General features: G+C 49.5%; 26 protein-coding genes (2 of these 26 running past the window's edge). All 26 read right to left on the minus strand.

Features of this window, described 5'->3' with window-relative positions; all coding sequences use genetic code 11:
• Positions 1-3,989, minus strand: partial view of an AAA family ATPase gene (locus ACOJUN_RS04045; protein WP_422135388.1) — the 5' portion only. 3,541 nt of this gene lie to the left of the window's left edge; only the first 3,989 of its 7,530 coding nucleotides appear in the window; it begins with the start codon at positions 3,987-3,989; the stop codon falls past the left edge of the window.
• 172 nt (positions 3,990-4,161) lie between these two features.
• The gene (locus ACOJUN_RS04050; RefSeq protein ID WP_422135389.1) at positions 4,162-11,955 is read right to left on the minus strand and encodes an AAA family ATPase; all 7,794 of its coding nucleotides are present in this window, start codon (positions 11,953-11,955) and stop codon (positions 4,162-4,164) included.
• Between the two features lie 627 nt (positions 11,956-12,582).
• A complete protein-coding gene (locus ACOJUN_RS04055) occupies positions 12,583-12,792 on the minus strand; it encodes a hypothetical protein (RefSeq protein WP_422135390.1) in 210 nt (69 codons plus the stop codon).
• Between the two features lie 217 nt (positions 12,793-13,009).
• Positions 13,010-13,198, minus strand: a complete 189-nt coding sequence (locus ACOJUN_RS04060; RefSeq protein ID WP_422135391.1) for a hypothetical protein — start codon at positions 13,196-13,198, stop codon at positions 13,010-13,012.
• Between the two features lie 217 nt (positions 13,199-13,415).
• Positions 13,416-13,703 (minus strand): hypothetical protein, encoded by a 288-nt coding sequence (locus ACOJUN_RS04065; protein WP_422135392.1) that lies wholly within the window; start codon positions 13,701-13,703, stop codon positions 13,416-13,418.
• 63 nt (positions 13,704-13,766) lie between these two features.
• On the minus strand, positions 13,767-21,119 hold the full coding sequence (locus ACOJUN_RS04070; RefSeq protein ID WP_422135393.1) for an AAA family ATPase: 7,353 nt from the start codon (positions 21,117-21,119) through the stop codon (positions 13,767-13,769).
• 147 nt (positions 21,120-21,266) lie between these two features.
• Entirely contained in the window at positions 21,267-28,883 is a 7,617-nt protein-coding gene (locus ACOJUN_RS04075) for an AAA family ATPase (protein ID WP_422135394.1), read from the minus strand.
• Positions 28,884-29,044: 161 nt separating this feature from the next.
• Complete coding sequence (locus ACOJUN_RS04080) at positions 29,045-36,619, minus strand: AAA family ATPase (RefSeq protein ID WP_422135395.1); 7,575 nt, start codon at positions 36,617-36,619, stop codon at positions 29,045-29,047.
• Between the two features lie 154 nt (positions 36,620-36,773).
• Positions 36,774-44,354: an AAA family ATPase gene (locus ACOJUN_RS04085; protein ID WP_422135396.1), complete on the minus strand. Its 7,581-nt coding sequence runs from the start codon at positions 44,352-44,354 to the stop codon at positions 36,774-36,776.
• Between the two features lie 407 nt (positions 44,355-44,761).
• Positions 44,762-52,462 (minus strand): AAA family ATPase, encoded by a 7,701-nt coding sequence (locus ACOJUN_RS04090; protein WP_422135397.1) that lies wholly within the window; start codon positions 52,460-52,462, stop codon positions 44,762-44,764.
• Between the two features lie 612 nt (positions 52,463-53,074).
• Positions 53,075-60,853 carry an AAA family ATPase gene (locus ACOJUN_RS04095; RefSeq protein WP_422135398.1) on the minus strand — a complete coding sequence of 2,593 codons (7,779 nt, stop codon included), beginning with the start codon at positions 60,851-60,853 and terminating at the stop codon, positions 53,075-53,077.
• A gap of 140 nt (positions 60,854-60,993) precedes the next feature.
• Entirely contained in the window at positions 60,994-64,545 is a 3,552-nt protein-coding gene (locus ACOJUN_RS04100; RefSeq protein ID WP_422135399.1) for a transglutaminase-like domain-containing protein, read from the minus strand.
• Between the two features lie 490 nt (positions 64,546-65,035).
• Positions 65,036-65,158, minus strand: coding sequence for a hypothetical protein (locus tag ACOJUN_RS04105; RefSeq protein WP_422135400.1), 123 nt, complete (start codon positions 65,156-65,158; stop codon positions 65,036-65,038).
• Positions 65,159-65,160: 2 nt separating this feature from the next.
• A complete protein-coding gene (locus ACOJUN_RS04110; protein ID WP_422135401.1) occupies positions 65,161-67,431 on the minus strand; it encodes a hypothetical protein in 2,271 nt (756 codons plus the stop codon).
• A gap of 232 nt (positions 67,432-67,663) precedes the next feature.
• Positions 67,664-68,101, minus strand: coding sequence for a hypothetical protein (locus tag ACOJUN_RS04115; RefSeq protein WP_422135402.1), 438 nt, complete (start codon positions 68,099-68,101; stop codon positions 67,664-67,666).
• 140 nt (positions 68,102-68,241) lie between these two features.
• Positions 68,242-75,843, minus strand: a complete 7,602-nt coding sequence (locus ACOJUN_RS04120; RefSeq protein ID WP_422135403.1) for an AAA family ATPase — start codon at positions 75,841-75,843, stop codon at positions 68,242-68,244.
• Positions 75,844-75,991: 148 nt separating this feature from the next.
• The gene (locus tag ACOJUN_RS04125; RefSeq protein WP_422135404.1) at positions 75,992-83,578 is read right to left on the minus strand and encodes an AAA family ATPase; all 7,587 of its coding nucleotides are present in this window, start codon (positions 83,576-83,578) and stop codon (positions 75,992-75,994) included.
• A gap of 272 nt (positions 83,579-83,850) precedes the next feature.
• Complete coding sequence (locus ACOJUN_RS04130) at positions 83,851-84,291, minus strand: type II toxin-antitoxin system HicB family antitoxin (protein ID WP_422135405.1); 441 nt, start codon at positions 84,289-84,291, stop codon at positions 83,851-83,853.
• Positions 84,292-84,339: 48 nt separating this feature from the next.
• Positions 84,340-84,519: a type II toxin-antitoxin system HicA family toxin gene (locus ACOJUN_RS04135; RefSeq protein ID WP_422135406.1), complete on the minus strand. Its 180-nt coding sequence runs from the start codon at positions 84,517-84,519 to the stop codon at positions 84,340-84,342.
• A gap of 191 nt (positions 84,520-84,710) precedes the next feature.
• On the minus strand, positions 84,711-85,916 hold the full coding sequence (locus ACOJUN_RS04140) for a DNA cytosine methyltransferase (protein ID WP_422135407.1): 1,206 nt from the start codon (positions 85,914-85,916) through the stop codon (positions 84,711-84,713).
• Positions 85,897-86,508 (minus strand): Eco29kI family restriction endonuclease, encoded by a 612-nt coding sequence (locus ACOJUN_RS04145; protein WP_422135408.1) that lies wholly within the window; start codon positions 86,506-86,508, stop codon positions 85,897-85,899. Before ACOJUN_RS04145 ends, ACOJUN_RS04140 begins: the two co-directional genes overlap by 20 nt.
• 100 nt (positions 86,509-86,608) lie before the next feature.
• Positions 86,609-94,210, minus strand: a complete 7,602-nt coding sequence (locus ACOJUN_RS04150; RefSeq protein WP_422135409.1) for an AAA family ATPase — start codon at positions 94,208-94,210, stop codon at positions 86,609-86,611.
• Positions 94,211-94,335: 125 nt separating this feature from the next.
• On the minus strand, positions 94,336-94,500 hold the full coding sequence (locus tag ACOJUN_RS04155; protein ID WP_422135410.1) for a hypothetical protein: 165 nt from the start codon (positions 94,498-94,500) through the stop codon (positions 94,336-94,338).
• A 254-nt stretch (positions 94,501-94,754) separates the two neighbouring features.
• On the minus strand, positions 94,755-102,128 hold the full coding sequence (locus tag ACOJUN_RS04160; RefSeq protein ID WP_422135411.1) for an AAA family ATPase: 7,374 nt from the start codon (positions 102,126-102,128) through the stop codon (positions 94,755-94,757).
• Positions 102,129-102,428: 300 nt separating this feature from the next.
• The gene (locus ACOJUN_RS04165) at positions 102,429-110,036 is read right to left on the minus strand and encodes an AAA family ATPase (RefSeq protein WP_422135412.1); all 7,608 of its coding nucleotides are present in this window, start codon (positions 110,034-110,036) and stop codon (positions 102,429-102,431) included.
• 344 nt (positions 110,037-110,380) lie between these two features.
• On the minus strand, positions 110,381-115,343 hold the 3' portion of the coding sequence (locus ACOJUN_RS04170; protein ID WP_422135413.1) for an AAA family ATPase. It continues 2,528 nt past the right edge of the window; the window shows 4,963 of its 7,491 coding nt (coding positions 2,529-7,491); its start codon lies off the right edge, out of view; its stop codon occupies positions 110,381-110,383.

Here is a 115,343-nt window from a genome sequence, read left to right on the forward strand (position 1 = left end):
GCCTGCTGTTTGACACTTTCAATCATCAGGTACAGCGTGGCATCCTTACCCCGTCCAGCCGGGCCTTCAATCAGAGTCGCCTGACGACCGTCGTGTTTTCTGTTGAGATGATAAGCCTGCTGACAGCGGCTTAAGTCCTGTCCAAGCCGTTTTGCCAGTTCGCGGACTGCCGATCCGGAGGTATCAAATTCAGGTCGGGTTTGTTCGGTGAAATTTATGAAGGCCTGGTGAATATCCGGCAGGGTCTGGTTATGCACTTTGTCGCTCAGTGTCTTGTCCGGTTCGAAACGGGCAGCAAACCAGATGTCCAATGCTAACTGGGCATCCTTATGGGCCTCGCTGATTTCGGGACCCAGAAGATCCCGAAAAACTTGTTGGATCAGACTGTTGATTTGCTCAGAGGTAACAGGGGCAGCTGTGGGTAGCGCACGATCCAGATACCAACCCACCCAACTGCAGATGTCCGTTAAATCCCTGGGGGTAAACTCATGCTCAGGCAACAACTCCTGATAATATTGCCAGAGCACCATCACGCTCTGTGTGGCACTGTGTGCAATGTCGTTTATTTCAGGCTCCGGCAGATGTCGTTGTAACTGATTGACCAGAGCCGGTTCCACCACGCAGTCCCGAAGGAAAGCCTGATCCAGACGAGGGTAGTAAGCTCTGGGCAGCTTTTCTTTCAGAGCCGGGTCCAGTTGGCGTCCGGCGTAATGATCCGGGTTGCCGGTGAGAATTACCCGGTGTTTAGTGCCGACCGGAACAGGTTGACCGCCTACATAGATACAGGGCTCCGGCTCCCATAAGCCATTCAATGACGCCAGTAATCCCGTTTTAGCCAGGTTGGCTTCATCCAGCACCAGAGTGACGAATTTGTCATTTTCGTCGGGTTTAATACTGGCCCATTCCATCAGCGCCCGGTTTTGCTGTGCCATAGAACGGTCACCATCGGCATATTCCTGCCACCGCCATTGTTTCATCAGGGTCTGTTCGCTGTCAGAAGGTCCAAGGGAAATCACCGCAGCCTGTCCTGAAGCTTTCGCCACTTTGGCAGAAAAGTAACTTTTCCCGGTGCCGGTTTCCCCCTGCAGGAAGATAACGGGAGAGTCCGCAAGCCGGTCATGGAGTCGCGATAATCGACGGCTTTCTCGATCCTTTTGATTCATCTTGCCGTGATAAAGATCCCGGGCCAGTGCTGATAAGGGTCTGTCTGCGGAGCCCGTCCATTTCAGCGATTCAGACAGTCGATGTTCAATGCGTTCAATGCCTTCTGCTTCAGAATTCGCTGTTCTGGCCCTATGAAAACAATCGGTGGCCAGAGCATGAAGGGTATCGGATCGGGTCTGCCCCGGTGGCAGGGCCAACTGCCAGCCAGAAGCCAGTGCATCTTGCAAACGTTTAATCTGTCTGCTTGGCCAGATGGTCAATGATTGACAGGGTTCCGCTGTTGCCGGGTCAATTTCCAGCTGATACGCCATTGTATCTCGTTGTGCTTCAGGCCTGTGGGCCACGATTATGGCACAGAGCCTGTCCAGAGTTTTTTTTTGGGCCCACCCTGGCATTGGACTTTCATAGGACAGCTGAAACCCGGTGTCCTTAAATATTACCGGGTCAAATGCCCTGGCCAGTTGCCAAAGGTTTTGCTTCACAAACGCTCTATCCAATTGCAGGGCACTATTGATGATGGCATTTAACCTGTCCGGGTCTACCGAGGCCGTTTGATCCACATTCGGAATTTTATGGGTGTCTAGTATCTTCTTATTATGGGTGTCCGGTATCTTCGGAATTTTATGGGTGTCTAGAACTTTATGGGTGTCCAGTATCTTATTTTTATGGGTGTCCAATATCTTACCCGGTAACAAGTGCCAACAGGCCACTTTCATGAAATCACGCACGGGCGGATGCTGCCGGGTGCCATGGGTGATGACGCTATTGATGGCCTTGCGCCAGTGGCGAGGTAGAAGCTGTGCGGCATGGTCAAACTGCTTTGCCCTTCGGGCAGCCAGTATCAGGTTATTCAACAACCCTTCGGTTATTTCTGGCAGAGGGTTACACAGGTGAGCAGGTACGGTTTCAAACGCTTTGTAAAGGTCATTAAGCGCCTGTTCTGGCAGTTCAGTCCGGCAGATATCGTGCTTGTGGGCATTGATATCCCAGGGGTCGACCTCAGGACACGGCTTACCCTTGGCAATCATTGCACTCCATACTGAGGAGGGGCTTTTCGCAGTCTCAGGCCAGAGCAGGGTGAAATGAGCTTTTGGGTAGGCCTGTAATTGACCATTGACCAACAGAGGTTGGTCGACAGCAAGAGGTTCCAGAAGCTGCTGCAGGGTTGGATTACTTTCCAGCCCTCTGAATACCACCGGCTTGCCAGTGGTTAATGCCATCTGCAACTTACTCTGACGTCGCCCAAAATGCGCCTTTTGTTCCGAGGTGATATGGATATTATCAAATAGCTGGCTGAAGCTGGTCTGTTCATTGACCTGAATGAGCAGAGGGGTTTCCGGCTGATTATTGATCCAATAACTTGCCTGGACAGGTCGCTGGTAAGTTATGGTATCAAAGGCGGCGTGATTTCTGATTGGTTGTTCATTGTTTTCTGCCAGTCCCAATGCCTTCGGCTGACGTCTTGAATCAGCCACCTGAAGTTGAGGCTTGACGCCGGTCGTCTCGCGAATCGTCTGCAGTGAACCCAGCAAACGAAACCAGAGTGCCTCCGTGAGGGGGGAGGTTACAGTGACGACACCACCCGCTCGAATCTGTTTCAACAGACGGGTGTTAGGTATTGCATAGCCTTCCGGGGCAATGGCAATGGGGTTCAGCCATTGGGTAATATTACTCTGGTTAATAATGATCGGGCTTCTTGATGCGTTCTTTCTCTTGTCACCTTTTTTGAAACGAGAGTGGAACAGACTCTTGAACAATGAGTGAAGCTCGTTATTCCTTACCGGCATCCGGTAAAACTGAACATCGTCGGGTAACGGACAGATCTTGCCATTGCTCTCAAAACACTTTTTCGCCAGCATCTGTCGAATCATCTGTTCAAAGGCCAGATCCTGCCAGTTAGCCCCTTTCAGAATCACCCGTTGTCCGGCTCTCAATGACTCAAGCCTGCCGGGGATGTGCCGGATTCGCCCCTGTTTATCCACACCGGGGCCGCCCAGCAGTAAGTGTCGCCAGTGAGCGTGCAAATGGCAGTCAATCAAAACGGTATTGTCGTCATCCATGGCGCTTTCGGCAGAGGGGAGTTCAGTCAATACCGGAGGAACCTCGTCGATATCCATTGCTGGGTCATCGCCGGTCTGTGCCTCGAATTGCCAGGTATTTCCCGGTCGATTAATTCTCCGCCAGAAATCAGCGCCGGGTGCGTCATCACGCTCGCCAATCGATGCCAGCTGGGCAGGATCTGCTACGACCAGCAGAGAAACATGCCCGCCCAGGGGGCGTTTCCTGCGATTGATTTTGTCGTACAGGCAGGGGTTATCCGGGTCCAGCAGATCGTTAAATTTAGGTAGATCATCGCTGCTGAGATGTCGGATATCCATCACCAGAGTCAGCGGCTGTGAGCTTTCAAACAGCTTGCCTGAGCGCAGAGTATGACGACCATCGCCGGAAATGCTCAGCCGACTCACCAGGTTAGCCTGTGAGAGGTCATCGGGGTGGGAAATAACAGTAACATCCTGATGTTCATCAAAGGTCCTGGCAATCAGGAGCTGTCGAACTTCATCATCACTGGCGACAAAACGAAAATCGAAGGAATGAGTCGCCTTTTGGAGCGTGGAATCCATTGAAGAGACGGTTCTCAGTCTGTCAGGCAAGGTTTCCGGAGATGATGATCTCTTTAGTCTGGACCTCACTTCAGAGCAGCTTCTTACAGTCTTCTTTTGCTTTGACGATACATCCAGCTTTGCTATCTTGGCTCCCACGCCACGATCAAGGGGGTTAGGATACAGAGCGTGTTTTTTTCTACCTCTATCAATCTGACCATCCATAGTCAATCACCCTCTCTGCTATCTGAAGAACCAAGTTGAAGTTGTTTTATAATTTGACCTTCAGATTAAACGTAAGTTCCATTTAAACAGGCAGCCGCAACCATGGCAGATGCGATGGCCTCATGAGATATGCATGGATACTGGTCATCAGAGAGGAAAACACGCCCCGGGTTTACATGAATGAGTCACAAAGCGAATCCAGATTCAGGGTGTTGAAAAACTCTTCGGCAATTTTTGTTATCTCATCGGTTCTGAGCACCAGAGCGTTATTGGCATTGAGTGCCTGCCTCAAGTAGGTATCCTTACCATCTTCCTGAACGGATTTGCTAAGGAATCCGCCACGAATACAACACATCATGGCAAACAACTCTTCTGGTGAAGATGGATCATGAGCACCATAGGTGCGACCCAAGTTGAAATCATTCTCGAAGTAAGCATCGACCCAACAATAGGTTAAGCTACCGCCGTTCGAGTGTGTCACTTCATAAAGGTAATGACTGAAGGCCTGCATAATCGCCTGTGTGCATTTGTCCTTAGAATGACCCAGAAGCTCTTTTTTCTTCCATGACGACTGATCTTGAACTTGCTCACCTGACGAGTCCCTTGAACTATCGTCCATATCCACACAGTCAATATCGCTATTGCTGTCGATATCGCTATCAACAAGATCATCGCTATCAATAAGATCATCGCTATCAATAAGATCATCGCTATCAATAAGATCATCGCCTGAAACATCATAAGGCACGTTTTTGTCACGATCTCTTTCGGGACAAGGACTATCCAGTTCATGTTGGAGTCGTTGTGTCTCCTCATTGAATTGATTGAGTTTTTCTAGCATCTGCTTCAGATTCGGGCTGTTCTCAACTTTCCGTTGAAACAGAGCTTCGGCCTTTTCACGTATCGCTCGAATGTTCTTTAGTCTTCCCAGTATAATCACCGGACGGTGGTTCACTTTACCCGAGTTTATTTGCTCAAATGCGGGCTGGTGCAAAAGCATTCTTTCTACATTCGGAATTCCCTTAGGTTCATCCGTCCAGGCTTTCTTTAGGGATGTGCGGGTGATTTTATCTTCAAGGAATGATGAAAAACCTTCATGGCAATGAGTGATGAAAAAGGCATTACCTCTTGCTTGCCGAAAGCGTTGATAAGCCAGCCGCCATAACTGACTATTTTTTTCTCTGGCCAATAATTCTCCATACCACTTTTTCAGGCAAAGAGCGGCTTTATCTTTCAGTTCATCGACTCCTTCCAGAAGCAGCAATAGATCGTGATGTTGATGGGCCTCTATAGTATCCCCTGAGTAGACCGGCAGTGGGTCCAGCCAGCCCGATGCCAGTGCTTCACGGGCAAAGTGAATAACCGAACGCCTGGTTAAGTTACTGCGTTTCAGTAAATTCACTATTAAGCTCAACCACTTTTGGGCTCTTTCTCCGCCCTGATCAATCATTTCTGAATGGAATGACTTGAGCTGTTCAATCACCAGATCTTCATCATTGTTGGACAACATGCGTTTGACTGCCTCCAATATCGGATTAAATGGCTCCCTGTAATAGTCCAACGCTTTTTCTCCTGGTAAAGCGATCGTTGACATGCCCATGGAAAAACCAGTTGAATCTTTTTCCTGCCAAAGTTTCTGCAGTATTTCGGGAATACTTAAATGGGTTTCTGGCAATACACTTTTTTTCTCAAGGGCTTTGTTCAGTTTCTCAAGGCTCATGCCACAGGCTTTAGCCAGGGTTTGCTGTTGTGCCAGATCAGCCCTTTTCATGAGTTCCTGAATCTTCTTTGTTGCAGTGCTGGAACTTGTGACTTTCCTGGTGGGCTGGAAGTGAGACAGGATTTCTGTGTTCTCGTCAGGCGCCCCGCCCAAATCTGCTGACTCCCAGGTTTGGCCTTTATCGACAGAATATTCAGCAAAGCTGTGGACGAAGCTATCAATTTGCCGACAGGGAATCCCGAAATAACGACAAAAAGCAATAAAAACAGGCACACGGTGGCGGCAGCTCCCTTGCCGCTTTGTTACCAGGAATTTAAAGAAATTTTCACCGCTCTCTGCTTTAGCCTCACCGGAAAACTGTTGGCAATACTTTGTGATCGCTTTAATGCGTTGCGTTGTGTCTTTAGTGTCTCTTATGGTCCGTAAAAGCTTCTCTATTTTGTGTGGGTGTCCACTAATACTTGGGTGTCCACCAATAGTCCCAACAGTCTCAAAGAATTTGTCCAGTACTGTTTTCATACCTTCTGAACAGTGGCTGTCAAACAGTGTTGATTGTGCTCGTCGGAATTCTTTAGCCGCTGTTTTTTCGCCAGGCTTTCCGGGTTCTACAACATAAGCAATGCGAAGAGTGTTTTTGCCTTTGGCCTCTGAAATAGACAGTGTATGAAGTCCGGTATATCGGTCCCTGAGCAGGGTATATTCGGGTTCTACAGGTTGACTGAAGAAACTCATTGCCCAGTTGTGCCAGCTCAATGCCAGATCGGGTTCAACACGCAGGGCCACGATATAGTCGTCAGGCGTCAGGCTGGGTAATACATATTGACCATCGTTTGACGACGCTATGAAGGTGGCCAGTGTTTGCTTGCTGGTTAACGTCACTTCCTGGTCAGGCCCCGGTAACCGTTCAGGCGTTAGGGTTTCGACCCCCAGAATGTTCTTACTGATCTCGCTCACTTCGATATCACCCTCAGCAGTCACATCAATATTCTTTGCCTGGCAGCGATACATTGGGGAAGTGGGGTAATGGGTATTAAAAATCATATGATCGTCAACTTGTGACTTCTTCAGGTGCTTATAGTTCGTGCGCCGGTCCAGGAACTCAGTCTGTTCCCCGCTTATATCTGGAATGCGTTTTTCAGGAGCCTTATTACCGCCGATGGCTACCGCTTTTTTAGTATGATCGTCCACACCATGCTTCGACAGATGACTGATTTGATGCCAGAACGCAGGCCAATATTGAACGGCATTGGCGTTCCACGCACTTATCTGCCTGTCAGCCTCATGAAGGTAAGGACGGGAAGCCGATAATGTCAGCGTTTGTTTCTCTTCTTCCGTCAGTTGAAATACGCTATCAGCGCCCACACCCATCTGGCAAAACACACCTTCAAACCAGCGTTGCTGCCAGCGTCGGTACAGTACCCTTGTGAGAATATCGTCCGACTTCTTCGGCTCCAGAGAAAGACCAGATGCCTGCCATCTGGCCTGAGCCACTTTCTTGATAATTTCCGCTCTGGCTTCCTCTACAGTCAGATCAGTCTTGATGTGAATTTCATGTTTTCCATCAATACTGTTGTGGTCGCTGCTCCGTATCAACCAGGGTCGATCTATGCCCGGTACCCTTTCGTTGAACCAACGGCAAAGTTCAGAATCAAACTCTCCTTTATCCATGACAAGAGCCGAGGACTCGGGCAGTTCCTCCAGCGATATTCTGGCGGCCATCAGATAGAGCCGGTAGTACTTATTGAGGCATTGATGAAGACTGTCTTCGGTAAAATCGCCCCCTCTGGTAATAGCCTTCGCGACATTCTGTAAATCGAGGCTGGTAGGCTGCAATGGCAGGTTTTTCTGTTGCAGGTAAGCCCTTAAAAGACAATGTTTCTCTGTCAGCTTTTTAGCGGCGAATTTCCCTTCAGAAGACTCTGGCAACACTTTTTCGGCAATGTTCTGTAATTCGGTCGGGTTGTACTGCCGGATGGGCAAATGTCGAAAGCGCCCTTTCAGCGCCGGTGATAAGGGTTTTCGCCCGCTGTACTCAGGCGGGTTGATGGTGGCAAACAGGTGGAAGCCCGGATGGGCGTCACCGGCCAGAATATCGTTCAATTCGCCTTCCAGGTGCTGGCTGTCGATCAGATTCATTTCCGAAATCACCACGATGCCACCCTGCACTTTGGCTTTCTGGATCACTTCACACACTCTGTCCCAGGAACAATCACAGGCATTCAGGTAAAAGACTTCCGGCATCAATTCTTGCCGTTGTTCAGCCTGCTGTTTGACACTTTCAATGATCAGGTTCAGCGTGGCATCCTTACCCCGTCCAGCCGGGCCTTCAATCAGTGTTGCCTGACGGCCGCCGTGTTTTCTGTCAAGATGATAAGCCTGCTGACAGCGGTTTAAGTCCTGGCCAAGCCGTTGCGCCAGTTCACAGACTGCCGATCCGGAAGTATCAAAGTCTGGTCGTATTGTTTTGCTGACTGTTCTGAAGGCCTTCTGAATATCTGACAGCGTCTTGTTACGAACTCTGTCGCTCAAGCTGTTCTCCGGTTCGTAACGAACAGCAAACCAGATTTCCAGTGCTGACAGGGCATCCTGATGAGTTTCGCTGATTTCCGGCCCCAGTACGTCCCGAAAACTATGTTGGATCAAACTGTTTATTTGCTCACAGGTAACCCTGTCTCCTTTGGATAACGCACGATCCAGATACCAACCCACCCAACTGCAGATATCCGTTAAATCCCTGGGGGTAAACTCATGGTCGGGCAAGAGTTCCTGATAATATTGCCAGAGTGCCATCACATTTTTGCTGGCGTCGTGTGCAGTGTCGTTTATTTGATGCCCCGACAGATGCCGTTGTAAATGCCTGACCAGGGCCGGTTCCACTACCCTGTCCCGAAGAAATGCCTGATCCAGGCGTGGGTAGTAAGCTCTGGGCAGTTTCTCTTTCAGGGCCGGGTCCATTTGGCGCCCGGAGTATTGATCCGGGTTACCGGTGAGAATCACCCGGTGTTTTGGGCTGACCCCGACAGGATGACCATTCACATAGATGTAGGGTTGCGGTTCCCATAAGCCGTTCAATGAGGCCAGTAATCCGGCTTGGGTCAGGTTGGCTTCATCCAGAACCAGGGTAATGTATTCAGCGTGTTTGTTGGATTTGGTCTTGGCCCATTCCATCAGCGCCCGGTTTTGCTGCACCATAGCGCGGTCGCCATCGGCGTGTTCCTGCCACTGCCAGCATTTCATCAGGGTTTGTTCGCTGTCAGAAGGTCCAAGGGAAATCACTGACGCCTGTCCTGAAGCGTTCGCCATCTTCGCTGAGAAATAACTTTTTCCGGTGCCGGTTTCCCCCTGCAGGAAGATAACAGGAGAGTCTGTAAGCCGGTCATGGAGTCGTGACAATCGACGGCTTTCGCGATCCTTCTGACTCACCCTGCCGCGATAAAGATCCCGGGCCAGTGCTGACAAGGGCTTATCAGTGGGGCCCGTCCATTTCAGTGATTCAGAGAGTCGATGTTCTATGCGTTCAATGCCTTCTGTCTTGGAATTCGCTGTTCTGGCCCTGTGAAAACAATCGCTGGCCAGAGCCTGAATGGCATCGGATCGAGTCTGCCCCAACGGCAAAGTTAACTGCCAGCCACAAGCCAATGCATCCTGCAAACGTTTAATCTGTCTTGATGGTCTGATGGCTAACTGTCTATATCGCTTTGCTGCCGCCGGATTGACTCCCAACTGATACGCCATTGCCTGTCGATGTTCTTCAGGACCATGGGCCACAAGCAGGGCACAAAGTCTGTCCAGAACTCCTTTCTTATCTGACGATGAAATTGGACTTCCATAGGACAGAAGTAATCCTTTGGATTCAGTGTCATTAAATACTGTCGGATCAATGGCTCTGGTCAGTTGCCAGAAGTTCTGCTTCACAAACGCTCTGTCCAACTTCGGGGCACTGTTGATGATGGCATTTAACTGTTCAGGGTCTACCGAGGCGGCTTGATCCTTATCCGGCTTCCTATGAGCATCCGCTGCCTTATCCGGTAACAAGTGCCAACAAGCCACTTTCATAAAATCCCGCACTGGCCGATGCTGACGGGTGCCATGAGTGATGACGCTATCAATGGCCTTGCGCCAGTGGCAAGGTAAAAGCTGTTTCGACTGGTCAACCTGCTGTGCCCGCCGGGCAGCCAGTATCAGGTTATTCAACAAGCCTTCGGTCATTTCAGGCAGAGGGTTACAAAGGTTGCCAGGTACGGTTTTAGACGCTTCGTAAAGTTGATTAAGCGCTCGTTCCGGCAGCTCAGTCCGGGAGAGACCATTTTTGCGGGCATTGATCTCCCAGAAATCGACCTCAGGACAGCAGTCAGCCGTGGCGACCATTGTGTTAAATAGTGAAGAGGAGCTTCTCGCAGACTCGGGCCAGAGCAGGGTGACACGGGCGTCCGGGTAGGCCTGTAATTGGCCATTCACCAACAGAGGCTGTCCAACCAGCAGGGGTTCCAGAAGCTGCTGAAGCGTTGGATTGCTTTCCAGCCCCCGCAAAACGACCGGCTTCCCAGCGGTTAATGCCTCCTGCAATGGACTCTGCTGTCGTCCAAAATGTGCCTTTTGTTCCGAGCTGATATGGATATTATCGAATAACTGACTGAAGCTCGTCTGCTCATTGATCTGAATCACCAGAGCTGCTTTCTGGTGATGATTGATCCAATGACTTGCCTGGGCATATTGCTGATAAGTGAAGGTTCTGAAGGCAGGATAATCTCTGACTTTTTTCTGTGGCTGATGGCTTCTGAACAAAGGATGTTCATTGCTCTCTTTCAATCCCAGTGCCTTCGGCTGCTGTCTTGTATGGGCCACCTGAAGTCGGGGTTTCAGGCCGGTCGTCTTGCCAATAGTCTGCAGTGCGCCCAGCAAACAGAACCAAAGTGCCTCAGTGAGGGGAGAAGTTATGGTGACAGTTCCACCGTCCCGAACCTGTTCCACAAGAAGGGTGTTAGGGACTGCATAGCCTTGTGGAACAATAGCAACAGGATTCAGCCATTGGCTAATATTACTCTGGTTAATAATGATCGGGTTGCCTGATGCGGGCTCCTTATCGAGTGCTTTTTCACCTTCCTTGTCGCCTTCTTTGTCAGGAGAATGGAACAGGCTTTGGAACAGTGAATAAAGCTCGTCGCTCCCTACCGGCATCTGATAAAACTGAACATTGTCGGGTAAAGAACAGATCTTTCCATTGCTTTCAAAGCACTGTTGCGCCAGCATCCGTCGAATCGTCTGTTCAAAAGCGAGATCCTGCCAGTTGGCTCCTTTCAGAATGACCCGTTGTCCGGCCCGCAATAGCTCTAGTCTGCCGGGGAGGTGCCGGATTCGTCCCTGTTGATCGACACCGGGACCGCCCAGCAGCAACTGTCGCCAGTGGCTGTGCAAGTGACAGTCAATAACAAGGGTATTGTCTTCGTTCGTAGCGCTTTCAGCAGCAGGGAGTTGAGGCAATAGCGGAGCAATCTCGTCGATATCCATTGACGGGCCATTGCCAGTTTGTGCGTTGAACTGCCAGGTATTTTCCGGTCGATTAATTCGCCGCCAGAAATCAGCCCCCGGTGCGTCGGCCCCCGGTGCATCGGCCCCCGGTGCGTCCTCACACTGGCCAACCGATATCAACTGTGCAGGGTCTGCCAGGACCAGCAAAGAAACATGCTCACCCAGAGGGCGTTTCTTCTGGCTGAGTTTGTCGTAAAGACTGGGGGTATCCGGGTCCAGCAGGTCGTTAAATTCAGGCAGTTCTTCGCCGGTGAGCTTTCGGATATCCATCACCAGAGTCAGTGGCTGGGAACTTTCAAACAGTTTGCCCGGATAGAGACTGTGGCGACCATCGTCGGAAATACTCAACCGGGTCACCAGGTTAGCCTGTGAGAGGTCATCGGGATGGGAAATAACAGTAACATCCTGATGTTCATCACAGGTCCTGGCAATCAGGAGCTGTCGAACTTCATCATCACTGGTGACAAAACGAAAATCGAAGGAATGAGGTGGCTTTTGGAGCTTTGAATCCAATAAGGATACGGTTCTTGGTCTGTCAGGCAAGGTTTTCGAAGATGGCGATCTCTTTATTCTGGACCTTACTTCAGAGCAGCTTCTTACAGCCTTCTTTTGCTTTGATGATAAATCCAGCTTTGCCATCTTGGCTGCCGCGCCATGATCAAGGAGGTTTGGATCCAGAGCGTTTTTTTTTCTACCTTCGTCAATCTGACCATCCATAGTCAATCTCCCCACTGCTATCTGAAGAATCAAGTTGAAGTTATCTGATAATTTGACCTTTAAATTGATCGTAAGTTCCATTTAAATAGGCAGCCGCAACCATCATTCCCAGTTTCACTCCCGTCATTCGAGGCTGTCGCAAAATTCCAACAACTCGTAAAACTCGTTCCCACGCTCTGAGGGTGTCGCAAAAGCCCAACAACTCGTTCCCATGCTCTGAGGTCGTCATTCCCGCGAAGGCGGGAATCCAGCGCCAACGGTGGATCTCTGCCTTCTCGGGGATGACAAGGCCAGGGGGACACCGGTCAGTATGGTTCTGGTGGTGAGTCAGTGTGGATTCCCGCCTTCGCGGGAATGACGAGAATGAAGCCGGGAATGACGGGAATGAAGCCGGGAATGACGGGAGTCAACTCGTTCCCACGCTGGAGAGAGTTTTGCGACACCCTCCAATTCGAGGGTGTGATGTCAAGGCTTTTAAAATGATTCAGACAACGAATTCAAATTCAAGCTGTCCAAAAACTCTACTCGTTCCCATGCTCTGAGGTCGTCATTCCCGCGAAGGCGGGAATCCAGCGCCAACGGTGGATCTCTGCCTTCTCGGGGATGACAAGGCCAGGGGGACACCGGTCAGTATGGTTCTGGTGGTGAGTCAGTGTGGATTCCCGCCTTCGCGGGAATGACGAGAATGAAGCCGGGAATGACGAGAATGAAGCCGGGAATGACGGGAATGAAGCCGGGAATGACGAGAATGAAGCCGGGAATGACGAGAATGAAGCCGGGAATGACGAGAATGAAGCCGGGAATGACGGGAATGAAGCCGGGAATGACGGGAGTCAACTCGTTCCCACGCTGGAGAGAGTTTTGCGACACCCTCCAATTCGAGGGTGTGATGTCAAGGCTTTTAAAATGATTCAGACAACGAATTCAAATTCAAGCTGTCCAAAAACTCTACTCGTTCCCATGCTCTGAGGTCGTCATTCCCGCGAAGGCGGGAATCCAGCGCCAACGGTGGATCTCTGCCTTCTCGGGGATGACAAGGCCAGGGGGACACCGGTCAGTATGGTTCTGGTGGTGAGTCAGTGTGGATTCCCGCCTTCGCGGGAATGACGAGAATGAAGCCGGGAATGACGAGAATGAAGCCGGGAATGACGAGAATGAAGCCGGGAATGACGAGAATGAAGCCGGGAATGACGAGAATGAAGCCGGGAATGACGGGAATGAAGCCGGGAATGACGGGAGTCAACTCGTTCCCACGCTGGAGAGAGTTTTGCGACACCCTCCAATTCGAGGGTGTGATGTCAAGGCTTTTAAAATGATTCAGACAACGAATTCAAATTCAAGCTGTCCAAAAACTCTACTCGTTCCCATGCTCTGAGGTCGTCATTCCCGCGAAGGCGGGAATCCAGCGCCAACGGTGGATCTCTGCCTTCTCGGGGATGACAAGGCCAGGGGGACACCGGTCAGTATGGTTCTGGTGGTGAGTCAGTGTGGATTCCCGCCTTCGCGGGAATGACGAGAATGAAGCCGGGAATGACGAGAATGAAGCCGGGAATGACGGGAATGACGGGAATGAAGCCGGGAATGACGGGAATGACGGGAATGAAGCCGGGAATGACGGGAATGACGGGAATGAAGCCGGGAATGACGGGAATGACGGGAATGAAGCCGGGAATGACGGGAATGAAGCCGGGAATGACGGGAATGAAGCCGGGAATGACGGGAATGAAGCCGGGAATGACGGGAGTCAACTCGTTCCCACGCTGGAGAGAGTTTTGCGACACCCTCCATTCGAGGGTGTGATGTCAAGGCTTTTAAAAAGATTCAGACAACGAATTCAAATTCAGGCTGTCCAAAAACTCTCCGGCAATTTTTGTCAGTTCATTGGGTTTCAGGACCAGGGCATTACTGGCGTTGAGTGCCTGCCTTATGTAGTCATCCCTGATAAATTTCTGAAAAAAGAAGTTGGTACCAATTTCTAACATCATGGCATGCAGCTCTGCTGGAGAGGATGGATCATGAGCGCCACAGGAGTGTGGCCCGGCGTAAGCATTGGTCCAAAAATACGTTAAGCAACCGCCGTTCGAGTTTGCCACTCCATACAGATAATGACTGAAGGCTTGCTTAATTGCTTCCCAGCATTGTTTTTTAAAATTTTCCAAAAGGTCAGATGATTCCTCATCAGGTTTTTCTTTGATGTCTTCCAATAACTGCTTCAAGCTCGGGCTATTCTCAGCTTTTAGTTGGATCAGAGCCCCGGCCTTTTCAATTAACCCGCAGTCGAACCATAAAGGTCGCCCCAGCATAATCACCGGACGGTGGTTCGCCGTGCCAGGGTTTAACCGCGCAAAGGCGGGCTGATGCACCAGCATTCGTTCAATATTCGGAACTCCCTGAGGTTCGTCCGTCCAGGCGGTCTGTAAGGATGAGTGGGCCATTTTATTTTCAAGGAGTGGCGAAAACCCACCATGACAATGAGTGACGAAAAAGGAATAATCTTCGTAGTTTTGTAAATAGCCAAAAATGTATCGCCATTCATGGCTGTTTTTTTCCCTGGAGAATAATTCCGTATACCACTTTTTCAGGCAATGGTTAGCATTTACCTTCAATTCATCGATGCTTTCCAGACGCGCTAATAGCTGATGATGCTGAGCGGCATTCATAACATGGTTATAGTAGATCGGCAGTGGATCCAACCAACCCGATACCAGGGCTTCATGGGCAAGGCGAATAAACGGAGGTATGGCCAGGGATTTGCTATCCAATAAACTATTCATTGATCTCAACCACCTTGTTGGGATTGATCCACCCTGAGCAATTATTTTTGAGTACAATAACTTGAGTTGTCCAATGACCTGATCGGCATTATCGTTGGACAATATTTTTCTTACTGCATCCGACATCGTTGTATGTTCATTCTCATCATTGTTATAGACCTCAGCGATCAAAATCCTGTCGCGATATCTTAATGCTTCTTTTTCCAATAATATTGAGACACCCATGGAAAAACTGGCTAAATCTCCTTCCTGCCAAAGTTTGTCTACCATATCGGAGCTGCTTAGACTGCCTTTTGGCAATGCACCGTTAGTCTCAAGGGCTTTGTTCAGTTCCCCAATGCTGATGCCGCAGGAGCTAGCCAGAGCTTGCTGTTGTGCCAGGTCAGCACCTTTCAGGAGCTCCTTCAGTTTCTTTGACTCAGTGCCAGAACCACTGACCCTCCTGGTAGGCTGGAAGACAGACGGGGTTTCTGTCACCTCGGCAGGCGCCCCGAGCAAATTCACTGACTCCCAGGTTTGGCCGCTATCCATGGAACACTCGGCAAAGGCGTGAGTAAGGTTGCCAATTTGCCGACACGGAATCCCGAAATAGCGACATAAAGCGACAAAAACAGGCACACGATGACGACAGCTTCCTTGCCGTTTTGTTACCAGGAATTGAAAGAAATTTTCATTGCTCTCTGCTACGGCGTTACCGGAGAACTGTTGGCAATAGTCCTTGATCGCCTCAATGCGTTGCGTCGTGTTTTTAGCGTTTTTGATTTTCCATAAAGGCAGCTGTTCTGCGGTTGGTTGTTGCAGGCCTTCAATGGTCTTGAACAATCGGTCCAGTACAGTTTTCATACCTTCTGAACAGTGGGCGTCAAAGCGTGTTGCCTGTTTCGGGAGGGCTACTTTGGCGGGTGTTTTCATGCCCGCTTCTCTGGGTTCTACGACATAGGCAGCTTCAATACTCTGGAAGGGTTCGGCCTCAGGAACAGACAGTGTGTGGAGACCAGTATATCGATCCCTGGTCAGATTATATGGCAACTCGGGTTTTATACGCAGGGTGACGATATAGTCGTTAGCCCTCAGGCTGGGCAAGGTACATCGACCCTTGTGCAATGGGATGATCAGGGTCGCCAGTGTTTGATCGCCGGCTAGTGTCACTTCCTGGTCAGGCCCCGGTAAACTGTCAGGTATCAGGGTTTCAACTCCCTGAATATGTTGATCATTAATATCGATCAGTTTGATATCACCCTCGGCGGTCACATAAATATCTTCTGCCTGCCAGCGATACATATTGGTAGGAAAGCTCTCTGTATCAAAAATTTTATGATCGACAACTTGCCGCCGCTCCAGGTGCGAATAGTTCGTTTCCTGGTCCAATGCTGTAGCCTCTTTCTCATGGACTTCCGGATTGTATTTTTCAGAACTGTCAAGCCAATGGTTCGGCAGATCACTTATCTGTTGCCAAAACGCAGGCCATGATTGAACTTCATTGGCGTTCCACGCCCTTATCAGCTCATCAGCCTTCCGAACATAAGGCAGGCAAGCCGATATTTTCAGCGTTTGTTCCTGTTCTCCTGTCAGAGGGAACAGGTTATTGGCGTCCACGCCCGTGCGACCAAACTCACGAGTAAACCAGCGTCGCTGCCAGTGTCGGTAAAGTGCACGGGTGAGAATATCGTCCGACTCATCCGGCTTCAGGGAAAGACCGGATGCCTGCCATTTGGCTCTGGCCACCCTTTTGATAATTTCCGTTTTGGCTTCCTCTTTACTCAGCTCAGCCTCAATACGAATCTCATGATTGTTTTCATCAATACTGTTGATATCACTGCGTCGTATCAACCACGGACGACTAATGCCCGGTACCCTTTGGTTGAACCAATAGCAAAGTTCAGAATCAAGCTTGCTTTTACCTATGACGAGAGCCGATGATTCTGGCAGTTTCTCCAGCGACAGGTTGGCTGCCATCAGGTAAAGCCGGTAGTGCTTATCAAGGCATTGATGCAGTCCGTTTTCACTAAAATCGCACCCTCTGGTAACAGCCCTGGCAACATTCTGCAGATCAAGGCTGGTCGGCTGCAACGGCAGGTTTTTTCGATGCAGGTAAGCCCTTAATCGGCAATGTAACTGAGTCAGTCTTTCAGCCGCGAATTTCCCCTCCGTGGTCTGAGGCAACACTTTTTCGGCAATGGTCTGCAATTCGGTCTGCTTATACTGCCGGATCGGCAAATGTCTGAAACGGCCTTTCAGAGCCGGTGATAGGGGCTTTCGCCCGCTGTACTCAGGCGGGTTGATGGTGGCAAACAGATGGAAGCCCGGATGAGCATCACCGGCCAGAATATCGTTCAACTCACCTTCCAGATGCTGGCTGTCGATCAGATTCATTTCCGAAATTACCAGAATACCGCCTTGCACTTTTGCTTTCTGGATCGCTTCACACACTTTATCCCAGGAACAATCACAAGCATTCAGGAGAAATATCTCTGGCATGGTTTCTCCCTTTTTCTCAGCCTGTTGTTTAACACTTTCGATCATCAGGTTCAGCGTCGCATCTTTACCCCGTCCAGCCGGGCCTTCAATCAGCGTCGCCTGACGGCCGCCGTGTTTTATCTTGCGATGATAAGCTTGCTGACAGCGACTTAAATCCTGTCCCAGCCGTTGCACCAGCTCACAGACTGCCGATCCGGAGGTATCAAACTCAGGTCGGTTTTTTTCAGCGAATTGCATGAAGGGCTGCTGTATATCGTTCAGGATTTTTATACGAACGTTGTCGCTCAATGTGTTGTCCAGTGGGTAACGGGCAGCAAACCAGATTTCCAGTGCCGAAAGGGCATCCTGTTGAGTCTCGCTGATTTCGGGACCCAGTAGATCCCGGAAACTTTGCTGGATCAAACTGTTCACTTGCGCACAGCTAACACGGTCTCCTTTGGATAACGCACGATCCAGATACCAGCCCACCCAACTGCAGATATCGGTTAAATCCCTGGGGGTAAACTCATGCTCTCGTAACAGTTCCTGATAATATTGCCAGAGTGTCATCACACTCCCGGCAGCACTGGGTAGAATTTTGTTTATTTGAGGTCCTGTCAGATGTCGTTGTAACTGATTGAACAGAGCCGGTTCCACCACTCTGTCCCGAAGGAATGCCCGGTCTAACCGAGGGTAGTAAGCCCTGGGCAGTTTCTCTTTCAGGACTGGGTCCAGCTGGCGCCCGGAATAATGATCCGGGTTGCCGGTGAGAATTACCCGGTGTTTTGCGCTGACCCTGACAGGATGACCATTTACATAGATGCAGGGTTGCGGTTCCCACAAACCGTTCAATGACGCCAGCGATCCGGCTTTGGCCAGATTGGCTTCATCCAGCACCAGGGTGATAAAGTTTCCTCCGACACAGCCTTCGTCTGTGTCGGATCGGGTCCTGGCCCATTCCATCAACGTCCGGTTCTCCAGCTTCATAGAGCGGTCGCCATCGGCGTGCTTCTGCCACTGCCAGCGTTTCATCAGGGTCTGTTCGCTGTCACAAGGTCCAAGGGAAATGATCGCAGCCTGGCCTGAAGCCTTGGCCACTTTGGCAGAAAAGTAACTTTTTCCGGTGCCGGTTTCCCCCTGCAGGAATATAACGGGAGAGTCAGTAAGCCGGTCATGGAGTCGGGATAATCGACGACTTTCACGATCCTTCTGACCCATCTCGCCGTGATAAAGATCATGAGCCAGTGCTGACAGGGACTGATCATTGGAACCCGTCCATTTCATTGATTCAAACAGTCGATTTTCTATGCGTTCAATGCGCTCTGCGTCAGGATTCTCAGTGACATATTCTCCCCTGGCAATATGGAAACAATCAGTGGCCAGGGCGTGAATGACATTGGATCGGATCTGCCCCGCTGGCAAAATTAACAGCCAGCCACAAGCCAGTGCATCCTGCAAACGTTTAATCTGTCTTGCTGGCCTGATGGCTAAGGGTTGAGAGAGCTCTGCTGTCGCCGGATCGACTTCCAACTGATACGCCATTGCATCCCGTTTTTCTTCAGGCCCGTGAGCCGCGATCAGGGCACAGAGTCTGTCCAGAGCTTCTTCTTGATTGCTCAGTGGAAATGGACTGCCATATCTCAGTCGTAATTGCTGGGCTTTAAATACTGCCGGGTCAAAGGCTCTGGCCAGTTGCCAAAGGTTTTCCTTCACAAACTCTCTATCCAACCGTGGGGCACTATTGATGATCTCATACAAGCGATCCGGGTCTACCCATGCAGCTTGATTCTCATTTGGCTTTTTATTGATATCCAGCGTCTTATCCGGTAGCAAGTGCCAACAAGCCACTTTCATAAAATCACGCACAGATGGATGTTGCCGGGCGCCATGAGTGACGACACTGTTGATGGCCTTTCGCCAGTGGCAGGGCAGGAGCAGTGTCGACTGGTCAACCTGTTGTGCTCTGCGGGCAGCGAGTATCAGGTTATTCAACAAGCCTTCGGTGATTTCAGGCAGAGGTTTACAAAGGCCGCCGGGTACGGTTTCAAAGGCTTCGTAAACTTCATTAAGCACTTGTTCTGGCAGCTCAGCCCGGTGGATACCATGCCTGAGGGCATTGCTCTCCCAGATATCAACCTCAGGACAGGGTTTACCCATGGCAACCATCAAGCTCAATACTGAAGAGGGGCTTTTCGCAGACTCAGGCCAGAGTAGGGTGACATGAGCGTCCGGGTAGGCCTGTAATTGGCCACTTACCAACAAAGGTTGCCCAACAACCAGGGGCTCCAGAAGCTGCGCAAGTGCGGGATTACTCTCGAGTCCCAGGATTACTACCGGCTTACCAGCGGTTAATGCCTTCTGGAAATCACTTTGACATCGCCCAAAATGGGCTTTTTGTTCCGAGGTTATATGGATATTGTCAAATAGCTGGCTGAAGCTTGTCTGCTCATTGACCTGAATGACCAGAGGTGCTTTCGGGTGATCATTGATCCAATGGCGTGCCTGGGCATTTTGCTGATAAATGACGGTTTCAAAGGCAGCCTGGTCTCCGGTTTTTTCCTGTGGGATGGACAGAGGCTGCTCATCGTTTTCTGCTAATCCCAGGGCTTTCGGCTGCTGTCTTGAATGAGCCACCTGAAGTCGGGGCTCCAGACCTGTTGTCTCGCGAATCGTCTGCAGTGAACCCAGCAAACGAAACCAGAGGGCTTCATTAAGAGCTGAGCTTACGGTGACTGCACCGCCCGCCATAACCTGTTCCAGCAAGCGGGAGTTAGGCGCAGCATAACCTTCCGGGTTAATGGCAACGGGGCTCAGCCATTCGCTAATATTACTCTGGTTAATAATGATCGGGTTTCCCGGTGGGTTATGGGAAAGTCCTGCCTCATCAGGGCGGGACAGGGCCCGGAACAGTGAATGAAGCTCTTCATCCCCTACCGGCATCTGATAAAACTGAACATCGTCGGGTAAATGACAGATCTTGCCATTGCTCTCAAAGCACTTTTGCGCCAGCATTTGTCGCATCGTCTGTTCAAATGCCAGATCCTTCCAGTTGGCTCCTTTCAATATTACCCGTTGTCCGATCTTTAATGATTCAAGCTTGCCGGGGATGTGCCGGATTCGTCCCCTTTTATCCACTCCAGGGCCGCCCAGCAGCAACTGTCGCCAGCTGCTGTGCAGGTGACAATCAATAAGAAGGATATTGTCGTCATCCACAGCGCTTTCAGCAGGGGGGAGCTCAGCCAATACAGGAGGGACTTTGGCTTTTTGTGCGTTGAACTGCCAGGTATTTTCCGGGCAATTAATTCGGCGCCAGAAATCAGCCCCCGGTGCATCGGCCCCCAGTGCTTCGTCACGCTGCCCAACCGATGTTAACTGTGTGGGGTCTGCCAGAACCAGCAAGGAAACGTGCTCCCCCAGGGGACGTTTGTTCTGGCTGACATTGTCGTACAGACAGGGGTTATCCGGATCCAGTAGATCGTTGAATTTTGACAGATCCCCGCTGGTGAGCTTTCGGATATCCAGCACCAGTGTTAATGGTCTTGAACCCTCGAACAGCTTGCCTGAACGAAGGGCGTGGCGACCATCGTCGGAAATGCTCAACCGGGTCACCAGATTAGCCTGTGAGAGATCATCGGGATGGGAAATAAGGGTGACATCCTGATGCTCATCACCGGTTCGGGTAAACAAAAGTTGACGAACCTCATCATCACTGGCAACAAAAAGAAAATCAAAGGCATGAGGGGTCTTTGAGTGTGAGGATACGGTTCTCGCTTTATCAGGCGATGTTATCGGAGTTGACGATCTGTTGAGTTTGGCGGTTATTTCAGGGCAGGTTTGTACAGCCTTTGACCATGAATCCAGTTTTGCGCCATTGTCTCGTACACCAGTGTTAACCACGGAGTTGTTTATTTTCTCATTAATCCGACCATCCACAATCAATCTCTCTCCTGTCATCTGAAGGACCGCATTGAAAATGTTTAATGATATGACCTTCAGACAGGATGGAAGTTCCGCTTGAATAGTTAGCCGTCACCATTGGAGGAAGTAGTCGATCTCGAAAAACTCATCATGACCAAACGGTTACCAGGTGTCCAATGACTCATAAAGCGAGTTCAGGTTCACGCTGTTTAAAAACTCTTCGGCAATGGTTGTCAGCTCAGCGGCTCTCAGCACCAGAGCGTTACTGGCGTCCTGTGCCTGTCGTAAGTAGTCATCATTGAGACTTTCCCGAGTCAGAGAGGGATCCAATTCTTCCATTATGGCATTCAGCTCTTCCGGAGAGGAGGGATCATGAGCGCCATGGGAACCGCTAACCGAGATCTTGGCCAGGGCGGCAGAATCGCACCAACAATACGTTAAGGAGCCGCCTTTCGAGTGTGTCAATCCAAACAGATAATGACTGAAGGCCTGACGAAGCGCCCGGGAGTACTTGCTTTTTAAGTTATCCACAAGTGTTTGCTCCTCAGGTGATAACTTAGAGGGCTCGGCTTCGTATTTGTTTTGCGTAGCAATTGGTGTTTCCTTAACTTGAAGCAGTAATTCGTCCATGTTTGTAATGTTGCTGCGAACACTCATTCCTATTAACTGTGCAAAGATCTCGTCTAATTCTTGCCCAAGATAGTGGCGTTTTTCTTTTTCGTTTATCAGATATTGATCGATTTTTTCCATTAACGGCTTCAATACCGGACTGTTCTCAACTTCCTGATAAAGCAAGGCTTTAGCCTTTTCATCAATCACTGTGGTAAACCAGCAAGGTTGCCCCAGGATAATCACCGGGCGGCAGTTTGCCTTACCCGAGATTAACTGTACAAATGCAGGATTATGCGTCAGCATTCGTTCTATATTGGGAATGCCATTGGGTTGGTCCGTCCAGGCCTCCTGTAAAGATGAGTCGACAATACTTTTTTCAAGGGATAACGAAAACCCATCATAACTATCAGTGATGAAGGCGCGGGTATCATCTTTATTCTCTTGGAAGCGCTTATAAAACAACTGCCATGCCTGGCTATTTTTTTCCCTGGAATAAAATGTCTGATACCAGTTTTTCAGGCAATGGGCGGCTTTAACTTTCAGCTCGTCTACGTTTTCCAGGAGCAACAATAACAGATGAAGTTTCGTGGTCAGTGCAGGATGTTTCACATTGACCGGCAGTGGTTCAAGCCAACCTGATTCCATGGCTTCATAGGCAAAGTGAATCAGCGAAGGTTTGGCTAAGTCTATGTCTATCAGTATGTCCGTTATTAAATTCAACCACTGATGAGGGCTTGCTCCGGCCTGACCCATTATTTTTGAACGGAGTGACTTGAGAAGCTCAGTGACCTGATCTTCATCACTGTTGGACAGTATATGTCTGGCTGCCTCCGATATTGCTTTAAATTCATTCTTGCCCCAGGCCAATGCATCTGTCTTCAGAGACTCGATCACCGAGACAGCCATGGAAAAACCGGCTAAATCTTTTCTCTCCCAGAGGTTCTTCAGAATACTGGAAGGACCCGGATTCGTTGCAGACCACGCACTTTCTGAAGCAAGGGCTTTGTTCAGTTCCCCGAGGCTCATGCCGGAAGCTTCAGCCAGAGCTTGCTGTTGTGCAAAATCAGCCCTTTTCAGGAGATCCTTAATCTTCGCTGACACATGATTGGAATTCCTCAACTTCCAGATGGGCCGGGAGTCACAGTTGATTTCTCTTGACCCTACAACTGGACCGCCTAAATTCGCCGATTTCCAGGTTTGACCGTCATCCACGGAATACTCAGCAAAGCAATGGGCAGGGTTGGTGATTTGCCGGCATGGAATCCCGAAATAACGACAAAAAGCAACGAAAACAGGCACACGATGACGACAGCTACCTTGTCGCTGTGTGACCAGGAATTTAAAGAAATTTTCACCGCTATCTGGCTGAGTCTCGCCGGAAAACTGTGTGCAATAGTCCGTGATCGCCTTAATACGTTGCTTTGTGTTTTTAGCTTTTTTTATTGTCTTCAAGCCCTCCCGAATTTCGGATGGCTGATCGGCAATGTTCTTAAACAATTCATTCAGTACCGTTTTCATACCCTTTGAACAGTAGACGTCAGGCCGTGTTGATCGTCCTGCACGGACTGCTTCAGCCGGTGTTTTTTTGCCCGGTGCTCTCGGCTCTACGACATAAGTCACGTGAATAAACTGATCGGCTTTGGCCTCTGGAACCGACAGCACGTGAAGTCCGGTATATCGGCCCCTGATCAGGGTAAATGCCATCTCGGGTAGTATACGCAGGGCCACGATAGACTCGTCAGGCGTCAGGCTGGGCAATAGATACTGCCCATTCTTCGATGTCGTTTTAAATTTCGCCAGTGTTTGAACTCTGGTTAATGTCTCTGGCAGTTGCTGCGACGGTGTCAGGGTTTCAAACCCCTCAATGTCCTGATCATTGATATCGAGCCGTTCGACATCACCCCGGGCAGTCACATTAATATCCTTTACCCACCAGCGATTCATCACGGGTGCAGGGGACTCGATATCAAAAACTTTATAGTTATAAGGCTGTGGCGTCTCCAGATGCTCATAGTTAGTTATCCGGTCCAACATCGTATCCTTATTCCTGAGGGCTCTCAGGATGTGTTTTTCAGAATCGTCAAGACTGTCGTTCGGCTGACCGCTTGCCTGGTGCCAAAACGCAGGCCACAATTGGACTGGGTCTGAGTTCCATGCCCCTATCCGTTGAACAGCCTCCTGAAGATAAGGCTGGTTAGCTGACATTTTCAGCGTTTGTTCCTGTTCTTCCGTCAGGGGAAAGACGCTATTAGCAGCCACGCCCGTCTCGCGAAACTCATGAGCAAACCAGCGTTGTTGCCAGTGTCGGTAAAGTGCCTGGATGAGCATATCGTCCGACTGATCCGGCTTCAGGGGAAGACCGTATGCCTGCCACTTGGCCTGAGCCACCCTTCTGATGATTTCCGCTTTGACCTCCTCGTTATTCGGACGAACCTTAATGCGAATTTCATGGTTTTTTTCATCAATACTGTCGAGGTGACCGAGTCGTATCATCCACGGACGATCAATGTTGGGTACTGTTTTGTTGAACCATTCGCAAAGTCCGGAATCGAAGACTCCTTTATCCATGGCAAGCGTTGATGACTCTGGCAGTTCCTCCAGCGATGTACTGGCGGCTATCAGGTAAAGCCGATAGTGCTGATTGAGGCATTGATGCAGTCCGTTGTCGCTAAAATCGCCCGCTCTGGTAACAGCCTTGGCGACAGTTTGTAAATCACGGCTGCTGGGCTGTAACGGCAGGTTTTTCTGTTTCAGGTCAGCCCTCAAGCGACAATGTAGCTGGGTCAGCTTTTCAGCCGCGAATTTCCCCTGGGTGTTCTGTGGCAACACTTTTTCGGCAATGGTCTGTAATTCGGTCGGGTTGTACTGCCGGATCGGCAAATGTCTGAAACGTCCTTTCAGCGCCGGTGATAAGGGTTTTCGACCGCTGTATTCAGGTGGGTTGATAGTGGCGAAAAGATGGAAACCCGGATGCGCGTCACCGGCCAGAATACCGTTTAACTCACCTTCCAGGTGCTGGCTGTCGATCAGATTCATTTCCGAAATCACCACGATGCCGCCATTGACTTTTGCCTTCTGGATCGCTTCACGCACTGTGTCCCAAGAGCAATCACAGGCATTCAGGGGAAAGACCTCTGGCATGATTTCTTCCCGTTCTTCAGCTCGCTGTTTGACACTTTTGATCAGCAGATTCAGCGTGGCATCTTTACCCCGTCCAGCCGGGCCTTCAATCAGCGTTGCCTGACGACCGCCGTGTTTTCTGTCGTGATGATAAGCCTGCTGACAGCGGCTTAAATCCTGCCCAAGCTGTTGCGCAAGTTCACGGACTGCCGATCCGGAGGTATCAAACTCAGGTCGGAATTCTTTGGTAAATGCTTCGAAGTCCCGCTGAATATCTGGCAGGGTGTGGTTATGAACCTTGTCGCGCAGGCTATTGTCCAGTTCGTAACGGGCAGCAAACCAGATTTCCAGTGCCGAAAGGGCATCCTGATGCGTCTCGCTGATTTCGGCACCCAGTACATCCCGGAAACTTTGCTGGATCAAACTGTTCACTTGCTCACAGCTAACACTGTCGCCTTTGGACAACGCACGATCCAGATACCAGCCCACCCAGCTGCAGATATCGGTTAAATCCCTGGGGGTAAACTCATGGTCGGGCAACAGCTCCTGATAATATTGCCACAGTGCCATCACACTCTTGCTGGCCTTATGTGCAATACCGTTTATTTGATGGCGTTGTAAATGATTGAGCAAAGCCGGTTCCACCACCCTGTCCCGAAGGAAAGCCTGATCCAGGCGTGGGTAGTAAGCCCTGGGCAGATTTTCCTTCAGGGTCGGGTCCAGCTGACGCCCGGCATAATGATCGGGGTTGCCAGTGAGAATTACCCGGTGTTTTTCGCTGACCTTGACAGGATGACCATTCACATAGATGCAAGGTTGCGGTTCCCATAAGCCGTTTAATGATGCCAGCAATCCGGCTTCAGCCAGGTTAGCTTCATCCAGCACCAGGGTGATGTATTCTCCATCTTTGTCGGATTCGCTATTGGCCCATTCCATCAATGTCCGGTTTTGCTGAACCATAGAGCGGTCGCCGTCGTCTTGTTGTTGCCACTGCCAGCGTTTCATCAGGGTCTGTTCGCTGTCAGAAGGTCCAAGGGAAATGACCGAAGCCTGTCCTGAAGCCTTTGCCATCTTCGCTGAAAAGTAACTTTTTCCGGTGCCGGTTTCTCCCTCAATGAATATAACGGGAGAGTCTTTAAGCCGGTCATGGAGCCGGGATAATCGACGGTTTTCACGATCCTCCTGCCCCATCTCGCCGTGATAAAGATCCCGGGCCATTGCTGACAATGGCCTATCACCAGAACCCGACCATTGCAATGAATCAGACAGTCGATTTTCTATTTGTTCAATGCGTTTCGGGTCAGGATTCTCTGTGACAAATGACCTATCACCAGAATCCGGCCATCGCAGTGAATCAGACAGTCGATTTTCTATGCGTTCAATGCGTTCTGAGTGATTCTCTGTGACATATTCTCCTCTGGCAATGTCTAAACAGTCGGAGGCCAGAGCGTGAATGGCATCGGATCGGGTCTGCCCTGATTGCGAAAGTAACTGCCAGCCACAAGCCAGAGCATCTTGCAAACGTTTAATCTGTCTGGTTGGTCTGATCGCCAGGGATTGCCAGGGCTTTGTTGCCGCCGGATCGACTGCCAACTGATAGGCTATGGCCTCTCGTTTATCCTCAGGCCCATGGGCCGCGATCATGGCACAGAGCCTGTCCATAAAGTCTTTTTCACTCCGCTCTGAAAACGGACTTTTATAGGACAGCTGCAATTCGGCATCTTTAAACACGGCCGGGTCAAAGGCCCGGGCCAGCGGCCACAGGTTCTGCCTGACAAACTTTCTATCCAGTCGCGGGGCGCTATTGATGATGGCAGCTAACTGATCCGGGTCTACCGAGGCGGCCTGATCCTTATCCGGTAACAAGTGCCAACAAGCCACTTTCATAAAATCACGCACCGCCGGAAGCTGACGGGTACCATGGGTAATGACGCTATTGATGGCCTTGCGCCAGTGGCGGGGTAAAAGCTCTGAGGAATGGTCAACCTGCTTTGCTCGTTGGGCAGCCAGTATCAGGTTACTCAACAACCCTGCGGTCATTTTTGGCAGGGGTTTGCACAGGTATCCAGGTACGGTATTGAACGCTTTGTAAAGTGAGTGAAGGGCTTTCTCTGGCAGTTTTTCCCGGCGGATATGATGCTTGAGGACATTGATATCCCAGGGGTCGGGCTCTGGGTACAGCTTACTCTTGGCGACCATCAAACGAAATACTGAGGATGGGCTTTTCACAGACTCAGGCCAGAGTATTGTCACATCAGCTTTCGGATAGGCCTGTAATTGGCCATTCACCAGCAAAGGTTGCCCGATAATCAGGGGTTCCAGAAGCTGCTGAAGGGTTGGATTGCTCTCCAGCCCCCGGAAGACCACCCGATTGCCAGTGGTCAATGCCTTTTGCAAGTCACTCTGACTGCGTCCGAAATGTGCCTTTTGTTCCGAGGTGATATAGATATTATCAAATAGCTGGCCGAGGCTGGTCTGTTCATTGACCTGAATGACCAGAGGTGCTCTCAAGAAATTATTGACATGATAATTTGCAAAGGCAGGTTGCTGATAAATGAAGGCTTTAATGTCGGTTTGCTCTTTGATTTTTTCCTGCAGGTGACGCTTATTGGCCAGAGAGTACGCATCGTTTTCTGTCAGTCCCAGAGCTTTCGGCTGTTGTCTTGAATGAGCTACCCGAAGTCGGGGCTTCAGGTCTGTGGTCTCGCCAATAGTCTGCAGAGAACCCAGTAAACGAAACCAGTGTGCCTCAGAGAGAGGAGAGGTTACGGTGACCACACCTCCTGCCCGAAGCTGTTCCAACAGACAGGTGTCGGGGACTGCATAGCCTTCCGGACCAATGGCAATCGGGCTCAGCCATTGGGCAATATTACTCTGGTTAATAATGATCGGGTTTTGTGGTGCCTGCCCTTTACCAAACCCTTTGTCACTGGAGCGGGACAGGGTCTGAAACAGTGAATGAAGCTCATCCTCCGCCACTGGCATTTGATAAAACTGAACATCGTCGGGTAACCGACAGAGCTTGCCATTGCTCTCAAAGCTCTGTTGCGCCAGCATCTGTCGAATCGTTTGCTCAAAGGCCAGATCCTGCCAGTTGGCACCTTTCAGAATGACCCGTTGCCCGGCTCTCAATGACTCAAGCCTGCCGGGGATATGCTGGATTCGCCCCTGCTGATCCACTCCGGGACCACCCAACAGCAACTGTCGCCAGTGGCTGTGCAAGTGACATTCAATACAAACGGTATTGTCGTCGTCCATGGCGCTTTCGGCACTGGGCAATTCTGGCAACAGTGGAGGAACCTTATTGATGGCCATCGATGGGACATTATCGGTTTTATTATCGGTTTTATTGTCGCTCTGAGCATCGAACTGCCAGGTATTGCCCGGGCGATTAATTCGCCGCCAGAAATCGGCTCCCGGCACCTCGTCTGAGCTGCCAATTGATTTCAACTGTGCAGGGTCCGCCAGCACCAGCAGGGCAACATGCTCGCCCAGAGGGCGTTTCTTCTGGCTGACTTTGTCGAACAGACAGGGGTTATCCGGGTCCAGTAGATCGTTAAATACGGGGAGTTCATCGCTGCTGAGTTTTCGGATATCCAGCACCAGGGTCAATGGCTGCGAACCTTCAAAGAGCTTGCCCGAACGCAGAAGGTGGCGACCATCAGCGGAGATGCTCAATCGGTTCAGCAGGTTAGCCTCAGAGAGGTCATTGGGATGGCAAATCAGGGTGACGTCCCGGCTTTTATCGCGGGTCTGGTCAAGCAAAAGCTGTCGAACCTCATCATCACTGGCGACAAAACGAAAATCGAAGGCATGAGTGGGCTTTGGCAGGAAGGAGTCCGTTGAGGATAGAGTTCTCGCTCTGGCAGGCAACCTCTCCAAAGACGGTGATCTCTCCAGTTTGGGCCTTACTTCAGAGCAAATTCCTACATCCTTCTTTTCCTTTGACGCTAAATCCAGCTTTGCTATCTTGGCTGCTACGCCATCATCAGGCAGGCTAAGATCAAGAGCGCGTTTTGTTGTACCTGTACCAATCTGACCATCCATAGTCCATCTCCTTGCTGTCATTAAAAAACTGATATTGAAAGTCATCAGTAATTTGACCTTAGGGTTGGAAAAAAGTTCCGATAGTCCTGACTATTGGAGGAAATCACCGATCTCAAAAAGCTCATCATGGCCAACTGGTTAAGTACCTAACCAGTTGGTTATCAGGTATCCAATGACTCAAACAGCGAATTTAAATTCACAGTGTTCAAAAACTCGTCGGCAATTTTTGTCAACTCAGTGGGTTTGAGCACCAGAGCGTTATTGGCGTTTTGTGCAAGTCGTAGGTAGTCATCCTCAAGAGACTGAATTAACACAGAATTACTTTGGATTGAAGACAACATACAACACAGCTCTTCTGGTGAAGATGGATCATGAGCGCCATAGGAGTCTGTATGGTAGGAACACCCTAAGAAAGCCTCGGTCCAGCAATACGCCAAAGAGCCGCCATTTGAGTGTGTCACTCCATACAGGTAATGACTGAGAGCCTGATAAATCGCCTCTTTGCATTTTTTTTCTGATTTCTCCAGAAGGATCTGCTCCTTAATTGATAGCTTAAAGGGCTCCAGAATCTGTTGGTAGCTGCTTTTGATTTCAAGCTGTTTTTTCTTGAATTCTTCTAATTCAATTTGACCTCGCTTACTACCCAAGTCGGCCAGCGCTCTGTTGAGTTCCAGTTCTATCGCCTGATATTTTTTGGCTTTTCCCGATAATGTCTTCAATTCCGGATTGTTCTCAGCTTTTTGTTGCAACAGAGCTTCGACCTTTTCATTAATCACTGTGTTGTGCCATAAAATATTTCCCATGATAAATACCGGACGGTGGTTCACCCTGCCCGAGATCGACTGCTCAAACGCAGGTTGGCGCAACAGCAGTCGTTCTACATTCGGAATGCCCCCGGGTTGGTCGGTCCAGCGGATCTGTAAAGATCGCTCGGGGATATTATTTTCAAGGGATTTTGAAAAACCATCATGACAGTGAGTAATGAACCAGGCACCGCGTTCATTCTTTTCGTGGCTATAAAAATCACACCATATCTTGCTATTTTTTTCCCTGTGCAACAGGGTCTGATACCATTTTTTCAGGCAATCTGTGGCTGCAACCTTCAGTTCATCGACTTTTTCAAGTGACTCCAACAGATAATGGTGTTGATCGGCCCTGATAATCTTTTCTTTGTAGAACGACAGTGGATCTAGCCAACCCAATTGCATGGCTGCTTTGGCAAAGTGAATAACCGAAGGGATGGTTAAGTCACTGCATCGCAGTATTTTATTCATTGAAGCCAACCACTGCAGGGGACTTGCTCCGCCCTCAACAATCATTTTTGAGTGCAATGACTTGAGTTGTTCAATGACCTGATCTGCATCATGGCCCAACAATATCTTTATTACTGCATCCGACATCCGATCACGGGGATTCCCATAGTGGTCGAACTCATCACCGACCAATTGCTCCTCTGAAGGGCGCAATGCTTTTGTCTCTATCAAGGTCGAGAAGATCGAGATCGAGATCGAGATCGAGACACCCATAGATATCAAGATCGAGACACCCATAGAAAAAGCGACTAAATCTCTTTGCTTCCAAAGATTTTCTACCAATCCGCCAGTACTTAGATATTCATCGAGCAATGTACTGTTTGTCTCAAGGGCTTTGTGCAGTTCCTCGAAGCTCATATGACAGGCTTCAGCCAGAGCTTGCTGTTGTGCTGAGTCAGCACCTTTCAGGAGATTCTTAATCAGATCCCCGATCTTTGAATCAGTGCTAAACGTTACGACCTCCCCGGAAGACTGCTGGTCAGGTGTAATTTCTATTATGTCCATGGGCTCCCCGCCCAAATCCACTGCCCCCCAGGTTTGGCCTCCATCCACGGAATACTCGGCAAAGCTGTGGATGCGGCTACTAATTTCCCGACAGGGAATCCCGAAATAACGACAGAAAGCTACAAAAACAGGTACACGATGACGACAGCTACCTTGCCGCTGTGTTACCAGGTATTGAAAGAAATTTTCATGCTCTTCTGGTGCAGCGCCACCGGAGAACTGTTCGCAGTATTCCGTGATTGCGCTAATTCGTTGCCTGACGTCTTTAGCGTTTATTATTTTGTGCAACGGTGCCTGTATTTCGGCGGGTTGTTCGTTGATGTTATCAAACAGTTCCTTCATTACGGACCTCATGCCTTCTGAACACTGGACGTCAAAAAGGGCTTCTTTAGCAGCCGTTTTTTTGCCCGGCTTTGTGGGTTCTACGACATAAGTACATTGAAAACTCTGGCCGACTGCGGCCAGAGGAATAAACAGTGTATGCAGCCCGGTATAGTCGTCCCTGATCAGTTTAAATGGCAAACAGGGTTCTATATGCAGGGCCATGATAGTGTCACTGGCCGTCAGGCTGGGCAATAGACATTGACCGTTCTTTGGTGATATCTCAAGGGTCGCCAGCGTTTGATTTCTGGTTAATATCACTTCCTGGTCATTCCCTGGCAACTGGTCAGATGTCAGGGTTTCGATCCCCAGAAGGTGTTTACTATCAAGATTGATCTTTTTGATATCACCCCTGGCAGTGACACGAATATCCCATGCCTGCCAGCGATACATCTCAGGGAGATGCTGCGAATCAAAAACTTTATAAAGTTCAACCTTTTGCGTTTCCTCATCCTCATAGTTCGTTTCTCGGTCCAAAGCCGGAGCTTTTTGTTCCTCGACTTCCGGGTCGTAGGGTTCAGGAGCGTCGTCACTGCCAATAGCTGATGCTGTGTTAATAAAGTCGTTTACCCAGCGGTTCGGCAGATCACTGATCTGATGCCAAAATACGGGCCAGCATTGAACGTCATTGGCCTTCCATGCCTGTATCTGCTTATCAGCCTCCTGAAGATAAGGCTGGAAAGCAGGCCTTTTCAGTGTTTGTGCCTGCTCTTTGGTCAGGGGAAATACGCTATTAGCGTCCACGTCCGTAAGGTCAAACACACCAGCGAACCAGCATTGCTGCCAGTGTCTGTAAAGTGCCTGTGTGAAAATATCGTCCGACTGATCCGGATTCAGGGAAAGACCGAATGCCTGCCATCTGGTCTGGGCCACCATCCTGATGAGTTCCCTTTTGGTTTCCTCTTTAGCTGGACGAGTCTTGATACGAATTTCATGTTTTTTTTCATCAACACCGCTGAGATGACTGCTTCGTATCAACCACGGACGATCAATGTCCGATACTGTCCGATTTAACCATTGGCAAAGTCCGGAATTAAATTCACTTTTCTCCACGGCAAGAGCTGATGACCCGGGCAGATTCTCCAGCGATAGATTGGCGGCCATGAGGAAAAGCTGGTAGTGCTGAGTGAGGTATTGATGAAGTGCTTTATCGGTAAAGTCGCCTCCTTTGAAAACAGCCCTGGCGACATTCTGAAGATCAAGACTGGTCGGCTGCAATCGCAGTTTTCTCTGTTGCAGGCAAGCCCTTAAACGACAATGTTTTTCTGTTAGCTTTTTAGCGACTGATATCCATTCCGGGGACTCTGGCAACACCTTTTCGGCAATGGTCTGTAATTCTGCCGCGTTGTAGTGCCGGATGGGTAAATGTCGAAAACGCCCTTTCAGCGCCGGTGATAAGGGTTTACGCCCGCTGTACTCAGGCGGGTTGATGGTGGCAAACAGGTGGAAACCCGGATCGGCGTCACCGGCCAGAATATCGTTCAATTCACCTTCCAGGTGCTGGCTGTCGATCAGATTCATTTCCGAAATCACCACGATGCCGCCTTTTATTTTTGCCGTCTGGATCTTTTCGCACAGTTCGTCCCAGGAACAATCACAGGCATTCAGGTAATAGACTTCCGGCATGGATTCTTGCCGTTGCTCAGCCTGCTGTCTGACGCTTTCAATCACCAGGTTCAGCGTGGCATCCTTGCCCCGCCCCGCCGGACCTTCAATCAGTGTCGCCTGACGACCGCCGTGTTTTCTTTCGTGATGATAAGCCTGCTGACAGCGGCTTAAATCCTGTCCAAGTCGTTGCGCCAGTTCACGGACTGCCGATCCGGAGGTATCAAAGTCTGGTCGGATTTTTTCGCTGACTGTACTGAAGGTCTGCTGCATTTCCTCCAGGGTTTTCTTATGAACTCTGTCGCTCAGGGTGTTCTCCGGTTCGTAGCGGGCAGCAAACCAGATTTCCAGTGCCGACAGGGCATCCTGATGCGTTTCGGTGATTTCAGGGCCCAGTACATCCCGAAAACTTTGCTGTATCAAACCGTTTATTTGCCCACAGGTCACACTGCCGCGAGCGGGCTGAGCACGATCCAGATACCAGCCCACCCAGCTGCAGATGTCTGTTAAATCCCTGGGGGTAAACTCATGGTCGGGCAAGAGTTCCTGATAATATTGCCAGAGCGTCATCACACTTTTGCTGGCACTGTGTGCAATGTCGTTTATTTGCTGCTCCAGCAGATGCCGTTGTAGATGCTTTACCAGAGCGGGTTCCACCACTCCGTCCCGAAGGAATGCCTGGTCTAACCGGGGGTAGTAAGCCCTGGGCAGTTTCTCTTTCAGGACCGGGTCCATTTGACGCCCGGCATAATGATCCGGGTTGCCGGTGAGAATCACCCGGTGTTTTTTGCTGACCTTGACAGGATGACCATTCACATAGATGCAGGGTTGCGGTTCCCATAAGCCGTTCAATGATGCCAGTATTCCGGTCTGGGCCAGGTTGGCTTCATCCAGAACCAGGGTAATGTACTCTCCGTCTTTGTCGGATTTGGTATTGGCCCATTCCATCAACGCCCGGTTTTGCTGCACCATAGAGCGGTCGCCATCGGCCTGTTGTCGCCACTGCCAGCGTTTCATCAAGGTCTGTTCACTGTCGGAAGGTCCAAGGGAAATGACTGAAGCTTGTCCTGAAGCCCTGGCCATTTTGGCAGAAAAGTAACTTTTCCCGGTGCCGGTTTTTCCCTGCAGGAAGATAACAGGAGAGTCCGTAAGCCGTTCATGGAGCCGGGATAATCGTCGGCTTTCACGATCTTTCTGATCTATCTCGCCGTGATAAAGATCCCTGGCCAGCGCTGACAAAGGCATATCAGTGGAGACCGTCCATTTCAATGATTCAGACAGCCGAAGTACTATACGATCAATGCCTTCTGCCTCAGAATTCGCCGTTCTGGCCATGTAAAAACAATCGCTGGCCAGCGCCTGAATGGCATCGGACCGGGTCTGCCCCAATGGCAAGTTTAACTGCCAGCCAGAAGCCAGCGCATCCTGCAAGCGTTTAATCTGTCTTGATGGCCTGATGGCTAAGGGTAGACAGTGTTTCGCTGCCTGCGGGTCCACCGCCAACTGATAAGCCATTGCCTGTCGATGTTCTTCAGGCCCATGGGCCACGATCAGGGCGCAGACCTTGTCCAGAACTTCTTTTTGAGCCCACCCGGGCAGTGGACTTTCATAGGACAGTTGTAATCCTTCAAACGAGTTCTCCATCAAGACTGCCGGATCAAAGGCCCGGGTCAGCCGCCAGAGGTTCTGCTTCACAAATCTTCTATCCAACCGCCGGGAACCTTTGATGATGGCCGTTAACTGATCCGGGTCTACCGTGGCGGTCTGATTCTTATCCGGTAACAAGTGCCAACAAGCCACTTTCATAAAATCACGCACAGTCGGGTTCTGTCGGGTGCCATGGGTGATGACGCTATTGATAGCCTTTCGCCAGTGGCAGGGCAGGAGTTGCAAGGACTGGTCAATCTGTTGTGCTCGCCGGGCAGCCAGTATCAGATTGTTCAACAACTCTTCAGTTATTTCTGGCAGTGGGTTACAAAGGTGAACAGGTACGGTTTTAAACGCTTCGTAAAGTTTATAAAGCGCCTGTTCTGGCAGTTCAGTCCGTGGGATACCATGCCTGACGACATTGATATCCCAAAGATCGACCTCAAGACACGGGCTACCTTTGGTGATCATCAGATTAACTATTGACGACGGGCTTTTTGCAGACGCAGGCCAGAGCAGGGTGACATGAGCTTTTGGATAGGCCTGTAATTGGCCATTCACCAACAGAGGTTGTCCAATAATCAAGGGTTCCAGGAGCTGCTGAAGCGTTGGATTAGTCTCCAGCCCCCGCAATACCACCGGCTTGCCAGCGGTTAATTCCTCCTGCAACGCACTCCGACCTTGTCCAAAACGGGCCTTTTGTTCTGAGGTGATATGGATATTATCAAATAGCTGGCTGAAACTGGTCTGTTCATTGACCTGAATGACCAGAGGTGCCTGCGGGAGACCATTGATCCAATGATTTGCCTGAGCATCTTGCTGATATGTCACTGTATCAAAGGCACCAGGATTTCTGACTTTTTCCGGTGGTTTGGGCAGGGGGTATTTATCGTTTTCTGTCAAACCCAGGGCTTTTGGTTGTCCTTTTGCATGAGCCACCTGAAGCCGGGGCTCCAGACCGGTTGTCTTCTGAATAGTCTGCAGTGAGCCCAGCAAACAGAACCAATCTGCCTCAGTGAGAGGAGACGTTACGGTGACGGCACCACCGGCACGAACTTGTTCTAACAGGCAGGTATTAGGAACTGCGAAGCCTTCCGGAGCAATGGCAATAGGGTTCAGCCACTGGGCGATATTACCCTGGTTAATAATAATCGGGTTTCCTGGTGTCTGATCTTTATCAACTCCTTTATCACCTTCTTTGTAACAAGAGCGGGATTGGCTTTGAAACAGTGAATGAAGCTCGTTATTCCCCAACGGCATTTGATAAAACTGAACATCGTCGGGTAACTGACAGACCTCGCCATTGCTCTCAAAACAGTGTTGCGCCAGCATCTGTCGCATGGTCTGTTCAAAGGCCAGATCTTCCCAGTCGGCCCCTTTCAGAATCACCCGTTGTCCGGCCCTCAATGTCTCAAGCCTGCCGGGGAGGTGCTGGATTCGCCCCTGTTTATCCACTCCGGGGCCGCCCAGCAGCAACTGTCGCCAGTTGTTGTGCAAGTGACATTCAATAACAACGGTGTTGTCGTCTTCCATAGCACTTTCGGCAGAGGGGAGTTCAGCCAATAACGGAGGTAACTTGTCGGTCTCCATCAATGGGTCATGGCCAGTCTGTGGGTTGAACTGCCAGGTATTTTCCGGTCGGTTAATTCGTCGCCAGAAATCAGCACCGGGGGCATTGCCACTATGGCCAATTGATGCCAGCTGTGCAGGGTCTGCCAGAACCAATAGAGAAACATGCTGGCCCAGAGGGCGCTTCTTCTGGCTGACTTTGTCGTACAGACAGGGGGTATCCGGGTCCAGCAGATCGTTAAATTTGGGCAGCTCTTCGCTGGTGAGCTTTCGAATATCCATCACCAGAGTCAATGGCTGTGAACCTTCGAACAGCTTGCCTGAACCCAGAGTGTGGCGACCCTCTTCGGAAATACTCAACCGGCTCACCAGGTTAGCCTGTAAAAGGTCATCGGGATGGGAAATAAGGGCAACATCACGATGTTCATCACCGTCAGTAGCAACCAAAAGCTGTCGAACCTCGTCATCGCTGGCGACAAAACGAAAATCAAAGGCATTAGAGATCTTTTGAAGCGATGAGTCCGTTGAGGATACCCTTCTCGGTTTAGCAGACATCACACCCGGAATTGACAATTTATCGAGTCTGGCAGTTACACTGGTGACCTTGGCAATACTTAGCGGTAAATCCAGCTTTGCTCTTTTGGCAGGCGTGTTGGCAGGCGTGGCAGTATCGTGAACGGGCGCCTTTATTTTCTTACCACAAATACGACCATCCATAGTCCGCCTCCTGACATCTGAAGGATTAAATTGAAAGTGTTTAATGTTTAGACTTTAGAAATGAACGAAAGTTCCATTTAAAGAGACAGCCCTGACTATTGGAGGAAATCACCGATCTCAAAAAACTCATCACGGCCAAATGGTTAAGTACTTATCAGGTATCCAATGACTCATACAGCGAATTTAAATTCACAGTGTGCAAAAACTCGTTGGCAATTTTGGTCAAGTCACAGGATTTGATCACCAGAGCGTTACTGGCGTTTTGTGTCTGCTTTAAGTAGGTATCCTCTACAGAACTCTGAAACGATAAAGAGCTGTTAATATGACACGTCATGTCATACAGCTCTTGTGGTGAGGATGGCTCATGAGCACCATAGGAGTTTTTGTAGCAGGAATTCCCTAAGGAAGCGTCGACCCAGCAATAGGTCAAAGAGCTGCCTTTTGAGTGTGTCACTCCATACAGGTAATGACTGAAGGCCTGACGAATCGCTTCTGAGTATTCGAGTTCTATACCTCTCAGAAGGGACTTCTCTTTATTTGATACCCCAAGGGTCTCCAGAATGCGTTGGTAGCTGCTATCGATTTCAAGCTGTTTTTTCACGATTTCTTTTAATTTATTTTGATATTGCCAACAAGAAAAACTGAGTTTTTGGGCGTTTTCTCTTTCTTCATACAAGTCGGCCAGAGCTCTGGTGCGTTCCAGTTCTATCGCCTTATATTTTTTGACCTTTTCCGATAATGTCTTCAATTCCGGATTGCTCTCAACTTTTCGTTGGAGCAGGACTTCGGCCTTTTCATCAATCACTGTGTTGCACCAAAAATTGCCTCCCACGATAATTACCGGACGGTGGTTCGCCCTGCCCGAGATCAACTGCTCAAAAGCAGGTTGATGCACCAGCATTCGTTCTATATTCGGAATGCCCCCGGGCTGGTCGGTCCAGCGGCTGTTTAGAGCTCGGTGGGCGATTTTATTTTCAAGGGATTTTGAAAAACCATCATGACAGTGAGTAATAAACAAGGCATCGAGATTATTCTCTTGATGGTCGCTATAAAAATTGCACCATTGCTTGCTGTTTTTTCCCCTGTGCAACAGGGTCTGATACCATTTTTTCAGGCAATCTGTGGCTGCAACCTTCAGTTCATCGACGTCTTCAAGTCTCTTCAACAGACGATGGTGCTCACCGGCTCTGATAGTTTTTTCTTTGTAGAACGACAGTGGATCTAGCCAACCCAATTGCAGGGCTTTATTGGCAAAGTGTCTAACCGAAGGGTTGGTTAAGTCACTGTACAGCAGTATTTTATTCATTGAACCCAACCACTTCAGAGGGCTTGCTTCTTCCTCAACTACCATTTTTGAGTGCAATGACCTGAGTAGTTCAATGACCTGATCTGCATCATTGTCTAACAATATTTGTCTTACTGCCGACGACATCGGATTATGGGGCTTCCCATATTGGTTGGGCACATTACCGATCAATTTCTTTTCTGAAGCGCTCAGTTCTTTTGTCTCTATTAATATTGAGACACCCATAGAAAAACCGGCTAAATTTTTTTCCCTCCAAAGATTTTGTACAACTTCGGAAGTACTTGGATTGGGTAATGCGCTGTTTGTCTCAAGGGCTTTGTTCAGTTCCTCAGGGCTCATACCAAAAGCTTTAGTCAGAGCTTGCTGTTGTGCTAAGTCAGCATCGTTCAGGTTTTTTAATTCAGTGCTGAAATCACCAGCCTTTCTGACCTTTTCGGCCTTCCCGGCAGTCTGGTAGAAAGGTGTAGTTTTTGTTACCTTCACCGGCGCCCCGCCCAAATCCGAAGACTCCCAGGTTTGGCCTCCATCTACGGAATACTCAGCAAAGACGTGCTTGAGGCTCTCAATTTGCCGACTGGGAATCTCGAAATAGCGACAAAAAGCAACAAAAACAGGCACACGATGACGACAGCTACCTTGCCGGTTTGTTACCAGAAATCGAAAGAAATTTTCACTCTCTTCTGGTTTAGCTGCACCGCAGAACTGTTGGCAGTATTCCGTGATTGCGCTAATTCGTTGCCTGATGTTTTTAGCGTCTATTATTTTCTGCAACGGTGCCTGTACTTTGGCTGGTTGTTCGCCGATGTTTCCAAATATTTCCTTCAGTACGGACCTCACGCCTTCTGAACACTGGACGTCAAAAAAGGCTTCTCTAGCAGCCGTTTTTTTGCCCGGCTTTCCGGGTTCTACGACATAAGTACATTGAAAACTCTGGTCGGCAGCGGCTAGAGGAATAAACAGTGTATGAAGCCCGGTATAGTGGTCCCTGATCAGTTTAAATGGCAAATTAGGTTCTATACACAGGGCCACGATAGAGTCACTGGCCGTCAGGCTGGGCAATGGACATTGACCATTCTTTGGCGATACCCGAAGGGTCGCCAGCGTTTGATCTCCGGTTAATGTGACTTTCTGGTCATTCTCTGGCAACCGTTTAGGTGTGAGGGTTTCGACCCCCAGAAGGTATTTACCATTAAGATTGATCTTTTTGATTTCACCTCTGGCAGTGATACGAATATCTATTGCCTGCCAGCGATACATTTCAGGGGGATGCTGCGAATCAAAAACTTCACAAAGTTCAATCTTCGGTATCTCCTGATCCTCATAGTTCGTTCTTCGATCCAATGCCGGTGCTTCTTTCTCCTCAACTTCCGGATCATAGGGTTCAGGAGCGCTGTCACCGCTAATAGCTGATGCTTGGTTGATAAAAACCTTTGCCCAATGGTTCGACAGATCACTGATCTGCTGCCAAAATGCGGGCCAGCATTGAACGTCATGGGCCTTCCATACCTGTATCTGCTTATCAGCCTCCTGAAGATAAGGCTGGCAAGCCGGCATTTTCAGTATTTGTGCCTGTTCTTTGGTCAGGGGAAATACGCTATTAGCGTCCACTTCGGTAAGGCTAAAATCATCAGCGAACCAGCGTTGCTGCCAGTGTCTGTAGAGAGCCTGTCTGAGAATATCGTCCGACCGATCCGGCTTCAGGGAAAGACCGGATGCCTGCCATCTGGTCTGGGCCACCATCCTGATGAGTTCCGTTCTGGTTTCCTCTTCAGTCAGACGGGTCTTGATACGAATTTCATGGTTTTTTTCATCAACACTGCTGAGATCACTGTTTCGAATCAACCACGGACGATCAATGTCCGATACCGTCCCATTGAACCATTGGCAAAGTCTGGAATTAAATTCATTCTTCCCCGCGACAAAAGCCGAAGACCCGGGCAGTTTCTCCAGCGATAGGTTGGCGGCCATCAGATAAAGCCGGTAGTGCTGATTGAGGCATTGAAGAACGGCTTTTTCGCTAAAATCGCCTCCTCTGGTGATAGCCCTGGCAACATTCTGTAAATCAAGGCTGGTCGGTTGCAACGGCTGTTTTGTGCGTTTCAGGTGAGCCCTTAGAAGACAATGTTTTTCTGTTAGTTTTTTAGCGACGAATGTCCCTTCTGAGGACACTGGCAACACTTTTTCGGCAATGGTCTGTAATTCTGTCGGATTGTACTGCCGGATGGGCAGATGTCGAAAACGCCCTTTCAGCGCCGGTGATAAGGGTTTTCGCCCGCTGTACTCAGGCGGGTTGATGGTAGCAAACAGGTGGAAACCCGGATGGGCGTCACCGGCCAGAATGTCGTTTAACTCACCTTCCAGATACTGGCTGTCAATCAGATTCATTTCTGAAATCACCACTATGCCGCCATCGACTTTTGCCTTCTGGATCTTTTCACACAGTTTCTCCCAGGAACAATCACAGGCGTTCAGGTAAAAGACTTCCGGCATCAATTCTTGCCGTTGTTCGGCCTGCTGTCTGACACTTTCAATCACCAGGTTCAGCGTGGCATCCTTGCCCCGTCCAGCCGGTCCTTCAATCAGTGTTGCCTGACGGCCGCCGTGTTTTCTGTCGTGATGATAAGCCTGCTGACAGCGGCTTAAATCCTGCCCAAGCCGTTGCGCCAGTTCACGGACTGCCGATCCGGAGGTATCAAAGTCTGGTCGGATTTTTTCGCTGACTGTTCTGAAGGTCTGCTGAAAATCTGACAGGGTCTTGTTATGAACTCTGTCGCTCAGGGTGTTCTCCGGTTGGTAACGAGCAGCAAACCAGATTTCCAGTGCTGACAGGGCATCCTGATGCGTTTCGGTGATTTCAGGGCCCAGTACATCCCGAAAACTTTGCTGTATCAAACTGTTTATTTGCCCACAGGTCACACTGCCGTGAGCGGGCTGAGCTCGATCCAGATACCAGCCCACCCAACTGCAGATGTCTGTTAAATCCCTGGGAGTAAACTCATGCTCTGGCAGCAGCTCCTGATAATATTGCCAGAGTGCCATCACACTGTTGCTGGCACTGTGTGCAATGTCGTTTATTTGCTGCTCCGTCAGATGCTCTTGTAAATGATTGGCCAGAGCCGGTTCCACCACCCTGTCCCTAAGGAATGCCTGATCCAGGCGAGGGTAGTAAGCCCTGGGCAGTTTCTCTTTCAGGGCCGGGTCCATTTGGCGCCCGGCGTAATGATCGGGGTTGCCGGTGAGAATCACCCGGTGTTTTTCGCTGACCTTGACAGGATGACCATTCACATAGATGCAGGGTTGCGGTTCCCATAAGCCGTTTAATGATGCCAGTAATCCGGCTTTGGCCAGATTGGCTTCATCCAGCACCAGGGTTATGTACTCTCCTCCAACACAGCCTCCGCCTTTGTCGGATTCGGTCTTGGCCCATTCCATCAGTGCCCGGTTTTGCTGCACCATAGAGCGGTCGCCATCGGCATGTTGTCGCCACTGCCAGCGTTTCATCAGGGTCTGTTCGCTGTCAGAAGCTCCAAGAGACAGCACCCAAGCCTGCCCTGAAGTCTTGGCCATTCTGGCAGAAAAGTAACTTTTCCCGGTGCCGGTTTCTCCCTGCAGAAAGATAACGGGAGAGTCGGTAAGCCGGTCATGGAGTCGGGATAATCGACGACTTTCACGATCCTTCTGACTTATCTCGCCGTGATAAAGATCCCGGGCCAGAGTTGACAAGGGCATATCAGTGGAACCTTGCCATGCCATTGATTCAAACAGTCGATGTTTTATGCGTTCAATGCCTTCTGCTTCAGAATTGGCTGTCCTGACGATGTAGAAACAATCGTTGGCCAGCGCATGAATAGCATCGGACCGGGTCTGCCCCGATGGCAAGTTTAACTGCCAGCCAGAAGCCAGTGCATCCTGCAAACGTTTAATCTGTCTTGATGGCCTGATGGTTAAGGGTGGATAAAGTTTCGCTGCCTCCGGATCGACTTTCAACTGATACGCCATGGCCTGTCGTTGTTCCTCAGGCCCATGGGCCACGATCAGGGCGCAGACCTTGTCCAGAACTTCTTTTTGAGCCCACCCGGGCAGTGGACTTTCATAGGACAGTTGTAATCCTTCAAACGGGTTATCCGTCAAGACTGCCGGATCAAGGGCCCGGGTCAGCGGCCAGAGGTTTTGCCTCACAAACCTTCTATCCAACCGCCGGGAACCGTTGATGATGGCCGTTAACTGATCCGGGTCTACCGTGGCGGCCTGATTCTTATCCGGTAACAATTGCCAACAAGCCACTTTCATAAAATCACGCACAGTCGGGTTCTGTCGGGTGCCATGGGTGATGACGCTATTGATAGCCTTTCGCCAGTGGCAGGGCAGGAGTTGCAGGGACTGGTCAACCTGCTGTGCTTGCCGGGCAGCCAGTATCAGATTGTTTAACAACCCTTCAGTTATTGACGGCAGTGGGTTACAAAGCCGGGCAGGTACGGTTTTAAACGCTTCGTAAAGTTTATAAAGCGCCTGTTCTGGCAATTCAGTCCGTGGGATACCATGCCTGACGACATTGATATCCCAAAGATCGACCTCAAGACACGGGCTACCTTTGGCGATCATCAGATTAACTATTGACGACGTGCTTTTTGCAGACGCAGGCCAGAGCAGGGTGACATGAGCTTTTGGATAGGCCTGTAATTGGCCATTCACCAACAGAGGTTGTCCAATAATCAAGGGTTCCAGGAGCTGCTGAAGCGTTGGATTAGTCTCCAGCCCCCGCAATACCACCGGCTTGCCAGCGGTTAATGCCTCCTGCAACGCACTCCGACCTTGTCCAAAACGGGCCTTTTGTTCTGAGGTGATATGGATATTATCAAATAGCTGGCTGAAACTGGTCTGTTCATTGACCTGAATGACCAGGGGGGCTTGCGGGAGACCATTGATCCAATGATTTGCCTGGGCAGATCGTTGATAAGTCACGGTATCAAAGGCAGCGCGATTTCTGACTTTTTCCGGTGGTTTGGGCAGAGGGTATTTATCGTTTTCTGTCAAACCCAGGGCTTTTGGTTGTCCTTTTGCATGAGCCACCTGAAGCCGGGGCTCCAGGCCGGTTGTCTTCTGAATCGTCTGCAGTGAGCCCAGCAAACAAAACCAGTCTGCCTCAGTAAGAGGAGACGTTACGGTGACGACACCACCGGCACGAACCTGTTCCAACAGGCAGGTATTAGGAACTGCGAAGCCTTCCGGGGCGATGGCAATTGGGTTCAGCCATTGAACAATATTACTCTCGTTAAGGAGTATAGGGGTTGCTGGTGCCTGCTCTTTATCAAGTCTTTTGTCACCCTGTTTGTTATGAGAGTGGGACAAACTTTGCAACAGTGAATGAAGCTCGTACTTCCCTACAGGCATCTGATAAAACTGAACATTGTCCGGTAACTGACAGATCTTGCCATTGCTCTCAAAACACTGTTGCGCCAGCACCTGTCGAAGGGTCTGTTCAAAGGCAAGATCTTCCCAGTCGGCCCCCTTCAGTATCACCCGTTGTCCGGCCTTCAATAGCTCAAGCTTGCCGGGAAGATGCTGGATTCGCCCCTGTTTATCCACCCCGGGGCCGCCCAGCAACAACTGTCGCCAGTTGCTGTGCAAATGGCAGTCAATTAAAACACTATTGTCGTCGTCCATAACACTTTCGGCAGAGGGGAGTTCAGCCAATAACGGAGGTACCTTGTCGATCTCCACTGATGGGTCATTGCCAGTCTGTGCGTTGAACTTCCAGGTATTTTCCGGTCTATTAATTCTTCGCCAGAAATCAGCGCCAGGTGCGTCATCACGCCTGCCAAGCGATGTCAGCTGAGCAGGGTCTGCCAGAACCAATAAAGAAACATGCTGACCCAAGGGGCGCTTCTCCTGGCTGACTTTGTCGTACAGACAGGGGCTATCCGGGTCCAGCAGATCGTTAAATTTGGGCAGCTCTTCGCTGGTGAGCTTTCGAATATCCATTACCAGAGTCAATGGCTGTGAACCTTCGAACAGCTTGCCTGAACCCAGAGTGTGGCGACCCTCTTCGGAAATACTCAACCGGCTCACCAGGTTAGCCTTTAAAAGGTCATCGGGATGGGAAATAAGCGCAACATCAAGATGTTCATCACGGGTAGTGGCAATCAAAAGCTGTCGAACCTCGTCATCGCTGGCGACAAAACGAAAATCGAAGGAATGAGTCGTCTTTTGGAGCGAGGAATCCGTTGCGGAGATGGTTCTCACTTTGTCAGGCAAGGTCTCCGAAGAGGGCGATCTCTTTAGTCTGGACCTTACTTCAGAGCAGATTTCTACATCCTGCTTTTCCTTTGACGATACATCCAGCTTTGCCATCTTGGCTGCCACGCCATAATCAGGCAGGCCAGGATGAGGAACGTGTTTTTTTGTACCTCTGGCAATCTGACCATCCATAGTCAATCTCCCTCTCAACTGTCATTTGAAGGACTTTATTAAAATTGTCTGATAGTTAGACCTTAAGGTGTGATTAAAGTTCCATTTTAATTGTTATCCCTCTGTAGGGGTGTCCAACCTGCTGTTATAGAGTCTTTGGGCCTGTGCGGCACTAAAGGGTCGTCATTCCCGCGAAGGCGGGAATCCAGCGCCAACGGTGGATCTCTGCCTTCTCGGGGATGACAAGGCCAGGGGGGCACCGGGTAGTATGGTTCTGGTGGTGAGTCAGTGTGGATTCCCGCCTTCGCGGGAATGACGGGAGAGAAGCCGGGAATGACGGGAGGGAAGCCGGGAATGACGGGAGGGAAGCCGGGAATGACGGGAGTGGAGTTACCGATCTCGAAAAGCGCATCATGACCAAACGGTTATCAGGTATCCAATGCCTCACAGAGCGAATTCAAATTCACGGTGTTCACAAACTCTCCGGCAATTTTTGTGAGCTCATCGGATTTGAGCACCAGAGCGTTACTGGCGTTTTGTACCTGCCTTAAATAGGCATCCTTGACAGATTCCTGAAAACAGGGAGAGCTATAGAATGAAAACATCATGGCATTCAGCTCCTCTGGTGAGGATGGATCGTGAGCGCCATAGAGATCTTTTTCCGGGGAGTTGTGGTCAAATATGGAAGCATTGGCCCAACAATACGTTAAACAACCGCCCTTCGAGTGCGTCACTCCATAGAGGTAATGACTGAAGGCGTGCTGAATCGCTTTCTTGCATTTGTCTTGTAAATCATCCACAAGTTTCTGCTCCCCGGGTGATAGCTCAGAGGGCTCTGTTGCGGATTTGTTCCTGCTTTTGGCATCGAGCTGTTTTTTCAGGTTCGGGCTGCTCTCAACTTTTTGTTGGAACAGGGCTTCGGCTTTTTCATTAATCATTGTGTTGTCCCAGGAAGGTTGCCCCAGGATAATCACCGGACGGTGGGCCGCCTTACCCGAGCCTGACTGCTCAAACGCAGGATGGCGCACCAGCATTCGTTCTATATTTGGCGTGCCCTCAGGGTCGTCCGTCCAGGCAGTCTGCAAGGATGAGAGGACTATTTTATTTTTAAGGAATGGCGAAAACCCATCATGACAATGAGTGACCAACAAGACGTCACGTTTCTCCTTGTGGAATCTTGCATAACCTCCCTGCCACATCTGACTGTTTTTTTTCCTCGGCAAAAGTTCCTCGTACCACTTTTTGAGACAGCGGGTGGCTTCGACCTTCAGTTCATCGACAGCTTCCAGACGCACTAATAGCCGATGATGGTCATGGGCATTTCTGGCATCCCAATCATTGTACGGTAGTGTTTCCAGCCAACCCGATTTCAGGGCTTTTCGGGCAAAGCGCATAACCGCAGGGTTGGCCAGGTCACTGCCCTTCAGTATATGCACTATTGAATCCAACCAATTGACAGGACTCGCTCCGGCCTGAACAATCATTTTTGAATGAAGTAACTTCAGCTGTTCAGTGATTTGGTACTCATGAGTGTTGGACAATATTTGTTTGACTGCTTCCGACATCGGTCTAATGACATTTCCATCGTTGTCAACCATAAAACCGACCAATCCCTGCTTTTTATTGTCAAGTACCTTTGTCTCCAGTGACTCCAGAAGTGAGACACCCATGGAAAAACCGGTCAGATTTTTTTCCTTCCAAAGGTTCTTGACGATTTCGGAAATACCCAGATTGGTTTCTGGCAACGCTCTTTTTGTCTCAAGGGCCTGGTTCAGTTCCTCCAGACTCATATCACAGGCTCTAGCCAGAGTTTGCTGTTGTGACAGATCTGCCCCTTTCAGGAAATCCCTCAGAAACTCCTTAATCTTCATTAACTCAGTGCTGGAATCATTGAGATTCCTGTTGCGCTGGAAGTCAGGTGTCATTGTTTTTGTCCGTCCGGGCGATCCGCCCAAATCCACTGATTTCCAGGTTTGTCCTCCATCCGGAGAATACTCTGCAAAGCTGTGGATAAAACTATTTATTTGCCGACATGGAATCCCAAAATAACGGCAAAAAGCAATAAAAACAGGCACGCGATGACGACAGCTACCTTGCCGCCGTGTGACGAGAAATTTGAAGAAATTTTTATTAGGCTCTGGTTGAGCCGTACCGGAAAACCCTTTGCAATAGTCCGTGATTGCCCGAACGCGCTGCATCGTGCCTTCAGCGTCTTTTATGGTCTTCAAAGGTTCCTGTATTTCGTCTGGCTGTCGGGCAATGTTTGCAAACAGTTTGTTCAGTACGTTTTTTATATTGTTTGAACAGTGGGTGTCCAAAAGTGTTGAACGTTCTCGTTGAGTTCGTCTGGCAGGTGTTTTTTTAACCGGTTCTCTGGGTTCTACGACATAAGCCACTTGAATACCAGGGTTGGCTTTGGCTTCGGGAATAAACAGCGTGTGCAGCCCGGTATATTCGTCTCTAATCAGGGTGAATGGAAAATCAGATTCTATACGCAAGGCCACGATATAGTCGTAAGGGCTCAGACTGGGCAAGGTATGTTGACGTTTGTTCGGTGAACAGTTAACGACTGCCAGCGTTTGATTGCTGGCTAATGTCACTTTCTGGTCAGGCCCCGGCAACCGCTCAGGCATGAGGGTTTCGACTCCCTCAATGTGTATATCATTAATATTGATCCGCATGATATCACCCCTGGCAGTCACAAAAATATCTTCTGCCGAACAGCGATACATACGGGAAGAATACCTCCAGGTATCAAAAATTTTATAATTCGTATCTGTTGCTTCCTTCCGGAGATCATAATCCGTTTCCCGATCCAATGCCCGAGTCAGTATCCCATGGGCTTGCGGAATGTATTTTTCAGGAGCTTTATTACCGCCAATCGCCAACGCTTCGCTAATAGTTTGTGGCTTATAGTTCATTCTCTGATCCAATGCCGGAGCCTGTTTCCCTCGGGCTTCTGGAATGTATTTTTCAGGAACCTTATTACCGCCAACCGTCAAGGCTTCGTTAACAGGCTGTGGCTCATGGTTTGTGCTCTGATTCAATGCCGGAGCCTGTTTCCCGTGGACTTTTGGAATGCATTGTTCAGCAGGGCTATCATCGCCCATAGGCAGCGCTTCGTTCAGAGGGTTCGGCAGATTCCTTATCTGATCCCAAAACTCAGGCCAGCATTGAACTGCATTGGAGTTCCATGCCTTTATACGCTGATCAGCCTCCTGAAGATAAGGCTGGGAAGCCAGCATTTTCAGCGCTTGTTTCTCTTCTTCCGTCAAGGGAAATGCGCTACTGGCATCCACGCCTGTTCGGCCAAAATTATGATTAAACCAGCTTTGCTGCCAGTATCGGTAGAGTGCCCGGGTGCGAATATCGTCGGACCGATCCGGCTTCAGGGGAAGACCTGATGCCTGCCAATTTGTCTGAGCCAAACGCCTGACGATTTCGGTTTTCGCTTCCTCTTCATCCAGATGAGTATCAATTTGAATTTCATGGTTTTTTTCGTCAATACTGTTGCAATCACTTCGTCGTATGAGCCACGGACGATCAATGCCCGATACTGTTTGGTAGAGCCAGACGCAAATTTCAGGAACAAGTTCAGTCCCACTCGTGGCAGGAACCGGTGGTTCTGGCAGTGCCTCCAGCGACAGGTTGGCGGCCATCAGATAAAGCCGGTAGTGCTGACAGAAGCATTGATGAAGGCCGGTTTCGGTAAAATTACCTTCTCTGATAACGGCCCTGGCCACATTCTGTAAATCATGACTGGTCGGCTGCAACGGCAGTTTTTGCTGTTGCAGGTAAGCCCTTAAAAGACAATGTTTTTCTGTCAGCTGTTTAGCGGCGAATGTCCCTTCTGAGGACTCTGGCAACACTTTTTCGGCAATGGTCTGTAATTCTGCCGCGTTGTATTGCTGGATGGGCAAATGTCGAAAACGCCCTTTCAGCGCGGGCGATAAGGGTTTTCGTCCGCTGTATTCAGGCGGGTTGATGGTGGCAAACAGGTGGAAACCCGGATGGGCGTCACCGGCCAGAATATCGTTCAATTCACCTTCCAGATGCTGGCTGTCGATCAGATTCATTTCTGAAATGACCACGATGCCGCCATCGACTTTTGCCTTCTGGATCGCTTCACACACTTTGTCCCAGGAACAATCACAGGCATTCAGGTAAAAGACTTCCGGCATGGACTCTCCCTGTCGCTTAGCCTCCTGTCTGACACTTTCAATCACCAGGTTCAGCGTGGCATCCTTGCCCCGTCCGGCCGGACCTTCAATCAGTGTCGCTTGACGGCCGCCGTGTTTTCTGTCGTGATGATAAGCCTGCCGACAGCGGCTTAAATCCTGTCCAAGCCGTTGCGCCAGCTCACGGACTGTCGATCCGGAGGTATCAAAGTCTGGTCGGATTTTTTCGCTGACTATTCTGAAGGTCTGTTGCATATCCCGCAGGGTGTGTTCATGAACTCTGTCGCTCAGGGTGTTCTCCGGTTGGTAACGGGCAGTAAACCAGATTTCCAGTGCTGACAGGGCATCCTGATGAGTTTCGGTGATTTCCGGCCCCAGTACATCCCGAATACTCTGTTGGATCAAACTGTTTATTTGCGCACAGGTCACGCTGCCGCGAGCGGGCAGGGCACGATCCAGATACCAACCCACCCAACTGCAGATATCGGTTAAATCCCTGGGGGTAAACTCATGGTCGGGCAAGAGTTCCTGATAATATTGCCAGAGTGCCATCACACTTTTGCTGGCACTGTGTGCAATGTCGTTTATTTGCTGCTCCGGCAGATGCCGTTGTAAATGCTTGACCAAAGCCGGTTCCACCACTCTGTCGCGAAGGAATGCCCGGTCCAGGCGAGGGTAGTAAGTTGTCGGCAGTTTCTCTTTCAGAGCCGGGTCCATTTGACGCCCGGCGTAATGATCCGGGTTGCCGGTGAGAATAACCCGGTGTTTTGGGCCGACTCTGACAGGGTGACCATTCACGTAAATGCAGGGCTCCGGTTCCCATAAGCCGTTCAATGATGCCAGCAATCCGGCTTTGGCCAGGTTGGCTTCATCCAGAACCAGAGTGACATAGTGTCCATCCTTCCCGGACGGAGTGTTGGCCCATTCCATCAGCGCCCTGTTTTGCAGTTTCATGGAGCGATCACCATCGGTGTGCTCTTGCCACTGCCAGCGTTTCATCAGGGTTTGTTCGCTGTCGGAAGGTCCAAGGGAAATGACCGCAGCCTGTCCTGAAGTTTTTGCCAATTTGGCGGAAAAGTAACTTTTGCCGGTGCCGGTTTCTCCCTGCAGGAAGATAACAGGAGAATCTGTAAGCCGGTCATGGAGTCGGGATAATCGACGACTTTCACGATCTTTCTGACTTATCTCGCCGTGATAAAGATCCCGGGCCAGTGCTGACAAGGAGGTATCAGCGGAATCCGTCCATTTCAGTGATTCAGAAAGTCGATTTTCTATGAGCTCAATGCCTGCTGCGTCAGAATTGGCTGTTCTGACAATATGAAAACAATCGGTGGCCAGAGATTGAATGGCATCGGATCGGTTCTGCCCTTTTTGCAAAGATAACTGCCAGCCAGAAGCCAGTGCGTCTTGCAAACGTTTGATCTGTCTTGATGGCCAGATGGCTAAATATTGATATTGCTCTGTCGTTTCCGGATCGACTTGCAACTGATAGGCTATTTTATCTCGCTGTTCTTCAGGAGCATGGGCCAGGATCATGCCAAAGAGCTTGTCCAGAAACATTTTTTCAGTTGTTTCATAACATCGTGTAAAGGGAGAGTCATAGGAAAGATGCAAGCCTTCAGAACGTTTGCCCTCAGAGAATGCCAGATTAAACACTCTGATCAGTGGCCACAGGTTTTGAGTCACAAACTTTCTATCAAACCGGGGGGCACCCTTGATGATGGCGTTTAAGCGATCCGGGTCTACCGAGGCGGTTTGATCCTTATCCCGTAATAACTGCAAACAAGCCACTTTCATAAAATCACGCACTGACGGATGTTGTCGGGTGCCATGTGTGATGATGCTATTGATGGCCTTGCGCCAGTGGCGGGGTAAAAGCCGTGAGGACTGGTCAACCTGCTGTGCTCGCCGAGCGGCCATTATCAGGTTGTGCAACAATCCTTCGGTCATTTCAGGCAGAGGCTTACACAGGTGGGCAGGTACGGTTTTAAAGGCTTCGTAAAGCTCATCAAGTGCTTGTTCTGGCAGCTCAGTCCGGGAGATATCATGTTTGTGAGCACTAACATCCCAGAGATCGAGCTCGGGACCAGGTTCACCTGTGGCAACCATTGAATTAACTATTGAAGATGAGCTTCTTGCAGACTCAGGCCAGAACAGGGTGACACGAGCTTTTGGGTAGGCCTGCAGTTGGCCATTCACTAGCAAAGGTTCCCCAACAACCAGAGGTTCCAGAAGTTGCTGAAGCACCGGATTGCTGTCCAGTCCCAGCAGTACAACCGGTTTGCCAGTGGTTAATGCCTTCTGCAATTGACTTGGATGTCGTCTAAAATGCGCCTTTTGTTCCGAGTTGATATGGATATTATCAAAGAGCTGGCTGAAGCTGGTCTGTTCATTGACCTGAATGACCAGAGGGGCTTCCTGCTGTTCACTGATCCAGTGACTTGCCTGAGCGTGTTGCTGATAAGTGACGAAATGAAAGGCGGCCTGATTTCTGATTTCTTCCTGTGGCCTGGACAGAGGGCGCTCATCTTTTTCTGTCAATTCCAGGGCTTTCGGTTGCTTTTTCCAGTGGGCTACCTGAAGTTGCGGCTCCAGGCCGGTCATCTCGCGAATAGTCACCAATGATCCCAGCAAACGAAACCAGAGAACCTCAGTGAGGGGAGACGTTACGGTGACTGAACCTCCCGCCCGAATCTGTTCTAACAGACAGTTGTTTGGTACTGCATAGCCTTCCGGGGCAATGGCAATCGGGCTCAGCCATTCACTGATATTACTCTCGTTAATAATGATCGGGATTCGTAGAGCAGAGTCTTTATTGTCACCTTCTTTGACACCTTTTTTTACACCTTCTTTGACAAGAGAGTGCGACAGACTCAGGAACAGTGAATGAAGCTCGTTATTCCCAACCGGCATTTGATAAAACTGAACATCGTCGGGTAACGGACAGATCTTCCCGTTGCTCTCAAAACACTGTTGCGTCAGCATCTGTCGAATGGTCTGCTCAAAGGTCAGATCTTCCCAGTCGGCCCCTTTCAGAATCACCCGTTGTCCGGTCCTCAATGTCTCAAGCCTGCCGGGCAGGTGCTGGATTCGCCCCTGTTTATCCACTCCGGGGCCGCCCAGCAGCAACTGTCGCCAGTTGCTGTGCAAATGGCAGTCAATTAAAACACTATTGTCGTCGTCCATAACACTTTCGGCAGAGGGGAGTTCAGCCAATAACGGAGGTACCTTGTCGATCTCCACTGATGGGTCATTGCCAGTCTGTGCGTTGAACTTCCAGGTATTTTCCGGTCGATTAATTCTTCGCCAGAAATCAGCGCCAGGTGCGTCATCACGCCTGCCAAGCGATGTCAGCTGAGCAGGGTCTGCCAGAACCAATAAAGAAACATGCTGACCCAAGGGGCGCTTCTCCTGGCTGACTTTGTCGTACAAACAGGGGCTATCCGGGTCCAGCAGATCGTTAAATTTGGGCAGCTCTTCGCTGGTGAGCTTTCGAATATCCATTACCAGAGTCAATGGCTGTGAACCTTCGAACAGCTTGCCTGAACCCAGAGTGTGGTGACCCTCTTCGGAAATACTCAACCGGCTCACCAGGTTAGCCTTTAAAAGGTCATCGGGATGGGAAATAAGCGCAACATCAAGATGTTCATCACGGGTAGTGGCAATCAAAAGCTGTCGAACCTCGTCATCGCTGGCGACAAAACGAAAATCGAAGGAATGAGTCGTCTTTTGGAGCGAGGAATCCGTTGCGGAGATGGTTCTCACTTTGTCAGGCAAGGTCTCTGAAGTTGGCGATCTCTTTAGTCTGGATCTTACTTCAGAGCAGATTTCTACATCCTGCTTTTCCTTTGACGATATACCCAGCTTTGCCATCTTGGCTGCCACGTCATGATCATGCAGGCTACGATCATGAACGCGTTTTTTGGTACCTCCGGCAATTTGACCATCCATAGTCAATCTCCCTCTCAACTGTCATTTGAAGGACTGAAGTACCTAACCAGTTGGTTTCGCATATTCTGGACGGCGGCTTTTTCCATCATTCTGCGTTCCAACTCTGGTTGCGTAGCTGTGGCTACGCGCCCGTCGTTGCGTCTTGAAGGATGAAAAAATCCACTCGCCAGAATATGCGAAACCAACTGGCCAGGTACTTAATGAAATTGTTAAATGGTTAGACCTGTAAGGTGTGATTAAAGTTCCATTTTAATTGTTACCCCTCTGTAGGGGTGTCCAACCTGCTGTTATAGAGTCTTTGGGCCTGTGCGGCACTAAAGGGTCGTCATTCCCGCGAAGGCGGGAATCCAGCGCCAACGGTGGATCTCTGCCTTCTCGGGGATGACAAGGCCAGGGGGGCACCGGGTAGTATGGTTCTGGTGGTGAGTCAGTGTGGATTCCCGCCTTCGCGGGAATGACGGGAGGGAAGCCGGGAATGACGGGAGGGAAGCCGGGAATGACGGGAGGGAAGCCGGGAATGACGGGAGGGAAGCCGGGAATGACGGGAGGGAAGCCGGGAATGACGGGAGTGGAGTTACCGATCTCGAAAAGCGCATCATGACCAAACGGTTATCAGGTATCCAATGCCTCACAAAGCGAATTCAAGTTCACGCTGTTCAAAAACTCTTCGGCGATGGTATTCAGCTCATTGGTTTTGAGCACCAGAGCATCACTGGCGTTAAGTGCCTGCCGTAGGTAGTCATCCTGAATAGATTTCTCAAGCTCTTCATTTCTGATTGCAAACATCATGGCATTCAGTTCTTCTGGTGAGGATGGGTCATGAGCGCCATACCTGTTGCTATTCCAGCATCCATCTATGTGGGCATCGCCCCAGCAATAGGTCAGGCAACCGCCTTTCAGGTGTGTCACTTCATACAGATAATGACTGAAGGCCTGCTTAAGCGCCACCACACATTTGTTTTTTAAATCATTTATGAGATCTACCTCCCCTGAAGATAACCTGAGAGGCTCCACGATGGATTGGTAGCTTCCTAAGATATCAGACCTTTTTTTCCTATATTCCTCTCTATGATTTGGTGATCCCACGCTGTAGTCTCTGTCCAATGCAAACAGAGCCAGATCGAGTTCTTTTTTTCTTGCCATAAATTGACTGCTTTTTTCCAACAAATGTTTCAGGTCTGAGCGGTTCTCAGCGATTCGTTGTAATAGGGCTGCGACCTTTTTATCCATCACTTTCAAGCCGGATATCCAGTCAGGCTTCCCTATGATAATCACCGGACGGTGGTTCGCTTTGCCCGAGATTAATTTCGGAAATGCAGGATGGTGAACCAGCATTCGTTCTATATTCGCAATGCCCTCGGGTTGGTCCGTCCAAGCGTTGCGTACAGATGAGGTGAGAATGTTTTTTTCCAGAGATGGCGATAAACCATGATGACAACGAGTGACAAAAAAGGCCCCTAATTTACTTGTTTGGAAGGAATGGTAAGCCCTTTGCCATGTCTGGCTATCTTTCTCTCTGAAGAATAATTTCTTATACCACTTTTTCAGTAAATGGCTGGCTTTAACCTTCAGTTCATCGACACCTTGCAGACGAACCAATAGCTTATGGTGTTCATGGGCCTCTACGATCTGGCCTGCATAGGTCGGCGGTATATCCAGCCAACCCGATGCCAGGGCTTCCCTGGCAAAGTCAATAACTGCGGGGGTCAGATCAATGTCACTCAGAATACTCAGCATCAGGATTAACCAGTCCTCAGGTTCTGATGAGCCATGAATAATCATTTTTGAGTGCAATAACTTGAGGGGTTCAGTGACCTGATTTCTATCACTGTTGGACAAGATGTGTTTGACTGCCTTCAACATCGGGCCTTTTTTGCTAAAGACAATACAAATCAACTCCACTTCGTCAAAGTCTAATGCTTTTGTTTCCAGCGACACTAATATTGAGACACCCATGGAAAAGCCGGTTAAATCTTTTGTCTGCCAGAGTTTCTTTACTATTTCGAAAATATCTGGAAGGGTTTCCGGCGATTCACAGCCTGCCTCAAGGGCCTTGTTCAGTTCTTCAGGACTTGTTCCGCAGGCTTCAGCCAGAGTTTGCTGTTGTGCTAAATCAGCACCTTTCAGACGCCCATTCAGCAGATCTCTGGTCTTCTTTAATTCAGTGCCAGAAACACTGACTCTTTTGGTGTCCTGGAACTCAGGGAGGATTTCTGTTACCTCGACAGGCGCTCCGCCCAAATCCACCGATTTCCAGGTTTGGCCACCGTCCAGCGAACACTCTGCAAAGGCATGGGTATCATTGGATATTTGTCGGCATGGAATGCCAAAATAACGACATAAAGCAATAAAAACAGGCACACGATGACGACAGCTGCCTTGTCGGCGTGTTATCAGGAAGTGAAAGAAATTTTTATTGCGCTTTGGTACAGCGACACCGGAAAAGTCTTCGCAATAATCCTGGATTGCCCTAATGCGCTGCTCCGTGTCTTCAGCCTTTGCTATTTTCTGCAAAGGTTTCCTTACTTTGGATGCCTGTTTCTCAATCTTCTGAAACACGTCGTCCAGTACTGTTTTCATACCCTGGCAACAGTGGGCGTCAAAACGTCTTGATTGTGCTGGCCGGACTTTTTCAGCCGATGTTTTTTTGCCCACTTCTCTGGGTTCTACGACATAAGCAAATTTAATGCTCTGGTCGGCTTTGGCTTCTGGAATAAATAGTGTGTGTATGCCGGTATATCGGTCCCTGAGCAGTGTAAATGCCAGATGGGGTTCTATGCGCAGTGCCACGATGTAGTCCTTAACTGTCAGGCTGGGCAATATAAATTGACCATTTTTTGATGACATGTAAAAGGTAGCCAGTGTTTGGTCGCTGGCTAATGTCACTTCCCGGTCATGCTCTGGTAACCGTGCAGGTATGATGACTTCGACTCCCTGCATGTGTTTATCATTAATACTGATCCTTTTGATTTTGCCCTCAAGTGATACATAAATATCCTCTGCCAATGACCGATAAATCCCGGGAAAATGGTCCGGGTCATCAAAAATTATATAATCGTCAAGTTGTCGCTCGCTCTCTTTCTCATTCTCATAGTCCGTTCTTCGGTCCAATACCGGAGCCTCTTTCTCATGGACTTCCGGAATGTATTTTTCTGGAGTGCTATCACAGTAAACAGTCAACGCTTTATTAACAGGTTGTGTCTCGAGGTTCGCTCTCTGATCCAATGCCGGAGCTTGCACCTCGTGGACTTGTGGCGGAACTTTATCACTACTGGTGGTCAAGACTTCGTTAACAGGTTGTGGCGCAGGCTCCGTTCTCTGATCCAATGCCCAAGCCTGTTTCTCGTGGACTTCTGGCTTGTCTTGTTCAGGAGCCTGATCACCACCAATAGCGGATGCTTCGTTGATAAAATCGTCTGCCAGATGGTTCAGCAGATTACTGATCTGATACCAGAACACAGGCCACCATTGAACTTCATCGGCTTTCCACGCCCCTATCTGCTGATCAGCGGCCTGAAGATAAGGCTGGTTAGCAGACATTTTCAGCGTTTGTTGCTGTTCTTCCGTCAGGGGAAATACGCTGTTAACGTCTACGTTCGTCCGGCCAAAATGATTGCTAAACCAGCGTTGCTGCCAGTGTCGGTAGAGTGCCCCGGTAAGAATATCGTCCGACTCGTCCGGCTTCAGGGGAAGGCCTGATGACTGCCACTTTGCCTGAGCCACACTTTTGATGATTTCCGTTCTGACTTCCTTTTCATCCCGCTGAGTGTTAACAAGGATTTCATGTTTTTTTTCATCAACACTGTTGAGATGACTGCTTCGTATCAACCACGGACGATCAATGCCCGATACCGTTTCATTGAACCAACGGCAAAGTCCGGAATCAAATTCACTTTTCTCCATGGCAAGAGCCGAAGACTCGGGCAGTTCCTCCAGCGATAGGTTGGCAGCCATCAGGTAAAGCCGGTAGTGCTGATTGAGGCATTGATGAACGGCTTTTTCGCTCAAATCACCACCTCTGTTTATAGCCCTGGCAACATTCTGTAAATCAAGGCTGGTCGGTTGTAATGGCAGTTTTTTGCTTTGCAGGTGAGCCCTTAAACGACAATGCTTTTCTGTTAGCATCTCAGCGGCGAATGTTCCTTGTGAAGACTCTGGCAACACTTTCGCGGCAATGGTCTGTAATTCGGTCGCTTTGTACTGCCGGATGGGCAAATGTCGAAAACGCCCTTTCAGGGCCGGTGATAAGGGTTTTCGCCCGCTGTACTCAGGTGGATTGATGGTGGCAAAGAGGTGAAAACCCGGATGGGCGTCTCCGGCCAGAATATCGTTTAACTCACCTTCCAGATGCTGGCTGTCGATCAGATTCATTTCCGAAATCACCACGATGCCGCCTTCAATTCTGGCCTTCTGGATCTTTTCACACACTTTGTCCCAGGAACAATCACAGGCATTCAGGTAATAGACTTCCGGCATCAATTCTTGCCGTTTTTCGGCCTGCTGTCTGACACTTTCAATCACCAGGTTCAGAGTGGCATCCTTGCCCCGCCCGGCCGGACCTTCAATCAGTGTTGCCTGACGGCCGCCGTGTTTTCTGTCGTGATGATGAGCCTGCTGACAGCGGCTTAAATCCTGCCCAAGCTGCTGCGCCAGTTCACGGACTGCCGATCCGGAGGTATCAAAGTCCGGTTGGATTTCTCGGGTGACTGTACTGAAGGTCTGCTGAAAATCTGACAGGGTCTTGTTACGAACTCTGTCGCTCAGGGTGTTCTCCGCTTGGTAACGGGCAGCAAACCAGATTTCCAGTGCCGACAGGGCATCCTGATGCGTTTCGGTGATTTCAGGGCCCAGTACATCCAGAAAACTGTGTTGTATCAAACTGTTTATTTGCCCACAGGTCACACTGCCAAGAGCGGGCTGAGCACAGTCGAGATACCAACCCACCCAACTGCAGATGTCCGTTAAATCCCTGGGGGTAAACTCATGCTCGGGCAGCAGTTCCTGATAATGTTGCCAGAGTGTCATCACACTTTTGCTGGCACTGTGTGCAATGTCGTTTATTTGATGCTTTGTCAGATGCTCTTGTAAGTGATTGACCAGAGCCGGTTCCACCACCCTGTCCCTGAGAAAAGCCTGATCCAGGCGAGGGTAGTAAGCTCTGGGCAATTTCTCTTTCAGGGTCGGGTCGAGTTGGCGCCCGGCATAATGATCCGGGTTACCGGTGAGAATCACCCGGTGTTTTTCGCTGACTTTAACAGGATGACCATTCACATAGATGCAGGGTTGTGGTTCCCATAAGCCGTTCAATGATGCCAGTAATCCGGCTTGGGTCAGGTTGGCTTCATCCAGCACTAAAGTGATGTACTCTCCGTCTTTGTCGGATTTGGTCTTGGCCCACTCTATCAATGCCCGGTTTTGCTCCACCATAGAGCGGTCGCCATCAGCGTATTGTTGCCACTGCCAGCGTTTCATCAGGGTCTGTTCGCTGTCGGAAGGTCCAAGGGAAATGACTGAAGCCTGTCCCGAAGCCTTGGCCATTTTGGCAGAAAAGTAACTTTTCCCGGTGCCGGTTTCCCCTTGCAGGAAGATAACGGGAGAGTCGGTAAGCCGGTCATGAAGTCGGGATAATCGTCGGCTTTCACGATCTTTCTGACTTATCTCACTGTGATAAAGATCCCCGGCCAGTGCTGACAGGGGATTGTCTGTGGAGCCTGCCCATATAAGTGATTCAGCCAGTCGGTGTTCAATGCGTTCAATGCCTTCTGCCTCAGAATTCGCTGTTATGGCTTTATCAAGACAATCGGTGGCCAGAGCCTCAATGGCATCGGATCGCGTCTGCTCTGGTGGCAAACGTAACTGCCAGCCAGAAGCCAGTGCATCCTGCAAACGTTTAATTTGTCTTGATGGCCTGATGGTTAACGGTGGATAGCGTTTCGCTACCTCCGGATCGACTTTCAACTGATACGCCATGGCCTGACGAAGTTCATCAGGCAAAGGGGCCACAATCAGGGCACAGAGCTTGTCCAGAAAATTTTCCTTATGCCAAACGGAAACTGGTTCTTCATAGGACAACAGTAATCCTTTAGATTTACCGTTCTTGAATGCTGTCAGATCAATGGCTCTGGCCAATGGCCACAGGTTCTGCTCCAAAAACGCTCTATTCAACTGCGGGGCACTGTCGATGATGGCCGTTAACTGATCCGGGTCTACCGAGATAGGCTGATCCTTATCCGGCGTCCTATCCGGTAACAAGCTCCGGCAAGCCACTTTCATAAAATCCCTCACGGGTGGATTCTGCCGGGTGCCATGGGTGATGACGCTATTAATGGCCCTGCGCCAGTGGCGGGGTAAAAGCGATGAGGACTGATCAACCTGTTGTGCCCGCCGGGCAGCCATTATCAGGTTATTCAATAAGCCTTCGTTCAATTCAGGCAGAGGGTTACAAAGGTCGGCAGGTACGGTTTTAAACGCCTGATAAAGTTTATTAAGCGCTTGTTCTGGCAGCTCAGCCCGGGGGATTTCATGCCTGTCGGCATTGACAGCCCAGAGATCAACCTCGGGACAGGGTTCACCCTCGGCGACCAGCGAATGCAAGACCGGAGACGGACTTTTCGCAGACTCAGGCCAGAGTAAGGTGACACAAGCCTGTGGGTAGGCTTGTAATTGACCGTTCACCAACAAAGGTTGCCCAATAAACAGGGGCTCCAGAAGCTGCTGAAGCCTTGGGTTATGCTCGAGTCCCCGGAATACAATCGGTTCGCCAGCGCTCAATGCCTCCTGCAATTTACTCGGCTGTCGCCCAAAATGCGCCTGTTGTTCCGAAGTGATATGGATATTATCAAAGAGCTGACTAAAGCCGGTCTGTTCGCTGACCTGAATGACCAAAGGGGCTTCCTGCTGATTATTTAGCCAATGACTTGTCTGGGTATGTTGCTGATAAGTAACGGTATTAAAAGTGGCGTGATCTGTGATTGGCTGTTCATTGTTTTCTGTCAATCCCAGTGCTTTTGGTTGCTGTCTTGAATCAGTCACCTGAAGCCGGGGCTCCAGGCCGGTCGTCTCGCGAATCGTCTGCAGTGAACCCAGCAAATGAAACCAGTGTGCCTCAGTGAGGGTAGACGTTACGGCGACTACACCACCTGCCCGAATTTGTTCCAACAGACTGGTATTAGGGATTGCATAGCCTTCCGGGGCAATGGCAATCGGGCTCAGCCACTCCCTGACATTACTCTGGTTAATGATGATCGGGTTTGCTGATGCCTGGGCTTTATCAAGTTCTTGGTCACCTTCTTCATTATCAGAGTGAGACAGACTTTGGAACAGTGTATGAAGCTCCTCATTCCCTAACGGCATCTTATAAAACTGAACATCGTCGGGTAATGGACAGATCTTCCCGTTGCTCTCAACACACTGTTGCGCCAGCATCTGTCGAACCGTCTGTTCAAAGGCCAGATCCTGCCAATTGGCGCCTTTCAGAATCACCCGTTGTCCGGCCTTTAACGACTCAAGCTTGCCGGGGATGTGTCGGATTCGCCCTTGTTGATCCACTCCGGGGCCACCCAGCAATAACTGCCGCCAGCTGCTGTGCAAGTGGCAGTTAATAAGAAGGGTATTTTCGTCATCCATAGCACTTTCGGCAGAAGGGAGTTCAGCCAATAACTGAACCTCGTCGATATCCATCAATGAGGCATTGCCGGTCGTTTCGTTGAACTGCCAGGTATTGCCCGGTCGATTAATTCGCCGCCAGAAATCAGCACCGGGTGCCTCGGCCCCCGATGCCTTGTCACGTCCGCCAACTGATGCCAACTGTGCAGGGTCTGCCAACACCAATAGCGAAACATGCTCGCCCAAAGGACGTTTTTTGTTGCTGACTTTGTCGTACAGGCAGGGGTTATCCGGGTCCAGTAGATCGTTAAACTTTGGCAGTTCTTCGCTGGTGAGTTGTCGAATATCTATTACCAGTATTAATGGCTGTGAACTTTCAAAGAGCTTGCCAGAGCTCAGAGTGTGGCGACCCTCTTCGGAAATACTCAACCGGCTAACCAGATTAGCCTCTGAGAGGTCGTCGGGGTGGGATATAACAGTAACATCCTGATGTTTATCGCAGGTCCTGGCAATCAGAAGTTGTCGAACCTCATCATCACTGGCGACAAAACGAAAATCGAAGGCATGAGGAGCCTTTTGGAGCGACGAATCCGTTGCGGATACGATTCTCGTTTTGTCAGGCAGGCCTCTCGAAGTTGGCGATATATTGAGTCTGGCAGTTACACCGGTGACCTCAGCAATCTCTGGTTTTAAATCCAGCTTTGCTCTTTTGGGTGGTATGCCGCCATCAGGCTTTTCAGTCTTAAAAACAGGGTTGTTTGTTTTTCCATTGATCTGACCATCCATAGCCAATCTCCTCTACTGCTTTCCTTTGCAGGAGTGTTATGAAACTGTATTACTATTTGACCTTAAAATAGGATTAAAGTTCCATTTTGACAGTTGCCTGTAACATTGAAGGAAGTCAACGACCTCGAAAAACTCTATGATCAGACATCCAATGAGTCCGACATCGAATTCAGGTTCACGCTGCTCAAAAACTCTTCGGCAATGGTTGTCAGCGTATCGGACCTCAGCACCAGGGCGTCACTGGCGTTTTGTGCCTGTCGCAAGTAGGCGTCCTTAACAAGTTTCTCTTTATGTCTAAAGCGACAAATATCAGACATCATGGCAAACAGCTCTTCTGGTGAGGATGGATCATGAGCGCCATAGCAAAAGTTATTGCTGTCATGGTTCATGCGAGAAAGCATGATAGTGTCAAGCCAACAATACGTTAAGCGACCGCCTTTTGACTGTGTCACTTCGTACAGATAATGACTGAAGGCATGTCTGATCGCTTGCTTGCATTTGTTTGTGAAGTCATCAAGAATTTTTTTCTCCTTATTCGACACCTTGAGGGGGGGCAGAGTCTGATTGGCTTTTTTCAATATCTGCTTAAACTCCGGCCTGTTCTCTGATTTTCGTTGCAGCAGGGCTTGAACCTTTTCCTCAATTGCAATTTCGCCCCAGTCGGGGCAACCGATAATAATCACCGGACGGTCTTTATCCCTGCTCGGGTTTAACTGTGAAAAAGCAGGCTGTTGCACCAGCATTCGTTCTATATCAGGAATGCCCTCAGGATTGTTCGTCCAGACGTCTTGTATAGAACGATGGGCCATCTGATTTTCAAGGGATGACGAAAACCCGTCATGGCAATGAGTGACGAGCAAGGTATCACGTTCTTGCCTCTGGTAGTGTTCATAATTCAAACGCCACACGCTACTGTGTTTTTCCCTGGACAACAATGCGTCATACCACTTTCTCAGACAGTGGGTGGCTTTAACCTTCAGTTCATCGATGCCTTCCAGAGCTTCCAATAGCCTGTGATGTTCAAAGGCACCGATAATATTTCTGTGATAATTTGGCACTGGATCCAGCCAACCCGATTCCATGGCTTTAAGTGCAAAGTGAATAACCGACGGTTTGGTCCGTTCGCTCTGATTCAATATAGACACCATTGATCTCAACCACTTGTTAGGATTTGCTCCACCCTGAATAATCATTCTTGAGTACAATGACTCGAGTTGTTCAGTGACCTGATCTTCATCATTGTCGAGCAAGATTTGTATGACTGCCTCCGACATCGGTTCATAGTCGCGATTCCTCCTGTACGATTCGTCGATTTGCACAGAATCGAATTCATACCTCGCGTCTATGAGGCCTTTTAACGGAGCCTTCGACATCGGTTTATCATTATGACTTTTACTGTTCTCATCCTGATCGTCGCGAGTCAGGGTACCGAGCAATTTCTTCTCATCATTGTTCAACGCTTTTGTCTCTGATAACAATGAGACACCCATGGCAAAACTGGTTAAATTTTTTTCTCCCCAAAGTTTTTTTACTATCTCGAAAATGCTTGGAATGCTTTCTGGCAATGCACTGTTTGTCAGAAAATATTTGCTCAGTTTCTCGGGGCTCGTATTCATGGCTCTGGCCAGCGTTTGCTGTTGTGATAAATCTGCCCCTTGCAGGAGATTCTTAATTGTTTTTAACGCAGCACTGGAACTTTGCAACGTTTTGGTGCGCTGAAATTTTGGTATCACTTTTGTGTCCTTTGTGGGCGCCCCGCCCAAATCCACTGACAGCCAGGTTTGGCCTCTATCCACTGAACACTCGGCAAAGGCGTGGGTATGGTTAGACATTTGCCGACATGGAATCCCGAAATAACGGCAAAGAGCGACAAAAACAGGCGCACGATGACGACAACGCCCTTGCCGCTGTGTTACCAGGAATTTAAAGAAATTCTCCCCGCGCTTTGGTTTAGTCACCCCGGAAAACTGCCGACAATACTCCTTGATTGCCTGAATGCGTTCTGCCGTGTCTTGAGCGTCTGCTATTTTCCGCAAAGGCTCCTGTATTTCAGGTGGTTGTTGGTCAATGTTCGTAAACAGTCCTTTCAGTACTTTTTTCATCCCTTTTGAACAGCGGGTGTGAAACCTTATCGATCGTTTTGAGCGAGCTTCTTTAGCCGATGCTTCCAAGTCCGGTTCTCTGGATTCTACGACATAAGAAATTTGAATACGCCGCCCCTTATTAGCTTTGGCCTTTGGAATAAACAGCGTGTGAAGCCCGGTATATTTGTCTCTTTTCAGGGTATATGGCAAATCGGGTTCTATACGCAGGGCCACGATATAGTCATCAGGCGTCAGGCTGGGTAATTCATATTGACCATCTTCTGATGACATCTTGAGGGTCGCCAGGGTTTGATTGCTGGCTAAGATCAATTCCTGATCACGCCCTCCTGGTAAAGGGTCAGGTGTGAGAGTTTCGACCTCCAGGAAGTGCAGGTCATTAATATCGACCGTTCTAATATTACCCTTGTCGGACACACAAACATCACTTGCCCACCAGCGATACATATGGGAAGGATGGTGCTGAGTCTTAAAAACTATTTCACTCTTAACTCGTGGCTTCTTCTCGCACTCATAGTCCGTGTCTCGTTCCAGGCCTATGAAATCTTTCTCGGAGAGTTCCTCGATGAATTTTTCATGAGCCTCATCAGCATTGATGGCTGAGGCTTTGTTAGTATAATCGTCCACCCGCTGGTTCGGCAGAGCACCCATCTGGTGCCAAAACGCAGACCCGTATTGAACTGCATTGGCGTTCCATGTGCTTATCCGCTGATCAGCTTCCTGAAGACAAGACCGGTAAGCGGGTAATTTTAGCGTTTTTTTCTCTTCTTCCGTCAGGGGAAATACGCTATTGGCGTCAATGCCCGTCTTGTCAAACTTACGATCAAACCAGCTTTGCTGCCAGTGTCGGTACAGTGCCCGGGTGAGAGCATTGTCCGACGGGTCCGGATTCAGGGAAAGACCGAATGCCTGCCATTGTGACTGAGCGACCATCCTGATGATTTCTGTTTTGGTTTTTTTTCCAGTCAGACCGGTCTTGAAACAAATCTCATGGTGTTTTTCATCAATACTGTTGCGATCACTGCGTCGTATCAACCATGGACGACTAATGCCCGATACCCTTTCGTTGAGCCATTTGCAAAGTCCGGAATCAAGTGCTCCTTTACCCATGACAAGAGCCGGTGACTTCGGCAGTTCCTCCAGCGACAGGTTGGCAGCCATCAGGTAAAGCCGGTAGTGCTGATTGAGGCATTGACGAAGTGCTTTTTCGCTAAAATTGCCTCCTCTTTTGACAGCCATGGCGACATTCTGTAAATCGCGGCTGGTGGGCTGTAACGGCAGGTCTTTGCGTTGCAGGCAGGCCCTTAAACGACAATGTTTTTCAGTCAGCCATTTGGCGACGAATTTCCCTTTTGGGGAGTTTGGCAACACTTTCTTGGCAATGTTCTGCAATTCTGTCGAGTTATACTGGCGGATCGGCAAATGCCGAAAACGTCCTTTCAGCGCCGGTGATAAGGGTTTTCGCCCGCTGTACTCAGGTGGGTTGATGGTGGCAAACAGGTGGAAACCCGGATGGGCGTCACCGGCCAGAATATCGTTTAACTCACCTTCCAGATGCTGGCTGTCGATCAGATTCATTTCCGAAATCACACGATGCCGCCTTCCACTTTTGCTTTCTGGATCGCTTCACACACTTTATCCCAGGAAAATCACAGGCATTCAGGAGAGAGACTGGCAGGATTTTGCGTTGGGCTGCTGTTGAATTAATCATAGGTTCAGCGTGGCATTAGCCGGCGGGCTTAATAGTTGCTGCGTGCGTGTTTGTGTGATGATAAGGCGACAGCGGTTAAATTGTCCAGTGAGTTAGAGGAGAGGAAGGGGGGGAGAGGGGGGGGGAGAAGGGAGGGGGGGGGGAGAAGAAGGGAGGGAGGGAGGAGAAGAGGAGATGAGGGGGGAAGAAGGAGGAATGGGGAAGGATGAGGATAGGGAGGATGGTTATTGGGAGATGTGATTGAAGAGGGTTCACCGTAGGAAAGCTGATCAGGCGGGGTAGTAAGCTGGGCAGTTTTTTTCAGGGCGGTCGAGTGGCGCCCGGATAATGATCCGATTACCGGTGAGAATCACCGGTGTTTTGCTGACTTTACAGGATGACCATTACATAGATCAGGGTTGGTTCATAACGTTCAATGATGCCAGTAATCCGTTGGCAGTTGGCTTCATCCAGAAAGTATGTATCTCCTCTTTGTCGATTTGGTTTGCCCATTATCAATGCCGGTTTTGTAATAGAGCGGTCGCCATCAGGTATTGTTGCCACTGCCAGCGTTTCATCAGGGTCTGTTCGCTGTCGGAAGGTCCAAGGGAAATGACTGAAGCCTGTCCCGAAGCCTTGGCCATTTTGGCAGAAAAGTAACTTTTCCCGGTGCCGGTTTCCCCTTGCAGGAAGATAACGGGAGAGTCGGTAAGCCGGTCATGAAGTCGGGATAATCGTCGGCTTTCACGATCTTTCTGACTTATCTCACTGTGATAAAGATCCCCGGCCAGTGCTGACAGGGGATTGTCTGTGGAGCCTGCCCATATAAGTGATTCAGCCAGTCGGTGTTCAATGCGTTCAATGCCTTCTGCCTCAGAATTCGCTGTTATGGCTTTATCAAGACAATCGGTGGCCAGAGCCTCAATGGCATCGGATCGCGTCTGCTCTGGTGGCAAACGTAACTGCCAGCCAGAAGCCAGTGCATCCTGCAAACGTTTAATTTGTCTTGATGGCCTGATGGTTAACGGTGGATAGCGTTTCGCTACCTCCGGATCGACTTTCAACTGATACGCCATGGCCTGACGAAGTTCATCAGGCAAAGGGGCCACAATCAGGGCACAGAGCTTGTCCAGAAAATTTTCCTTATGCCAAACGGAAACTGGTTCTTCATAGGACAACAGTAATCCTTTAGATTTACCGTTCTTGAATGCTGTCAGATCAATGGCTCTGGCCAATGGCCACAGGTTCTGCTCCAAAAACGCTCTATTCAACTGCGGGGCACTGTCGATGATGGCCGTTAACTGATCCGGGTCTACCGAGATAGGCTGATCCTTATCCGGCGTCCTATCCGGTAACAAGCTCCGGCAAGCCACTTTCATAAAATCCCTCACGGGTGGATTCTGCCGGGTGCCATGGGTGATGACGCTATTAATGGCCCTGCGCCAGTGGCGGGGTAAAAGCGATGAGGACTGATCAACCTGTTGTGCCCGCCGGGCAGCCATTATCAGGTTATTCAATAAGCCTTCGTTCAATTCAGGCAGAGGGTTACAAAGGTCGGCAGGTACGGTTTTAAACGCCTGATAAAGTTTATTAAGCGCTTGTTCTGGCAGCTCAGCCCGGGGGATTTCATGCCTGTCGGCATTGACAGCCCAGAGATCAACCTCGGGACAGGGTTCACCCTCGGCGACCAGCGAATGCAAGACCGGAGACGGACTTTTCGCAGACTCAGGCCAGAGTAAGGTGACACAAGCCTGTGGGTAGGCTTGTAATTGACCGTTCACCAACAAAGGTTGCCCAATAAACAGGGGCTCCAGAAGCTGCTGAAGCCTTGGGTTATGCTCGAGTCCCCGGAATACAATCGGTTCGCCAGCGCTCAATGCCTCCTGCAATTTACTCGGCTGTCGCCCAAAATGCGCCTGTTGTTCCGAAGTGATATGGATATTATCAAAGAGCTGACTAAAGCCGGTCTGTTCGCTGACCTGAATGACCAAAGGGGCTTCCTGCTGATTATTTAGCCAATGACTTGTCTGGGTATGTTGCTGATAAGTAACGGTATTAAAAGTGGCGTGATCTGTGATTGGCTGTTCATTGTTTTCTGTCAATCCCAGTGCTTTTGGTTGCTGTCTTGAATCAGTCACCTGAAGCCGGGGCTCCAGGCCGGTCGTCTCGCGAATCGTCTGCAGTGAACCCAGCAAATGAAACCAGTGTGCCTCAGTGAGGGTAGACGTTACGGCGACTACACCACCTGCCCGAATTTGTTCCAACAGACTGGTATTAGGGATTGCATAGCCTTCCGGGGCAATGGCAATCGGGCTCAGCCACTCCCTGACATTACTCTGGTTAATGATGATCGGGTTTGCTGATGCCTGGGCTTTATCAAGTTCTTGGTCACCTTCTTCATTATCAGAGTGAGACAGACTTTGGAACAGTGTATGAAGCTCCTCATTCCCTAACGGCATCTTATAAAACTGAACATCGTCGGGTAATGGACAGATCTTCCCGTTGCTCTCAACACACTGTTGCGCCAGCATCTGTCGAACCGTCTGTTCAAAGGCCAGATCCTGCCAATTGGCGCCTTTCAGAATCACCCGTTGTCCGGCCTTTAACGACTCAAGCTTGCCGGGGATGTGTCGGATTCGCCCTTGTTGATCCACTCCGGGGCCACCCAGCAATAACTGCCGCCAGCTGCTGTGCAAGTGGCAGTTAATAAGAAGGGTATTTTCGTCATCCATAGCACTTTCGGCAGAAGGGAGTTCAGCCAATAACTGAACCTCGTCGATATCCATCAATGAGGCATTGCCGGTCGTTTCGTTGAACTGCCAGGTTTGCCCGGTCGTTTTCGCCGCAGATACCGGGTGCCTGGCCCCCGATGCTTGTCACGTCGCCAACTGATGCAACTGGAGGGTCGCCAACACCAAGAACATGCCCAAAGGACGTTTTTTGTTGCTGACTTGTCGTACAGGCAGGGGTTAGGTAGTAGATCGTTAAAGGAGTTCTTCGCTGGTGAGTTGTCGAATTCTATACCAGTATTAATGGCTGTGAACTTTCAAAGAGCTTGCCAGAGCTCAGAGTGTGGCGACCCTCTTCGGAAATACTCAACCGGCTAACCAGATTAGCCTCTGAGAGGTCGTCGGGGTGGGATATAACAGTAACATCCTGATGTTTATCGCAGGTCCTGGCAATCAGAAGTTGTCGAACCTCATCATCACTGGCGACAAAACGAAAATCGAAGGCATGAGGAGCCTTTTGGAGCGACGAATCCGTTGCGGATACGATTCTCGTTTTGTCAGGCAGGCCTCTCGAAGTTGGCGATATATTGAGTCTGGCAGTTACACCGGTGACCTCAGCAATCTCTGGTTTTAAATCCAGCTTTGCTCTTTTGGGTGGTATGCCGCCATCAGGCTTTTCAGTCTTAAAAACAGGGTTGTTTGTTTTTCCATTGATCTGACCATCCATAGCCAATCTCCTCTACTGCTTTCCTTTGCAGGAGTGTTATGAAACTGTATTACTATTTGACCTTAAAATAGGATTAAAGTTCCATTTTGACAGTTGCCTGTAACATTGAAGGAAGTCAACGACCTCGAAAAACTCTATGATCAGACATCCAATGAGTCCGACATCGAATTCAGGTTCACGCTGCTCAAAAACTCTTCGGCAATGGTTGTCAGCGTATCGGACCTCAGCACCAGGGCGTCACTGGCGTTTTGTGCCTGTCGCAAGTAGGCGTCCTTAACAAGTTTCTCTTTATGTCTAAAGCGACAAATATCAGACATCATGGCAAACAGCTCTTCTGGTGAGGATGGATCATGAGCGCCATAGCAAAAGTTATTGCTGTCATGGTTCATGCGAGAAAGCATGATAGTGTCAAGCCAACAATACGTTAAGCGACCGCCTTTTGACTGTGTCACTTCGTACAGATAATGACTGAAGGCATGTCTGATCGCTTGCTTGCATTTGTTTGTGAAGTCATCAAGAATTTTTTTCTCCTTATTCGACACCTTGAGGGGGGGCAGAGTCTGATTGGCTTTTTTCAATATCTGCTTAAACTCCGGCCTGTTCTCTGATTTTCGTTGCAGCAGGGCTTGAACCTTTTCCTCAATTGCAATTTCGCCCCAGTCGGGGCAACCGATAATAATCACCGGACGGTCTTTATCCCTGCTCGGGTTTAACTGTGAAAAAGCAGGCTGTTGCACCAGCATTCGTTCTATATCAGGAATGCCCTCAGGATTGTTCGTCCAGACGTCTTGTATAGAACGATGGGCCATCTGATTTTCAAGGGATGACGAAAACCCGTCATGGCAATGAGTGACGAGCAAGGTATCACGTTCTTGCCTCTGGTAGTGTTCATAATTCAAACGCCACACGCTACTGTGTTTTTCCCTGGACAACAATGCGTCATACCACTTTCTCAGACAGTGGGTGGCTTTAACCTTCAGTTCATCGATGCCTTCCAGAGCTTCCAATAGCCTGTGATGTTCAAAGGCACCGATAATATTTCTGTGATAATTTGGCACTGGATCCAGCCAACCCGATTCCATGGCTTTAAGTGCAAAGTGAATAACCGACGGTTTGGTCCGTTCGCTCTGATTCAATATAGACACCATTGATCTCAACCACTTGTTAGGATTTGCTCCACCCTGAATAATCATTCTTGAGTACAATGACTCGAGTTGTTCAGTGACCTGATCTTCATCATTGTCGAGCAAGATTTGTATGACTGCCTCCGACATCGGTTCATAGTCGCGATTCCTCCTGTACGATTCGTCGATTTGCACAGAATCGAATTCATACCTCGCGTCTATGAGGCCTTTTAACGGAGCCTTCGACATCGGTTTATCATTATGACTTTTACTGTTCTCATCCTGATCGTCGCGAGTCAGGGTACCGAGCAATTTCTTCTCATCATTGTTCAACGCTTTTGTCTCTGATAACAATGAGACACCCATGGCAAAACTGGTTAAATTTTTTTCTCCCCAAAGTTTTTTTACTATCTCGAAAATGCTTGGAATGCTTTCTGGCAATGCACTGTTTGTCAGAAAATATTTGCTCAGTTTCTCGGGGCTCGTATTCATGGCTCTGGCCAGCGTTTGCTGTTGTGATAAATCTGCCCCTTGCAGGAGATTCTTAATTGTTTTTAACGCAGCACTGGAACTTTGCAACGTTTTGGTGCGCTGAAATTTTGGTATCACTTTTGTGTCCTTTGTGGGCGCCCCGCCCAAATCCACTGACAGCCAGGTTTGGCCTCTATCCACTGAACACTCGGCAAAGGCGTGGGTATGGTTAGACATTTGCCGACATGGAATCCCGAAATAACGGCAAAGAGCGACAAAAACAGGCGCACGATGACGACAACGCCCTTGCCGCTGTGTTACCAGGAATTTAAAGAAATTCTCCCCGCGCTTTGGTTTAGTCACCCCGGAAAACTGCCGACAATACTCCTTGATTGCCTGAATGCGTTCTGCCGTGTCTTGAGCGTCTGCTATTTTCCGCAAAGGCTCCTGTATTTCAGGTGGTTGTTGGTCAATGTTCGTAAACAGTCCTTTCAGTACTTTTTTCATCCCTTTTGAACAGCGGGTGTGAAACCTTATCGATCGTTTTGAGCGAGCTTCTTTAGCCGATGCTTCCAAGTCCGGTTCTCTGGATTCTACGACATAAGAAATTTGAATACGCCGCCCCTTATTAGCTTTGGCCTTTGGAATAAACAGCGTGTGAAGCCCGGTATATTTGTCTCTTTTCAGGGTATATGGCAAATCGGGTTCTATACGCAGGGCCACGATATAGTCATCAGGCGTCAGGCTGGGTAATTCATATTGACCATCTTCTGATGACATCTTGAGGGTCGCCAGGGTTTGATTGCTGGCTAAGATCAATTCCTGATCACGCCCTCCTGGTAAAGGGTCAGGTGTGAGAGTTTCGACCTCCAGGAAGTGCAGGTCATTAATATCGACCGTTCTAATATTACCCTTGTCGGACACACAAACATCACTTGCCCACCAGCGATACATATGGGAAGGATGGTGCTGAGTCTTAAAAACTATTTCACTCTTAACTCGTGGCTTCTTCTCGCACTCATAGTCCGTGTCTCGTTCCAGGCCTATGAAATCTTTCTCGGAGAGTTCCTCGATGAATTTTTCATGAGCCTCATCAGCATTGATGGCTGAGGCTTTGTTAGTATAATCGTCCACCCGCTGGTTCGGCAGAGCACCCATCTGGTGCCAAAACGCAGACCCGTATTGAACTGCATTGGCGTTCCATGTGCTTATCCGCTGATCAGCTTCCTGAAGACAAGACCGGTAAGCGGGTAATTTTAGCGTTTTTTTCTCTTCTTCCGTCAGGGGAAATACGCTATTGGCGTCAATGCCCGTCTTGTCAAACTTACGATCAAACCAGCTTTGCTGCCAGTGTCGGTACAGTGCCCGGGTGAGAGCATTGTCCGACGGGTCCGGATTCAGGGAAAGACCGAATGCCTGCCATTGTGACTGAGCGACCATCCTGATGATTTCTGTTTTGGTTTTTTTTCCAGTCAGACCGGTCTTGAAACAAATCTCATGGTGTTTTTCATCAATACTGTTGCGATCACTGCGTCGTATCAACCATGGACGACTAATGCCCGATACCCTTTCGTTGAGCCATTTGCAAAGTCCGGAATCAAGTGCTCCTTTACCCATGACAAGAGCCGGTGACTTCGGCAGTTCCTCCAGCGACAGGTTGGCAGCCATCAGGTAAAGCCGGTAGTGCTGATTGAGGCATTGACGAAGTGCTTTTTCGCTAAAATTGCCTCCTCTTTTGACAGCCATGGCGACATTCTGTAAATCGCGGCTGGTGGGCTGTAACGGCAGGTCTTTGCGTTGCAGGCAGGCCCTTAAACGACAATGTTTTTCAGTCAGCCATTTGGCGACGAATTTCCCTTTTGGGGAGTTTGGCAACACTTTCTTGGCAATGTTCTGCAATTCTGTCGAGTTATACTGGCGGATCGGCAAATGCCGAAAACGTCCTTTCAGCGCCGGTGATAAGGGTTTTCGCCCGCTGTACTCAGGTGGGTTGATGGTGGCAAACAGGTGGAAACCCGGATGGGCGTCACCGGCCAGAATATCGTTTAACTCACCTTCCAGATGCTGGCTGTCGATCAGATTCATTTCCGAAATCACCACGATGCCGCCTTCCACTTTTGCTTTCTGGATCGCTTCACACACTTTATCCCAGGAACAATCACAGGCATTCAGGAGAGAGACCCCTGGCATGGATTCTTGCCGTTGCCTGGCCTGCTGTCTGACACTTTCAATCATCAGGTTCAGCGTGGCATCCTTACCCCGCCCGGCTGGGCCTTCAATCAACGTTGCTTGTCGTCCGCCGTGTTTTCTGTCGTGATGATAAGCCTGCTGACAGCGGCTTAAATCCTGTCCCAGCCCTTGCACCAGTTCAATGACTGCCGATCCGGAGGTATCAAACTCAGGTTGGAATTTTTTGGTGTATGCTCCGAAGTCTCGCTGAATATCTGGCAGGGTGTAGTTATGAACTTTGTCGCGCAGGGTGTTGTCCTGTTGGTAACGGGCAGCAAACCAGACTTCCAGTGCCGTGAGGGCATCCTGTTGAGTCTCGCTGATTTCAGGACCCAGCACATCCCGGAAACTCTGCCGGATCAAACTGTTCATTTGCTCACAGCTAACACTGTCGCCTTCCGACAACGCACGATCCAGATACCAGCCCACCCAACTGCAGATATCCGTTAAATCCCTGGGAGTAAACTCATGCTCGGGCAACAGCTCCTGATAATATTGCCACAGAGCCATCAGGCTCTTGGTGGCACTGCGTGCAATGTCGTTTATTTGCTGCTCCGGCAGATGCCGTTGTGATAAATGATTGACCAGAGCCGGTTCCACCACCCTGTCCTCAAGGAAAGCCTGATCCAGGCGTGGGTAATAAGCCCTGGGCAGTTTCTCTTTCAGGGCCGGATCGAGCTGGCGCCCGGAGTAATGATCCGAATTGCCGGTGAGAATCACCCGGTGTTTTGGGCTGACCGGAACAGGGTGACCATTGACATAGATGCAAGGCTTTGGCTCCCATAAGCCGTTCAATGACGCCAGTAATCCGGTTTTAGCCAGGTTGGCTTCATCCAGAACCAGAGTAATGTATTCTCCATCTGTGTCCTCTGGGATAGTAGCCCATTCCATCAGAGTCCGGTTTTGTTGCATCATAGAGCGGTCGCCATCGGTATGCTCCCGCCACTGCCAGCGTTTCATCAGGGTCTGTTCGCTGTCGGAAGGTCCAAGGGAAATGACCTTAGCCTGTCCTGAAGCCTCTGCCATCTTTGCTGAAAAGTAACTTTTCCCGGTGCCGGTTTCTCCTTGCAGAAATATAACGGGAGAGTCCGTAAGCCGGTCATGAAGTCGCGATAATCGACGACTTTCACGATCTTTCTGACTTATCTTGCCGTGATAAAGATCCCGGGCCAGTGCTGACAGGGGCATATCAGCGGAACCCTGCCATTTCAGTGATTCAGACAGTCGATTTTCAATACGTTCAATGCGCTCTGCCTCGGAATTCGTTGTTCTGGCCATGTGGAAACAATCGGTGGCCAGAGCCTGAATGGCATCGGATCGGATCTGCCCTTGTGACAAAGGTAAATGCCAGCCGCAAGCCAGTCCGTCCTGCAAACGTTTGATCTGTCTTTCTGGCCTGATGGTTAACGATGAATATTGCTCTGTTGCCTTCGGATCAACTTCCAACTGATAGGCTATGGTCTGTCGTTGTTGTTCAGGCGCATGAGCCAGGATCATGGCACAGAGCCTGTCCAGAGCTTTTTTGTCAGCCGATTGTGGAAACGGACTTTTATAGGACAGTTGTAATTCGGTACCTTTAAATACTGCCGGGTCAAAGGCTCGGGCCAGTGGCCATAGGTTCTGCTCCACAAACTCTCTATCCAAATGCCGGGCACTGTTGATGATGGCAGTTAACTGATCCGGGTCTACCGAGGCGGCCTGACCCTCTTGCGGCTTCTGATGAGCATCTGGCGTGTTATCCGGTAACAATTGCCAACAAGCCACTTTCATAAAATCACGCACGGATGGATTTTGCCGGGTGCCATGGGTGATGACGCTATTGATGGCTTTGCGCCAGTGGCGGGGTAAAAGCTGTTGGGACTGGTCCACCTGTTTTGCCCGCCGGGCAGCCAGTATCAGATTATTCAACAACCCTTCGGTGATTTCAGGCAGAGCATTACAAAGGCCAACAGGTACGGTTTTAAACGCTTCGTAAAGTTTATCAAGTGCTTGTTCTGGTACCTCGGTACGGGTAATACCGTGCCTGGAGGCGCTGATACCCCAAAGATCAACCTTGGAACACGGCTTACCCCTGGCAATCATTGCACGAAATACCGAAGACGGGCTTTTTGCAGAATCAGGCCAGAGTATTGTGACATGAGCTTTTGGGTAGGCCTGCAATTGGCCATTCACTAGCAGAGGTTGTCCCACAACCAGAGGTTCCAGAAGCTGCTGAAGCCTTGGATTACTCTCCAGTCCCCGAACAACAACCGGCGTGCCAGCGATTAATGCCTCCTGCAATTTACTCTGAAGTCGTCCAAAATGGGCCTTTTGTTCCGAGGTGATATGGATATTATCAAATAGCTCACTGAAGCTGGTTTGTTCATTGACCTGAATAACCAGAGGTGCTCCCCGCTGATTATTCAGCCAATGACTTGCCTGGGCATGTTGCTGATAAGTGAAGGTATTAAAAGCAGCATGATCTTTAACTTTTTTCTGTGGCTGTTGGCTCCCGGGCAAAGGGTGCTCATCGTTTTTTGTCAATCCCAGGGCATTCGGCTGCTTTTTCCAATGCGCCACCTGAAGTCGGGGCTCCAGACCAGTCGTTTCGCGAATAGTCTGCAGTGAGCCCAGTAAACAAAACCATTCTGCCTGAGTGAGGGGAGACGTTACGGTGACGGTACCACCCGCCCGAACTTGCTCCAACAGACAGGTGTTAGGGGTGGCATAGCCTCCGGGAGCAATTGCAATGGGGCTCAGCCAATCCGTGATATTATTCTCGTTAATGATGATCGGGTTTCGTGGTGCGTGCTTTTTATCAAGTCCTTTGTCATCTTCTTTATAAGAGTGAGACAGGCTTTGGTACAATGAATGAAGCTCGTCCTTCCCTACCGGCATCTGATAAAACTGAACATTGTCGGGTAACTGACAAATCTTGCCGTTGCTCTCGAAGCTCTGTTGCGCCAACATCTGTCGAATCGTCTGTTCAAAGGCCAGATCATCCCAGTTGGCGCCTTTCAGAATCACTCGTTGTCCGGCCTTTAATGACTCAAGTCTGCCGGGCAGGTGCCGGATTCGCCCTTTTTCATCCACTCCGGGGCCGCCCAGAAGCAACTGTCGCCAGTGGCTGTGCAGGTGACAGTCAATAACAAGGGTATTGTCGTTATCCATGGTGCTCTCAGCGGGAGAGAATTCAGCCAATACCGGAGGAACACTGTCGATGTTTATTGCCCGGGCATTGCCGGTCTGAGCATCGAAATGCCAGGAATTGCCCGGTCGATTAATTCGCCGCCAGAAATCAGCCCCCGGAACGTCGACCGCCGGAGCGCCTTCACACTGGCCAACTGATGCCAACTGTGCAGGGTCTGCCAGCACCAATAGAGAGACATGGTCGCCCAGAAGGCGTTTCTCCTGAGTGACTTTGTCGTACAGACAAGGGTTATCTGGGTCCAGTAGATCGTTAAATTTGGGCAGTTCTTCACCGGTGAGTTTTCGAATATCTATCACCAGTGTCAATGGCTGTGAACTTTCAAAGAGCCTGCCTGAACGCAGAGTGTGGCGACCCTCTTCGGAAATACTCAACCGGCTCACCAGATTAGCCTGTGAGAGATCGTCGGGGTGGGAAATAACAGTTACATCCTGATGTTTATCGCAGGTCCTGGCAATCAGAAGTTGTCGAACCTCATCATCACTGGCGACAAAACAAAAATCGAAGGAATGAGTAGACTTTTGGAGCGACGAATCCGTTGTGGATACGGTTCTCGTTTTGTCAGGCAGGCCTCTCGAAGTTGGCGATATATTGAGTCTGGCAGTCACACCGGTGACCTCTGCAATCTCTGGTTTTAAATCCAGCTTTGCTCTTTTGGATGGTATGCCGCCATCAGGCTTTTCAGTCTTAAAAACAGGGTTGTTTGTTTTTCCATTGATCTGACCATCCATAGCCAATCTCCTCTACTGCTTTCCTTTGAAGGAGTGTTTTGAAACTGTACAGTTATTTGACCTTGAGATTGGATGAAAGTTCCATTTGGACAGTTGCCTGTAACCATTGAAGCAAGTCAACGACCTCGAAAAACTCATCGTGACCAGACTATGTTCTGATATCCAATGAGTCAGCCATCGAATTCAGGTTCATGCTGCTCAAAAACTCTTTGGCAATGAATGTCAGCTCATCGGACCTCAGTACCAGGGCATCACTGGCGTTTTGTGCCTGTCGCAAGTAGGCGTCCTTAACAAGTTTCTCTCGATGGCTAAAGCTACAAATATCAGACATCATGGCAAACAGCTCCTCTGGTGAGGATGGATCATGAGCGCCATAGTCAAAGTTATCGCTGTCACGGTTTCTGTGAGAATGCATGACAGCGTCAACCCAACAATACGTTAAGCGACCGCCTTTTGACTGTGTCACTTCGTAAAGATAATGACTGAAGGCATGTCTGATCGCTTGCTCGCATTTGTTTGTGAAGTCATCAAGAATTTTTTTCTCCTCGTCCGACACCTTGAGGGGGGGCAGAATCTGATTGGCTTTTTCCAATATCTGCTTCAACTCCGGCCTGTTCTCTGCTTTTCGTTGCAGCAGGGCTTGAACCTTTTCCTTAATTGCAATTTCGTCCCATTTGGGGCAACCGATAATAATTGCCGGACGGTGTTTTTCCCTGCCCGAGTTTAACTGTGAAAAAGCAGGCAGTTGCACCAGCATTCGTTCTATATTCGGAATGCCCTCAGGATTGTTCGTCCAGACGTCTTCTATAGAATGATGGGCAATTTGATTTTCAAGGGATGACGAAAACCCGTCATGGCAATGAGTGACGAACAAGGTGTCAGGTTCTTGCCTCTGGTAGTGTTCATAATTCAAACGCCACACCCTACTGTGTTTTTCCCTGGACAACAATGCTTCATACCACTTTCTCAGACAATGGGTGGCTTTAACCTTCAGCTCATCGATGCCTTCCAGAGCTTCCAGTAGCTCATGATGTTCAGAGGCTCTGATAATATTTATGTCATAATCTGGCACTGGATCCAGCCAACCCGATTCCATGGCTTTAAGGGCAAAGTGAATAACCGACGGTTTGGTCAGGTCGCTCTGACCCAATATAGACACCATTGATCTCAACCAGTTGTTAGGATTTGCTCCGCCCTGAATAATCATTCTTGAGTACAATGACTCGAGTTGTTCAGTGACCTGATCTTCATCATTGTCGAGCAAGATTTGTATGACTGCCTCAGACATCGGTTCATAATCGCGACTCCTCCCGTCCCATTCCCAATCGTCGATTTGCACAGAATCGATCGGAGCCTCCGACATCGGTTTATCATTATGACTTTTACTGTTCTCATCCTGATCGTCGCGAGCCACAGTACCGAGCAATTTCTTGTCGTCATTACTCAACGCTTTTGTCTCTGATAACGCTGAGATACCCATGGCAAAACTGGTTAAATTTTTTTCTCCCCAAAGTTTTTTTACCATCTTGAAAATGCTTGGAATTCTTTCTGGCAATGCACTGTTTGTCAGAAAAGGTTTGCCCGGTTTCTCGGGGCTCGTACTCATGGCTTTAGCCAGAGTTTGCTGTTGTGATAAATCTGCCCCTTCCGGGAGATTCTTAAATGTCTTTAACTCAGCGCTGGTACTTTGCAACGTTCTGGTGCGCTGAAATTTTGGTATCACTTTTGTGTTCTTTGTGGGCGCTCCGCCCAAATCCACTGACAGCCAGGTTTGGCCTCCATCCTCGGAACACTCGGCAAAGGCGTGTGTATTGTTAAACATTTGCCGACATGGAATCTTGAAATAACGGCAAAGAGCGACAAAAACAGGCGCACGATGACGACAACGCCCTTGCCGCTGTGTTACCAGGAATTTAAAGAAATTCTCCCCGCGCTTTGGTTTAGTCACCCCGGAAAACTGCCGACAATACTCCTTGATTGCCTGAATGCGTTCTGCCGTGTCTTGAGCGTCTGCTATTTTCCGCAAAGGCTCCTGTATTTCAGGTGGTTGTTGGTCAATGTTCGTAAACAGTCCTTTCAGTACTTTTTTCATCCCTTTTGAACAGCGGGTGTGAAACCTTATCGATCGTTTTGAGCGAGCTTCTTTAGCCGATGCTTCCAAGTCCGGTTCTCTGGATTCTACGACATAAGAAATTTGAATACGCCGCCCCTTATTAGCTTTGGCCTTTGGAATAAACAGCGTGTGAAGCCCGGTATATTTGTCTCTTTTCAGGGTATATGGCAAATCGGGTTCTATACGCAGGGCCACGATATAGTCATCAGGCGTCAGGCTGGGTAATTCATATTGACCATCTTCTGATGACATCTTGAGGGTCGCCAGGGTTTGATTGCTGGCTAAGATCAATTCCTGATCACGCCCTCCTGGTAAAGGGTCAGGTGTGAGAGTTTCGACCTCCAGGAAGTGCAGGTCATTAATATCGACCGTTCTAATATTACCCTTGTCGGACACACAAACATCACTTGCCCACCAGCGATACATATGGGAAGGATGGTGCTGAGTCTTAAAAACTATTTCACTCTTAACTCGTGGCTTCTTCTCGCACTCATAGTCCGTGTCTCGTTCCAGGCCTATGAAATCTTTCTCGGAGAGTTCCTCGATGAATTTTTCATGAGCCTCATCAGCATTGATGGCTGAGGCTTTGTTAGTATAATCGTCCACCCGCTGGTTCGGCAGAGCACCCATCTGGTGCCAAAACGCAGACCCGTATTGAACTGCATTGGCGTTCCATGTGCTTATCCGCTGATCAGCTTCCTGAAGACAAGACCGGTAAGCGGGTAATTTTAGCGTTTTTTTCTCTTCTTCCGTCAGGGGAAATACGCTATTGGCGTCAATGCCCGTCTTGTCAAACTTACGATCAAACCAGCTTTGCTGCCAGTGTCGGTACAGTGCCCGGGTGAGAGCATTGTCCGACGGGTCCGGATTCAGGGAAAGACCGAATGCCTGCCATTGTGACTGAGCGACCATCCTGATGATTTCTGTTTTGGTTTTTTTTCCAGTCAGACCGGTCTTGAAACAAATCTCATGGTGTTTTTCATCAATACTGTTGCGATCACTGCGTCGTATCAACCATGGACGACTAATGCCCGATACCCTTTCGTTGAGCCATTTGCAAAGTCCGGAATCAAGTGCTCCTTTACCCATGACAAGAGCCGGTGACTTCGGCAGTTCCTCCAGCGACAGGTTGGCAGCCATCAGGTAAAGCCGGTAGTGCTGATTGAGGCATTGACGAAGTGCTTTTTCGCTAAAATTGCCTCCTCTTTTGACAGCCATGGCGACATTCTGTAAATCGCGGCTGGTGGGCTGTAACGGCAGGTCTTTGCGTTGCAGGCAGGCCCTTAAACGACAATGTTTTTCAGTCAGCCATTTGGCGACGAATTTCCCTTTTGGGGAGTTTGGCAACACTTTCTTGGCAATGTTCTGCAATTCTGTCGAGTTATACTGGCGGATCGGCAAATGCCGAAAACGTCCTTTCAGCGCCGGTGATAAGGGTTTTCGCCCGCTGTACTCAGGTGGGTTGATAGTGGCAAACAGGTGGAAACCCGGATGGGCGTCACCGGCCAGAATATCGTTTAACTCACCTTCCAGATGCTGGCTGTCGATCAGATTCATTTCCGAAATCACCACGATGCCGCCTTCCACTTTTGCTTTCTGGATCGCTTCACACACTTTATCCCAGGAACAATCACAGGCATTCAGGAGAGAGACCCCTGGCATGGATTCTTGCCGTTGCCTGGCCTGCTGTCTGACACTTTCAATCATCAGGTTCAGCGTGGCATCCTTACCCCGCCCGGCTGGGCCTTCAATCAACGTTGCTTGTCGTCCGCCGTGTTTTCTGTCGTGATGATAAGCCTGCTGACAGCGGCTTAAATCCTGTCCCAGCCCTTGCACCAGTTCAATGACTGCCGATCCGGAGGCATCAAACTCAGGTCGGAATTTTTTGGTGTATGCTCCGAAGTCTCGCTGAATATCTGGCAGGGTGTAGTTATGAACTTTGTCGCGCAGGGTGTTGTCCGGGTGGTAACGGGCAGCAAACCAGATTTCCAGTGCCGAAAGGGCATCCTGTTGAGTCTCGCTGATTTCGGGACCCAGTACATCCCGAAAACTTTGCTGGATCAAACTGTTCACTTGCTCACAGCTAACACTGTCGCCTTCCGACAACGCACGATCCAGATACCAACCCACCCAGCTACAGATGTCGGTTAAATCCCTGGGGGTAAACTCATGCTCGGGCAACAGCTCCTGATAATATTGCCACAGAGCCATCAGGCTCTTGGTGGCACTGCGTGCAATGTCGTTTATTTGCTGCTCCGGCAGATGCCGTTGTGATAAATGATTGACCAGAGCCGGTTCCACCACCCTGTCCTCAAGGAAAGCCTGATCCAGGCGTGGGTAATAAGCCCTGGGCAGTTTCTCTTTCAGGGCCGGATCGAGCTGGCGCCCGGAGTAATGATCCGAATTGCCGGTGAGAATCACCCGGTGTTTTGGGCTGACCGGAACAGGGTGACCATTGACATAGATGCAAGGCTTTGGCTCCCATAAGCCGTTCAATGACGCCAGTAATCCGGTTTTAGCCAGGTTGGCTTCATCCAGAACCAGAGTAATGTATTCTCCATCTGTGTCCTCTGGGATAGTAGCCCATTCCATCAGAGTCCGGTTTTGTTGCATCATAGAGCGGTCGCCATCGGTATGCTCCCGCCACTGCCAGCGTTTCATCAGGGTCTGTTCGCTGTCGGAAGGTCCAAGGGAAATGACCTTAGCCTGTCCTGAAGCCTCTGCCATCTTTGCTGAAAAGTAACTTTTCCCGGTGCCGGTTTCTCCCTGCAGAAATATAACGGGAGAGTCCGTAAGCCGGTCATGGAGTCGCGATAATCGACGACTTTCACGATCTTTCTGACTTATCTTGCCGTGATAAAGATCCCGGGCCAGTGCTGACAGGGGCATATCAGCGGAACCCTGCCATTTCAGTGATTCAGACAGTCGATTTTCAATACGTTCAATGCGCTCTGCCTCGGAATTCGTTGTTCTGGCCATGTGGAAACAATCGGTGGCCAGAGCCTGAATGGCATCGGATCGGATCTGCCCTTGTGACAAAGGTAAATGCCAGCCGCAAGCCAGTCCGTCCTGCAAACGTTTGATCTGTCTTTCTGGCCTGATGGTTAACGATGAATATTGCTCTGTTGCCTTCGGATCAACTTCCAACTGATAGGCTATGGTCTGTCGTTGTTGTTCAGGCGCATGGGCCAGGATCATGGCACAGAGCCTGTCCAGAGCTTTTTTGTCAGCCGATTGTGGAAACGGACTTTTATAGGACAGTTGTAATTCGGTACCTTTAAATACTGCCGGGTCAAAGGCTCGGGCCAGTGGCCATAGGTTCTGCTCCACAAACTCTCTATCCAAATGCCGGGCACTGTTGATGATGGCAGTTAACTGATCCGGGTCTACCGAGGCGGCCTGAGCCTCTTGCGGCTTCTGATGAGCATCCGGCGTGTTATCCGGTAACAAGTGCCAACAAGCCACTTTCATAAAATCACGCACGGATGGATTTTGCCGGGTGCCATGGGTGATGACGCTATTGATGGCTTTGCGCCAGTGGCGGGGTAAAAGCTGTTGGGACTGGTCCACCTGTTTTGCCCGCCGGGCAGCCAGTATCAGATTATTCAACAACCCTTCGGTGATTTCAGGCAGAGCATTACAAAGGCCAACAGGTACGGTTTTAAACGCTTCGTAAAGTTTATCAAGTGCTTGTTCTGGCACCTCGGTTCGGGCGATACCATGCCTGGAGGCGCTGATACCCCAAAGATCAACCTTGGGACACGGCTTACTCCTGGCAACCATTGCACGAAATACCGAAGACGGGCTTTTTGCAGAATCAGGCCAGAGTACTGTGATATGAGCTTGTGGGTAGGCCTGCAATTGGCCATTGAGCAACAGAGGCTGGCCAACCACCAGAGGTTCCAGACGCTGCTGAAGCTCCGGATTACTCTCCAGTCCCCGAAAAATAACCGGCGTGCCAGCGATTAATGCCTCCTGCAATTTACTCTGACGTCGTCCAAAATGGGCCTTTTGTTCCGAGGTGATATGGATATTATCAAATAGCTCACTGAAGCTGGTTTGTTCATTGACCTGAATAACCAGAGGTGCTCCCCGCTGATTATTCAGCCAATGACTTGCCTGGGCATGTTGCTGATAAGTGAAGGTATTAAAAGCAGCATGATCTTTAACTTTTTTCTGTGGCTGTTGGCTCCCGGGCAAAGGGTGCTCATCGTTTTTTGTCAATCCCAGGGCATTCGGCTGCTTTTTCCAATGCGCCACCTGAAGTCGGGGCTCCAGACCAGTCGTTTCGCGAATAGTCTGCAGTGAGCCCAGTAAACAAAACCATTCTGCCTCAGTGAGGGGAGACGTGACGGTGACGGTACCACCCGCCCGAACTTGCTCCAACAGACAGGTGTTAGGGGTGGCATAGCCTCCGGGAGCAATTGCAATGGGGCTCAGCCAATCCGTGATATTATTCTCGTTAATGATGATCGGGTTTCGTGGTGCGTGCTTTTTATCAAGTCCTTTGTCATCTTCTTTATAAGAGTGAAACAGGCTTTGGTAGAATGAATGAAGCTCGTCCTTCCCTACCGGCATCTGATAAAACTGAACATTGTCGGGTAACTGACAAATCTTGCCGTTGCTCTCGAAGCTCTGTTGCGCCAGCATCTGTCGAATCGTCTGTTCAAAGGCCAGATCATCCCAGTTGGCGCCTTTCAGAATCACTCGTTGTCCGGCCTTTAATGACTCAAGTCTGCCGGGCAGGTGCCGGATTCGCCCTTTTTCATCCACTCCGGGGCCGCCCAGAAGCAACTGTCGCCAGTGGCTGTGCAGGTGACAGTCAATAACAAGGGTATTGTCGTTATCCATGGTGCTCTCAGCGGGAGAGAATTCAGCCAATACCGGAGGAACACTGTCGATGTTTATTGCCCGGGCATTGCCGGCCTGAGCATCGAAATGCCAGGAATTGCCCGGTCGATTAATTCGCCGCCAGAAGTCAGCACCCGGTGCGCCGGCCGCCGGAGCGCCGGCCCCCGAAGCATCTTCACAATGGCCAACTGATGCCAACTGTGCAGGGTCTGCCACGACCAATAGAGAAACATGCTTGCCCAGGGGGCGTTTCTTACGGCTGACTTTGTCGTACAGACAGGGGTTATCGGGGTCCAGCAGGTCGTTAAATTTTGGCAGTGCTTTGCTGGCGAGCTTTCGGATATCTATTACCAGGGTAAATGGCTGTGAACCTTCAAACAGTTTGCCCGGATACAGCCTGTGGCGACCATCACCGGAAATGCTCAGTCGGCTCACCAGGTTAGCCTGTGAGAGGTCATCGGGATGAGAAATAAGGGTGACTTCCCGATGTTCATCGCGGGTCTGGGCAACTAAAAGCTGTCGCACCTGATCATTACTGGCGACAAAACGAAAATCGAAGGCGTGAGGGGGCCTTTGAGTCGCGGAGTCCTTTGAAGATACGGTTCTCACTCTGTCCGGCGAAGCAACCGGAGGTGCCGATCCATTGAGTTTGGGCGTTACACCAGGGCAGACATCCGTATTTTTTGACGATAAATACAGACTTGCTCCCCTGGCTGGCATGCCACCATCAGGAACGGGGTAATTTATTTTCTCACCAATACGACCATCCATAGTCAATCTTCCTCCCTACAGTCATTTGCAGGAATAAATTAAAGCTGTTTAATTATTTGACCTTAAGAAAGTACTAAAGTTCCGTTTTGATGATTATCCCTGGTGAGGAAAGAAAGTCAGCGGAGAAGAAAGTCAGCGATCTCAAAAAACGCATCATGAACTGATATCCCAGTGCTGACGGGCAGCGTAGCTGACCCCGCCAAGCGAGTTCGTTATGCGCGTTCTATTTTTTGTCCGTGTACATGTCGTTTGTCAGGAGATGGTTTTACTTGTTATAAGGTTGCACCAGTTATTTGATGTAATGCTGCTTGCGTCAAAAAATCACTTCGATCTTTGTACTTTCCACCACTCTTAACGATTTGATCTATATGAGCAATAAGAAGATCAGACATGCTGACATTGATTCTTTTTTGCTTTCCCAGAACTTCATCTACTTCAATATCTATAAAAGCCCATTCGGTAAAATCTTCATAATCAGGATTATTCGAATAATCTTGTTTGTTTGAAAATGCAATTTGAGATAGATCTAATTCTCCATTAAGAGCCATCTCTTCCATAACTGTAAATGCGGCATCTTTTGCATTTTTTACAATATCATCAAACTCATCAGCTGCAGAATAGGCTGAGTATTTATCATTGCACAGAGCAGGAATTACAATACCATAGGCTGTGTTATTGTCTTCCGCTTTTTCTATACCAATTTTAAATAACATGTCTTGCCTCACATTAATATAATTTCTTTATCGATTCTGAGGGGGAGATCACTCCCCTGCCCATTTCAGCAACTTTGTTACAAGCCCCTTTCCAAGTTTCCTTTTCGGATGAGGAACGGAAGTTCTTTTCCCTTCCTTGTTTATCCATATCTCATGAGAGCCTTTGCCTTGCCTTAAGAACCTGCAACCCCTGGCTTCAAGTTCTTTTCTTAGTTCGTCCGAAGTCATTCGACCTCCCTAAACTTGCATAACAGAAGTATACACACGCACACACACTGCAAGCAAACCTTTCCATACACAGTTATGTGTAAAGAGCTTTTTGTTTTAATTTCAGATAGATACAGATGTCGGAACGAATAACGAAGATAAGCTTACTGAAGAGTTTGCCAATATGCATAGCGCCGAAAACACCGGCGCAGCTATGCTGCCACCGAGTGCTTTGACTTGTTAGGGGCAATGACTTGATAGACACTCTTTGCTACTACTTCAGCTAGTGTGACGGGAACGGCGTTACCAATTTGCCTCATGCACTCACTCCATACTCCGGCAACATGATAATCATCAGGAAATGTTTGAATTCTTGCAGCCTCACGTACGGTGAAATACCTAATTGAATTATCATTAAAGCGAACCATATTTTCCCCGCCGGGGACACCATGATCTCCCGCTTTTAATGTTTTAGAAGGCTCGTCGATGGGACTTCCTGTGTGACCAGGATATGATTTGGCACCATCTTTAAATACATGGTTGTTAAAATCATTCTTTCTTTTAGGCGAAGGTAAATCTTGTATAGCGTCCCTGACAGTAACCCATGGTTTTTCTTCAGGTTGGAATAGCCCATACTTTTTTTGAAGACGTGAAGCAATTTTCTCTGGGTTTTGATTTAGTTTTGGCCTATCGAATTTAGAAACCTTGAGGCGCTTCCAGTAATCTCCAGTAACCCATTGATCCCATAGCAATGCATCTTGAGAGTGAGTAGCCTTGGGAAAACTCCACTCGACATTTAAATCATTACGGAAGCCAACAATGAAAACTCGCTCTCTTTTTTGAGGAACACCATAATCTGCAGCATTCAGAAGTCTGTACACGACATTGTATTTAAGACCTCTATATTTGCCTTTCGTGTGAGTTTCTTCGAGTCGCGCTAAATGACTCTCCCAGTCTTCGCCATCTGCCTTAGAGATATTTGGGTAAGATAATTGCAATATTATGTATTCAAAATATGTGCTGAAATTTTTTCTCAGCAATCCCTTAACATTTTCAAATATAAAAGAGTCAGGCCTTGACTCTCTTACTGCTCGAACAGCTTGAGGAAACATATCTCTGTTATCGTTAAACGCCTTGTGCTTTCCACCTAAAGAAAATGGTTGGCAGGGAGGGCCACCTGCAACGAGAGAAAGACTGCCTCTATATTTTTGGAATGATATATTTCTTACATCTTCATGCTGGATATCCCAGCTTTTTATTTGAGCTTGTCCCTCATCATGATTCTTTAACAGTGTGTTTACAGCATCTTTATTAAATTCAACGAGCATTTCATGCTTAAAGCCACTGTTTGCCAACCCCAAAGCTAACCCGCCTGCTCCAGAAAATAGCTCGACTGAGTTAGGTTGATTTTTGGACATGATAAATACCTATTTTTTCTTCAACTTTATTCTCATTCGGTGGCGTACCTTTTAGTCGATCAGCCCAAACTCTGCCGGGATGAAGCACGTCCCATTCAGATTTTGCTTGCTCATACCTCCCCTTACCGGGATCATGATTGCCAAACCCATCTATATGAGAGTTCCAAAAAGGATTATACCTGCGAGTCATCGCCGCTTCCACAGTACTTATAAGGTCAGCTTCCTGATCTTGTAACACGATAAACCTGCATGAAAAATCTTCAATCTGAAGATTCTCCGCAGCATTAATGCTTCTCGCGTGCTCGTTTAACCTTCTGTATAAAGCGGAATCATTTTCTTTAAGACTACCCCGACCTTGCCTCCATCCCGGCAGTACTGCTTTACCCACATAAATTGGAAGATCTGGAGTTTTGCTATAGATCTTTCTGTACTGTGGAAAATCCCCTTTGTAATAAAGTACATATACGCCACCGCCTGCGAATTTGACCTCCGGTGGAAGTTTTTCAAACGGCGTATTTATCATAAATTCAACTGCGTCTTCGATAAGCTCTACAAAAGACTCCGACCGATAAATATGTTCTTCTATCTTCATTTACATCCCCAGTTAAAATCTTGGGTAGCCGCTAACACCAGAGCTGACGGGCTGGCAAAGCCAGTCCCCGACAAGCGAGTTGTTTGGTGCACAGAGACACCTAACACATATTCAACGATTTATAGATCGAGTTCAAATTCATGCGATTCAAAAACTCTTCGGCAATTTTTAACAGCTCATCGGATTTGAGTACCAGAGCGTTATTGGCGTTGAGTGCCTGTTTTAAACAGCTATCCTTGATAGATTTCTGAAACGATAAAGAACTATCAATATTACACATCATGAAAAACAGCTCTTCTGCTGAAGCCGGGTCATGAGCGCCATAGTAGTCGGGGTCCCTGGAGTCCCCGATGTAAGCATTGGCCCAACAATACGTCAGGCAACTGCCTTTTGTGTGTGTCACTTCATACAGGTAATGAATGACAGCCTGCTCAATCGTTTGCGTACATTTGAATTTTAAAACATGCAAAAGCTTTCTGTCCTCCCATGACACCTCAAGGGACTTCAGAGTGGGTTCGTAACTGCGCTTGATGGCACGTTTTTTTTTCTCCATGCAGTCAACATCCATTTCACTATCAGGATAAGAACTATCCACTGCATCCAGCTCATGTTGGAGTTGTTTTTCCTTTGCCTCATATTGATTGATCTTTTCCAATAACTGCTTCAAGTCGGGGTTGTTCCTGGCTAACAGGGTTTCGATCTTTTTATCCATCACTTCGCTGCGGAAGGAAGGTCTTCCCATAATAATCACCGGACGGCAGTTCGCAGTGCCCGGGGTTAACTTCACAAATGCGGGGAGGTGCACCAGCATTCGTTCTATATTCGGAATGCCCTCAGGTTCGTCCGTCCAGATGTTTTGTAAAGATTGACTGGCCATTTTATCTTCAAGGAATGGTGAAAATCCGCCATGACAATGAGTGATGAACGGGACATTACCCTCTTCACTTTGGAAGTCTTTATAACCCAGACGCCATACCTGACTATTTTTTTCCCTGGACAACAATTCCCTGTACCACTTTTTCAGGCAGTGGGCGGCATTAACCTTGAGTTCATCGATGCCTTCCAGACACGCCAATAGATCGTGATGTTCATGGGCTCCCACAATATGGTGTTCGTAGACAGACAATGGATCCAGCCAACCCGATTGCAGTGCTTCCCAGGCAAAGTGAATAACCGCAGGGTTGGCCAAGTCACTGTATTTCAGTATATCCATCATTGAACTCAGCCACTGGCAGGGGTCTGCTCCGCACTGAATAATCATTTTTGAGTGCAATGACTTGAGTGGTTCAATGACCTGATTTGCAGCACTGCTGGATAAGATTTGTTTGACTGCCTCCGACATCGGTTTCCAGGTATACCCATCGGGGTCATGTACATCACCGATTAATTGCTTTTCCAGATGGCCCAATGTTTTTGTCTCCAACATTGAGACACCCATGGAAAAACCGGCTAAATCTTTTTCTTTCCAGAGATTCTTAACCATTTCGAAAGTACCTGGATTTGTGTCTGGTAATGCATTGTTTCTCTCAAGGGCTTTGTTCAGTTCCTCAAAACTGATACCGCAGGCTTTGGCCAGAGCTTGCTGTTGTGCTGAATCAGTTCCTTTCAGGAGATCCTTAATTTTCTTTGATGCAGTGCCGGAACTACCGCTCTTCCGGGTGGGCTGGAAGTCAGGTGTGATTTCTGTTGTCTGCATAGGCTCACCGCCCAAATCCACTGGCTCCCAGGTTTGGCCTCTATCCACAGAATACTCAGCAAAGCTGTGGACAAGGTTGCTTATTTGCCGACATGGAATCCCGAAATAACGACAAAAAGCGATAAAAACAGGCACACGATGACGACAGCTACCTTGCCGCTGTGTGACGAGGAATTGAAAGAAATTGTCACTACTCTCGGGTCGGGCCTTACCAGAAAACTGCTGGCAATAGTCAGTGATCGCCTTAATGCGTTGCCTCGTGTCCTCAGTGCTTTTCATTGTCTGTAAAAGCGCCTCTACTTCGGCTGGGTATTGGTCAGTGGTCGTAAACAGCTCATCCAGTACATTTTTCATAGCCTCTGAACACTGGCTGTCGGAATCTATTGACCGTTCAGGCCGGGTTCCTTTAGTGCTCGTTTTTCTGGGTTCTACGACGTAAGAAAATTGAATACTCTGCCAGGCGCTGGCCTCTGGAATAGTCAGTGAGTGAAGCCCGGTATATCGATCCCTGACCAGGGTAAATGGCAAATCGGGTTCGATACGCAAAGCCACGATATAGTCGTCAGGCGTCAGGCTGGGCAAGTCAAATTGACCGTTGCAGGATGATCTCTTGAGGGTCGCCAGCGTCTGATCTTCGGCTAATGTCACTTCCTGATCATGCCCTGGTAACCGGGCAGGTATGAGGGTTTCAATCCCAAGAGTGGGTTTGTCATTAATGACGATCCGTTTGACATCACCTTCAGCAGTCACGTAAATCTCCTTTGCCCACCAGCGATACATATGGAAAGAAGGGGTCTGCGTATTAAAAATTTTATGGACGTTAACGGGTGGCTTCTCCTGATTTTCATAGTTCGTGTCCTGGTCCAATGTCGGAGTCTGTTTCTGTTGGACTTCCGGATCGTATTGTTCAGGAGCCTTATCATCGCCGGTTTCGAACGCTTCGCTCATAGACCTCTCCACCCAATGGTTTGGCAGATCCCTTATCTGATGCCAAAACCCGGGACATAACTGAACTTCGTGGGCGTTCAATGGGACTATCCGCTGATCGGCCTCTCGCAGATAAGGCTGGGATGCCGGTAATTTCAACGTTTGTTTTTCCTCTTCGGTCAGTGGAAATACACTATCAGCGTCTACACCTGTCCGGCCAAACTCATGATTAAACCAGCGGTGCTGCCAGTATCGGTACAGTGCTCCGGTGAAAATATCGTCCGAAGGATCGGGCTTCAGGGAAAGACCAGATGCCAGCCACTTTGCCTGAGCCATCATCCTGATGATTGCCGTTCTGGCTGCCTTTTCAGTCAGACGAGCCTTGAAACGAATTTCATGGCGTTTTTCATCAATACTGTTGAGATCACTGCGTCGTATTAACCACGGACGGTCAATGCCCGATACCATTTGGTTGAACCATTGGCAAAGTCTGAAATCAGGCTCACTTTTACCCATGGCAAGAGCCAATGACTCAGGCAGTTTCTCCACTGACAGGTCAGCGGCCATCAGATAAAGTCGGTAGTGCTGATCGAGGCATTGATAAAGTCCTTTTTCGCTAAAGTCGCCCCTTCTGATAACAGCCCTGGCGACATTCTGTAAATCAAGGCTGGAGGGCTGTAACGGCAAGTTATTGCGTTGCAGGTAAGTCCTCAATCGACAATGTTGCTGAGTCAGCCATTCAGCCACCATTTTCCCTTTTGGGGTCTGTGGCAACACTTTCTCAGCGATGGTCTGCAATTCGGCCCGGTTATACTGCCGGATGGGCAAATGTCGAAAACGCCCTTTCAGGGCCGGTGATAAAGGTTTTCGCCCACTGTACTCAGGAGGGTTGATGGTGGCGAACAGGTGGAAACCCGGATGAGCGTCACCGGCCAGAATATCGTTTAACTCACCTTCCAGATGCTGGCTGCCGATCAGATTCATTTCCGAAATAACCACTATGCCGCCATGGACTTTTGCCGTCTGGATCGCTTCACACACCTTGTCCCAGGAACAATCACAGGCATTCAGGAGAAAGACCTCCGGCATGGATTCTCCCCGTCGTTCAGCCTGCTGTCTGAAACTTTCGATCACCAGGTTCAGTGTGACATCTTTACCCCGTCCGACCGGTCCTTCAATCAGTGTCGCCTGTCTTCCGTCGTGTTTTATGTTGAGATGATAAGCCTGCTGACAGCGGCTTAAATCCTGTCCAAGCCGTTGTACCAGTTCAATGACTGCCGATCCGGAGGTATCAAACTCAGGTCGGATCTCTTGGCTGAATGTTTTGAAGGCCTGCTGAATATCTGACAGGGTGTGATTATGAACTTTGTCACTCAGGCTGTTCTCCGGTTCGTAACGGGTAGCAAACCAGATTTCCAGTGCCAGCTGGGCATCCTGATGAGTCCCGGTAATTTCGGGACCCAGTACATCCAGAAAGCCCTGTTGGATCAAACTGTTGATTTGTCCGGAGGTAACGGGGTCATCTGCGGGCAGCGCACGATCCAGATACCAGCCCACCCAACTGCAGATATCCGTTAAATCCCTGGGGGTAAAGTCATGCTCAGGCAACAGCTCCTGATAATGTTGCCAGAGCACCATCACAGTTCCGACAGTATTGCGTACAATGTCGTTTATTTGCTGCTCTGGCAGATGCCGTTGCAACTGATTGACCAGAGCCGGTTCCACCACTCTATCCTGAAGGAAAGCCTGATCCAGGCGTGGGTAGTAAGCCCTGGGCAGTTTTTCCCTGAGGGCCGGGTCCAGCTGGCGTCCGGCATAATGATCCGGGTTGCCGGTGAGAATCACCCGGTGTTTTTCGCTGACCCTGACAGGATGACCATTCACATAAATGCAGGGTTGCGCTTCCCACAAGCCGTTCAATGTCGCCAGCAATCCGGCCCGGGCCAGGTTAGCCTCATCCAGCACCAGGGTGATATAGCTTCCTCCAACACAGCCTTCGTCTTTGTGAGTTCCGGTATTGGCCCATTCCATCAATGCCCGGTTTTGTTGCGCCATAGAGCGGTCGCCGTCGGCGTGTTGTTGCCATTGCCAGCGTTTCATCAGGGTTTGTTCGCTGTCAGAAGGTCCAAGGGAAATCACCGCAGCCTGTCCTGAAGCCCTCGCCATTTTGGCGGAAAAGTAGCTTTTCCCGGTGCCGGTTTCCCCCTCGAGGAATATAACGGGAGAGTCTTTAAGCCGGTCATGGAGTCGGGATAATCGACGGTTTTCACGATCCTCCTGACTCATCTTGCCGTGATAAAGATCCCGGGCCAGTGCGGACAGGGACACATCGGCAGAACCCCACCATTTCAGTGATTCAGACAGCCGATTTTCTATGCGTTCAACGGGTTCTGCCTCAGAATTCGCTGTTCTGGCCATGTGAACACAATCGCTGGCCAGAGTGTGGATGGCTTCGTATCGGGTCTGCCCCGGTGGCAGAAGTAACTGCCAGCCAGAAGCCAGTGCATCTTGCAAACGTTTAATCTGTCTGGTTGGTCTGGTGGCTAAGGATTGCCAGGGCTTTGTTGCCGCCGGATCGACTGCCAGCTGATAGGCTACAGCATTTCGTTGTTTTTCCGGTGCGTGGGCCAGGATTATGGCACAGAGCCTGTCCATAACTTCTTTTTCACCCTGCACTGGAAATGGACTTTCATAGGACAGTTGTAATTTGGCATCTTTAAAGACTGCCGGGTCAAAGGCCCGGGCCAGCTGCCACAGGTTCTGCCTGACAAACTTTCTATTCAGTCGCGGGGTGCTACTGATGATGGTCGCTAACAGATCCGCGTCTACCGAGGCGGCTTGATTCTCATCCGGCTTTTTATGGGCATCCGTCGTCTTGTCCGGTAACAAGTGCCAGCAAGCCACTTTCATAAAATCCCGCACTGACGGATTCTGCCGGGCACCATGGGTGATGACGCTGTTGATGGCCTTGCGCCAATGGCGGGTCAGGAGCTGAGGAGACTGGTCAACCTGCTGTGCTCGTCGGGCAGCCAGTATCAGGTTATTCAACAGGCCTTCGGTCATTTCTGGCAGAGGGTTACACAGGTGGGCAGGTACGGTTTCAAACGCTTCGTAAAGTGAGTGCAGTGCCTGTTCCGGCAGTTCAGTGCGGGAGATATCATGCCTGAGGGCATTGATATCCCAGAGATTGACCTCAGGACAGGGGTTAGCCGTGGCGACCATCGAATTAAATATTGAAGAGGGGCTCTGCACAGACTCAGGCCAGAGTAGGGTGACATTAGCCTGCGGGTAGGCCTGTAATTGGCCATTGACCAACAGAGGTTGCCCAACCGCCAGGGGTTCCAGAAGTTGCTGAAGTGTTGGGTTAGTCTCCAGCCCGCGCAATACCACCGGCTTGCCAGCGGTTAATGTCTGCTGCAAGCCACTCTGATGTCGTCCAAAATGTGCCTTTTGTTCCGAGGTGATACGGATATTATCAAAAAGCTGGCTGAAGCTGGTCTGTTCATTCACCTGAATAACCAGGGGGGCTTGCGGGTAATGATTGATCCAGTGACTTACCTGGGCCTGTTGCTGATAAGTGACTGCATTAAAAGCAGACTGATCTCTGATATTGAACAGAGGTTGTTCATGGTTTTCTGCCAATCCCAGGGCTTCTGGTTGCTGTCCCGGATGAGCCACCTGAAGTCGGGGCGTCAGGCCGGTTGTGTCGCGAATAGTCTGCAGTGAACCCAGCAAACGAAACCAGAGAGCCTCAGTGAGGGGAGACGTTATGGTCACTGCAGCACCCGCCTGAATTTGCTCCAACAGACAGGTATTAGGGGCTGCATAGCCTCCCTGGGCAATGGCAATCGGGCTCAGCCATTCTCTGATATTAACCTGGTTAATAATGATCGGGCCTGGTGGTGCGTGCTTTTTATCAGATCCTTTGTCAGCTTCTTTGTCACCTTCTTTGTCGCGAGAGCGGGACAGGCTTTGGAACAGTGAATGAAGTTCGTCATTCCCTACCGGCATTTGATAAAACTGAACATTGTCGGATAACTGACAAACCTTGCCATTGCTCTCAAAGCGCTGTTGCGCCAGTATCTGTCGAATCGTTTGTTCAAAGGTCAGATCCTGCCAGTTGGCCCCTTTCAGAATCACCGTTTGTCCGGTCCTCAATGATTCAAGCCTGCCAGGAATGTGCCGGATTCGCCCCTGTTGATCCACTCCGGGGCCGCCCAGAAGCAACTGTCGCCAGTTATTGTGCAAGTGACAGTCAATAAGAACGGTATTATCCAGAGCAATTTCGGCACTGGGGTATTCAGGCAATATCGGGGGAGCCTTGCAGCTGGTCATTGATGGGGTATTGCCGGTCTGAGTATCGAACTGCCAGGTATTTCCCGGTCGATTAATTCGCCGCCAGAAATCGGCCCCCGGTGCGTCGGCCCCCGGTGCGTCGGCCCCCGGTGCGTCGGCCCCCGGTGCATCGGCCCCCGGTGCTTCCCCACGTCTGCCAACCGATCTCAACTGTTCAGGAGCCGCCAGCACCAATAGAGAAACATGCTTGCCCAGAGGACGTTTCCTGTGCCTGACTTTGTCGTACAGACAAGGATTATCCGGGTCCAGTAGATCGTTAAATTTCGGCAGTTCAGCGCTGGTGAGTTTTCTGATATCCATCACCAAAGTTAATGGCTGCGAACCTTCGAACAGCTTGCCTGAGCGCAGAGTGTGGCGACCATCGCCGGAAATGCTCAACCGGCTCACCAGGTTAGCCTTTGAGAGGTCATCGGGATGAGAAATAAGGGCGACATCCCGATATTTATCGCCGGTTTCGGCAACTAAAAGCTGTCGAACCTCATCGTCACTGGCAACAAAACGAAAATCGAAGGAATGAGGGGTTATTGGGGGCGGGGAATTGGCTGAGAAAAGACTTGTCGTCCTGTCAGGCAAGATTATCGGAGGTAAGGATCTATTGAGTTGGGGGGTTGAGCAGACCTCTGCAATCTTTGCCGATGCGTACTGATTCGCTTTCTTGGCGGGCGGAACATTATTATTATCAGGAAAAGCTTTGCTTTTTTGCCCAACAATACGACCATCCATAGTCAATCTCCCACCTGTTATCCGAAGGACTGTACTGAAATTGTTTAAGCGTAAGACCTTCAGAAAGGATGGAAGTTCCGTAAGGACAGTTACCCAAATCCACTCTACAGGGGACAATTCTCCCGTCATTCCCGCGAAGGAGAGGCTGTCGCAAAACTCTGGTTCCCGCCTTCACTCCTGTCATTCCCGCCTTCACTCCTGTCATTCCCGCCTTCACTCCTGTCATTCCCGCCTTCACTCCTGTCATTCCCGATTTCATTCTCGTCATTCCCGCGAAGGCGGGAATCCACACTGACTCACCACCAGAACCATACTGCCTGGTGCTCCCCTGGCCTTGTCATCCCCGAGAAGGCAGAGATCCACCGTTGGCGCTGGATTCCCGCCTTCGCGGGAATGACGAACTCAGAGCATGGGAACGAGCTGTTGGAGTTTTGCGACACCCTCAGAGCGTGGGAACGAGCTGTTAGAGTTTTGCGACAGCCTCGAAGGAGCGTGGGAACGAGTTGTCAGGATGGCCTTATGGAACATTTATGGGCAGCTATCATCAGAGGAATAAATATTCTGAGTCAAACATCGAATTCAAATTCACGGTGTTCAAAAACTCATCGGCAATTTTTGTCAGATCGTCGGTTCTGAGCACCAGAGCATTATCGGCGTTGAGTGCCTGTCGTAAGCAGTCATCCTTAATCGATTTCTCAAACTTATAATCGCTATCAATTTCACCCATCATGGTATCCAGCTCTTCTGGTGAGGATGGATCATGGGTGCCATAGTTGTAATTGTATTGGGACCTCCTGATGTGAGCATTCACCCAACAATACGTCAAACTGGCGTTTTTTGAGTGTGTCACTTTATAGAGGTAATGACTGAAGGCCTGCTGAATTATCGGGAAGCATCTGCGTTTTAATTCCTCAAGCCTTTCGTCTTCATAGGGCACACCAGGGGACTTTGTTTTGATTTGTTCCGATAACTGCTGCAATTCCGGGCTGTTCTCAACGACTCGTTGAAACAGGACTTTGCTCTTTTCAACAATCATTGTCTCTGCCCAGTGAGGTTCCCCCAGGATAATCACCCTGCGGTGGTTAGTATTGCCCGAGATTAACTGCCCAAACGCGGGATGTTGCAGCAACATTCGTTCTATATCCGGAACTCCCTCAGGTTCGTCTGTCCAGGAGATCTGTATAGATGGGCTGGCTATTTTATTTTCAAGGAGTGACGAAACGCCATCATGAGAATGATCAACGATCAAGTCAGTACCTTCTCTCTTTACGAAGCTTTCATAAGTTAACCGCCATAGCTGGCTATTTTTTTCTGCGGACAATAATTCCTTGTACCACTTTTTAAGGCAATGTCCGGCTTTAAACTTAAACTCATCGATACCTTCGAGACTCACCAATAGTTCATGATGTTCGTCAGCATCTATAATTTCGCCGTCAGAGGTTGGCAGTGGGTCCAGCCAACCCGATTTCAGGGCTTCACGGGCAAGGTGAATCACCGAAGGCTTGCTCAGGTCGCTGTTTTTCAGCAGATCCACCATTGAACTCAACCACTGCCGAGGGTTTGCTTTGCCCTGAACAATCATTTGTGAGTGTAACGATTTGAGTGGTTCAATGACCTGATCTTCATTACTCTCGGACAATGCTTGTGCTATCACCTCCGACATCCTTTTACCGGTATGCTCACCGGTGCCATCAAGAACATCGGTCAGCTGCTTGATGAGATGGCCTGATGTTGTTGTCTCCATTGACTCTATGATTGAGACACTCAGGGAAAAACTGGTTAAATCTCCTTGCTCCCAGAGCTTCCTTGCCAATTCAGGAAGACTCAGATGGGTGTCTGGCAATGCACTGTTTGTCTCAAGCGCTTCTTTCAGTTCCTCAAAATTTATGTCAAGGGCTTTAGCCAAAGCTTGCAGTTGTGCCAGATTTGCTCTTTTCAGAAGATCCTTAATCTTCTTTGACTCAGTGCTGGAAACACTGATCCTTCTGGTGGTCTGGAAGACAGATTCGATCTCTGTTGTATTTGCGGGCGCTCCGCCCAAATCCACTGAATCCCAGGTTTGCCGTTCATCCGGAGAATACTCGGCAAAGGCGTGGGCCCGGCTATTAATTTGCCGACAGGGAATCCCGAAGTAACGACATAAAGCAACAAAAACAGGCACACGATGACGACAGCTACCTTGCCGCTGTGTAACAAGGAATTCAAAGAAGTTCTTATTGCTCTCTGGTTGCGCATCTCCGGCAAACTGTCGGCAATATTCGCTGATCGCCTCAATGCGCTGCGTCGTGTTTTTAGCGTTTTTTATTTTCCATAAAGGCAGCTGTTCTTCGGTTGGGTCTTGCGGGTCTTCAATGGTCTCAAACAATCTGTCCAGTACTGTTTTCATACCTTCTGAACAGTGGATATCAAAATGTGTTGATTGTTCTGGCCGGACTCCTTTAGCAGCTGTTTTGTTGTTCGATTCTCTGGGTTCTACGACATAAGTACACTGAATACTCTGGTTGGCTCTGGGCTCTTTAATAGACAGTATGTGAAGCCCGGTATATCGACCCCTGACCAGGGTAAATGCCAAATTGGGTTCCAGACTCAGGGCCACGATATAGTCGTTAGCCCTCAGGCTGGGCAATGGATATTCACCATTAGCATTCTCTGATGACAGCTCAAGGGTCGCCAGCGTTTGATCTCTGGCTAATGTCACTGTCTGGTCACGCCCGGGTAACGATGTTGGTATGAGGGTTTCGAACCCCTGAAGATGTTCATCATCAAGATCGATCAGTTTGACATACCCCTTAGCCGTCACATAATTATCAGTTGCCTGCCAGCGATACATGTGGCAAGAATGGTCCTGCGTATCAAAAATTTTATAATCGTTAAGCTCTATCTTCAGATCCTCATAATTCGTCATTTGGTCCAATGTCTTGGCTTTTTTCTCCTCGACTTCCGGGTTGTATCTTTCAGAGTCGTCAACCCATTGGTTCGGCAGATCACTGATCTGATGCCAGAACCCGGACCAAAATTGAACTTCATTGGCGTTCCATGCAGCTATCCGCTGATCAGCCTTGCGGACATAAGACAGGGAAGCCGGTGCTTTCAGCGTTTGTTGCTCTTCTTTCGTCATGGAGAAGACGCAATTAACGTCCACGCCCGTCTGGCCAAATTGAACACCAAACCAGCTTTGTTGCCAGTGTCGGTAGAGTGCCCGGGTGAGTATGTCGTACGACTGTTGAGGCTTCAGGGGAAGACCGGACGCCTGCCATTTTGCCTGAGCCACCCTCTTGATGATTTCAGTTTTGACTTTTTCTGGATGCAGACAAGTGTTAACACGAATTTCATGGTTTTTTTCATCAATACTGTTGCGGTCACTGTGTCGTATCAACCAGGGGCGATCAATGCCCGATACCGTTTCATTGAACCAATGGCAAAGATCAGACTCCAGCGCTCCTTCACCTAAATTCGGGAGCGATGACCCGGGCAGTTCCGCCAGCGATATTTTGGCGGCCATCAGATAAAGCCGGTAGTGCTGATTGAAGCATTGAAGAAGCCTCTTGTCGGTCAAGGCGCCCTCTCTTGCAACCGCCCTGGCGACATTCTGCAGATCAAGACTGGTCGGCTGCAGCGACAGGTTTTGCTGTTGCAGGTAAGCCCTTAATCGACAGTGTTGCTGAGTCAGCTCTTTAGCCACGATTTTCCCCTCCGGGTTCTGTGGCAATACTTTCCCGGCAATGGTCTGCAGTTCTGTCGGGTTGTACTGCCGGATGGGCAGATGTCTGAAACGCCCTTTCAGTGCCGGTGACAAGGGTTTGCGCCCGCTGTACTGAGGTGGGTTGATGGTGGCGAAGAGATGGAAGCCCGGATGAGCGTCACCGGCCAGAATATCGTTTAACTCACCTTCCAGATGCTGGCTGTCGATCAGATTCATTTCCGAAATCACTACGATGCCGCCATCGACTTTTGCCTTCTGGATCGCTTCACACAGTTTGTCCCAGGAACAGTCACAGGCATTCAGGGGGAAGACCTCAGGCATGGATTCTCCCCGTTGCCTGGCCTGCTGTCTGACAGTTTCAATCACCAGGTTCAGCGTGGCATCTTTACCCCGCCCGGCCGGACCTTCAATCAGCGTTGCCTGACGGCCGCCGTGTTTTATGCCGAGATGATAAGCTTGCTGAGCGCGGCTTAAATCCTGTCCCAGTCTTTGCACCAGCTCAATGACTGCTGATCCGGAGGTATCAAACTCAGGTCGGATTTCTCTGGTGACTGTAATGAAGGTCTGCTGAATATCTGACAGGGTCTGGTTACGAACTCTGTCGCTCAGGGTGTTCTCCGGTTGGAATCGGGCAGTAAACCAGATTTCCAGTGCCGACAGGGCATCCTGATGAGTTTCGGTGATTTCCGGCCCCAGTACATCCCGAAAACTCTGTTGGATCAAACTGTTTATTTGCTCACAGGTCACACTGCCGCGAGCGGGTTGGCCACGATCCAGATACCAACCCACCCAGCTGCAGATATCGGTTAAATCCCTGGGGGTAAACTCATGCCCGGGCAAGAGTTCCTGATAATATTTCCAGAGTACCATCACACTTTTGCTGGCGTCGTGTGCAGTGTCGTTTATTTGATGTCCCGGCAGATGCCGTTGTAAATGCCTGACCAGAGCCGGTTCCACCACCCTGTCCCGAAGGAATGCCTGGTCTAACCGTGGGTAGTAAGCTCTGGGCAGTTTCTCTCTCAGGGCCGGGCCCATTTGGCGCCCGGCGTAATGATCCGGGTTACCGGTGAGAATCACCCGGTGTTTCGGGCCGACATTGACAGGATGACCATTGACGTATACGCACGGTTGCGGTTCCCATAAGCCGTTCAATGATGCCAGCAATCCGGCTTTGGCCAGGTTGGCTTCATCCAGAACCAGAGTGACATAGTGTCCATCCTTCCCGGACGGAGTGTTGGCCCATTCCATCAGCGCCCGGTTTTGCAGTGTCATGGAACGGTCACCCTCGGTGTGCTCTTGCCACTGCCAGCGTTTCATCAGGGTTTGTTCGCTGTCAGAAGGCCCAAGTGAAATGACCGCAGCCTGTCCTGAAGCATTCGCCATTTTGGCGGAAAAGTAACTTTTTCCAGTACCGGTTTCTCCCTGCAGGAAGATAACGGGAGAATCCGCAAAGCGTTCATGGAGTCGGGATAATCGTCGGCTTTCACGATCCTTCTGGTTCGTCAGGCCGTGATAAAGATCGTCGGCCAGTGCGGATAAGGGCTTATCCGTGGACCCCGTCCATGCCAGTGATTCAGACAGTCGATTTTTTATGTGCTCAATGCCTGCTGCGTCAGAATTGGCTGTTCTGGCTATGTAAAAGCAATCGCCAGCCAGAGATTGAATGCCATGGGATCGGGTCTGCCCTGGTGACAAAGCTAACTGCCAGCCAGAAGCCAGTGCATCTTGCAAACGTTTAATCTGTCTTGTGGGTCTGATGGTTAACGATTGCCAGGGCTCTGCCGCCGCCGGGTCGACTGCCAGCTGATAGGCCATTGCCTGGCGTTTTTCTTCAGGCGCATGGGCCAGGACAATGGCACAGAATCTGTCCAGAGCTTCCTTTTCACCCTGCACTGGAAATGGACTTTCATAGGACACTTGTAATTCACTGTCCTTAAATACCGCCGGATCAAAGGCTCGGGCCAGTTGCCAGAAGTTCTGCTTCATAAACGTTCTATCCAACCGCAGAGCACCATTGATGATGGTAGCTAACTGATCCGGGTCTACCGAGGTGGTTTGATCCTTAACCGGCGTCGTATGAACATCGGGCAGTGAATGCCAACAAGCCACTTTCATAAAATCGCGCACGGACGGATGCTGCCGGGTGCCATGGGTAATGACGCTATTGATAGCCTTGCGCCAGTGGCCGGGTAAAAGCAGTGGTGACTGGTCAACCTGCTGTACCCGTCGGGCAGCCAGTATCAGGTTATTCAACAAGTCTTCGGTAATTTCAGGCAAAGGGTTACAAAGGTGAGCAGGTACGGTATTAAACGCATTGTAAACTGAGTAAAGTGCTTGTTCTGGCAATTCAGTCCGGGGGATATCATGCCTGTCCGCATTGATATCCCAGATATCGAAGTCAGGACATGGGTCAGCCGTGGCGACCATCGAATCCAATACCGAAGAGAAGCCCATCACGGACTTGGGCCAGAGTATTGCGACAAGGGCTTTTGGGAAGGCCTGTAATTGGCCATTCACCAACAGAGGTTGCCCTACAGCCAGGGGTTCCAGAAGTTGCTGAAGCATTGGATTAGTTTCCAATCCCCGCAATAAAACCGGCGTGCCAGCGATTAATGCCTTCTGCAACCCGCTCTGACGTCGCCCAAAATGAGCCTTTTGTTCCGAAGTGATATGGATATTATCAAAAAGCTGGCTGAAGCTGGTCTGTTCATTGATCTGGATGACCAGAGGTGCTTCCTGCAGATAATTGATCCAGTGGCTTGCCTGGGCCTGTTGATGATAAGTGACGATATCAAAGGCAGTGTGCTCTCTGGTTTTGTCCTGCAGGCTGGACACAGGCTGCCCATCGTTTTCTGGCAATCCAAGGGCTTTCGGCTGTTGTTTTGAGTGCATCACCTGAAGTCGGGGCTCCAGGTCACTCGTTTCGCGAATAGTCTGCAATGAACCCAGCAAACGAAACCATAGTGCCTCATTAAGGGCAGAGGTTACAGTGACTACACCACCCGCCCGAATTTGTTCCAACAAACAGTTGTTAGGGGTTGCATAGCCTTGCGGGGAAATAGCAATCGGGTTCAGCCACTCACTAATGTTACTCTGGTTAATGATGATCGGGTGTCCTGAAGCGTCACCCTGGCAGGACAGGGTTTGAAACAGTGAGTGAAGCTCATTACTGTCTACCGACATTTGATAAAACTGAACATCGTCGGGTAACCCACAGATCTTGCCATTGCTCTCAAAGCAGTGCTGCGCCAGTATCTGTCGAATCGTCTGTTCAAAAGCCAGGTCCTGCCAGTTGGCCCCTTTCAGAATGACCCGTTGCCCGGCCCTCAAACACTCAAGCCTGCCGGGGATGTGCCGGATTCGCCCCTGTTGATCCACTCCCGGCCCGCCCAGCAGCAACTGTCGCCAGCTGGTGTGCCTATGGCAGTTAATTAAAACGGTACTGTCGTCATCCATAGCACTTTCGGCACAGGGGAGTTCAGCCAATAGCGGGGGAACATTGTCCAGGTTCATTGATGAGTCATTGTCGGTCTGAGCCTCGAACTGCCAGGTATTTCCCGGCCTGTTAATTCGCCGCCAGAAGTCAGCACCCGGAGCGCCGACCGCGGGTGCATCTTCACGCAGACCAACCGATGCCAACTGCTCAGGGTCGGCCAGGACCAATAGCGAAACATGCTCGCCCAAAGGGCGTTTCTTCTGACTGGCTTTGTCGAACAGACAGGGAGTATCCGGGTCCAGCAGATCGTTAAATTTTGGCAGCTCTTCGCTGTTGAGTTTTCGGATATCCATCACCAGTGTGAGTGGCTGTGAACCTTCGAACAGCTTGCCCGAACTCACAGTGTGGCGACCATCGGCGGAAATGCTCAACCGGCTCACCAGGTTAGCCTGTGCAAGATCATCGGGGTGGGAAATAAGGGTGACATCCCTATTCTCATCGCCGGTTCGGGCAACTAAAAGCTGTCGAACCTCATCATCACTGGCGACAAAACGAAAATCGAAAGAATAAGGGGCCTTTGGGAGCGTGCAATCCATAGAGAATACGGAACTCGCTCTGTCAGGCAACATCAACGGATTTGATGATGTCTTGGTTTGGGGAGTGACACCAGAGCAGACCTCTGCAATCTTAGATGATGAATATCCTCCCTGTCTCTTGGCTGGAGGTAAACTATTTTCAGCAGAAGGTTTGCATTTTTGCCCAACAATACGACCATCCATAGTGAATCTCCTACCTGTTATTTGAAGGACTGCATTGCCATTGTTTAATGGTATGACCTTCAGACAGGATGGAAGTTCCGTCAGGATAGTTATACCAATCGAACTTTCTAACTCCCTATTGCGCTGAAGATTTGAGCCTTAATCCTGCGTTGGCGATCGTCGCCATAGCTAAGGCTATGACTCCTCACGCCGCCTTGTCTTAAGGCTCAAATCTCCATGCTCATTGCGGGAGTTAGAAAATACGATTGGTATTACCCGTATCCATCACAAATGGGATGGACTTTTGGGATATTGAGGTTGTTAGCTCTCCAATGCGTCAGAAAGCGAATTCAAATTCACGCTGTTCAAAAACTCTTCGGCGATGGTTGTCAGCTCATCGGATTTCAGCACCAGAGCATCGCTGGCGTTTTGCGCTTGTCGTAAATAAGCATCTTCAACAGATTCCTGGAACTCGTCAGAGCTTCTAATCCAGGTCATCATGGCATACAGCTCTTCTGGTGAGGATGGATCGTGAGCGCCATAGTGGCAGCACTTTTCATCATTAGGCCCTTTGACAGCATGAGGCCCCATAGCAGCATCGGCCCAGCAATACTTCAAGTAACCGCCTTTCGAGTTTGCCAATCCATAAAGGTAGAAACTGAAGGCTTGCTGAATTGACTTAGTGCATTTGTTTACTAAATCACTCTGCGGTTTTTGCGCCTTAATCGACGACTCATGGAGCTTCAGAGCAGAGTTATACCTGTTTTCAATCTCAAGCCTTTTTTTCTCATAGTCATTTTTTTTACTTTGATATCGCTTATCAAAAAAGCCGGAGTGCCTGCATTCTCTATAACTATGTTCTTTCTTCAGTGCTTCCATATCATCGTCAAATTGTTTTTTGATCTGATTATATTGATTGATTTTTTCAAGAAGCGGCTTCAGGTTGTCCGGGTCGCTGGCAATCATTCGTTGCAACAGAGCTTCAACCTTTTTATACATCGTTGTGTCGTTCCAGTATGGTTGCCCCAGGATAATCACCGGACGTTGGTTCGCCCTGACCGAGCTTAACTGCTCAAACGCTGGATCATGTGCCAGCAATCTTTCTATATTTGGAATACCCTCAGGTTGGTATGTCCAGGATTTTTGCAAAGACGAGCTGGTAATTTTACCTTGAAGGAATGGCGAAACCCCATCATGACTGCGAGAGACGAGTGAGGCATACTTTTTATTCGTTTGGAAGTTGCTATAAAAGAATTGCCACCTGTGGTTGTTTTTTTCCCTTGACAATAATTCCTTATACCATTGTTTCAGACAATGACTGGCATCAGCCTTCAGTTCATCGACGCTTTCCAGACGGACCAATAGCTTATGATGTTCAATTTTCTCCTGCCCCGGGAATATTTTTACCGGCACCAGATCCAGCCAACCCGATTTAAGGGCTTCACCGGCAAATTGAATAACCGAACGTTTGCTTAAGTCACTGCCGTTCAGTATTTTCACTATTGATCTCAACCAATATTCAGGGAGTGCTTCGCCCTGAACAATCATCTTTACATAGAGTGATTTGAGTTGGTTAGAGACCTGATCTTCATCACTGTCAGACAATATTTGTATTACGGCTTCCGTCATTGGATTATATCTTCGATCATTTTCGCCATACACATTACCGATCAATTCCAGCCCTGAATCGTTCAATGCTTTTGTCTCTAGCGAATCTAAGATTGAGACGCCCATGGAAAAGCTGGCCAAATCTTTTTTCTTCCAAAGTTTCAGTACCATTTCAAAAGATTTCAGTTTGGTTTCTAACCATGCAGTGTTTGTCTTATGGGCTTTTTTTAGCACCTTCTGGCTAATCTCCAAAACATCAGCCAGAGCTTGCTGTTGTGCTGAATCAGCATCTTTAAGGAGATTGTTAATGTTAATCTTGTTTGGCCAGCTGCTGGAACTACCGGCCTTCCTGCCGTGCTGGAAGTCAGGTGCGATTTCTGTAAACCCGCCAGGCGCTCCGCCCAAATTCACTGACTCCCAGGTTTGGCCTCCATCCACGGAATACTCACCAAAGGCGTGCTTGGGGCTCTGAATTTGCCGACTGGGAATCCCGAAATAGCGACAAAAAGCAACAAAAACAGGCGCACGATGACGACAGCTACCTTGCCGATTTGTTACCAGGAATCGAAAGAAATTTTCACTCTCATCTGGTTTAGCTATACCAGAGAACTCTTTGCAATACTCCGTGATTGCGTTAATTCGTTGCCTGATGTTTTTAGCGTCTATTATTTTCCGCAACGGTGCCTGTATTTTGGCGGGTTGTTCGTTGATGTTATCAAACAGTTCCTTCAGTACGGACCTCACGCCTTCTGAACACTGGACGTCAAAAAAGACTTCTTTAGCAGCCGTTTTTCCGCACGGCTTTCGGGGTTCTACGACATAAGTACACTGAAAACTCTGGTAGGCTTTGGCCAGAGGAATAAACAGTGTATGAAGCCCGGTATATTGGTCCCGGATCAGTTTAAATGGCATATAGGGTTCTAAACGCAGGGCCACGATAGTGTCGCTGGCCGCCAGGCTGGGTAAGGGACACTTACCATTCCTTGGTGATACCTCAAGGGTCCCCAGCGTTTGATCTCTGGTTAATATCACTTCCTGGTCTTTCCCTGGCAACTGTTTAGGAGTGAGGGTTTCGACCCCCAGAAAGGGTTTGCCATCAAGATCGATCCGTTTGATTTCACCCCCGGCGGTGACACGAATATCTTTTGCCTCCCAGCGATACATCGTAGGGGAATGCTGCGTATTAAAAACTTTGTGAAGCTTAGTCCCTGAATTATCCCGATCCTCATAGTTCGTTCTTCGATCCAATGCCCGAGCTTTTTCTTCCTCGACTTCTGGATTGTATGGCTCAGGAGCTTCATCACCGCTAATAGCTGATGCTTCCTTAATAAAATCGTTTACCAAACGGTTCGGCAGAGCGCTGATCTGATGCCAAAATGCGGGCCAGCATTGAAGGTCACGGGAGTTCCATGCCCGTATCTGCTTATTAGCCTCCCTAAGATAAGGCTTGCAGCCCCACATTTTCAGTGTTTGTGCCTGTTCTTTGGTCAGGGGAAATACACTATTAGCGTCCACTTCGGTAAGGCTAAAATCATCAGCGAACCAGCGTTGCTGCCAGTGTCTGTAAAGTGCCTGTGTGAAAATATCGTCCGACTGATCCGGATTCAGGGAAAGACCGGATGTCTGCCATTTTTTCTGAGCCACCATCCTGATAAGTTCCGTTTTGGTTTCCTCTCCAGTCGGACCAGTCTTGATACGAATTTCATGGTTTTTTTCATCAACACCGTTGAGATGACTGTTTCGAATCAACCACGGACGGTCAATGTCCGATACCGTCCGATTGAACCATTGGCAAAGTCCGGAATTAAATTCACTTTTCCTCATGGCAAGAGCCGAAGACTCAGGCAGTTCCTCTAGCGATATATTGGCGGCCATCAGATAAAGCCGGTAGTGCTGATTGAGGCATTGATGAACGGCTTTTTCGCTAAAATCGCCACCTCTGGTGATAGCTCTGGCAACATTCTGTAAATCAAGGCTGGTGGGCTGCAATGGCAGTTTTTTGTCTTGCAGGTGAGCCCTTAAAAGACAATGTTTTTCTGTCAGCTTTATAGCGGCTGATGTCCCTTGTGAGGACTCTGGCAACACTTTTTCGGCAATGGTCTGTAATTCTGTCGGGTTGTACTGCCGGATGGGCAAATGTCGAAAACGTCCTTTCAGTGCCGGCGATAAGGGTTTTCGCCCGCTGTACTCAGGCGGGTTGATGGTGGCAAACAGGTGGAAGCCGGGATGGGCGTCACCGGCCAGAATATCGTTTAACTCACCTTCCAGATGCTGGCTGTCGATCAGATTCATTTCCGAAATCACCACGATGCCGCCATCGTCTTTTGCCTTCTGGATCTTTTCGCACAGTTTGTCCCAGGAACAATCACAGGCATTCAGGTAATAGACTTCCGGCATGGATTCTTGCCGTTCTTCAGCCAGCTTTCTGACACTTTCAATCACCAGGTTCAGCGTGGCATCCTTGCCCCGTCCGGCTGGACCTTCAATCAGTGTCGCCTGACGACCGCCGTGTTTTCTTTCGTGATGATAAGCCTGCTGACAGCGGTTTAAATCCTGTCCAAGTCGTTGCGCCAGTTCACGGACTGCCGATCCGGAGGTATCAAAGTCTGGTCGGATTTTTTCGCTGACTGTACTGAAGGTCTGCTGCATTTCCTGCAGGGTCTTGTTATGAACTCTGTCGCTCAGGGTGTTCTCCGATTCGTAGCGGGCAGCAAACCAGATTTCCAGTGCTGACAGGGCGTCCTGATGTGTTTCGGTGATTTCAGGGCCCAGTACATCCCGAAAACTAAGTTGTATCAAACTGTTTATTTGCTCACAGGTCACACTGCCGCAAGCGGGCTGAGCACGATCCAGATACCAGCCCACCCAACTGCAGATGTCCGTTAAATCCCTGGGGGTAAACTCATGCTCTGGCAGCAGCTCCTGATAATGTTGCCAGAGCGCCATCACACTTTTGCTGGCACTGCGTGCAATGTCGTTTATTTGCTGCTCCGTCAGATGCTCTTGTAAATGCCTGACCAGAGCCGGTTCTACCACCCTGTCCCGAAGGAATGACTGATCCGGGCGAGGGTAGTAAGCCCTGGGCAGTTTCTCTTTCAGGGCCGGGTCCAGTTGGCGCCCGGCATAATGATCGGGATTGCCGGTGAGAATCACCCGGTGTTTCAGGCTGACCTTGACAGGATGACCATTCACATAGATGCAGGGTTGTGGTTCCCATAAGCCGTTCAATGACGCCAGTAATCCGGCTTGGGCCAGGTTGGCTTCATCCAGAACCAGGGTAATGTAATCTCCGTCTTTGTCGGATTCGGTTTTGGCCCATTCCATCAACGCCCGGTTTTGCGGTGTCATAGAACGGTCGCCGTCGGCGTGTTGTTGCCACTGCCAGCGTTTCATCAGGGTCTGTTCACTGTCTGAAGGTCCAAGGGAAATGACTGAAGCTTGTCCTGAAGCCCTGGCCATTTTGGCAGAAAAGTAACTTTTCCCGGTGCCGGTTTCTCCCTGCAGGAACAGAACGGGAGAGTCCGTAAGCCGGTCATGGAGTCGGGACAATCGACGGCTTTCGCGATCCTTTTGACTTATCTCGCCGTGATAAAGATCCCGGGCCAGTGCTGACAAAGGCATATCATTGGAGACCGTCCATTTCAGTGATTCAGACAGCCGAAGTTCTATGCGTTCAATGCCTGCTGCCTCAGAAGTTGCTGTTTTGGCAATATGAAAACAATCAGTGGCCAGCGCTTGAATGGCATCGGACCGGGTCTGCCCCGTTGGCAAGGTTAACTGCCAGCCAGAAGCCAGTGCATCCTGCAAACGTTTAATCTGTCTTGATGGCCTGATGGCTAACGATTGATGGGTCTTTGCTGCTGCCGGACCGACTTCCAGCTGGCAGGCCATTGCACCTCGTTTTTCTTCAGACGCATGGGCCACGATCAGGGCACAAAGCCTGTCCAGAAGTTCTTCCTGATCCCATTCCAGAGATGAACTGTGACAAGAGAGTTGTGACTGTTTAAAGACTTTCGGGTCAAAGGCTCTGATCAGAGGCCACAGGTTTTCCTTCACAAACTCTCTATCTAACGACAGGGCACTTTTGATGATGGCGTTCAAGCGATCACGGTCTACCGAGGGGGTTTGATTCTCATCTGGCAATAGCTGCCGACAAACCACTTTCATAAAATCACGCACGGACGGATGTTGCCGGGTACCATGGGTGATAACGCTGTTGATGGCCTTGCGCCAGTGACGGGGTAAAAGCCTCAAGGACTGGTCAACCTGCTGTGCCTGCCGGGCCGCCAGTATCAGGTTATTTAATAACCCTTCGGTTATTTCAGGCAAAGGGTTGCACAGGTCGACGGGGACGGTTTCAAAGGCTTGGTAAAGTTCATTAAGTGCTTGTTCAGGCAGTTCAGTCCGGGGGATCTCATACCTGGAGGCGCTGATATCCCAGAGATCGATCTCGGGACAGGGTTTACCCGTGGCAAGCATCGAGCTCAATACTGAAGAGGGACTTTTTGCAGACTCAGGCCAGAGCACTGTGACACGAGCTTGTGGGTAGGCCTGTAATTGACCATTCACCAACAGAGGTTGTCCTGCAACCAGAGGTTCCAGCAGTTGCTGAAGCGCTGGATTACGCTCGAGTCCCCGGAATACCACTGGCTTGCCAGCGGTTAATGCCTCCTGCAACTTACTCTGACGGCGTCCAAAATACGCCTTCTGTTCCGAGGTGATATAGATATTATCAAATAGCTGGCTGAAGCTGGTCTGTTCATTAACCTGAATGACCAGAGGTGTTTGCGGCTGTTGATTGATCCAGTGTCTGACCTGGGCATGTTGCTGATAAGTGACGGTGTTAATGGCAGCCTGATCGCTGACTTTTTTCGGTAACCCGGGCAAAGGGTGCCCATCCTGTTCTGTCAATCCCAGGGCTTTTGGTTGTCCTTTTGCATAAGCCACCTGAAGTCGGGGCTTCAGGCCAGTGGTTTCGCGAATAGTCTGCAGCGAGCCTAGCAAACGAAACCAGTTTTCCTCATTGAGGGGAGACGTAACGGTGACGGTACCCCCCGCCTGAACCTGTTCCGACAGACAGCTGTTGGGGACTGCATAGCCTTCCGGGGCAATGGCAATCGGGCTCAGCCATTCCCTGATAGTACTCTCGTTAATGATGATGGGATTTTGTGGTGGTTGCTCTTGAACAAGTCCTTCGTCGTCTTGTTTGTCACCTTGTTTTTCTAAAGAGCAGGACAGGTTTTGAAACAGTGAACGAAGCTCGTCATTCCCTACCGGCATCTGATAAAACTGAACATTGTCGGGTAACCGACAGACCTTGCCATTGCTCTCAAAGCACTGCTGCGCCAGCATTTGCCGAATCGTCTGTTCAAAGGCCAGATCCTGCCAGTTGGCCCCTTTCAGAATCACCCGTTGTCCGGCCTTCAATAACTCGAGCCTGCCTGGGAGGTGCTGGATTCGTCCCTGTTTATCTACGCCGGGGCCACCCAGCAGCAACTGTCGCCAGTGACTGTGCAAGTGACAGTCAATAACCAGGGTATTGTCGTCATCCATGGCGCTTTCAGCGGAGCGTTCCGCCAATACCGGAGGCACCTCGTCAGCGTCCATTGCCGGAGCATTGCCGGTCTGTGCCTCGAACTGCCAGGTATTGCCCGGTCGATTAATTCGCCGCCAGAAATCAGCACCGGGTGCATCTTCACGCTGGCCAACCGATGCCAGCTGGTCAGGGTCTGCCACCACCAGCAGAGCAACATGTTCACCCAGAGAGCGTTTCTTCTGGCTGACTTTGTCGTATAGACAGGGGTTATTCGGGTCCAGCAGGTCGTTAAATTTTGGCAGATCCTCGCTGGAGAGCTTTCGGATATCCAGCACCAGAGTCATGGGCTGTGAACCTTCAAACAGCTTGCCCGACCCCAGCCTGTGGCGACCGTCGCCGGAAATGCTCAAGCGGGTCACCAGGTTAGCCTGTGACAGGTCATCGGGGTGGGAAATAAGGGTGACATCCCGATGTTCATCGCAGGTCTGGGCAACCAGAAGCTTTCGAAGCTCATCATCACTGGTGACAAAACGAAAATCGAAGGCATGAGGGGCCTTGTGGAGTGAGGAATCGGTTGAGGCCAGGGTTCTGGTTTTGTCAGGAAAGTTTACCGAAGGTGATGATTTATTGAGTGTGGAAGCGATACCAGAGCAGACCTTTGTAATCTTTGATGGTAAACCCTGCGTTGCTCTCTTGCTTGGCACTGCGCTATCAGGCATGTCACTGACAGGCACGTCACAAAGAGAAACGAGGTTGTTTTTTTCACCACCAATACGACTATCCATAGCTAATCTCCCTACTGCCATCTGAAGGATTAAATTGAAACTGTTTAATTATTTGACCGTAAGATAGGACTAAAGTTCCGCTTGGAAAGTTAGCCGTAATGATTGATGGAAATCACTGTGACACTCCCCGCCTTGTCGAGGGTGTCGCAAAAGGGTATGGTCAGCAGGATATATCAAGATCGTCGTTCCCGCGCAGGCGGGAACCCACCACGAACAGTGGATCTCCGCCTTCGCGGAGATGACGGTTTGAAGCTTGAAGCGTTTTAATTGACCTTTTGCGACACCCTCGATTGGGCGAGGGTTTACGACGATTTTGCTAAAAATTCATCATGACCAAAGGGTTATCAGCTCTTCAATGCGTCATAAATCGAATTCAAATTCACGCTGTTTACAAACTCTTCGGCGATAATTGTCAGTTCGACGGATTTCAGCACCAGAGCATCGCTGGCGTTGTACGCATGCCGTAAGTAGGCATCTTCAACAGATCCCTGGAACTCGTAAGAGCTATAAATCCAGGACATCATGGCATACAGCTCTCCCGGTGAGGATGGATCGTGAGCGCCATGGTGGTCGCTGCTTTTATAAGGCCCGATGACAGCGTCAGCCCAACAATACTTTAAGTAACCGCCTTTCGAGTTTGCCAGTCCATACAGGTAATAACTGAAGGCCTGCTGAATTGCCTGAATGCATTTGTTTTTTAAATCACTTTCCAGCCTTCGCTCCTCATCCGACGGCTCCAGGTCGTCCGGGCTGTTGGCAATAATTCGCTGCAACAGGGCTTCGACCTTTTTATCCAACACTGTTTCGTCCCAGGAAGGTTGCCCCATGATAATTACCGGACGGTGGTTCGCCTTGAACGAGCTTAACTGCTCAAAGGCCGGATCATGTACCAACATTCGTTCTATATTCGGAATACCCTCAGGTTCGTCTGTCCAGGTTTTTTGCAAAGACGAGCTGGCAATTTTACTTTGCAGGAATGGCGAAACCCCGTCATGACTGTGAGTGACGAGCAAGGCATACTTTTTCTTTGTTTGGAAGTAGCTATGTAGGAACTGCCAGAGATGGCTATTTTTTTCCCTGGAGAATGATCCCTTATACCACTGTTTCAGACAACGGCTGGCATCAACCTTCAGTTCATCGACGCTTTCCAGTCGCAGCAATAGCTGATGGTGTTTAACTTCCTTCTTACTTTTGTATTTTTGTAATGGCAATAGATTCAGCCAACCCGATTTCAGGGCTTGACTGGCAAATTGAATAACCGAACGTTTGGTCAAGTCGCTGCCATTGAGTATTTTCACTATTGAATTCAACCAATCGAGCGGCTCTGCTCCGCCATGAACAATCATTTTTAAATAGAGGGATTTAAGTTGATCAGAGACCTGATCCTCATCACTGTCGGACAATATTTGCATTACGGCTTCCGACATCGGATTATCTCCTCGGCAATCTATATCACCGATCAATGCCTGCTCGGCATAGTCTGATTCGTCTGTCTCCAGCGACTCCAGGATTGAGACGCCCATGGAAAAGCCGGCCAAATCTTTTTTCCTCCAAAGCCTCACTACTAATTTGAAAGGTGTCAGATCGGCTTCTAACAATGCAGTGTTTGTCTCAAGGGCTTTTTTCAGCTCCTCCAGGCTCATTCCCAGGGCTTTAGCTATAGCTTCCTGTTGTGCTAAATCAGCTCCTTCCAGCAGATCCCTGATTTTCTTTGAATGGGTGCCGGAACCGCTGATCCGCTTGTTGGGCTGGAAGTCAGGCCAGATTTCTATTGCCTCAACAGGTGCCCCGCCCAAATCCACTGACTCCCAGGTTTGACCGCTGTCTATGGAACATTCTGCAAAGGCGTGGTTTTTGTTAGCAATTAGCCGACATGGAATCTCAAAATAACGGCAAAGAGCAACAAAAACAGGCGCACGATGACGACAGCTCCCCTGCCGCTGTGTTACCAGGTATTGAAACAAATTTTTATTCCCCACTGGCATATCACCACCGGAAAACCCCCGGCAATAGTCCTTGATCGCCTTAATGCGTTGCCTGATGTTTTTAGCGTCTTTTATTATCTGTAAAGGCCCCTGTACTTCCGTTGGTTGCAGGTCAATTCGGGTAAATACTTTTTTCAGTACTGCCTCTATACCTTCTGAACAGCGGACGTCAAACCGTGTTGATTGTGCGGGTCGGACTTTTTCAGCAAGTGTTTTTTTTCCCGCTTCTCTGTGTTCTACGACATAGGCAAATTGAATAGTCTGGTTATCTTCGGCCTTCGCAACATAGAGTGTATGGAGCCCGGCATATCGGTCCCTGATCAGGGTAAATGGCAATGCTGGTGTTATGCGCAGGGCCACGATTCGGTCGTCAGGCTTCAGGCCGGGCAAGGCATATCGACAAGTGTTCGATGGCCGCTCAAAGGTCGCCAGGGTCTGATCGCTGGCTAATGTCACTTCCTGGTCAGGTTGCGGTAACCGACCCGGTATGAGGACTTCGGCTCCCTGCATGTGACGATCATTAATATCGATCAATTTGATGTCGCCCTCAGCAGATACAAAAATATCTCTTGCCCACCACCGATAATGAGCGGGAAAAAAGTCCTTAATGTCAAAAATTATATAACGCTTGATTTTTAGCTCACTCTCGTTCTCGTAGTCCGTAATGCGGTCCAATGGTGAAGCCTGTTTCTCGAGGTCTTCCGGATTGTATTTTTCAGAGGCCTTATCACTGTCAATAGTCAATGCCTGGTAAACAGACTGTGGCTCAGGGTTGGTGCCTTGATCCAATGTCGGTGCCTGTTTCTCCCGGACTTTTGGCATGTCCTGTGGTGTTTCGTTCATAAAATCATCGACCAGATGCTTCGGCAGATCACTGATCTGATGCCAGAACACAGGCCAACATTGTGCACCATGGAGGTACCATGCACTGATTCGCCGATCAGCCTCACGAAAATAAGGCCGGTTAGCTGATAAGATCAGCGTCAGTGTCTGTTCTTTCGACAGGGAAAATACGCTATCAGCGTGCACGCCGGTGTGGCCAAACTTATGATTAAACCAGCTTCGCTGCCAGTGTCGGTAAAGTGTCTGGGTGAGTGAGTCGTCCGAGTCATAGGGCCTCATTGGAAGGCCTGATGACCGCCACTTTGCCTGAGCCACGCTCTTGATGATTTCCGTTCTGGCTTCCTGTTCATCCAGCTCAGTGTTAACAAGGATTTCATGTTTTTTTTCATCAACACTGCTGAGATGACTGCTTCGTATCAACCATGGACGATCAATTTTCGGTACTGTCTGATTGAACCAATGGCAAAGTTCGGAATTAAATTCACATTTCCCCATGGCAAGAGCCGAAGACCCCGGCAGTTCCTCCAGCGACAGGTTGGCGGCCATCAGATAAAGCCGGTAGTGCTGAGTGAGGCATTGATGAAGTGCTTTATCGGTAAAGTCGCCTCTTCTGAAGACAGCCTTGGTGACATTCTGAAGATCAAGGCTGGTCGGCTGCAAAGGCAGGTTTTTGCGTTGTAGGCAAGACCTTAAAAGACAATGTTTTTCTGTTAGCTTTTTAGCGACTAATGTCCATTCTGGTGACTCTGGCAACACTTTTTCGGCAATGGTCTGTAATTCTGCCGGGTTGTACTGCCGGATGGGCAAATGCCGGAAACGTCCTTTCAGTGCCGGCGATAAGGGTTTTCGTCCGCTGTACTCAGGCGGGTTGATGGTGGCAAACAGGTGGAAGCCGGGATGGGCGTCACCGGCCAGAATATCGTTTAACTCACCTTCCAGATGCTGGCTGTCGATCAGATTCATTTCCGAAATCACCACGATGCCGCCTTTAATTTTTGCCTTCTGGATCGCTTCACACACTCTGTCCCAGGAACAATCACAGGCATTCAGGTAAAAGACTTCCGGCATGGATTCTTGCCGCTGTTCAGCCTGCTGTCTGACACTTTCAATCACCAGGCTCAGCGTGGCATCTTTACCCCGTCCGGCCGGACCTTCTATCAGTGTCGCCTGACGACCGCCGTGTTTTATCTTGCGATGATAAGCCTGCTGACAGCGGCTTAAATCCTGTCCAAGCCGTTGCGCCAGTTCACGGACTGCCGATCCGGAGGTATCAAAGTCTGGTCGAATTTTTTCGCTGACTGTTCTGAAGGTCTTCTGCATTTCCTCCAGGGTCTTGTTATGAACTCTGTCACTCAGGGTGTTCTCCGGCTGGTAACGGGCAGCAAACCAGCTTTCCAGTGCTGACAGGGCATCCTGATTTGTTTCGGTGATTTCAGGGCCCAGTAGATCCCGAAAACTTTGTTGGATCAAAGCGCTCATTTGCTTGCCGGTAACCGTGTCACCGGCGGATAACGAACGATCCAGATACCAACCCACCCAACTGCAGATATCGGTTAAATCCCTGGGGGTAAACTCATGGTCTGGCAGCAGTTCCTGATAATATTGCCACAACACCATCAGACTCCCGGTGGTACTCTGCGCAATCCTGCTTGTTTGAGAATCCGGCAGATGCCGTTGTAACTGATTGAGCAGAGCCGGTTCCACCACTCTGTCCCTAAGGAAAGCCTGGTCCAGACGTGGGTAGTAAGCCCTGGGCAGCTTCTCTTTCAGGGCCGGGTCCATTTGGCGCCCGGTGTAATGATCCGGGTTACCGGTGAGAATTACCCGGTGTTTTGGGCCGACCTTGACAGGATGACCATTGACATAGATGCAGGGTTCCGGTTCCCACAGGCCGTTCAATGACGCCAGTAATCCGGCTTTGGCCAAATTAGCCTCATCCAGCAACAGGGTGATGTATTCTCCGTCTTTGTCGGATTTGGTATTGGCCCATGCCATTAGCGCCCGGTTTTGCTGCGCCATAGAGCGATCGCCATCGGTATGCTCTTGCCACTGCCAGCGTTTCATCAGGGTCTGTTCGCTGTCGGAAGGTCCAAGGGAAATGACCTCAGCCAGTCCTGAAGCGTTCGCCATTTTGGCGGAAAAGTAACTTTTTCCGGTGCCGGTTTCCCCCTGCAGGAAGATAACGGGAGAGTCCGAAAGCCGGTCATGGAGTCGGGATAATCGACGGCTTTCACGATCTCTCTGGCTTATCTCGCCGTGATAAAGATCCCGGGCCAGTGCTGACAAAGGATTATCAGCGGAACCCGTCCATTCCAGTGATTCAGGCAGACGATTTTCTATCTCTTCAATACCTGCTTTGACAGTATTCGCGGTTCTGGCAATATGAAAACAATCGCTGGCCAGAGCCTGAATAGCATCGGATCGGATCTGACCAGACGCAAGGTTTAACTGCCATCCGCAAGCCAGCGCATCCTGCAAA

The organism is Endozoicomonas sp. ALD040 (assembly GCF_049275945.1).
Taxonomy (GTDB): Bacteria; Pseudomonadota; Gammaproteobacteria; order Pseudomonadales; family Endozoicomonadaceae; genus Endozoicomonas_A.

Excerpts from the sequence above, each read along its gene's own strand:
- ACOJUN_RS04125 (WP_422135404.1), bottom strand. The coding sequence starts at position 83,578 with ATGGATGGTCGTATTGGTGAGAAAATAAATTACCCCGTTCCTGATGGT.
- ACOJUN_RS04080 (WP_422135395.1), bottom strand. The coding sequence starts at position 36,619 with ATGGATGGTCGTATTTGTGGTAAGAAAATAAAGGCGCCCGTTCACGAT.
- ACOJUN_RS04130 (WP_422135405.1), bottom strand. The coding sequence starts at position 84,291 with ATGTTATTTAAAATTGGTATAGAAAAAGCGGAAGACAATAACACAGCC.
- ACOJUN_RS04075 (WP_422135394.1), bottom strand. The coding sequence starts at position 28,883 with ATGGATGGTCAGATTGGTACAGGTACAACAAAACGCGCTCTTGATCTT.
- ACOJUN_RS04120 (WP_422135403.1), bottom strand. The coding sequence starts at position 75,843 with ATGGATGGTCAGATCAATGGAAAAACAAACAACCCTGTTTTTAAGACT.
- ACOJUN_RS04145 (WP_422135408.1), bottom strand. The coding sequence starts at position 86,508 with ATGAAGATAGAAGAACATATTTATCGGTCGGAGTCTTTTGTAGAGCTT.
- ACOJUN_RS04110 (WP_422135401.1), bottom strand. The coding sequence starts at position 67,431 with ATGGATATCGACGAGGTTCAGTTATTGGCTGAACTCCCTTCTGCCGAA.
- ACOJUN_RS04050 (WP_422135389.1), bottom strand. The coding sequence starts at position 11,955 with ATGGATGGTCAGATTGACGAAGGTAGAAAAAAAAACGCTCTGGATCCA.
- ACOJUN_RS04165 (WP_422135412.1), bottom strand. The coding sequence starts at position 110,036 with ATGGATAGTCGTATTGGTGGTGAAAAAAACAACCTCGTTTCTCTTTGT.
- ACOJUN_RS04090 (WP_422135397.1), bottom strand. The coding sequence starts at position 52,462 with ATGGATGGTCAAATTGCCGGAGGTACCAAAAAACGCGTTCATGATCGT.
- ACOJUN_RS04105 (WP_422135400.1), bottom strand. The coding sequence starts at position 65,158 with ATGGGCAAACCAAATCGACAAAGAGGAGATACATACTTTCTGGATGAA.
- ACOJUN_RS04095 (WP_422135398.1), bottom strand. The coding sequence starts at position 60,853 with ATGGATGGTCAGATCAATGGAAAAACAAACAACCCTGTTTTTAAGACT.
- ACOJUN_RS04140 (WP_422135407.1), bottom strand. The coding sequence starts at position 85,916 with ATGTCCAAAAATCAACCTAACTCAGTCGAGCTATTTTCTGGAGCAGGC.
- ACOJUN_RS04160 (WP_422135411.1), bottom strand. The coding sequence starts at position 102,128 with ATGGATGGTCGTATTGTTGGGCAAAAATGCAAACCTTCTGCTGAAAAT.
- ACOJUN_RS04115 (WP_422135402.1), bottom strand. The coding sequence starts at position 68,101 with ATGGATGGTCAGATCAATGGAAAAACAAACAACCCTGTTTTTAAGACT.
- ACOJUN_RS04085 (WP_422135396.1), bottom strand. The coding sequence starts at position 44,354 with ATGGATGGTCAGATTGCCAGAGGTACAAAAAAACACGTTCCTCATCCT.
- ACOJUN_RS04150 (WP_422135409.1), bottom strand. The coding sequence starts at position 94,210 with ATGGATGGTCGTATTGTTGGGCAAAAAAGCAAAGCTTTTCCTGATAAT.
- ACOJUN_RS04135 (WP_422135406.1), bottom strand. The coding sequence starts at position 84,519 with ATGACTTCGGACGAACTAAGAAAAGAACTTGAAGCCAGGGGTTGCAGG.